117 protein-coding genes and 1 tRNA gene (2 of these 118 only partly in view) are annotated in these 114,110 nt (G+C 63.6%); 45 read left to right on the top strand and 73 right to left on the bottom strand.

Annotated elements, in window-relative coordinates; translation table 11 throughout:
- From VMF11_15700 to ggt, 7 genes are all read right to left on the bottom strand, one after another.
- Positions 1–431 carry the start of a SpoIIE family protein phosphatase gene (locus VMF11_15700; protein HTU71747.1) on the bottom strand. The gene continues 2,197 nt to the left of window position 1, outside the view, so only the first 431 of its 2,628 coding nucleotides appear in the window; its start codon is at positions 429–431; its stop codon lies off the left edge, out of view.
- Between the two features lie 83 nt (positions 432–514).
- The gene (locus tag VMF11_15705) at positions 515–1,531 is read right to left on the bottom strand and encodes a transketolase C-terminal domain-containing protein (protein ID HTU71748.1); all 1,017 of its coding nucleotides are present in this window, start codon (positions 1,529–1,531) and stop codon (positions 515–517) included.
- Complete coding sequence (locus tag VMF11_15710) at positions 1,524–2,381, bottom strand: transketolase (protein HTU71749.1); 858 nt, start codon at positions 2,379–2,381, stop codon at positions 1,524–1,526. Before VMF11_15710 ends, VMF11_15705 begins: the two co-directional genes overlap by 8 nt.
- 34 nt (positions 2,382–2,415) lie before the next feature.
- Positions 2,416–2,826 (bottom strand): hypothetical protein, encoded by a 411-nt coding sequence (locus VMF11_15715; GenBank protein HTU71750.1) that lies wholly within the window; start codon positions 2,824–2,826, stop codon positions 2,416–2,418.
- Positions 2,787–4,454 (bottom strand): diguanylate cyclase, encoded by a 1,668-nt coding sequence (locus tag VMF11_15720; protein HTU71751.1) that lies wholly within the window; start codon positions 4,452–4,454, stop codon positions 2,787–2,789. Before VMF11_15720 ends, VMF11_15715 begins: the two co-directional genes overlap by 40 nt.
- A gap of 144 nt (positions 4,455–4,598) precedes the next feature.
- Positions 4,599–6,335, bottom strand: a complete 1,737-nt coding sequence (locus tag VMF11_15725) for a GGDEF and EAL domain-containing protein (protein HTU71752.1) — start codon at positions 6,333–6,335, stop codon at positions 4,599–4,601.
- Positions 6,336–6,465: 130 nt separating this feature from the next.
- The gene (ggt, locus tag VMF11_15730) at positions 6,466–8,103 is read right to left on the bottom strand and encodes a gamma-glutamyltransferase (protein HTU71753.1); all 1,638 of its coding nucleotides are present in this window, start codon (positions 8,101–8,103) and stop codon (positions 6,466–6,468) included.
- Between the two features lie 80 nt (positions 8,104–8,183).
- Here ggt and VMF11_15735 point away from each other — a divergent pair, with 80 nt between their 5' ends.
- The 10 genes from VMF11_15735 (at position 8,184) to VMF11_15780 (ending at position 18,222) form a co-directional block, all read left to right on the top strand.
- Positions 8,184–8,588, top strand: a complete 405-nt coding sequence (locus VMF11_15735; GenBank protein HTU71754.1) for a hypothetical protein — start codon at positions 8,184–8,186, stop codon at positions 8,586–8,588.
- A gap of 104 nt (positions 8,589–8,692) precedes the next feature.
- Complete coding sequence (gene pnp, locus VMF11_15740; GenBank protein HTU71755.1) at positions 8,693–10,957, top strand: polyribonucleotide nucleotidyltransferase; 2,265 nt, start codon at positions 8,693–8,695, stop codon at positions 10,955–10,957.
- Positions 10,958–11,080: 123 nt separating this feature from the next.
- Positions 11,081–13,189, top strand: a complete 2,109-nt coding sequence (locus tag VMF11_15745) for a hypothetical protein (GenBank protein HTU71756.1) — start codon at positions 11,081–11,083, stop codon at positions 13,187–13,189.
- On the top strand, positions 13,189–13,605 hold the full coding sequence (locus VMF11_15750) for a DUF1761 domain-containing protein (protein HTU71757.1): 417 nt from the start codon (positions 13,189–13,191) through the stop codon (positions 13,603–13,605). Before VMF11_15745 ends, VMF11_15750 begins: the two co-directional genes overlap by 1 nt.
- A gap of 73 nt (positions 13,606–13,678) precedes the next feature.
- Positions 13,679–13,942: a hypothetical protein gene (locus VMF11_15755; GenBank protein ID HTU71758.1), complete on the top strand. Its 264-nt coding sequence runs from the start codon at positions 13,679–13,681 to the stop codon at positions 13,940–13,942.
- A gap of 3 nt (positions 13,943–13,945) precedes the next feature.
- Positions 13,946–15,427 carry a DHA2 family efflux MFS transporter permease subunit gene (locus tag VMF11_15760; GenBank protein ID HTU71759.1) on the top strand — a complete coding sequence of 494 codons (1,482 nt, stop codon included), beginning with the start codon at positions 13,946–13,948 and terminating at the stop codon, positions 15,425–15,427.
- Positions 15,427–16,017, top strand: coding sequence for a TetR family transcriptional regulator (locus tag VMF11_15765; GenBank protein ID HTU71760.1), 591 nt, complete (start codon positions 15,427–15,429; stop codon positions 16,015–16,017). Before VMF11_15760 ends, VMF11_15765 begins: the two co-directional genes overlap by 1 nt.
- A 78-nt stretch (positions 16,018–16,095) precedes the next feature.
- Positions 16,096–16,866 (top strand): VOC family protein, encoded by a 771-nt coding sequence (locus VMF11_15770; protein HTU71761.1) that lies wholly within the window; start codon positions 16,096–16,098, stop codon positions 16,864–16,866.
- Complete coding sequence (locus tag VMF11_15775; protein HTU71762.1) at positions 16,859–17,698, top strand: SDR family oxidoreductase; 840 nt, start codon at positions 16,859–16,861, stop codon at positions 17,696–17,698. The genes VMF11_15770 and VMF11_15775 overlap by 8 nt, the downstream gene beginning before the upstream one ends.
- Positions 17,695–18,222 carry a lysozyme inhibitor LprI family protein gene (locus tag VMF11_15780; protein HTU71763.1) on the top strand — a complete coding sequence of 176 codons (528 nt, stop codon included), beginning with the start codon at positions 17,695–17,697 and terminating at the stop codon, positions 18,220–18,222. Before VMF11_15775 ends, VMF11_15780 begins: the two co-directional genes overlap by 4 nt.
- Positions 18,223–18,225: 3 nt before the next feature.
- Here the strand turns inward: VMF11_15780 and VMF11_15785 are convergent, their stop codons facing one another.
- Positions 18,226–18,669, bottom strand: a complete 444-nt coding sequence (locus VMF11_15785) for a DUF5069 domain-containing protein (protein HTU71764.1) — start codon at positions 18,667–18,669, stop codon at positions 18,226–18,228.
- 56 nt (positions 18,670–18,725) lie between these two features.
- Between VMF11_15785 and VMF11_15790 the strand changes: the two genes are divergently transcribed.
- Genes VMF11_15790 through VMF11_15800 form a run of 3 tightly spaced genes read left to right on the top strand, consistent with a single transcriptional unit; the run spans position 18,726 to position 22,233 of the window.
- On the top strand, positions 18,726–20,240 hold the full coding sequence (locus VMF11_15790; protein HTU71765.1) for a menaquinone biosynthesis decarboxylase: 1,515 nt from the start codon (positions 18,726–18,728) through the stop codon (positions 20,238–20,240).
- Entirely contained in the window at positions 20,240–21,085 is an 846-nt protein-coding gene (locus VMF11_15795) for a UbiA-like polyprenyltransferase (GenBank protein ID HTU71766.1), read from the top strand. Before VMF11_15790 ends, VMF11_15795 begins: the two co-directional genes overlap by 1 nt.
- Positions 21,085–22,233 carry an ABC transporter substrate-binding protein gene (locus VMF11_15800; protein ID HTU71767.1) on the top strand — a complete coding sequence of 383 codons (1,149 nt, stop codon included), beginning with the start codon at positions 21,085–21,087 and terminating at the stop codon, positions 22,231–22,233. Before VMF11_15795 ends, VMF11_15800 begins: the two co-directional genes overlap by 1 nt.
- Before the next feature lie 13 nt (positions 22,234–22,246).
- Here the strand turns inward: VMF11_15800 and VMF11_15805 are convergent, their stop codons facing one another.
- The 4 genes from VMF11_15805 to VMF11_15820 are packed head-to-tail and all read right to left on the bottom strand — an operon-like array spanning position 22,247 to position 24,694.
- A complete protein-coding gene (locus VMF11_15805; GenBank protein HTU71768.1) occupies positions 22,247–22,408 on the bottom strand; it encodes a hypothetical protein in 162 nt (53 codons plus the stop codon).
- Between the two features lie 2 nt (positions 22,409–22,410).
- On the bottom strand, positions 22,411–23,427 hold the full coding sequence (locus tag VMF11_15810; protein ID HTU71769.1) for a hypothetical protein: 1,017 nt from the start codon (positions 23,425–23,427) through the stop codon (positions 22,411–22,413).
- A complete protein-coding gene (locus tag VMF11_15815) occupies positions 23,424–24,335 on the bottom strand; it encodes an ABC transporter ATP-binding protein (protein ID HTU71770.1) in 912 nt (303 codons plus the stop codon). Before VMF11_15815 ends, VMF11_15810 begins: the two co-directional genes overlap by 4 nt.
- Complete coding sequence (locus VMF11_15820) at positions 24,332–24,694, bottom strand: GntR family transcriptional regulator (GenBank protein ID HTU71771.1); 363 nt, start codon at positions 24,692–24,694, stop codon at positions 24,332–24,334. Before VMF11_15820 ends, VMF11_15815 begins: the two co-directional genes overlap by 4 nt.
- A 478-nt stretch (positions 24,695–25,172) precedes the next feature.
- On the opposite strand from VMF11_15820, the gene VMF11_15825 reads away from it, so the two are divergent.
- On the top strand, positions 25,173–25,994 hold the full coding sequence (locus VMF11_15825) for a GGDEF domain-containing protein (protein HTU71772.1): 822 nt from the start codon (positions 25,173–25,175) through the stop codon (positions 25,992–25,994).
- The gene (locus tag VMF11_15830; GenBank protein HTU71773.1) at positions 25,937–27,271 is read left to right on the top strand and encodes an RDD family protein; all 1,335 of its coding nucleotides are present in this window, start codon (positions 25,937–25,939) and stop codon (positions 27,269–27,271) included. Before VMF11_15825 ends, VMF11_15830 begins: the two co-directional genes overlap by 58 nt.
- Here the strand turns inward: VMF11_15830 and VMF11_15835 are convergent.
- The 3 genes from VMF11_15835 to VMF11_15845 form a co-directional block, all read right to left on the bottom strand.
- Positions 27,231–27,665, bottom strand: coding sequence for a carboxymuconolactone decarboxylase family protein (locus tag VMF11_15835; GenBank protein HTU71774.1), 435 nt, complete (start codon positions 27,663–27,665; stop codon positions 27,231–27,233). The genes VMF11_15830 and VMF11_15835 overlap by 41 nt on opposite strands.
- Before the next feature lie 9 nt (positions 27,666–27,674).
- Entirely contained in the window at positions 27,675–29,072 is a 1,398-nt protein-coding gene (locus VMF11_15840; protein ID HTU71775.1) for a winged helix-turn-helix domain-containing protein, read from the bottom strand.
- A 100-nt stretch (positions 29,073–29,172) separates the two neighbouring features.
- A complete protein-coding gene (locus VMF11_15845) occupies positions 29,173–29,946 on the bottom strand; it encodes a diacylglycerol kinase family protein (GenBank protein ID HTU71776.1) in 774 nt (257 codons plus the stop codon).
- Positions 29,947–30,304: 358 nt separating this feature from the next.
- Between VMF11_15845 and VMF11_15850 the strand changes: the two genes are divergently transcribed.
- The 3 genes from VMF11_15850 to ribD are packed head-to-tail and all read left to right on the top strand — an operon-like array spanning position 30,305 to position 32,908.
- Complete coding sequence (locus VMF11_15850; GenBank protein ID HTU71777.1) at positions 30,305–31,057, top strand: hypothetical protein; 753 nt, start codon at positions 30,305–30,307, stop codon at positions 31,055–31,057.
- Positions 31,058–31,059: 2 nt separating this feature from the next.
- On the top strand, positions 31,060–31,827 hold the full coding sequence (locus tag VMF11_15855; protein HTU71778.1) for a hypothetical protein: 768 nt from the start codon (positions 31,060–31,062) through the stop codon (positions 31,825–31,827).
- A gap of 4 nt (positions 31,828–31,831) precedes the next feature.
- Positions 31,832–32,908: a bifunctional diaminohydroxyphosphoribosylaminopyrimidine deaminase/5-amino-6-(5-phosphoribosylamino)uracil reductase RibD gene (gene ribD / locus VMF11_15860; GenBank protein HTU71779.1), complete on the top strand. Its 1,077-nt coding sequence runs from the start codon at positions 31,832–31,834 to the stop codon at positions 32,906–32,908.
- Here the strand turns inward: ribD and VMF11_15865 are convergent, their stop codons facing one another.
- The 3 genes from VMF11_15865 to VMF11_15875 are packed head-to-tail and all read right to left on the bottom strand — an operon-like array spanning position 32,909 to position 34,853.
- Positions 32,909–34,141: an FUSC family protein gene (locus VMF11_15865; GenBank protein ID HTU71780.1), complete on the bottom strand. Its 1,233-nt coding sequence runs from the start codon at positions 34,139–34,141 to the stop codon at positions 32,909–32,911.
- The gene (locus VMF11_15870; protein ID HTU71781.1) at positions 34,138–34,485 is read right to left on the bottom strand and encodes a DUF202 domain-containing protein; all 348 of its coding nucleotides are present in this window, start codon (positions 34,483–34,485) and stop codon (positions 34,138–34,140) included. The genes VMF11_15865 and VMF11_15870 overlap by 4 nt, the downstream gene beginning before the upstream one ends.
- Positions 34,482–34,853: a DUF302 domain-containing protein gene (locus tag VMF11_15875; protein ID HTU71782.1), complete on the bottom strand. Its 372-nt coding sequence runs from the start codon at positions 34,851–34,853 to the stop codon at positions 34,482–34,484. The genes VMF11_15870 and VMF11_15875 overlap by 4 nt, the downstream gene beginning before the upstream one ends.
- 203 nt (positions 34,854–35,056) lie before the next feature.
- Here VMF11_15875 and VMF11_15880 point away from each other — a divergent pair, with 203 nt between their 5' ends.
- Together VMF11_15880 and VMF11_15885 are read left to right on the top strand one after the other, a co-directional pair.
- A complete protein-coding gene (locus VMF11_15880; protein HTU71783.1) occupies positions 35,057–35,755 on the top strand; it encodes a response regulator transcription factor in 699 nt (232 codons plus the stop codon).
- A complete protein-coding gene (locus tag VMF11_15885; protein HTU71784.1) occupies positions 35,752–37,209 on the top strand; it encodes a HAMP domain-containing sensor histidine kinase in 1,458 nt (485 codons plus the stop codon). The genes VMF11_15880 and VMF11_15885 overlap by 4 nt, the downstream gene beginning before the upstream one ends.
- Here VMF11_15885 and VMF11_15890 read toward each other — a convergent pair.
- Together VMF11_15890 and VMF11_15895 are read right to left on the bottom strand one after the other, a co-directional pair.
- A complete protein-coding gene (locus VMF11_15890; protein ID HTU71785.1) occupies positions 37,167–38,366 on the bottom strand; it encodes a M56 family metallopeptidase in 1,200 nt (399 codons plus the stop codon). The two genes, VMF11_15885 and VMF11_15890, sit on opposite strands and share 43 nt — an antisense overlap.
- On the bottom strand, positions 38,363–38,749 hold the full coding sequence (locus tag VMF11_15895; GenBank protein HTU71786.1) for a BlaI/MecI/CopY family transcriptional regulator: 387 nt from the start codon (positions 38,747–38,749) through the stop codon (positions 38,363–38,365). The genes VMF11_15890 and VMF11_15895 overlap by 4 nt, the downstream gene beginning before the upstream one ends.
- Positions 38,750–38,841: 92 nt before the next feature.
- Here VMF11_15895 and VMF11_15900 point away from each other — a divergent pair, with 92 nt between their 5' ends.
- On the top strand, positions 38,842–40,512 hold the full coding sequence (locus VMF11_15900; GenBank protein ID HTU71787.1) for an MFS transporter: 1,671 nt from the start codon (positions 38,842–38,844) through the stop codon (positions 40,510–40,512).
- 54 nt (positions 40,513–40,566) lie between these two features.
- On the top strand, positions 40,567–40,704 hold the full coding sequence (locus tag VMF11_15905) for a hypothetical protein (GenBank protein HTU71788.1): 138 nt from the start codon (positions 40,567–40,569) through the stop codon (positions 40,702–40,704).
- Here the strand turns inward: VMF11_15905 and VMF11_15910 are convergent.
- Positions 40,688–41,590, bottom strand: a complete 903-nt coding sequence (locus tag VMF11_15910; protein ID HTU71789.1) for a LysR substrate-binding domain-containing protein — start codon at positions 41,588–41,590, stop codon at positions 40,688–40,690. The two genes, VMF11_15905 and VMF11_15910, sit on opposite strands and share 17 nt — an antisense overlap.
- A gap of 44 nt (positions 41,591–41,634) precedes the next feature.
- On the opposite strand from VMF11_15910, the gene VMF11_15915 reads away from it, so the two are divergent.
- Entirely contained in the window at positions 41,635–41,982 is a 348-nt protein-coding gene (locus tag VMF11_15915; GenBank protein HTU71790.1) for a hypothetical protein, read from the top strand.
- A gap of 82 nt (positions 41,983–42,064) precedes the next feature.
- Here the strand turns inward: VMF11_15915 and VMF11_15920 are convergent, their stop codons facing one another.
- Both VMF11_15920 and VMF11_15925 read right to left on the bottom strand, forming a co-directional pair.
- A complete protein-coding gene (locus tag VMF11_15920) occupies positions 42,065–43,126 on the bottom strand; it encodes a GAF domain-containing protein (protein ID HTU71791.1) in 1,062 nt (353 codons plus the stop codon).
- 943 nt (positions 43,127–44,069) lie between these two features.
- Positions 44,070–44,156 (bottom strand) — tRNA-Leu (locus VMF11_15925).
- A 132-nt stretch (positions 44,157–44,288) separates the two neighbouring features.
- Here VMF11_15925 and VMF11_15930 point away from each other — a divergent pair.
- Positions 44,289–45,284, top strand: a complete 996-nt coding sequence (locus tag VMF11_15930) for a trypsin-like peptidase domain-containing protein (protein HTU71792.1) — start codon at positions 44,289–44,291, stop codon at positions 45,282–45,284.
- Positions 45,281–46,474, top strand: a complete 1,194-nt coding sequence (locus VMF11_15935; protein ID HTU71793.1) for an MFS transporter — start codon at positions 45,281–45,283, stop codon at positions 46,472–46,474. The genes VMF11_15930 and VMF11_15935 overlap by 4 nt, the downstream gene beginning before the upstream one ends.
- Before the next feature lie 15 nt (positions 46,475–46,489).
- On the opposite strand, the gene VMF11_15940 is transcribed toward VMF11_15935, so the two are convergent.
- From VMF11_15940 to ligD (VMF11_15950), 3 genes are read right to left on the bottom strand one after another with little or no spacing between them, the layout of a single operon-like run.
- Positions 46,490–47,359, bottom strand: a complete 870-nt coding sequence (locus VMF11_15940; protein ID HTU71794.1) for a Ku protein — start codon at positions 47,357–47,359, stop codon at positions 46,490–46,492.
- A 35-nt stretch (positions 47,360–47,394) separates the two neighbouring features.
- Positions 47,395–48,351: a non-homologous end-joining DNA ligase gene (gene ligD / locus VMF11_15945; protein HTU71795.1), complete on the bottom strand. Its 957-nt coding sequence runs from the start codon at positions 48,349–48,351 to the stop codon at positions 47,395–47,397.
- The gene (ligD, locus tag VMF11_15950) at positions 48,351–49,940 is read right to left on the bottom strand and encodes a non-homologous end-joining DNA ligase (protein ID HTU71796.1); all 1,590 of its coding nucleotides are present in this window, start codon (positions 49,938–49,940) and stop codon (positions 48,351–48,353) included. Before ligD (VMF11_15950) ends, ligD (VMF11_15945) begins: the two co-directional genes overlap by 1 nt.
- A gap of 116 nt (positions 49,941–50,056) precedes the next feature.
- On the opposite strand from ligD (VMF11_15950), the gene VMF11_15955 reads away from it, so the two are divergent.
- The 3 genes from VMF11_15955 to VMF11_15965 are packed head-to-tail and all read left to right on the top strand — an operon-like array spanning position 50,057 to position 52,503.
- A complete protein-coding gene (locus tag VMF11_15955) occupies positions 50,057–50,344 on the top strand; it encodes a hypothetical protein (GenBank protein ID HTU71797.1) in 288 nt (95 codons plus the stop codon).
- Positions 50,334–52,049: a DUF255 domain-containing protein gene (locus VMF11_15960; protein HTU71798.1), complete on the top strand. Its 1,716-nt coding sequence runs from the start codon at positions 50,334–50,336 to the stop codon at positions 52,047–52,049. Before VMF11_15955 ends, VMF11_15960 begins: the two co-directional genes overlap by 11 nt.
- Before the next feature lie 46 nt (positions 52,050–52,095).
- Complete coding sequence (locus VMF11_15965) at positions 52,096–52,503, top strand: hypothetical protein (GenBank protein ID HTU71799.1); 408 nt, start codon at positions 52,096–52,098, stop codon at positions 52,501–52,503.
- Here the strand turns inward: VMF11_15965 and VMF11_15970 are convergent.
- From VMF11_15970 to VMF11_16095, 26 genes are all read right to left on the bottom strand, one after another.
- Positions 52,500–52,907: a hypothetical protein gene (locus VMF11_15970; protein HTU71800.1), complete on the bottom strand. Its 408-nt coding sequence runs from the start codon at positions 52,905–52,907 to the stop codon at positions 52,500–52,502. The genes VMF11_15965 and VMF11_15970 overlap by 4 nt on opposite strands.
- 1,213 nt (positions 52,908–54,120) lie before the next feature.
- On the bottom strand, positions 54,121–55,248 hold the full coding sequence (locus tag VMF11_15975; protein HTU71801.1) for a hypothetical protein: 1,128 nt from the start codon (positions 55,246–55,248) through the stop codon (positions 54,121–54,123).
- A gap of 3 nt (positions 55,249–55,251) precedes the next feature.
- Complete coding sequence (locus VMF11_15980) at positions 55,252–56,781, bottom strand: DUF2723 domain-containing protein (protein ID HTU71802.1); 1,530 nt, start codon at positions 56,779–56,781, stop codon at positions 55,252–55,254.
- A complete protein-coding gene (locus VMF11_15985) occupies positions 56,691–57,389 on the bottom strand; it encodes a hypothetical protein (protein ID HTU71803.1) in 699 nt (232 codons plus the stop codon). Before VMF11_15985 ends, VMF11_15980 begins: the two co-directional genes overlap by 91 nt.
- On the bottom strand, positions 57,373–60,003 hold the full coding sequence (gene alaS / locus VMF11_15990; GenBank protein ID HTU71804.1) for an alanine--tRNA ligase: 2,631 nt from the start codon (positions 60,001–60,003) through the stop codon (positions 57,373–57,375). Before alaS ends, VMF11_15985 begins: the two co-directional genes overlap by 17 nt.
- Before the next feature lie 43 nt (positions 60,004–60,046).
- Positions 60,047–60,853, bottom strand: coding sequence for a SigB/SigF/SigG family RNA polymerase sigma factor (locus VMF11_15995; protein ID HTU71805.1), 807 nt, complete (start codon positions 60,851–60,853; stop codon positions 60,047–60,049).
- Between the two features lies 1 nt (position 60,854).
- Positions 60,855–61,286, bottom strand: coding sequence for an ATP-binding protein (locus tag VMF11_16000; protein HTU71806.1), 432 nt, complete (start codon positions 61,284–61,286; stop codon positions 60,855–60,857).
- Entirely contained in the window at positions 61,283–61,627 is a 345-nt protein-coding gene (locus tag VMF11_16005) for an STAS domain-containing protein (GenBank protein HTU71807.1), read from the bottom strand. Before VMF11_16005 ends, VMF11_16000 begins: the two co-directional genes overlap by 4 nt.
- A 16-nt stretch (positions 61,628–61,643) precedes the next feature.
- A complete protein-coding gene (locus tag VMF11_16010) occupies positions 61,644–61,928 on the bottom strand; it encodes a YtxH domain-containing protein (protein HTU71808.1) in 285 nt (94 codons plus the stop codon).
- 13 nt (positions 61,929–61,941) lie between these two features.
- A complete protein-coding gene (locus tag VMF11_16015; protein ID HTU71809.1) occupies positions 61,942–62,346 on the bottom strand; it encodes a DUF948 domain-containing protein in 405 nt (134 codons plus the stop codon).
- Positions 62,343–63,497: a cysteine desulfurase family protein gene (locus VMF11_16020; protein HTU71810.1), complete on the bottom strand. Its 1,155-nt coding sequence runs from the start codon at positions 63,495–63,497 to the stop codon at positions 62,343–62,345. The genes VMF11_16015 and VMF11_16020 overlap by 4 nt, the downstream gene beginning before the upstream one ends.
- A gap of 137 nt (positions 63,498–63,634) precedes the next feature.
- Positions 63,635–64,885, bottom strand: coding sequence for a replication-associated recombination protein A (locus VMF11_16025; GenBank protein HTU71811.1), 1,251 nt, complete (start codon positions 64,883–64,885; stop codon positions 63,635–63,637).
- Between the two features lies 1 nt (position 64,886).
- Complete coding sequence (gene lptC / locus VMF11_16030) at positions 64,887–65,597, bottom strand: LPS export ABC transporter periplasmic protein LptC (GenBank protein ID HTU71812.1); 711 nt, start codon at positions 65,595–65,597, stop codon at positions 64,887–64,889.
- The gene (locus VMF11_16035; protein HTU71813.1) at positions 65,597–66,142 is read right to left on the bottom strand and encodes a Sua5/YciO/YrdC/YwlC family protein; all 546 of its coding nucleotides are present in this window, start codon (positions 66,140–66,142) and stop codon (positions 65,597–65,599) included. Before VMF11_16035 ends, lptC begins: the two co-directional genes overlap by 1 nt.
- A gap of 1 nt (position 66,143) precedes the next feature.
- Positions 66,144–67,124, bottom strand: coding sequence for a rod shape-determining protein (locus tag VMF11_16040; protein HTU71814.1), 981 nt, complete (start codon positions 67,122–67,124; stop codon positions 66,144–66,146).
- A 39-nt stretch (positions 67,125–67,163) separates the two neighbouring features.
- A complete protein-coding gene (gene murA / locus VMF11_16045; protein HTU71815.1) occupies positions 67,164–68,519 on the bottom strand; it encodes a UDP-N-acetylglucosamine 1-carboxyvinyltransferase in 1,356 nt (451 codons plus the stop codon).
- A gap of 167 nt (positions 68,520–68,686) precedes the next feature.
- The gene (gene atpC / locus VMF11_16050) at positions 68,687–69,058 is read right to left on the bottom strand and encodes an ATP synthase F1 subunit epsilon (protein HTU71816.1); all 372 of its coding nucleotides are present in this window, start codon (positions 69,056–69,058) and stop codon (positions 68,687–68,689) included.
- A gap of 4 nt (positions 69,059–69,062) precedes the next feature.
- Positions 69,063–70,535 (bottom strand): F0F1 ATP synthase subunit beta, encoded by a 1,473-nt coding sequence (atpD, locus tag VMF11_16055; protein HTU71817.1) that lies wholly within the window; start codon positions 70,533–70,535, stop codon positions 69,063–69,065.
- A gap of 128 nt (positions 70,536–70,663) precedes the next feature.
- The gene (gene atpG / locus VMF11_16060) at positions 70,664–71,563 is read right to left on the bottom strand and encodes an ATP synthase F1 subunit gamma (protein ID HTU71818.1); all 900 of its coding nucleotides are present in this window, start codon (positions 71,561–71,563) and stop codon (positions 70,664–70,666) included.
- Positions 71,564–71,644: 81 nt separating this feature from the next.
- Positions 71,645–73,144, bottom strand: coding sequence for a F0F1 ATP synthase subunit alpha (gene atpA / locus VMF11_16065; GenBank protein HTU71819.1), 1,500 nt, complete (start codon positions 73,142–73,144; stop codon positions 71,645–71,647).
- An 87-nt stretch (positions 73,145–73,231) separates the two neighbouring features.
- On the bottom strand, positions 73,232–73,813 hold the full coding sequence (gene atpH / locus VMF11_16070; protein HTU71820.1) for an ATP synthase F1 subunit delta: 582 nt from the start codon (positions 73,811–73,813) through the stop codon (positions 73,232–73,234).
- Entirely contained in the window at positions 73,791–74,273 is a 483-nt protein-coding gene (gene atpF / locus VMF11_16075) for a F0F1 ATP synthase subunit B (protein ID HTU71821.1), read from the bottom strand. The genes atpH and atpF overlap by 23 nt, the downstream gene beginning before the upstream one ends.
- Entirely contained in the window at positions 74,270–74,701 is a 432-nt protein-coding gene (locus tag VMF11_16080; GenBank protein HTU71822.1) for an ATP synthase F0 subunit B, read from the bottom strand. The genes atpF and VMF11_16080 overlap by 4 nt, the downstream gene beginning before the upstream one ends.
- Positions 74,702–74,719: 18 nt before the next feature.
- Positions 74,720–75,001, bottom strand: a complete 282-nt coding sequence (atpE, locus tag VMF11_16085) for an ATP synthase F0 subunit C (GenBank protein ID HTU71823.1) — start codon at positions 74,999–75,001, stop codon at positions 74,720–74,722.
- A gap of 21 nt (positions 75,002–75,022) precedes the next feature.
- Positions 75,023–75,778, bottom strand: a complete 756-nt coding sequence (atpB, locus tag VMF11_16090; GenBank protein HTU71824.1) for a F0F1 ATP synthase subunit A — start codon at positions 75,776–75,778, stop codon at positions 75,023–75,025.
- A 320-nt stretch (positions 75,779–76,098) separates the two neighbouring features.
- Positions 76,099–76,278 (bottom strand): hypothetical protein, encoded by a 180-nt coding sequence (locus tag VMF11_16095; GenBank protein ID HTU71825.1) that lies wholly within the window; start codon positions 76,276–76,278, stop codon positions 76,099–76,101.
- On the opposite strand from VMF11_16095, the gene VMF11_16100 reads away from it, so the two are divergent.
- Positions 76,277–78,013, top strand: coding sequence for an MFS transporter (locus VMF11_16100; GenBank protein ID HTU71826.1), 1,737 nt, complete (start codon positions 76,277–76,279; stop codon positions 78,011–78,013). The two genes, VMF11_16095 and VMF11_16100, sit on opposite strands and share 2 nt — an antisense overlap.
- Here VMF11_16100 and wecB read toward each other — a convergent pair.
- The 4 genes from wecB to upp are packed head-to-tail and all read right to left on the bottom strand — an operon-like array spanning position 77,980 to position 81,319.
- A complete protein-coding gene (gene wecB, locus VMF11_16105; GenBank protein ID HTU71827.1) occupies positions 77,980–79,113 on the bottom strand; it encodes a UDP-N-acetylglucosamine 2-epimerase (non-hydrolyzing) in 1,134 nt (377 codons plus the stop codon). The genes VMF11_16100 and wecB overlap by 34 nt on opposite strands.
- 24 nt (positions 79,114–79,137) lie before the next feature.
- Positions 79,138–80,211: an MraY family glycosyltransferase gene (locus tag VMF11_16110; GenBank protein ID HTU71828.1), complete on the bottom strand. Its 1,074-nt coding sequence runs from the start codon at positions 80,209–80,211 to the stop codon at positions 79,138–79,140.
- A complete protein-coding gene (locus tag VMF11_16115; protein ID HTU71829.1) occupies positions 80,208–80,651 on the bottom strand; it encodes a cytidine/deoxycytidylate deaminase family protein in 444 nt (147 codons plus the stop codon). The genes VMF11_16110 and VMF11_16115 overlap by 4 nt, the downstream gene beginning before the upstream one ends.
- On the bottom strand, positions 80,648–81,319 hold the full coding sequence (upp, locus tag VMF11_16120) for a uracil phosphoribosyltransferase (GenBank protein ID HTU71830.1): 672 nt from the start codon (positions 81,317–81,319) through the stop codon (positions 80,648–80,650). Before upp ends, VMF11_16115 begins: the two co-directional genes overlap by 4 nt.
- A 15-nt stretch (positions 81,320–81,334) precedes the next feature.
- On the opposite strand from upp, the gene VMF11_16125 reads away from it, so the two are divergent.
- Positions 81,335–82,822, top strand: coding sequence for an MFS transporter (locus tag VMF11_16125; GenBank protein ID HTU71831.1), 1,488 nt, complete (start codon positions 81,335–81,337; stop codon positions 82,820–82,822).
- Positions 82,823–82,834: 12 nt separating this feature from the next.
- Here the strand turns inward: VMF11_16125 and VMF11_16130 are convergent, their stop codons facing one another.
- The 4 genes from VMF11_16130 to rpiB form a co-directional block, all read right to left on the bottom strand.
- Complete coding sequence (locus tag VMF11_16130) at positions 82,835–83,509, bottom strand: haloacid dehalogenase type II (protein ID HTU71832.1); 675 nt, start codon at positions 83,507–83,509, stop codon at positions 82,835–82,837.
- Between the two features lie 18 nt (positions 83,510–83,527).
- The gene (locus VMF11_16135) at positions 83,528–84,460 is read right to left on the bottom strand and encodes a hypothetical protein (protein HTU71833.1); all 933 of its coding nucleotides are present in this window, start codon (positions 84,458–84,460) and stop codon (positions 83,528–83,530) included.
- A 219-nt stretch (positions 84,461–84,679) separates the two neighbouring features.
- Positions 84,680–85,927 (bottom strand): serine hydroxymethyltransferase, encoded by a 1,248-nt coding sequence (gene glyA / locus VMF11_16140; protein ID HTU71834.1) that lies wholly within the window; start codon positions 85,925–85,927, stop codon positions 84,680–84,682.
- Positions 85,928–85,937: 10 nt separating this feature from the next.
- On the bottom strand, positions 85,938–86,465 hold the full coding sequence (rpiB, locus tag VMF11_16145; GenBank protein HTU71835.1) for a ribose 5-phosphate isomerase B: 528 nt from the start codon (positions 86,463–86,465) through the stop codon (positions 85,938–85,940).
- 205 nt (positions 86,466–86,670) lie between these two features.
- On the opposite strand from rpiB, the gene VMF11_16150 reads away from it, so the two are divergent.
- Together VMF11_16150 and VMF11_16155 are read left to right on the top strand one after the other, a co-directional pair.
- On the top strand, positions 86,671–87,381 hold the full coding sequence (locus tag VMF11_16150) for a TIM barrel protein (protein HTU71836.1): 711 nt from the start codon (positions 86,671–86,673) through the stop codon (positions 87,379–87,381).
- 262 nt (positions 87,382–87,643) lie between these two features.
- On the top strand, positions 87,644–88,120 hold the full coding sequence (locus tag VMF11_16155; protein HTU71837.1) for a hypothetical protein: 477 nt from the start codon (positions 87,644–87,646) through the stop codon (positions 88,118–88,120).
- Here VMF11_16155 and VMF11_16160 read toward each other — a convergent pair.
- On the bottom strand, positions 88,069–90,108 hold the full coding sequence (locus VMF11_16160) for a prolyl oligopeptidase family serine peptidase (GenBank protein HTU71838.1): 2,040 nt from the start codon (positions 90,106–90,108) through the stop codon (positions 88,069–88,071). The genes VMF11_16155 and VMF11_16160 overlap by 52 nt on opposite strands.
- A gap of 35 nt (positions 90,109–90,143) precedes the next feature.
- Between VMF11_16160 and VMF11_16165 the strand changes: the two genes are divergently transcribed.
- Complete coding sequence (locus tag VMF11_16165) at positions 90,144–91,046, top strand: serine hydrolase (GenBank protein ID HTU71839.1); 903 nt, start codon at positions 90,144–90,146, stop codon at positions 91,044–91,046.
- On the opposite strand, the gene VMF11_16170 is transcribed toward VMF11_16165, so the two are convergent.
- Complete coding sequence (locus VMF11_16170; protein ID HTU71840.1) at positions 91,043–92,041, bottom strand: SIS domain-containing protein; 999 nt, start codon at positions 92,039–92,041, stop codon at positions 91,043–91,045. The two genes, VMF11_16165 and VMF11_16170, sit on opposite strands and share 4 nt — an antisense overlap.
- 120 nt (positions 92,042–92,161) lie before the next feature.
- Between VMF11_16170 and VMF11_16175 the strand changes: the two genes are divergently transcribed.
- Both VMF11_16175 and VMF11_16180 read left to right on the top strand, forming a co-directional pair.
- Complete coding sequence (locus tag VMF11_16175) at positions 92,162–93,721, top strand: peptide ABC transporter substrate-binding protein (GenBank protein HTU71841.1); 1,560 nt, start codon at positions 92,162–92,164, stop codon at positions 93,719–93,721.
- On the top strand, positions 93,709–94,299 hold the full coding sequence (locus tag VMF11_16180; GenBank protein ID HTU71842.1) for a hypothetical protein: 591 nt from the start codon (positions 93,709–93,711) through the stop codon (positions 94,297–94,299). The genes VMF11_16175 and VMF11_16180 overlap by 13 nt, the downstream gene beginning before the upstream one ends.
- Here VMF11_16180 and VMF11_16185 read toward each other — a convergent pair.
- Together VMF11_16185 and VMF11_16190 are read right to left on the bottom strand one after the other, a co-directional pair.
- On the bottom strand, positions 94,288–94,716 hold the full coding sequence (locus VMF11_16185; GenBank protein HTU71843.1) for a hypothetical protein: 429 nt from the start codon (positions 94,714–94,716) through the stop codon (positions 94,288–94,290). The genes VMF11_16180 and VMF11_16185 overlap by 12 nt on opposite strands.
- A gap of 17 nt (positions 94,717–94,733) precedes the next feature.
- Complete coding sequence (locus tag VMF11_16190) at positions 94,734–97,706, bottom strand: TonB-dependent receptor (GenBank protein HTU71844.1); 2,973 nt, start codon at positions 97,704–97,706, stop codon at positions 94,734–94,736.
- A 169-nt stretch (positions 97,707–97,875) separates the two neighbouring features.
- Between VMF11_16190 and VMF11_16195 the strand changes: the two genes are divergently transcribed.
- The 8 genes from VMF11_16195 (at position 97,876) to VMF11_16230 (ending at position 104,838) form a co-directional block, all read left to right on the top strand.
- Positions 97,876–98,892, top strand: a complete 1,017-nt coding sequence (locus VMF11_16195; GenBank protein ID HTU71845.1) for a dipeptide epimerase — start codon at positions 97,876–97,878, stop codon at positions 98,890–98,892.
- On the top strand, positions 98,889–99,491 hold the full coding sequence (locus tag VMF11_16200; protein HTU71846.1) for a DUF1611 domain-containing protein: 603 nt from the start codon (positions 98,889–98,891) through the stop codon (positions 99,489–99,491). The genes VMF11_16195 and VMF11_16200 overlap by 4 nt, the downstream gene beginning before the upstream one ends.
- Positions 99,467–99,943 carry a DUF1611 domain-containing protein gene (locus VMF11_16205; GenBank protein ID HTU71847.1) on the top strand — a complete coding sequence of 159 codons (477 nt, stop codon included), beginning with the start codon at positions 99,467–99,469 and terminating at the stop codon, positions 99,941–99,943. The genes VMF11_16200 and VMF11_16205 overlap by 25 nt, the downstream gene beginning before the upstream one ends.
- Positions 99,931–101,487 carry a peptide ABC transporter substrate-binding protein gene (locus tag VMF11_16210; protein ID HTU71848.1) on the top strand — a complete coding sequence of 519 codons (1,557 nt, stop codon included), beginning with the start codon at positions 99,931–99,933 and terminating at the stop codon, positions 101,485–101,487. The genes VMF11_16205 and VMF11_16210 overlap by 13 nt, the downstream gene beginning before the upstream one ends.
- Positions 101,472–102,356: a C39 family peptidase gene (locus VMF11_16215; protein ID HTU71849.1), complete on the top strand. Its 885-nt coding sequence runs from the start codon at positions 101,472–101,474 to the stop codon at positions 102,354–102,356. Before VMF11_16210 ends, VMF11_16215 begins: the two co-directional genes overlap by 16 nt.
- Before the next feature lie 381 nt (positions 102,357–102,737).
- On the top strand, positions 102,738–103,271 hold the full coding sequence (locus VMF11_16220) for a tRNA (cytidine(34)-2'-O)-methyltransferase (GenBank protein HTU71850.1): 534 nt from the start codon (positions 102,738–102,740) through the stop codon (positions 103,269–103,271).
- Entirely contained in the window at positions 103,271–104,041 is a 771-nt protein-coding gene (locus VMF11_16225; protein HTU71851.1) for a GNAT family N-acetyltransferase, read from the top strand. The genes VMF11_16220 and VMF11_16225 overlap by 1 nt, the downstream gene beginning before the upstream one ends.
- On the top strand, positions 104,038–104,838 hold the full coding sequence (locus VMF11_16230; protein ID HTU71852.1) for an FkbM family methyltransferase: 801 nt from the start codon (positions 104,038–104,040) through the stop codon (positions 104,836–104,838). The genes VMF11_16225 and VMF11_16230 overlap by 4 nt, the downstream gene beginning before the upstream one ends.
- On the opposite strand, the gene VMF11_16235 is transcribed toward VMF11_16230, so the two are convergent.
- On the bottom strand, positions 104,777–106,018 hold the full coding sequence (locus VMF11_16235; GenBank protein ID HTU71853.1) for an MFS transporter: 1,242 nt from the start codon (positions 106,016–106,018) through the stop codon (positions 104,777–104,779). The two genes, VMF11_16230 and VMF11_16235, sit on opposite strands and share 62 nt — an antisense overlap.
- Positions 106,019–106,093: 75 nt before the next feature.
- Here VMF11_16235 and VMF11_16240 point away from each other — a divergent pair, with 75 nt between their 5' ends.
- Complete coding sequence (locus VMF11_16240) at positions 106,094–106,984, top strand: LysR family transcriptional regulator (GenBank protein HTU71854.1); 891 nt, start codon at positions 106,094–106,096, stop codon at positions 106,982–106,984.
- Positions 106,984–107,709 (top strand): uracil-DNA glycosylase, encoded by a 726-nt coding sequence (locus VMF11_16245; protein ID HTU71855.1) that lies wholly within the window; start codon positions 106,984–106,986, stop codon positions 107,707–107,709. The genes VMF11_16240 and VMF11_16245 overlap by 1 nt, the downstream gene beginning before the upstream one ends.
- Here VMF11_16245 and VMF11_16250 read toward each other — a convergent pair.
- The 8 genes in view from VMF11_16250 to VMF11_16285 are tightly spaced (at most 10 nt apart) and all read right to left on the bottom strand, a layout consistent with a single transcriptional unit that may run on beyond the window.
- Positions 107,642–108,034, bottom strand: coding sequence for a hypothetical protein (locus VMF11_16250; protein ID HTU71856.1), 393 nt, complete (start codon positions 108,032–108,034; stop codon positions 107,642–107,644). The two genes, VMF11_16245 and VMF11_16250, sit on opposite strands and share 68 nt — an antisense overlap.
- A complete protein-coding gene (locus tag VMF11_16255) occupies positions 108,007–108,381 on the bottom strand; it encodes a hypothetical protein (protein ID HTU71857.1) in 375 nt (124 codons plus the stop codon). The genes VMF11_16250 and VMF11_16255 overlap by 28 nt, the downstream gene beginning before the upstream one ends.
- A 7-nt stretch (positions 108,382–108,388) precedes the next feature.
- Positions 108,389–110,158 carry an aspartate--tRNA ligase gene (aspS, locus tag VMF11_16260; GenBank protein ID HTU71858.1) on the bottom strand — a complete coding sequence of 590 codons (1,770 nt, stop codon included), beginning with the start codon at positions 110,156–110,158 and terminating at the stop codon, positions 108,389–108,391.
- Positions 110,151–111,053, bottom strand: a complete 903-nt coding sequence (locus VMF11_16265) for a glycosyltransferase family A protein (GenBank protein ID HTU71859.1) — start codon at positions 111,051–111,053, stop codon at positions 110,151–110,153. The genes aspS and VMF11_16265 overlap by 8 nt, the downstream gene beginning before the upstream one ends.
- A complete protein-coding gene (locus tag VMF11_16270) occupies positions 111,046–112,023 on the bottom strand; it encodes a glycosyltransferase family 9 protein (protein ID HTU71860.1) in 978 nt (325 codons plus the stop codon). Before VMF11_16270 ends, VMF11_16265 begins: the two co-directional genes overlap by 8 nt.
- Positions 112,024–112,033: 10 nt before the next feature.
- Positions 112,034–112,933 (bottom strand): glycosyltransferase family A protein, encoded by a 900-nt coding sequence (locus tag VMF11_16275; protein ID HTU71861.1) that lies wholly within the window; start codon positions 112,931–112,933, stop codon positions 112,034–112,036.
- Complete coding sequence (locus tag VMF11_16280; protein ID HTU71862.1) at positions 112,902–114,023, bottom strand: glycosyltransferase family 9 protein; 1,122 nt, start codon at positions 114,021–114,023, stop codon at positions 112,902–112,904. Before VMF11_16280 ends, VMF11_16275 begins: the two co-directional genes overlap by 32 nt.
- Positions 114,023–114,110, bottom strand: the 3' portion of a protein-coding gene (locus VMF11_16285) for a glycosyltransferase (GenBank protein HTU71863.1). 797 nt of this gene lie beyond the right edge of the window; 88 of the gene's 885 nt are visible here — the last part of the coding sequence; its start codon lies beyond the right edge, outside the window; it ends in the stop codon at positions 114,023–114,025. Before VMF11_16285 ends, VMF11_16280 begins: the two co-directional genes overlap by 1 nt.

Raw genomic sequence — 114,110 nt, forward strand, 5'->3', positions numbered from 1 at the left:
ACCAGCACCGGCAGCGCGTCCGCGAGTTTCCAAAAACGATCGTCCCCGGCATGTTCCAGGTCCGCGCGGTCGGAGATGACGAGCCATTCGCGCAGCGCGCCGGAGCTTTCTCGTACCGGAAGGCAAGCCGCGGCAAAGGTCGCGTAGTCGCCGTGCGCCGATCGCAAACGATAGCGCAGCTCGAACGGCTGCTCCGCGCGCATGCCGGCTTCGATTGCCGTCAGTGCGCCGGGAAGGTCGCTGGGGTGAATGGCCAATTGCCAACCGTTCCCGAGCGAACGGTCGGCTTCGAGTCCGGCGAAGGCGGTCCAGGCTGCGTTGATCTGCACGCATTCGGCGCTCGAGTCTAAAACGAGCGTAACGCGTTCGAGCCTCTGAGCGAACGTTCGCAGCGTCGCCGCGTCGAACTCGCCCGCTGCTTCGAAGGCCATACTTTCGTGGGCTTTACCCAGCAGCAGGCGGGCGCAAACGTGCTAACTCGAAGAAAAGTCTAGGGAAGCTCTGAAGAGCTTCCCTAGACTTGCTTGCGCGCGTAGGCGCGCCGGACGGCATCCTTGATCGCACTGCTGCCCATACCATATGCTTCGATCAACTCGGCCGGCTCGCCCGACTGCCCGAAGCGATCCGCAACGCCGATGAATTCGATCGGCACCGGGTAGTGCGCGGCCAGGGTCTCGGCGACGGCTGAACCCATCCCGCCGTGCACTTGGTGCTCCTCGACGGTTACGACGGCGCCGCACGTGCGCGCCGCGTCGACGATCGCCCGCTCGTCCATCGGCTTGACCGTGTGATTGTTGATGACGCTCGCTTCGATGCCGTCCTCGCTTGCCAATTCCTCTGCCGCGACGAGCGCATTGTAGACGAGGATGCCGCATGCCACGATCGCCACGTCATCGCCGGTGCGAAACTTCTGCGCTTTCCCGATTTCGAACGGCGTTGCTTCGGTCGTGACGACCGGCGACTTATCGCGCCCGAACCGCAGGTACGTCGGGCCGAAACGTTCGGAGAGCGCGATCGTCGCCTTTTTCGTTTGCACCGAATCGCACGGAACGACGACCGTCATATGCGGGATCACGCGCATAATCGCGATGTCCTCGATCGCCTGGTGTGTAGCGCCGTCGGGACCGACGGAGACGCCGGCGTGAGCGCCCGCGATTTTTACGTTTGCCTCGTTGAGCGCCATGATGGTGCGCACTTGCTCCCAGGAGCGCCCCGGATTGAACATTGCGTACGACGCGATCCATGGAATCTTGCCCACCGCGGCAAGCCCGCCCGCCATCGCAACGAGCATCTGCTCGGCGACGCCGATCTCGAGATATTGCGCCGGATGGGCCTTCTTGAAGCCCTCCATGCGCGTCGACTCGGCGAGGTCGGCGCAGATTCCCAGCACGTTGACGTTGCGCGTTCCCGCTTCGATCAAACCCTCCCCGAAGCCGTTGCGCGTTGGAACCGACTTGAGTTCGCCCGCATCGCGATAATCGACCAGCGCCATCGCTCGCGCCGCGTCATCCAACGTTTCGACGCTAGACATCGGCGAGGATCCTCTCACGCGTTGCCTCGAGTTCCCGCAGCGCCTCGCCGGCTTGGTCCTTGTTCGGCGGCTTGCCGTGCCACGTGTAGTCGCCTTCCATGTAGCTCACGCCTTTGCCGGGAACGGTGTTCGCGATGATCACCTGCGGTTTACCGGCGACGCGCTTCGCGCGTTCCACAACGTCGATGAACTCGCCGATGTCGTTGCCGTTACACGAGAACACTTCCCAGTTGAAAGCGCGGTACTTATCCGCAAGCGGTTCCAGCGGCATCACCTCTTCGGTGCTGCCGTCGATTTGAATGAAGTTGCGATCGACGACGGCGGTGAGATTGTCGAGCTTGAATTTGGCGGCGGTCATCACGGCTTCCCAATGCAGACCGCACTGATGTTCCCCATCGGAGGTGACGACGTAAACGCGCCAATCTTTGTGGTCGAGCTTGGCGCCGAGCGCCATGCCCGTGCCCTGCGCGAGCCCTTCGCCGAGGGGCCCCGAGGTCGTCTCCAGCGCCGGCAGTTTCACCCGCTCCGGGTGTCCTTGTAAGCGCGATCCGAACTTGCGCAACGTCAGCAACTCCTCGACCGGCAGGTAGCCGAAGTTCGCCATCGCCGAATAGCGAACGGGCGCGATGTGCCCGCACGAGAGCAACAGGCGGTCGCGATCGGGCCAGTCGGGGCGGTTCGGATCGTGGCGCATGATGAAGCCGTAAAGGGCCGTGAAGACGTCGGCCATGTCGAGCGAGCCGGCGCTGTGGCCTGAGCCGGCGGCGAGGAGCGAGCGGATGATGCCTTCGCGGACGTCGTTCGCCCGCAGTTCGAGCTCCTTGCGGCGCTCGGGCGTGAGGGTTGACATACCGGCCGTTATACCAGCAGTGCCCGCGGCAAACCTACACCCGCTGGCGAGCCGTTTCGGTTTTGTGGCACTGCAGACACAGCGTCTCGAGGTTGGTCAAATGGTGCAGGCAGCTGAGCGAACGATGTGCGCCGCGCGCCTGAGCGATGTGATTTACCTCGAGCCGGTCGGTCTTACGCCGCTTGCGATAGTGCGGATGACTGCGGGCGATCGGTTTGTGGCCGCAGCGTTTGCACCGGTAGCGGTCACGCCGTTTGGCCGCGACGCGCGCCAGCGACCACCAATGGTTCTTCCAAAACGCATCGGCGCAGCGGTCGCTGCACCACGTGCGACGCCGTTGCGGCAGCTGCGCACCGCACCATCGGCAGGCGCCGTCGATGCACGCCGTGAGCGCACAGGCCGAGATCAGGTCACGAGAGCGATGCGCGGGCTGGTTTCGATCCATTGGTTGAAGTCGATCGCGGTCATCGGCTGCGCAACCGCAAAACCCTGCATGTACTTCACGCCGGCTGAACGGCAGGCCGCGCGGTCATCGGCCGATGCGACGCGCGTCGCGATCACGTCCCAGCCGAAGACGCGCGCAAAGGCAACGATCGCGTCCATGCCTTTTCCCTTCGCGCCGCCCGACGGGAGCAGCGCGTGTGAGGGCTTGACGAAACGCACCGGCAGCCCTTCGAGCAGCGGCAGGTCGAGCGCGGTTTCGCCGAACCCGTCCAAACCGACGTACAGACCGCAGCGCTCGGCCGCCTCGGCAAACCCGCGGTAGGCGTCGATATCGGCGTTGAAACGCCCCCAATCCAACTCGAGCGCGAGCATCGAGGTGTCGCAACCGCTCGCGTCGACCGCCCGCAGCACGTTGCCGAAGATCTCGTCGTTCACGCAGCCGATGTTGACATGAATGCGCTGCACGCCTTGCGCACGCCATTCGTTTGCGCACGCGAGCGCGCGGCGCGTTACCCAGGCGTCGAGATGCTCGATCGAGCGGCGCGCGCGCGCGGCCGCCATCGTCATGAATGCCGACTGCACGCCCTCCTGCGGATGCAACGACCGCAGCAGCGCCTCGGCGGCGACGACCGTGCCCGATTCAACCTCGAAGATCGGCTGAAAGCAGAGCAGAAACTCGCGTGAGTAGGATTCTTCGATCTCCACCGCCAGCGGCGACCAATCCTCGGGCCCTTCGCCGGGGCGGAAAACGAAATGCGACTCGTGCTGCCGCTTGGCTTGATACATTGCGAGATCCGCGTGATGCAGCCATTCCTCGACGTCGGCCGCATGCTCGGGATAGAACGCAACACCGACGCTGAGCGACACGGCGCCCGCACCATGCACGATCCCCAAATCGCGCACGCCGTCGGCCAAACGTTTGGCCGCGGACGTCGCCTCCTCATAGCTGCGTACCATCGGCAGAAGTACCGCGAATTCATCGCCGCCGATTCGCCCGACAAATTCGTTGGCGCGCAACGCCTCGCGCAGCGTCGAAGCGATGGTACGCAAGACCATGTCCCCGTGCGCGTGACCGAACGAGTCGTTGACGCCTTTGAATCCGTTGAGGTCGATGAAGAGCAGCGCCGCGTGCGTGCCGTTGCGCTTGGAGGCCAGAATCGTTTCTTTCAAACGATTCATCGTCGCCCAGCGATCGGGCAAACCGGTCACGTGGTCGAAGAGCGAGCGCGCTTCCAGCGCCTGCGCGCGCTGCCGCAAGAGTTGCGTGAAAACGTCGAGCAGCGTCTCCGCGTCGGTCTCGAATACCGAACGGTCAAGCCGCGACGTGCGCTCGCCGAGCATCAACACCCACTCGCGTTCGCCCGCGTAAAGCATCGCGCAGAGCGCGTCGGCCAAGCCGGCGGCGGCGCGCAGCGCCGACGTGCCGTGCTCGCGCACCTCGCTCTCGCCGTTGATTTGCACCCGCGATTCCAACAGCGAAGGATCGGTGGAGAACGCGCACTGGAGGAACTCACCCTGGACTTCGAAGATCGCCGCAACGTCGGCGTGGGTCACGCGAGCAGCCTCTTCGAGCGCCTCCACGATGACCTGGGGAAGCTCGGTGTCGAGCCGGCGCAGGAAGGAGCGCATGCGCTCGAGGCGCTCCACAGGGCGCGACACGATATCCGACGGTGCGGGTTCGCCTCCGTCCACGAAGGACTGAACGAGTCCAAAGATATCGTCTAACACCGGCCTCCGCCTATTTCGGCCTCCATCCCAATCATCATGTAGGCGCTACGTCAACCAAACGCCCTCCGTACCGTAGGTGGTCATAAAGTCCCATGCCGTGACCGGCTGACCGAAGTGAAAGCCCTGCAGCTCGTGGCAGCCGATCTTACGCAGGAAATCGGCTTGGCCGCGAGTCTCGACCCCCTCGCCGATCACCTGCATGTGCAGCGAATCGGCCAGTGCCGCCACCGAACGGCAAATCGCGCGGCTGTATCGGTCGTTCTCCGCATCTTTGACGAACGCGCGATCGATCTTGATACAGCTCACCGGGTACGATTTCAGATACGAGAGCGTGTTGTATCCGGTGCCGAAGTCGTCGATCGCGATCGAGATGCCGCGCGACCGCAACTGCTCGAGCGTCGCGACCGCGCTCGGGATGTCCTCGATCAACAGCTGCTCGGTCACTTCGAGTTGCAGCGCGGCCGCTTTCCAGCCCGAATCGGCCAACGCGCTGGAAACGTGGCCGACCAGGCGCGCGGATTGCACGTGACGCGGCGAGACGTTCACGTTCAACCGCACGTCGCGCCCGAGCGAGTCGCGAATCAGCATCGCATCGCGGCAGGCGCGATCGATCGCCCACTTTCCGATCTCGACGACGGCGTCGCTCTCTTCGGCGATCGTGAGAAAGACGTCGGGCGTGAGCAGACCCAGTTCGGGATGCTGCCAGCGCAAGAGCGCCTCCGCCGCGATGACGCGCTCGTCCGATGCGTCGATCAGCGGTTGGTAGTACATCGCGAACTCGCTGCGCTCGATTGCCGCCGGAAGGTCGCGCTCGAGCCGGCTGCGCACGCTCATCTTTCGTTCGAGCGCGGGGCCGTAGCGCACCAAGCCGCCGCGCGCGGCGGTCTTGGCCGCATGCAGCGCCATGACGGCGTTTTGCAGCAAGCCTTCGCCGGTTCCGTCGTGCGGATGCTCGGCCAAACCCATCGTCGCGCGCAGCACGAATTCTGCGTGCCCAGCTTCGAACGGCGCGTCGAGCGAACCACGCAGGCGTTCGATTCCGTCGTCGACGAGGCTGCGATCCTTCGGATCGATCAGCAAGCACGCGAATTCGTCTGAGCCCAGACGCGCCACGTAGTGCCCGTCGGCCTCCAAGAAGCGTACGCGCTCGGCGATCGCGCGCAAAAGCTGATCGCCGACCGCGTGCCCGGCGATCTCGTTGATTTGCGCGAACCGGTCGATGTCGAAGAGCACGAGCGCGCCGCGCGTGCCGACTTGATCCGCATAGTGATCGAGCACCTCGAGCAGCTGATGCCGGTTCAACAGACCGGTGAGCGGATCGTGAGTGGAAAGAAAGAGCACCGCATTCTGCGCTTGGATCTGATCGGTGCAATCGAAGACGCTTCCGACGCTGCGTTCCGCAACGCCGATCGCGTTGCTGAAGATCGTTCCGAAGGTTCGGATGAACCGGACCTCGCCGTTGGTGCGCACGATGCGGCATTGCAGCGCGAGCGAGGGACCCGATTCGATCGCGTGCTTGCGCAGCGTATCGAATGCGTCGCGATCCTCCGGGTGTACGCGCTGCAAAAGATCGTCGTAGTGTACGTGCGTCGTGCCCGCCGGAAGGCCCCAGATCTGCGCGAAGGGCTCGGAAACGGTGACCAAATCGGTCGCCAAGTCGACCGTGTAATACGCAAAGCTGGTGACGCCCTGCGCGTGACGCAGCGCTTCGCGCAGTTCATCACGTTCCTGCGTCACACGCGCGAGTGCGGTTGCATCCACTGCTTGGAGCTCTGACGGCATCAAGCCCGGAGCCTCTCCCTTCGCCACAACGGAATAGCGGCAGGACTGCGGTTACAACCGCTCAACCGCATCCCTCTGGTCTGCGCGATTTACTGAATCTTTACCGAACCCCTGCCGAACGGACTACGCACTAATAGCCCAGCGCGGCGCCGGCGGGATGACGCCGATCGGTGCCGCCGTACAGCATGCCGGTGCGCGGATCGGCGACGATCGCCTGCGCCGAACCCCAGAACGGGATCTCCTTGAACCGGTAGCCCTCGGTGCGCAGCGCGCGCATCGTCGCAGCGGTTAGCGCGCCGGGCTCGTAGTCGATGCGATCGGGCAGCCACTGCATGTGGACACGCGGTGCGTCGACCGCGGCTTGCGCGTTCATGCCGAAATCGAAGACGTTGAGCAGCGTTTCGAGCACGATCGTGATGATGCGCGAACCGCCGGGGCTGCCGGTCACCATCGCCAGCCGGCCGCCGCGCAAGACAATGGTCGGCGTCATCGACGAGAGCGGGCGTTTTCCGGGCTGGATGTCGTTCGTCTCGCCTTGGACGAGCCCGTACATGTTCGGCACGCCGGGTTTCGACGTAAAATCGTCCATTTCGTCGTTGAGAAGAAAGCCCGTGCCTGCCGCCATGACGCCCGAGCCGAACCAGTCGTTGAGCGTATAGGTCACCGCGACCGCGTTACCCCAGCGATCGACGATCGAGTAGTGCGTGGTTTCTCCGTTTTCGTGCACGCTGATCTTCAGCCCGGGATGCACCCGGCTCGACGGCGTCGCGCGAACCGGGTCGATCTGCGCGCGCAAATGCGCCGCATACGCGGGATCGAGCAATTGCGCCACCGGATCATGCACGAAGGTGGGATCGCCGAGATATGCGTTGCGGTCGGCGTATGCGCGCCGTTCGGCTTCGATCAGGTAGTGCGTCTCACGCACGCTATGCCAACCCCACTGCGCAAATGGGTAGGGCGCGATGACGTTCAAGATCTCGCAGAGCGTAACGCCGCCGGAGCTGGGCGGCGGAGCCGAGATGATCTCGAGGTCGTGATACGCGCAGTGGATCGGGGCCGATTCATCGACCGTGTAGTCGGCGAAATCGCGCATCGAGAGAATTCCACCGTGGCGATTGCCGGCGGCAACGATCGCACGCGCGATCGGCCCGCGATAGAACGCCTCATCGCCGTCCGCCGCGATCAGCTCCAACGTGCGGGCGAGATCGGGCTGCACGACCCGCTCGCCGGGGTGCGGCTTCGCGCCGCCGGCGCTCCAGCCGCTATAGCCTTCGCCGGCCGAACCGCGAAACGGAACCATGTCGCCCGGCTGCAGCACGTAGCCGTCGCGCGCCAATCGAATCGCCGCCGCCATGACCGCTGCGCGCGAGCGCGTGCCGAATTGCGCGAGCGCCCGATCGAGTCCCATCACGGTCCCGGGAACGCCGATCGCGAGCCATCCCTTGCGCGAACGCTCCGGCACCACGTTGCCGTGCGCGTCCAAATACATGTCGCGGGTCGCGCGCAGCGGCGCCTTCTCCCGGAAATCGATGAATCGCTCGCGACCGTCGTGCATCCGAATGAGCATGAAGCCGCCGCCGCCGAGATTACCGCAGCACGGATCCACGACGGCGAGCGCGTAGCCGACCGCGACCGCGGCGTCGACGGCGTTGCCGCCGCGTTCGAGCACGGCGAGTCCGGCTTGCGAAGCGAGATGTTGTTCGGTCACGACCATGGCATGCGGGGCGGAAACGACCGCGAGGAGCGCGCTGAAGAGCAGGGCGTGCATGAGCGCTCCTTTCGCGATGAGGCGGTAAAGATTTCCTGTGCGTCCTCCGGCACGTCGCCTCGGATGATACGATAGGCGCGATGAGCACCTCGTACATCGGCTCGGACGCGCTCACGGCGCCGATCACCCCGCTGACGGTCCCGGGCTTCGACGTGCTCGACCCGGCGAGCTATGCCGAGTCGGCCAATGGGTCGACCGCCTCGTCCGGCAGCACGAGCAGCTCGAGCGGGAGTTCCGCGCCGGACTCCTCGACTTCGCCCGCGGCCGCCTCCGCCGCGCAGAATCCGTACCAGCAAGCGGTCGCTACGCTTGCCCAGTGGCAATATCAGACGCTGACGCAGAGCCTGACCGGCGATACCTCCAACGCCTCCGCGGCGCTCTATGCCACCGCCGGTCTGAGCGTGGACCAGTTCGCCGCGCTCGCCAGTCAGCTCCAGAACTTGGGCTCGGCCACCACCGGCAGCACGGTCGACACGACCGCGTAAGCCGTCCCCGCAGACGCAGGCCGGGAGAATCTGCTGCGCGAACCGAGCAGCGTTCATATTAAAAGAGCAAAAGCAAAAAATTAGGAGTTATTGTGCCCGAATCCGTGACCTTAGAGGTCGGCGGGCGCACGATGGTCATCGAGACCGGCGAACTCGCGAAGCAAGCCAACGGCTCCGCGCTGATTCGTTACGGTGAACAGAATGTCGTGCTCTGCGCCGTCACTGCCTCACTCAAACCCCGTGAAGGCATCGACTTTTTCCCCCTAACCTGCGATTTCGAAGAGAAGATGTACGCGGCCGGAAAGATTCCGGGCGGCTACATCAAGCGCGAAGGGCGTCCGCCCGAGCACGCCGTGCTCAGCTCGCGTCAGATGGATCGCCCGATCCGTCCGCTCTTCCCCGATGGTTTCCAAAACGACGTGCAAGTCGTCGCGACGGTGCTCTCGGTCGACCCCGAACTCGATCCCGACGTCCTGGGCATCTGTTCCGCCGGAGCGGCTTTGGCCGTTTCCGATATTCCGTTCGAGAAGCCGGTGGCCGGCGTGCGCGTCGGTCGCGACGAGAACGGTAACTACATCTGCAATCCGACGCTGCCGCAATACGAGAGCGGCGGCATGGACATCGTGATTGCCGGCACCGACGAAGCGATCATGATGGTCGAAGGCGGCGGGCACGAGATCTCCGAGGACGATTTCCTCGGCGCGGTCGAGTTCGCGCACAAAGAGATCAAGAAGATCGTCAAAGCGATCAACCAGCTCGCGAAAAAAGCCGGCAAGGCCAAGCGCGAGTTTCCGCTCAAGAAGGTCAATGCGGAACTCGATAAGTGGGTGCGCAAAGCATTCGCGAAGGACGTCGCCAAAGCGATGCGTGTCGTCGAAAAGGGCGCGCGCGAAGAAGCGTTCGCGCAGCTCACCGTCGCAGAAGCGATCGCGCGCTGCGGCAAGAAAGACGACAACGTCTTAGCGCTGCTCGAGAACCCCGACACCGCCAAGGAGTTCGGCAAGATCATCAAGGCGATGGAAGAGGACGAGCTGCGCGTGATGGTCGTCGACGAGAAGATTCGTCCCGATGGCCGCACGCCGGACGAGATTCGTCCGATTTGGTCCAAAGTGCACGTCGTGCCCCGCGTCCACGGTTCGGGCATTTTCACCCGCGGACAGACGCAAGTCTTCACCGCCGCAACGCTCGGTTCGACCAGCGACGCGCAGCGGCTCGACGGCATCGTGGCGCTCGAAGACAAGCGCTACATGCACTTCTACAACTTCCCGCCGTTTTCGGTCGGTGAGACGCGCCCGATGCGCGGTCCCGGCCGTCGCGAGATCGGTCACGGCGCACTCGCCGAGCGCGCGCTCGTGCCGGTGCTTCCGAAGAAGGAAGACTTCCCATACACGATGCGTCTGATGAGCGAAGTGCTCGAATCGAACGGATCGTCGTCGATGGCATCGGTCTGCGGCTCGACGCTCGCACTCATGGACGCGGGCGTTCCGATCACCGAGCACGTCGCGGGCGTCGCGATGGGTCTGATCCTCAAAGGCAAAGACTACGCGATCCTCACCGACATTCAAGGCCTCGAAGACGCGCTCGGTGAGATGGACTTCAAGGTCGCGGGAACCAAGAAGGGCATCACCGCGATCCAGATGGACATCAAAGTCCAAGGCATTACCGTGGAGATCATGCGCGAAGCGATGGCGCAAGCCAAGAAATCGCGCTTCTTCATCATCGACAAGCTCGCCGAAACGATTGCGCAGCCGCGCGCGGAACTTTCGAAGTACGCGCCGCGGATGATCGTTATCAAGATCGATCCGAACAAGATCAAGGACGTCATCGGACCGGGAGGCAAGATCATCAACAAGATCATTGCCGATACCGGCGTCGAGAAAATCGACATCGAGGACGACGGCACGGTCTTCATCACCTCGCTCGACGGTGAGAGCGGCGAGAAGGCTAAGGAAATCGTCGAAAACATCACCAAGGACGTCGTGGTCGGCCAGATCTACACCGGCACGGTCAAGCGCGTGATTCCGATCGGAGCCTTCGTCGAGATTCTTCCGGGTAAGGAAGGGCTCGTGCACATCAGCCAACTCGCTCCCGAGCGGGTGGCGAAAGTAGAAGACGTGCTCAACGTCGGCGACACGACGCAAGTCAAGGTGATGGAAATCGACGGCCAAGGCCGCCTCAATCTCTCGCGCAAGGCGGTGCTCGCACCGGGATCGGAGACGAGCAGCGGCAGCCGCGGCAACGGTGAATTCCGTCCGCAGCGCCGTCAACGCGACGACGACGAACCCGCCGGCGCGCTTCCGGCCGGTGGACCCGGCGCGCCGCCGACTCGGCGCCGGCGCCGCCCGCAAGGCCGCCGCGACGAGGAGTAAGCTCACTCGCGCTGATACATGGGGCCCACGGTGACGTGGGTCCTTTTTATTAGGGCACCGAAGGAGGCTGCCCCTTGGCCGGCCCGAATTTCTACGCAAAGGCCGCTTCCAAGGAGGCTGGATATGCGCTTTATCCGTCAGCACTTCGCCGCAACGTCGGCCGCACTCGTTCTGACGATCGGGCTCTGTGCGTGCGGAGGCGGCGGAGGTGCCTCCTCGATTCCGAGTACGGGCGGCGCGACCCAGCCCTCGCAGGGCAACGGCTCGGCCGACATGGTCATCAACATCCCGCCGAAATCGCAGACCAATACGCGCCTGCCGGCGTACATCTCCGCCGGTACGCAGTCGATCACGATTTCGCTGGTAAGCGGCAGCAAGACGACGCTGCTCGCAACCGTGAACCTCACGCCGGGCTCGTCGAATTGCACGACGCCCGCCGGGGGCGGACTGCAATGCACGGTCGCCGTCACCGCGCCCTTTGGCACCGACACGTTCTCGGTCTCGACCTACGCGCAGACCGGCGGCGCCGGCAGCGTGCTCTCGACCGGTGAAGTCCAGGCGACGCTGACGCTCGGTCAACCCGTGCCATCCGTCACGTTGGAACTCGACGGCGTCCCCGCGAGCGTTTCGCTCGCGCTCGGACAGTCTGAGTTGCCGGTTGGGAACGCGGGCTCCACCGCCGTCATCGTGCAGGCATTGGACGCGAGCGGTAATCTCATCATCGGACCCGGCCTCTTCTCGACACCGATCACGCTTTCGATCACCGGCGACAGCTACGACACCCTCAAGCTTTCGTCGAGTTCGGTGACGTCGCCGGGACAAGTGGTGACGCTCAGTTACAACGGCGGAACGAACGTCGGGTCGACCATCACGCCAAGCGGTTCGGGAATCGCCGGCACCCCGGCCACCTTCGCCGGTTCGGGCGGCAGCCTCACCCTGTATCAATATTACGATTCCACCAACCAGGTCTACGGTTACGAACCCGAAGATGTTGCCGCGTACCCGACGGGAACGACCGCGGTTCCAACCGCTGCAGTGCTATTCGACGAGCTTTATAGCAGTGCCAACGAATCATATTACGAGGGGATTGGAATCGCTTCGCCTTCGGGCATGGGAACGGTGTTTGTCGGCGACACCAGCGATCCGTTCAATCCGCCCGCCGCGGGATCGTTGACCATTCCCGGCATCACCGTCGTGCATGGAATGAGCGCGGATCTCAATACGGAAACGTTCCACGCTTACGACGACCTGGCGGTAAACAGCAGCGGCACACTTATCTATTATTCCGGCGCCTTCTCTACCGAATCGGACCCCAGCTGCGACGGTGAAGAGGAGAGCGGTACACTCGGGGTCCTCAACCCCGCTGCCGGAACGACGACGGAGTACCGCCTCGAGGGTTACCCGGGCACAATTCGGGTCGATAGCTCCGGCCGTGTATGGTGGATCGAGTCCACCGGCTCCTGCGGCGAAAGCACGCTGCTTCCCGGCGGAAACGATTATGCGATCGGAGAGCTCAACGGAACGACTGTAACGGAGACGACGTTTAGCGCCGCCGGACTCGCCACCAACGGCTATCCCGCCGACATGTCGATCACGGCCAACGGTTCGCAGATGTTCATCGCGGACGAAGACGATAGCATCATCGAGGAGCTCCCGACCGCGACGTTGTCATCGCCCACCACCGTAACACTGAAGAACTCGCAGTATCCCTACGCGATCATGACCGCACCGAATGATGGTACGACAGCTTGGTTCGGCGGATACGATCCGATGGACAACTATTTCTACGGCTACGTTTCGGGTTCGAACGCGCTCTCGACGTTTTCGGAGGTCGCGTTCCCGATCAACTACTTCTACAGCTACGACCTGACCTATGCGGACGGCAGCTTCTGGGCAGCCGGCAGCGACCCAGCAACCGGTATCGGGCGCATCTCCGGTCTTTCGACCGGAGCGCCGTTGAACGAATACTATGCCATGCCTGTCACGGGAGAAGGCGACGACGACTGCGATGGATTCCAGGAATTGCTGGGAATCTCGGCCGGGTCGGGATACGTCGTTGCCGTCGACGACGACTGCTACAACATCGACTTCTTCCAGTACGGGGCACCGAGTAGCGGCAACGTCACCTACACGAGCCGGCGCATCGGATCGGCAATCACACGTCCCGCCGGAAAGCGCGTGCAGCGCGGATACCACGCACCCGATCCCCGGGCCGCGAGAAGACATCCGTAGTGCGCGTGAACTGGGCGGCCGTCATCGTTTCCGCGATCGTGTTCTTTCTCTTCGGCTGGCTCTGGTACGATATGCTGTTCAAAACCGTCTGGTCGGCTTCGATAACGGCGACATCGGTTCACGCGTTGTCGATGGGTGGTGCGCCGGCGTATCAACTGATCGTCGCGGTGGTGATGGCGTTCTTTCTGGCATACGGCGTGGCGCGCATTTTGCAGTGGCGTGGCCGCGTTGGTCCGCTCGAGGGCGCGTGGATCGGGTTCGCGTTCGGACTCCTGATCTTCGGGTCGATGACCTGGCTGAGCTATGCCTATTCCGGCTGGGGGCCAACGCTCGGCTTCATCAACGTCGGCTACGTCGCGATCGGGATGGCGATTCAAGGCGCGATCCTTAGTGCGTGGCCGCAGCAAGGAACCTGAGGCTTCCTCTTACTTGATATAAGCTCTCAAATGAGAGGTTATATCATTTTGCCGACGAAACCCGTACGGCGCCATGGAAGTACGTTGCCACGTGGGTTCGTTCGAAGAAGGTGTCCTCCGGGTGCTCTACGAGGCCCCTGCGAGCGCCTGCGAGTGCGCCGCCGCTCTCCTTCACTACGGCTACGCGACCGAGGTCGTGACCGGCGAGGTCGAGGCGCTGCTCGACGACCTCGTGAAGCGTGGCTGCGCTTTCGTCGTGGGCGAGGGAATGCCGGAACGTTACGCGCTGAGCGCGGCCGGCAGCGAGCGCCTCGCATCCCTGGTCGAGACGGCGTAAGCCTTGACGCGTTCGCAGTTTTTCATCACGGTGACCGTGATGCTCGGCGTCTTCATGGCGATCGTCGACATGACGATCGTCAACGTCGCGCTGCCGACGATCGCCGGCAATCTGGGTTGTTCGCTCGATGATGCTGCGTGGGTTGCGACAGGGTACATCCTCGCGGCCGTTATCGTGATGCCCCTCAACGGCTGGCTCACCGCCTACCTCGGGCGCAAGACGTTTTACTGCTCCGCGATCGCGATCTTCACGTTTGCGTCGTTTTTGTGCGGCATGGCGCACAATATCGTGCTGCTGACGGTGTGCCGGATGCTGCAGGGCCTCGGCGGCGGTGTACTTCAGCCGACCGCGCAAGCGATTTTGTTCGAAACGTTCGGCCCGAAACGCTCGGCGGGAGCGATGGCGATCTTCGGGTTGGGAATCATGGTGGCGCCGGCACTTGGACCGGTCATGGGCGGCTACATCGTCGACAATGCGTCGTGGCCGTTGATCTTTTTCATCAACCTGCCGGTTGGCATCGTCACGTTCCTGATGGCTCTTGCCTTCATTCCGACGCCGCACTACATCGCGCGCGCACGGCGCGAGATCGACTGGCCGGCGCTCGGTCTACTCGCGGTCGGACTCATCTCACTCCAGTACGTGCTCGAGCGCGGACAACACGAAGACTGGTGGAGTTCGAATACGATCGTCACGCTCGCGATCGTCACCGTCGTCGCGCTGGCGATCTTCGGCATCAAGACGGCACGCGATCGAAGTCCGCTCGTCAACTTGAAAATCTTCCGCATTCCCTCGTTTTCCTTGGGCAACGTCATCCTCTTCGTGCTCGGCTTCGGGCTCTTCGGCAGCGAGCTGATCGTGCCGCTCTTCTTCCAAACCATCCTCGGCATGACGGCACTCGATTCGGGCGAGGCGCTCGTCCCGGGTGCGATCGCCACGGCGGTCGCAATGATCGTCACGACCCGCCTGGTCAACAAAATCGATGCGCGCATTCTCCTGGTGCTTGGCGCCCTGTGCGCCGCCCTTGCGAATTGGCAGCTCGGCGGCTTGACGGAGAGCGCCGGGATGGACAACACGTTCTGGCCGCGGACGTTAATCGGCTTTGGTATGGGCCTGCTCTTTGTGCCGCTCACGCAACTGATGCTCTCGAAGGTGCCGCGCGAAGAACTTGCCGGCGCAACCGGTCTCTCGCAGCTGATTCGCCAGTTGGGGGGCAGTCTCGGCATCGCGATCATCACCACGCTGCTCACGCGCGAGACGGCGATCGCGTGGTCGGGGCTCGCCGGCGGCATCACGCAAACGCATGGCGCCTCGATCGCGACCCTGACGAGTTTGCTCTCGCAAGCTGCAAGCGTTTCTGCCTTTGATTACATCTTCCGGCTTTGCGCGCTGCTGTTCATCGCAGCGATTCCGCTGATTGCCTTCGTGCAGTACGGGCCGCCCGCGCGAACGGCAGAATCCGCCGCGCCGATGGCCGAGGCCGCGTAATGGCGGGACTTCGCGAACGAAAGAAAGAGCACGTTCGCACGACGATTCAGCGCGAAGCCTTGCGGCTCTTCACCGAGCAAGGCTTCGAACAAACCACGGTCGAGCAGATCGCCGAGGCCGCCGGCATCTCGCCCGCGACGTTCTACCGGTACTTCACTTCGAAAGAAGATTCGGTCGTCACCGACGAGTACGATCCGATCGTCATTCAGGCACTCATGGAGCGTCCTGCCGACGAACCGGCGATCGATTCGGTGCGCGCCGTGATGACCGGCGTGCTTGCAAAGTATTTCGATCGCGATCGCGATCTGCTCGCCGCCCGGCACCAGCTGCTCCGAAAGACGCCTTCGCTGCAAGTCGCCTCGTTCGAAGAGCAGGAGCGAGCGACCGAGCTGTTCTCTGCGCTTATCGCGCGCCACTTGCGGCGACCGGCGAACGATCTCGACGTGCGCATCGCCTGCGGAGCGGTCACCGGCGCGCTGCGCGAGGCCGTCGGGCTGTGGTTCGCTCAGGGCGCAACCGGCGGCGAACAGCGCATCCGCGAGGTGCTCAACCACGCAATCGACCGCGTCGAAAGCGCGCTGCGCTTTTGACGTAAATATGACAGCGGCTGTCATATAAGCAGTCGTATGCTCACGCTATACACCTGACGCCAACGCAAGGAGCATCCCGTGAGCGTCCACTCCACGCCCCTCTCCGCGACCGCGATTGTCGGCACCGATCTGGTCGGCTGCACGGTCCGCGACCTGCAGAAATCACTGGCGTTTTACCGCGACACACTGGGCCTGATCCCATCCGTCTCGAGCGAGAACGGCGTCGAATTTCACCTTCCGGACGGCTCGACGTTTGGTTTGTGGCAGCCGCCCGAGCCGGGCGAGTTCGAACCCGGCTTCGGCGTGATGTTCACCGTTGCCGACGCAGCGAGCGCCGCCAAGCACATTCGCGAGCGCGGCGGCACGAGCAGCGACGTGATGGAAGGGCCGACCTGCAACATGGCCGTGGTCACCGATAACGAGGGCCACGGCGTGATGATGCACCAGAAGAAATCACGCGACGAACATCGCCCGCCGGCTCAGGAACGCACGCCGACGACGATCCACGGTATCGACATGGCCGGCTACCTCGTCGCGGAACCGCAAGGCGCGATCGCGTTCTATCGCGACGTGCTCGGCCTGGTTCCGACTGACGTCAATCCCGCGGGCCGCGGGGCCGAATTCGAACTGGCCGACGGTTCGACGTTCGGCGTGTGGCGCACGCCGGATGCGCAGCAATGCGGATTCGTGATGTTCGCCATCGACGACGCGCGGACGAAGGCCGAAGAGCTGCGCGCGCGCGGCTTGCGCCTCACCGACCTCACCGAAACGCCGAACTGCTTCATGGCATTCGGGCCCGATCCCGAAGGCACCGCGGTCATCATCCACCAACGAAAGGGGAATGGCTAACGACGCGGCCCTCGTCACCGGCGCATCGACCGGCATCGGTCACGCGATAACATTGCTGCTTGCGCGCAGCGGCTATACGGTGTACGCCGGCGTGCGCAAAGAAGCCGATCGCCAGCGCCTCGAATCGGAACACGAGCGTATTCACCCGGTCATTCTCGACGTGCGGGTTCCCGCCGACATCGCGCGTGCGGTGCAGAACCTGCGCGAGGCCGGCGATACGCTCGTGGGCCTGGTCAACAACGCCGGCATCGCGGTCGGCGGTCCGCTCGAGTTTCTTCCGATCGAAGCGCTGCGCAACCAATTCGAAATCAACGTGATTGCGCCGGTCGCGATGACGCAGGCGGTTCTGCCGCTGTTGCGCGAATCGCGCGGACGCATCGTCAACATCGGATCGATCGCCGGACGGATGGCGGCTCCGTTCATCGGGCCGTACAGCGCATCCAAATCCGCGATCGCCGCGCTGACCGACGCATTGCGGCAAGAGCTCGCGCCGTTCGGCATCGGCGTCTCGTTGCTCGAGTTCGCCTCGGTGAAGACACCGATTTGGGAGAAGGGCCGCGCCGGACGCGACGCGCTGGTCGCCGCGATGCCGCCGCAGGCGATGACGTACTATGGAACGCTGGCCGAGGCGATCATCGCCGTGACGAATGCCGAGGAACGCGAGGGGATGAGTCCGCAGACCATCGCGAACACGGTGCTGGCCGCACTGCGCGCGCCCAAGCCGCGCGAGCGCTACGTGATCGGCCGCAAAGCCAAGATTCAAACCGTCGTCGCGATGCTGCCGGCGCGCACGCGGGACGCGTTGGTCAAGCGCGTCATGAAGCTTCCGTGATCGGACTCCTTCTCGCCGCCGCACTGAATTGTGGAAGCACGGCGACGCAGGTCGATCTCGATTTCTGCGCGCAGGCCGAGCAGCAGCGTGCCGATCGCGACGAGCGGGCGACGCTTGCCGCTCGTCCGCGCGAGGCGTCGCTCACCGAAGGACTCTGGCGCGACGAACGCCGGAGAACCTGCGCGTATTACTACGATGCGTACCGCGACGGTTCGATGGCGCCGATGCTCTACTCACAATGCCTCGCGCATTCGGCCGAAGCACGGACGCGCGATCTGCGTGCTCTGCGCAGCGGGTTTCCGCCGGGCGACGGTGCGAAGGCGATTGCCGAAGAACAGCGCGTGTACGGTCTGCTCGAGCTGCTCCTCACACCGCACCAACGATCGCTTCTGGCCGGATCCGAAACTGCGTGGGTGCGTTACCGGCGCATCCTCTGCAGGCATAGCGCGAACTGCAACGCGCAGCTCGCCGCCTTTCGAACGCAAGAACTCAAGGATTCGTGGCTCGCGGAACCGTTTTGGTGAGTGTTACGCCGGCGTTCCGAAGATTCGCCGGTCGTCGGCGTCGATGATGTCGAGAATTCGTTCCAGGTCGGGATGCAATGCGAGCGTGGGAGCATACAGCTCCGCGAAATATGCGGGATCTTTCGCGTGTCTGGGACGGCTGCGGCGTATCTCTTCGTTGATGACCGGATACTGCGCGGCATCGGTACGTTCGCGCAGCCACGCCGCGATCTCTCCCTCGTCGCGAGCCCGTGCGACGACCTCGAACAACGCTTCCTCGGTGATGCCCAAGCGTTCCAACAGGTATCCGGACATGCCGGGAATTTGCCCGTTGATGAAATAATCGCCGGGGTTTCCGCCCGGCAGGAGCCCGCGCAGTTTGTCGATCGTTCGCGGCATGAAGATCAGGCCGTCGAGTTCTTCGTAACACGAACGCGGCGGTTGCTGCGTCAAATCAAGCGGTTTCATGACGGTCACTTCGTTCGACAGGGAGGCGCGCAGAACTGCCGAGAAAGGGTGGCGCCATGCCCTTCGACTCCCTGCGAGCCTTCCTCGATGCGTTGCGGCGCGCCGGCGAAGTCCACACGATCTCGGCACCGGTCGATCCGCGTCTCGAAATCGCCGAGATCAGCGACCGCGTCGTCAAGGCCGGCGGCCCGGCGCTCTTCTTCGAGCAGGTCAAGGGTTCGAAATTTCCGGTGCTGACCAATCAATTCGGTTCGCAGCGGCGAATGGCGATGGCCTTCGATGCCGCGCAGCTCGATCAAGTGGCGGCGCGCTTGCGCGCGCTGCTCGATCTTGCGCCGCCGGGCGGCTCCTGGGGCGACAAACTCGGCGCGCTCAAACGTTTTGCTCCGCTCGCCAATGCGATCCCGAAGACGGTGCGCGAGGGAAGTTGTCAAGAGGTCGTGATTCGCGACCCGGATCTGCGCAAGCTTCCGGTGCTCACCACCTGGCCGCTCGACGGCGGACCGTTCATCACGCTGCCGCTCGTGATCACGACCGACCCGCAGAACGGACGGCCGAACGTCGGGATGTATCGCATGCAGGTCTACAACGAACGCGAAACCGGCATGCATTGGCAGCGGCACAAGCACGGCCGTGCCCACGCGCAGGCGTGGGGCGAAAAAATTCCGGTTGCGGTCGCGATCGGCAGCGATCCGGTGCTCACGTATGCCGCCACTGCGCCGCTGCCGCCGGTGCTGGACGAGTTCGCGTTCGCCGGGCTCCTGCGCGGCAAACCGGTCGAGCTGGTGAAGGCGCGCACGATCGACGTGAAGGTTCCGGCGCACGCCGAGTTCGTGCTCGAAGGATACGTCGACAACACCGACCTGCGCACCGAAGGTCCGTTCGGCGATCATACCGGCGTCTACAGCCTGGCCGACACCTATCCGACGTTTCACGTGGAGTGTATCACGCACCGGCGCGACCCGATCTACGCCGCAACCGTGGTCGGGAAACCGCCGATGGAAGACGCGTGGCTCGGCAAGGCCACCGAACGGATCTTTCTTCCGCTCTTGCAAATGGTGCTGCCGGAAGTCGTCGACATGAATCTGCCGGTGGAGGGCGGGTTTCATAATCTGGCGATCGTTTCAATCCGCAAAGCTTATCCGGGCCACGCGAAGAAGGTGATGAACGCGCTTTGGGGTTTGGGGCACATGATGATGCTCACGCGCGTCCTCGTGATCGTCGATGCCGACATCGACGTGCAAGACGTTCGCAGCGTCGCGTGGTTCACGCTCAACAACCTCGCACCCGAGCGTGACGTGGTGATGATGCCAGGTCCGGTCGACGATCTCGATCACGGATCGTACACGCTCGCATACGGCACGAAAGCCGGCATCGACGCGACGCGCAAGAGCGCGGCCGAGGGATATCCGCGCGAATGGCCGCCCGACATGGTGATGGACGCGGCGACGAAAGAGCGCGTGAACGATCGCTGGCACGACTACGGTCTCGACCACATCCTCAAATCGCTCACCCCCGATGCGTGGTCGGGTCAAGGCCCGCAAGCGTTCCGCCGCAAGATCCGTGATTGATGACAGTATTTTTAAAAGAGATTCGCATCGAACACACGCTGTTCGCACTGCCGTTTGCGTACGTCGGCGCGATTCTCGGTGCGCGCGGTCTGCCGTCGTGGTCCGCGCTGTTGTGGATTACGCTCGCAGTCTTCGGCGCGCGCACGGCGGCAATGGCGGCAAACCGTTACTTCGATCGTGAGCTCGACGCGCGCAATCCGCGCACCGCGCGGCGCGCGCTGGCCACCGGGACGCTCGCTCCCGCGGTGATGATTTGGGCGATCGTGCTCGGCCTGGCGCTGCTCGTGCTCTCCGCCTGGATGCTCAACCCGCTCTGCGTGAAGCTGCTCCCGGTCGCGGCAGTGGGCGTGCTCGTCTATCCGCTGTGCAAGCGGTTCACCTGGCTCGTGCACTTCGTCCTCGGCGCGGTCGACGGGCTCGCGCCGCTCGGTGCGTATATCTCGGTCACCGGACGGGTGAGTGCGAGCGCGCTCCTTCTTTTCCTCGCGGTTACGGTTTGGGTCGCGGGATTCGACATCGCGTACGCGCTGATGGATCTGCCGACCGATCGCGAGCAACACATCAATTCGATTCCCGTGCGCTTCGGCGAGGGAAGCGGGCGCTGGGCGCCGATCGCGCTGCACGCGCTCATGGTGGTGATGCTGGCGGCCGCCGGGTTACTCGCCGTCGCCGGCCCGCTCTATTACGCCGGTGTGGCGGCGGCGCTCGTGCTGACGTTCTACGAGAACCGGCTCTACGGAATTTCCGAGAACGTTTTCGTGCTGAACGAACGTATATTCACCGGGAACATGACGTTTTCGCTGGTCTTCCTGGCCGCCACTCTGGGAGGTTATCTGCTCCACTGATGCTGCGCAGCGATTTTCTTCGCAGTCTGCTCGCCACGACCACGGTCACACCGCTCGCGCCGACGTATCCGCAAACGGTCTTGCAGGAGTTCGTGATCGGTGTCAACGTGCCGCTCTCGGGAACGTACGGTGATTTCGGGAAGGAGATCGCCAGGGGCGTGCAAGCCGCGGTCGATGAGACCAACAAATACAACGCGACGTTGAACCGTGCGTACGGCGTGCGCACCTTCGACGATCAAAACTCCGGCGCGATCGCAACTTCGAACGTGCTGGTCGCCGCGGCCGATCCGACCGTCATCGGCTTGGTGGGAGATCTGACGCTCGACGTAACGATGACGGCGTTGCCGCAGTGTGCGAACAGCGGCTTCGCGCTCGTGGTTCCGTCGGTAACCGCCGACAAGCTCACCCAGCAGAGCTATCATAACGTCTTTCGCCTGCCGACCAACGATTCGTCGGAAGGGCGGCTCTTCGCCAGCGCGGTGCTGAAGGGTCGCGCGCCGATGAACGTGCTGGGCGTCATCGTCAGCGGAGATTACGGGCTCGACGTCACGCGCGCATTCGTTGCGCAGGCCAAGGCCGAACGTCACAACGCCGCCCTGCTCACGCTCGAATCCAATGCCGACGTTCCCGACTCGACCGCGATCATCCAGCGGCGCGCCCCCGCCTATCTCTTCTTTGCCGGCTGGCCGAACAAACTCGGACCGATCGCGGTCGCGCTCAAAACGGCCGGCTACACCGGCGAATTCGGGTTTGCCGACAGCTTTTTCACTGCCGACGTCCCGAAGACGTACGGCAAGGAGCTCAGCGGCGCGCTCGTGGCTTCGGCGATGCCGCCGCTCGACCGCGTCCCCTCGATCGTCGCGTACCTTCCGGATTTCCGCAACGAGGTCGGTGCGGTGACCGCGTTCTCCGCCTACGGCTACGCCGCCGCACAACTGCTGATCCAGGCTGCGCAGCGCGCCAACGCGACCACTCGTTTCCAAGTGCTCACCCAATTACAAGAAGGCGGAAGTTACGCGCTGCTGGTGGGCAACTATTCGTTCAACTACGCCGGCGATGCGACGCTGCCGAACGTTTATCTCTTCACGCTGACCGCGGACGGATTCACATTCGACAAACCGGCGTTTTCCAACGGCTTCGTCGCCTGATTCCGGCGCCCGCCTACGCTTCGCGGCGTGAATACGAATCCTCGGAGATGATCCGAACCTTGTGCGGCGGCTGCTCCTTGGTTTGAGCCGGTGCATCGACGTCCTCGACGGCAAAGCACAGGCGCAGACGCCACGATCCGAGTGTGATCGAGAAATTGGTTCCGATGATCTCCATGACTACGCCTCCACCCGCCGCCACTGAGCGACGGCCAATGCGCTATAGACGAGGAACAAGACTGCTTCGATCGCTACACGCAGGCCGAAATTTCCGGGCGCGATGATCTGCCCGGTCGCCTGATCCTCGTTGAACTGGAAGTTCGCATACGTCAACGGAAGTATCCGCGAGACGGCCCAGCAGAAGTGGTTGATGACTTGTCCGAAGATCGAGTCGCCCAACGGCACGTGTGCGAAGGTAACGACGATCAGCACCACGGGCCAGGCGAAGCCCAGAACAGCACCATAGCCGCGGCGCAGCGACGACGTCGCCGCGGCCAGCATCGCATACCATGCCAGCGGGAACGCGACGCCCATCAGCACGACCTGGATCGAGACGCCGCTGAAATCCACGCGCGGAATCTCGAAGAACGCTTGAGCAATCAGCAAGGCCACGACCGTCATCAGCGATGCCAGAACGATTCCCGCGACGTCCACGCCGATCGCACCGGCCGCGTAGGCGGCACGCGAAACCGGTTTGGTTGCCGCGATCTCCAGATGACCGTCGGCTTCGCGCGCGAACGGAGCGGCGAGCACGGTCGCGACGATCAGCGCGATCACGTCGGCAACGGCCATATAGAAGTAGAACGGTGCGGGCGCGTCGGTATCGAACGTGGTCACGCTCTTGTTGCCGCTGCGCGTCTGCACCGCGTGGATACTGCCGATCGTGATCTGATGGATGTCCTCGTGGTGCGAAAGCGGCTCGGTGACGACGACGTGACGGCCGCCCCAGCCCACGTTATCGATGGTGATGACGGTGCCGTCGTCGGGGTAGGTGATGATGGTCCGCGGGACGCCGCCGGGCAGCGTCACGTGCGTGGTCGTATGCGGGTGCGAGCTGATGTGCTCGATGATCTCGTCGGTCGCGAGCTGGCGATTGTACGAGATTCGTAACACTACCGCAACGAGCAGAAAGACACCGAGAATAATGGCTACCACGCGCAGAGCGTTCCGCACGCGCAGCCACTCGACATAGGTCATGGCCGTGCTCCCTCGACGACGTCGGCGGTCGCGTCAGCGGGCGAGACCGCGTACAGGAAAATATCCTCGAGATTGAGATCGACGACGCGCACGCCGGTCGCGCCGAGCGACTCGAGCATGGCGACGAACTCGGGCGCGCCGTCGATGGTCAGCAAACGCACGATTCGGCCGCTGCGATCGACTCGCCCGATGCGCGGATCGCCGGCGATGCCGTTGAGGGCGTACTGTTCCGACGGGAAGATGCCCTCGACGATTTTGCGATCGGCCTTGAGGTCGTCGATCGCTCCTTCAAGCACCAGCCGGCCGCGATCGATGACTGCGATGCGTTCGGCAGCGCGCTCGACCTGCCCGATCTGATGCGAGGAGAAGATGACGCTCGCACCGCGGGCCGACTCGTTGATGATGAGGTTGAGGACGTGTCGCTGATTGATCGGGTCCAAACCGCTGGTCGGCTCGTCCAAGATCAGCGTGTCGGCCTGGCGCCCGATCGCAAGTGCAACCATCACCGCAGTACGCATGCCTTTCGAAAGCGCGCGTGCTTTCTTGCGCGGCTCGATGCTGAACTGCGCGAGCAAATCGTAGGCGATCTTGGGTGAAAATCCGCGGAAGGCGCGGCGCTGCATCTCAACGTGCTCCTCGACCGTCATCCAGTCGTACAGAACACTGCGCTCGGGAACGTAGGCGATCCGCTCGAACGTCTGCGGGACGAGCGGCACACCGTCGTAAAGTACGGTTCCCGCGGTCGGCCGCGCGAGATCCAGCATGCACTTGAACGTCGTGGTCTTTCCCGCGCCGTTCGGACCGAGCAGCCCGAAGACGCAGCCCTGCGGAATCTCGACTGAAAAGTCGTCGACGGCGACATACGGACCGTAGGTCTTGCGTAAATTCTTGATCGTTATCGTGCTCATGCGTCCTCCCGGAACCACCGGTCGATAGCAGCGCTGGCTAGTGTTCGAATATCGTCGGCCCCGAGTCCCATCGATTTTGCTTCGCGGACGGCGCCCTCGATCACGTCGCGGACCACGTCGGTTGCCGCAGCTTTGGTCGTTTCAGCAACGCCGTTGGTGCGAACGAACGATCCGCGCCCCGGTGCCGTTTCGATCACGCCGTCCCGCTCGAGTTCGCGGTAGGCCTTCGCGACGGTATTGGGATTGATCGTCAGATCGAGTGCGAGTTGCTTGACCGTCGGCAGTTGTTCGCCGGCCCCCAGAACGCCCAAGGCTACCGACCGCTTGATCTGCTCGATCACTTGGAGGTAGATGGGCACCCCGCTACGGGGGTCGACCGTCAATACAACCGGCATCAGACGGTACTAAAGCTTGGGGCCCCAGCCTTGGAAGAGCGGGCTCGCAACGCGCTGCGCCGTGCAAATCCGCGGGTGCTGGCTGTCGTTGCCTTCGGGGCGATCGATAAAGCGGGTCATGTCCTTCTCTCCTTTAGCCTAGTACTACTGTGCTGTCGTACTAGTACACTAGTACAATAGCTCAACTTCGCGAGCGCGTCAAGGGCTCATCCAAAAATTAGTCATGGGCGTGGGCGTGAAGCGCCGTAGTCGAGGAAATCGGTCTCCTGGACTGCGTGCAGCGGAGCTTGTCCTGAGCGAGCGTAGCGAGTCGAACGGCTCGGGATGGCAGGGGGCGATACGGGGCGCTTCAGGTCAGGGGTTTCCACGGATGATGCGCCCAGGCCGAGCGATCTACGATGAGGTCACCCTAGAGACGCTCACGCGGAGGGCAACCGTCACCATGCGCGACCAGTTACTCGTCTGGAACACCGACAGCACACTGCGGGTCACGTCGCTTACGGCTCGGCTGCGCGGCTTCGCAGAACTCGATCGGTACGCGGACGCCCTCAACGTGAGCGACCTCTGGGGCAGCACCGATCCCTTCCCGCTCCAGGCCCACCTGCGGGCCCTCTCGGGCGAAACCGTGGTGTTCGAATCGCTGATCCGCGGTATACGCTACGCATTCCAGCTCGCGCCGCTATTCGCGCCGAACGGCTCGGTCTCGGGCGTCACCGGCCGCGCGATCGAACTCGCCGAAACCGGCGCACTGCTCTCGATCGAGGAGCGCCTGCGGGCCGCGCTCGCCTCGTGCGAGCGCACCGGCCGCCACGCCGCGGTGCTCTTCATCGATCTCGACGATTTCAAAGCGATCAATGAAACGCGCGGCCACGACTACGGTGACCGCGTCTTGAGCGCGGTCGCGGAACGGTTGCAGCGCTACGTTCGCGTGTCCGACACCGTCGTGCGCACCGGAGGCGACGAATTCGCGATCGTCATCGAGGACCTCGGCTGCCACGAGGCGGCGACCGACGCAGCCCGCAAGATCTTGCGCAGCCTGGATGAGCCGCTGCCGGTCGACGATGAGAGGCTGCGTGTCTGCGCCAGCATCGGCGGCGCAACGTATCCCGGCCCTTGGAGTTCGCCGGCGGCGCTGCTTGCCGCGGCCGAGCGCGAGATGCGGGCCGTAAAGAAGAACGGCGGCAACGGGATCAAACTTGCCTCTCCATGGCAAGCCCACTCTTCAGCAGCGAATACGCACTTCGCGATCCTCGAGAGCGCCTAGCCTTCGTTCTCACCCTGCTCTTCGCGTTTCCGGCCGCGGCGGCGATCGGTTTCGTCATTCACGAGCAGATCGGTCTCTCCGAGGTCGCGCTCTTCATCGTGATCGCGATGCTCTACGTCACGCTCGCGCGCGGACGGCTGATCGGCTCGTCGGTGATGATTCACGAAGCGCAATACCCGCGCGTCTTCTCGCTCGTGCAGAGCGTCTGTGCGCGACTCGATATCGCGATGCCGTTGATCTTCGTTCGCGAGGACAACTACGTTCCGGTTGCGGCGCTCGGGTTCGGCGAACCCTATGCGCTCGTAATCTCGAGTCACTGGATCGAGCATTTCGAAGACGACGAGCTCGCGTTTGCCGTCGGCCGCGAACTCGGACACATCGCCGCCGGGCACACCCGGTTTCTCTCGCTGCTCAGCGTCAACGGGAATGAAAACCCGATCGTTTCGCTGATCTTCGGCGGATGGCTGCGCACCTGCAGCCGGACGTGCGACCGGGTCGGGCTCCTGACGTGCGGCTCGCTCGACGCGGCAACGCGCTCGATCGCCATCGCCTCGTTTCACAGTTTCGGCCGTCACGTCGACGTTGCGCGTTTCGCCGAACAAGGACGCGAGATCGCCAGTGACGGCGTGCTGCGCTTGGGCGAATGGCTCGGGGGAGAGCCCTATGCGACACGGCGCATCGCCGACATGGACGACTTCCTGGTGACGCCGCAATACGTCGCTGCGCGCACCTGGTACACGCGCGAGATTCGCGAAGTACCGCCGGCGCTCGCGACCGGCAGCGCGCACGTCTCGCGTGAGGACTGCGCCGGCATCTGGCGTCGCGGCTGGGCATTTCTGATCGACGTGATCATGGTCAGCACGATTTTCTCGTTTTTTACCTCCAACGCAAACCCGATCCACGCCAGCGGGCACCTTGGCGAGCGCGAGCTCGCCATCCTCGAGATCGGACGCGTACTGGCGCCGGTGCTTCATTACGTAGCCGGCGCCAACGCGCTCGCGATCGCAATTTACCTCTGGCTCCTCGTCGGACTCACCGGACAGAGCTTCGGCATGATGATCGCCGGACTTCGGGTGGTCACGACCGATTTTCGCGGCCCCGGACTTGCGCGCGCGTTCGTGCGCTACCTGGTCGCCTTTTTCCTCTGGCCGGTCATTCTTGTTTGCGCCCCGTTCATGCCGCGCCTGATGCTGCACGACCGCCTCAGCGGCACGCGTCTGATTCGCGCCGAGCGCATCATGGAGCGCGCAGCTGAAGTGCGTTACTCAAGCGGCTGACGTAGTTATTCGCGCCGATGGCGGCGAGGATCTCGAGGGACGCGCCCTCGTCGTAGTGCGCGCGCAGCGCGTCCCACACCACCGGCGGCAGGGCCCGCGGCTCGCGCGTCAGGGCCACGGTCGCCGACAATGCGGCGCGTTCTGCCTCGGAAAAATGCGGACTGAGCGCGAAGTCCCCAAGCGCTGCGAGAGTCGCTTCGTCGACGCCCAGCTTTCGCGCGATCTCTTCGTGCACGCAGGTGCAATATTCACACGCGTTGAGCCACCCGACCATGAGCGCGATCAGCTCCAGCGTCCGCGCCGGAATCGCTCCCTCGTGCAGGTCGCGCAAATGCGCCGCAAGCGAACGCGCGAGCCGCGGCCGCGCCGCCAGCGCGTCGAAGAGATCGGGCAAGAACGACCCCTATGCCGGTCTCTGCAACAACTGACGGAAACCCGCATCGTCGCGGAGGATGTCGAATCGGGGATCGTTGACGATCGAGAGCCACGCCATGTGACCGTGCAAGCGGCGCAACAGCTCGATCGCGACGGTGCGATCGCCGACCGCGGCAGCCGCCGCCGCGAGATCGGCCGGATCGACTTGCGTGGAGTGCTGCATCGCGTAGGCGAGCTGCAAGCGCGCCTTCGCGGTATGATGCTCGATCGCGTAGACGTGCGCGAGCAGCGCAGCCCCTTCCGCCCGGCAATACGCGCACGAAGCTCCGTAGCGTGTAAAGGCCTCGATCGCGCGGTTGAAATTGCCCTCGGCTTCGTAGGCTTCGCCTATCCTCGTGAGCACGTCGGTTCGCTGCGGCGCGAGATCGAGCGCTTCTCGCGAATACGCGATCGACTCGTTGAAATGGCGGTCGAAGTAGGCGGTCGAGCCGAGCCACGCACTGGTCGAGACCGAGAGCGGATCGAGGTCGCCGGCAATCTGCAGTTGCGCAAATGCGCTGCGAAGCTGGCCGCGCTCGAATAAGAGGATGCCGTACCATTCATGTCCCGGTGCATACGACGGCTCGAGCGCGATCGCGCGCTGCAGCTCGGCAACCGCCGCGACCGGGTTGCGCGCATCCATGTCGATGAGCCCGAGCGCCGCGTGTGCCTCGGCCGAATTCGGATCGATCGCCAGTGCATGCTGCGCGTAGCCTCGCGCGCGTGCGAAGTAGACACGGGGCGCAAGCGTACCGTACCGGTAATCGCCCATGATCGCGTTCGCATCGGCCAGCGCCGCGTATCCGCGCGCATCTTCGGGGTCGATGCGAATCACCTGGGCGAAGTAGCCCAGGCTGCGTTCCACCCCTTGACGCGAACGCAGGTTCCAATAGTAGTTTCCGATATCGTAGAGTCGCGCGCTCTGGGCCGAGAGCGCGACATCGCCGTCGCGATGCGCGAGCGCGAGCGCGGCGACGAAGACGGTGCAGATCAGTGCAAACGCAGCGCCGCCCACAAGCGCCGCGCTGCGGCCGAAGCGGCTGCGGCGCGCCGGAGCCGGCGCGACCGGCACGTGCTCGATGCGCCGAACGGGAACGGTGAAACGGTAACCTCGGCGCGGCAAGGTCTCGATCGCGTCCAGCGCGGCCAATCCGCGCAAGGTCTTGCGCAGCACGTAGACGTTTTGCGCGAGATTGGCTTCTTCGACGTAGCCCTCGGGCCAGATACGCTCGAGCAGTGCGCTCTTCGCCAGCACCTCGCCCGGATGCTCGACCAACGCCAGCAACGTCTCGACGACTTTCGGTCCGAGAGGCACGGGTTCGCCGCGATGCATCAGAAGTAGCCGCTCGACGTCGAGGCGGAACGGCCCGAATTCATAGATGCTCATGTCCACGTTTACGGCCTCCGTTAGCCGTTGGTTTCGCCGTGGACGGCGGCGCTCCGCCGCGAGCCGGCTCAAATGCCTCGGAACAGCTCCCAGGCAAGCATCAGCGTGACGCCAAAACGCGCAGCGCCTTGGGAACCACCTCGAATGTTGCCGGCGTCGCCCCGGCCGGCTCGCCGTCGGCCGTAATCCGATGCGGACGGCGCGTCCGGACCTCGAAGCGGCGCGCGCGCACCGTGTGAACGGCGGCGCCCTGGATGCTGTACAAGTGCAACCAACCGTCGTCGATCGACGCTCCCGAAACGTTGATGAGGCCCCCGAAGCGATGACTGTTCGCAATCGTGAGCTGAACCGTGCGCAGGCGCTCGCTCTGCCCGTCGTAGCGCACCTCGGCGTCGATCGGGCGAAGGTGGCGCATCCCCATAAGCGCCGTTGCGACGATCGCGAAGATGCCGAAGCGCTGTTTGAGCCGGGGCGTTTGTAGGCGCGCAACCCGGCTCGAAAAGCCGATGCTCGCTTCGTCGATGAAATACCGATCGTTGACGCGCCCGACGTCGATCGCCCGTTCGATTCGCGCCGCGATGGCCTGTGCCGCGGCCTCGATCCGGCTCGGAATACCCAGCGTGCGCGCGAGTTCGTTGAACGTTCCGAGTGGAATGATGCCAAGCGGAAGTCCGTGTTCGATCGCGGGACCGATCGCGCTTGCGATCGTGCCGTCCCCGCCGGCGCAGATGATGCATTCGATGCTTGGATCGAGCCGATCGGGCCATCCGTCTTCACGCGTCTCGATGCCCGCGTCGCGCAGCGACCGCGAGACCCGCTCGCCTAGTCCCGGGCCGCCGCGTGAGCGTTCGTTGAAAACGAGTTGAGCGAGCATACGGCGATCACGATCTGCATATGTTTCTACTGCGGTGGCCGTGTCACGAAGACCTCGGGAGAGGCGTTTATCCATCGCTCCTCGTAGCATAGCGTGTGTTTGCTAATGCGCTTGGCGCGATTGCAACGGGGCTCGTCATTATAACGGGCCTCCCCCAACTCTACCGGGCTCTTCGCTCGCGGCGTACGGACGGCGTTTCACTAACGACGTTCGCGTTGTATACGCTCAGCGGTGGCGCATGGCTCGCATACGGAATCCTCCGACACGATCCCGCAATCTGTGTCACCAACGCGTTCGTGCTGTTGAACGGCTTCGCGCTAACGGCAGTGCTGTTCACACGGGTGAAGGCGCGCCAACGGTGAACGACTCGGAGACGCGATTCGACCGTCGGCGGCAAGAGTTTTACGACGACATTCGCCGCGCCAGCGGGTCGGCCGAGCAAGTCATTTTTCCGGCGAATTTCATTCGCTCGGACGACCAGTCTGAAAAGGATGCCTTCTACGAGGCTATCAACGACCTTCTCTCCGAGGGATTCGTTCGGATCGAGGAAGGTATGATTCTACTCGAGCCCAGGCCGCGGCTGTCGGATCGCTCAAAGGATGCGCCCGAAGACCACCGCTCAGCGGGCCGGGGCGTGCGCGAAGAGCCCTTCCCCTCATCGCAGGCCGACAGCGAGATGGCAGCAATCCTCGCATTGCCGGACATACCGGAACCATTGAGATCCTTCGTAACGCATGCGGATTTTGGCGCCGGGGTGTGTATCTATAATCGCCTCATCGTCGTCGACGATGTCGTCCACGCGATAACGTATTCCGCAATGCCCGCTATACCGGAACTGCCGGAGATCTTGCCGCGCGAGGGTGTCTTCGAGGCGTTTCGCCGGCTGGGGCACGCGCCCACGCTTCGCCGCGAGGAGCTATCCGTGCGGTTTCCTTATTCCGAGGAACGGGCGCTCCTCGGTTTGAGCCCGACTCTCTGGCGCGTTCCCGTTATCGTCGCACGCGGACGCGTCTCCAGCGGCGAGGCTCTTATCGAGAAATACGTGAACATAATGCGCGCGGATCGATATGTAATTAGCAGCGAGCTTGCGCTGCCGGGCGCAACGCACTAGTCATGGCCTACGTGGACGATGCTCTGGTGCATGCCTCGAGGCGGCTGGGGTCGCTCGCGCGCCGTGCCGGCGGTGACCAGTCATGGGTATACGCCAGCGCCGCCGCGCAAGCTTCGCGGCTCCACGACATTGTCTCCCAGGCCTCGATGATCACGCACTCGAGCCTGCCAGCCGACTTAGATCACGGCAACCGGATGCTGTGTGATCCGCTCGATCGAGGGTTCTTCAGGCTGCTTCTCGTCTTGGCAACGGGCAAGGACTACTCGCAATCACAGATCTGGGCACGAAACGCAGCGAACCTGCTGCAGGAAGCCGCGAATGATTTTGCCTGCCGCGGCCGTTTCGCGCTCGCCGTCGAAGTGTGCCGAGCTGGTGCCGTGTACGCCTCGGCATGCGGGCTCGATGATGTCAACGATAGGATGAATATCCGCGCTGAGGATTATCTTACGCGCGTTGCCTCGTTTCGTCACAAAGTGTTTAGGCTGCTTCTCAAGGCGACGTCGCAATACGGATACGCTCCGCTGCGTATTTTTGTTCTAGCGCTCGTCGTCATGCTAATTGCGACGCTCGTGGTCCACGCAACGCTAGGCCTCGCATGGCCGCACGCACTTGCCCTGGCAACCGGCGACTACGTCACGCTCGGAGGGGCACCCGAGTTTACGAACCTCTCGGCGGTAAGCCGGATCCTGCTGTCAGCGGAAGCGCTGATTGCCATCGTCATCAACGGCTTCTTCATCACGCTTCTTGCGCGACGGTGGTTTAGCGCGTAGCCATATGACGGATTATCTCGCCGAAGCCATCGATCTTGCCCAGCGGGCCGCGGGTAACACATTCCCCAATCCCCTCGTCGGGGCAATCGTTGAGCGCGATGGGGTCGTTCTCGGCAGAGGCTTCCATCGCGTTGCCGGTAACCTGCATGCCGAGGCAGAGGCTCTGTCTGGGAGCGACCATGAAGGTGCAACGCTCTATGTGACGCTGGAGCCGTGCACGCATGTCGGAAAGCAGCCGCCGTGCGTCGATCGCATAATCGCGTCGGGCGTACACCGCGTCGTGGTAGGCGCTCTCGATCCAAACCCCTTGGTCGCAGGACGCGGTATTGCACAACTCGCCGCGGCCGGAATCGACGTCGAGCTTCGTAACGACACTCGCGCGCTGCGCTTGATCGAAGATTTCCGGATTTGGATCACGACGGGCCGCCCATATGTAGCACTCAAAATGGCTTCGTCGCTCGATGGCCTCGTTGCGAGCGCGCCCGAGACGCGCGAGCGCCTCACCGGTTCGCATTGGAAGAGCATTGTCGAGCGTTTGCGCCTTCGCCATCAAGCGGTCATGATCGGCGCCGGGACTGCGCTGGTGGATGACCCGAAGCTCTCGACTTCCGATCTTCGGCGCCAGGTCCCGTTCGTGCGCATCGTAGCCGCCGCACGCCGGTCGCTACCGCCAACGCTCAACCTCTTTCGCGAAGAGCCCGGGTACGCTCGAACGATCGTGCTGGTTCCGGAGAATGGCGCGCCCTGGGCGCGTGCCTTAGTCGACGCTGCCGACGTCGTGGAAGTTCCGGCAAACTCGGACGGGACGCTCGATCTCGCGAACGCGCTGCGGATTCTGCGCGAAGAGCGCGGCATTTTCTCGATACTCTGCGAAGGTGGCCCTACACTGGCTGCGCAGCTCATCGCGGCCGGTGTCGTCGATCGCTTCTATTGGGCGATTGCCCCGCTGTTGCTGGCGTCTCCGCAGGCCATCCCCGCCCTCTGCGGCGACCTCGCAATGCTACGCATACGCGCGCGATTCGACGAGATCGAGCTGGTCGGCGACGATGCCGCGCTCTCGGGAACGTTTCTCCCGGCCTAGTTATTTGCGGGTCGGGACCTCTTTGAGCAGAGCACCGAGTCGACGCAATTCCGCACCGGCATGTTTTCGATCGCCGCCGGCCGTCACGTAGGTCAGCAAGGCGCGCGTTTCGCGTAGGAGCGCACGGTGCTTCGGCGCCGAAGGTGCGATGCGATCCAGTTGCGCGATATGATGGGCGAGATCGTGCACGTTCCCGCCGCGCAGCACCGCCTGCATCGCCGCAAGCGCATTGGCAACGCGCCGGCGCACGACGTGCTCGGTGCGAATCGGGTAGACGAACCAAGTTGCGGCGATTCCGCACAAGGCGCCGATAACGATGCACGCAATGCGAAGGGCGAAGAGCGGCAGCGCCGGTAAGCCGTGCGACCCTTGCAAGAGCGCAAAGATGAGTGTAGCGCACGCAGCCCAATAGGCGTAGTTGAGTTGACGAAGCCAAAGGCCCAGAAATAATACGATGAAGATGAGAGCCGCCGATGCCGCGCCGCCGGGTAACGCGACGCGCGCAAGCAGGGCCGCGACCAGCGTCCCGCCGATCGCGCCGGCCACCCGCAAAATTGCCTTGTAGACGGCATCGCCCCGGCCCGCCGCGCCGCTGCACACGATGAACGCGGTCAAGACCACCCAGGGCCAGTGCACCGGAAACGCAAGCATTCCAACGGTAAAAGCGAGAGCCAGCGCGACCAGCATTTGCGCCGCCATGCGTCCCGCGACCGTCGATTTGCGCGCTCTTTCCGCGGGCATGGCGCTCGCGCCGCCGGCGAGCCGCTGCACGGCTGCGCTGCACGCAAAGGCGACGACGCCTGCGATAATCACCAGCACCGCCGTTGAACCCGGACCACGAGCGGTCTCGACGCGTACCGGTACGATCAGCATCGCTAGAAACGGCAGCGCAATGATTCGGCCAACGATGTTTCCGCGCTCGCCGAAAGCGCGCAGCCAAACCGACAGGGAGATACCCGCACAAAAAAGCGCGGCACCGAGCGGCGGGAACGCACGGAACGTCAAACCGACCGCGCCGGCCGCGAGTGCCACGAGCGGCAATGCGATCCCCTTGAGCAGCGACGTGTGCGGCTCGAGACGTTCGGGCCGCCGCGCGAGCCCGACCGCGAGCGCCGCAGCGAGGATCGCCGGTGAAGCGCCGGCGCCGGCGCCCGTGCAAATCGCGTACATGACGCCAAAACTGATCAGCACCGCCACGATCGTCACGACGGCGCCGCGCAGCGCCGGTATCACGTTCGATAGATGACGACGGCGACGATGATGCCGAAGACGCAGAGAGCCGTAACGATCGCGACTGCCGCGCGCACGGTCAGCTGCGCCGCTTTGCCCTGAGAAAGCGCTCGTTCGACCGTCACGTAACGGTATGCGCTGAATATCGCGATGCCGATGCCCGCGACGATCATGATCGCGCCGAGGAGCGTCGAGGTTGAGTTCTGATGCTGCGCGGCGACGTGGGCCGCGGAGAGCACGCGCACGTATAATGCGAAGCGCGCGACGACGAAACCGAATCCGATGAACGCGAGAGCGGTGCGAAGGTACGCAAGAAAGGTTCGCTCGTTGGCAAGGTGATCGCTCACGCAACGAGGTCGCTGAGCGTATCGAGCAGGTGATCCATTGCCGAGATTCGCGGATCCATCCCGGTAACGCCGTAGCGTGCCGCGATCTCCGACATCGGTACGTACGCGACGCGCACCCCGTCCGGCTCTTCCCAAATCAGCAGTTTGAGCGGAAGCTCGAGGGCAACCAGGGGGAACGCGTCCATCAGCGGCGTGCCGCCCTTGGGGTTCCCGAAAACGATGAGTGCGGTGGGCCGCAGGCTCATCCCCACGCTCCGCGCCGCGGCGGCTTGATCGATCGTCGCGAAGATCGTATTTCCGCCCTCGGTAATCGCTTTCGAGAGGGCGGCCAAGGTCTGCGAATAGGACTGGCGGCTCCGTTTCGTCATGAGGACTACTCCCTGGGCAAGCATAGGATACCACTAAGACAAAGGTAACCGCGGCGACACGCAACCGGTAGTAGGATCGCCTGACGAAGGCAACGTTGGCCGATCCCGGACGGCCATGCCTTGCGTTCCGAGCGGCCGGGGAGACTCTGCGAAAGGCTCAAGCGGCATCCCAGAATCTGCGGGCAGAGTTGGGGTACCGGAGCATGAAAATGATACCTGCCGGCTTCCCACGCGTGCTCGTCATCGACGACGAGGCCGATGTGCGCGAACTCCTGGAATACGGGCTTGGCGCGGCGGGTTTTGACGTTCGCTGCGCCGGGGACGGCTATGCCGCAATGCAGATCATGCAGCAATGGCGTCCCGAAGCGGTTCTGTTGGACGTCATGTTACCCGCAATCGACGGCTTCTCGCTCCTCCCCGCACTGCGGCGCGTAACCGACGCGCCGATTATCATGCTCACCGCGCGATATCAAACTGCCGATAAGGTTCGCGGCCTCTTTCAGGGTGCCGATGATTATCTCGCCAAACCGTTTGAAATGGACGAGCTCGTCGCGCGGTTGCACGCGCGTTTACGCCGTCCGCGCCTCGAGACACGCGAGACCCTCGCCTACGCAGATCTCGTCATCGACGTTTCGGCTCGAACGGTCGTGCGCGGAAGGCGTGCGATCGAGCTGTCCACGCGCGAGTTCGACCTACTCCTCACGCTGATGCGTCACGCCGAGCGGGTACTCTCCCGGGATCAGTTGCTCGATTTGGTCTGGGGGCACGAGCGCGACGTCACGCCGGCAACCGTCGAAACCTACGTTTCATATTTGCGCGCCAAGCTCGAACGAACGGGTGAGCCGACGCTGATTCAGACGATTCGAAGCGTCGGATATTCGATGCGGTTGGAGCCGAAGTGAGCCGGAGCTTCGCCACGCAGCTGCGCAAACACATACGAGCGACGATTGCGGTGCAGCTCTTCCTCGTCGGGTTCGTCATCGCCGCTCTGGGATACGTCGTCGAAATCCAGTTTCTCATGCAGGCACAGTCATCCATCGTCCGCGAGATCCCGCAAATTCTCGGAGAATCGAACTCAAACGAAAAAAGCGCGCGGGCGATTACGGAAACGATTCTCACCCGCGAATTTCATCCGGGCTTCGAGGTGGTGGCCTTGGTCAACCACACGATGTACAAAGGGAGATGGTATGACGGTCCCGGTCCGCGTTACGCGATCGAGCCTACCGACGAATTCGACACGCCGTTCTCGATCCGCCCGCTTGGACTCGCGCGCAAGACGTCGATGTGGATGGCCTCGCTTGCAGGCTACCGCGGTTTGCAGGTCAGCGTTGGAAGCGCGCTCATCGACACCGACGCAAGTGCCGTGACCATCGCGCGCTGCGCGGAGCGCTTGGGAGCGATGTTGACGATAGCCCTGTTCCTCTCCATTCTCTTGGCGAACATCGCGGCCGGCCGGCTGAGCAAACGCGCGCTCGCGCCGCTGTACCTCGTGCTCGAGGAATTGGAGAGCTTCGCTCGCGGCGACCTTCGCCCGCGACGGATCGAGACCACTCGCAATGACGAACTCGGCCGGTTGGCCTCCGCCTATAACGATGCCGTCGAAACGGTCGATCGAGCATTGGCCGAGCGCGCTCGGGCGGAGAATCAAATGCGGCAGTTCATGGCCGATGCGGCACATCAACTGCGAACGCCGCTGACGGTCTTGCGCGGCTTCATCGGCATTCTTCGCAGGGGAGACGTGAAATCTCCGCGTGACATTCCTCGCATTTTGGATACGATGGATCGTCAGAGCGCGGCGATGGCGGCGTTGATCAAGCAGCTGATGCTGCTTCAAGAATGGGTTGAGGAACCGCTCGACGCGCAGCCGCTCGACGCAGGAAAACTAGTTCGCGAAGTCGTTGCACCGCTTGCCGACGCCAATCCGGGACGCGACGTGCGCATCGAGGTTCGAGCGAGCGCCCGTGCGAAAATTCCGCGCGACGAGATCACGTATGCGCTGACAAATCTGGTGGACAACGCGCTCAAGTATGCACCCGACGGGCCGATCGTCGTCTCTGTCGATCGCGACGACGGCCACGTCGTGATCACGGTGAGCGATCACGGTCCCGGAATCTCCGGAGAGCAGCTCGAGCGGATCTTCGATCGTTTTTATCGCGGCGAGCGGCGCGACGTTCCAGGATCGGGCCTGGGATTGGCAATCGCAAAACGCGCCGTCGAGCGCGCAAAGGGGACACTGACGGTGCAAACGCGCCCCGGGTCGGGAACGAGCTTCGTCATCGTGCTCCCCGAGTTCGAGAACGGTACGGAGCCGATTCACGCACCCGGCGACCCGGTTCTCGCCTTAAAGAGATATTGACTGGTGACGGCTTTACACGCGCTCATGGCCGGCGAATAGGTCGACGACCACGCGGCTTTGACGACGTCCCGGTCGATGGCGGCGCTCCCGCTGGACTTCACGATCTTCACGCTGATCACGTGGCCGTCGGGTGCAACCGTCACCAGCGCGCTTGCCCACACGTTGTAGCGGTAATCCGCGCGCGCAATGTCGGGCGGCACCGGATTGAGGATCTTGACATCCGCGCCGCACGCGAGTGCGACAGTCGTCGCCGGCGCGGCTAGACCCCACCGCATCTGCAACGCGAAGGCAAGGAGGGCGAACACCGCCACACTGGCCGAGAGAACGAAGTAATTCGTTTTCAACTGCGAGGCCTTTCCATTGAGCAAACGCGCGATGCGTTTGAGAAGGATGCGTTTCGAGCCGATTGCGCTCGGGGTGAGGAGTGGGGTGCGTTGGCGCGCCGCGCCTTGCGCCACCTCCGCCAAGCACGACGCGTAGCGATCCGGGTCGCCGGTCGCGTGTACCGCCCAATCGTCGCACGCGGACTCGCGCTCTTTGACGAGCTGCCGGCCGATGAGATAGACCCATGGGTTGAAGAAGAGTCCGGCTTCGATGAGCCGCTGGACGAGGTTTGCGGCGATGTCGCCGCGCCGAATGTGCGCGCGCTCGTGCTGTACGATGCGCTCGAGATCGCCGCGCTCGAGCACGTTCACGAGCGGCGCCGGGATGATCACGACAGGCGTGAATAGCCCGGCGGCGATCGGAATCGGGATGTCGGCGGAGGTCATGACGCGATGGCCGAGCTCGGGCGAGGGCGTCGCGCGACGTACGATCCGGCCGATTCGCACGTAACTGCGCACCAAACGCGCGAGGCCGAACAGCACGCCGGCAAGCCAAACCGACAGAAGCCACGCGCCGCTCGCGCCGGCCGCGCGCGCGGTGACGAGAGCGGTTGCCTTCGCCGTGTTTGCCACCGGCGCAGGCAGCGTTGCAATCGCCGGCGCGGGATGCCATTGACTCACGACCGGCAGCATCACCAGGGTCAGCAGCGCCGCGAACCAGACCGCATATCGTGTGGCGGCATGGCGTTGCGGGAGAAGGACGGTCACGAGCGCGGCGACCGCGGCGACCAACGCGCCCTGCCAAAGGCCGTCGAGCAGAAAGGTGTCGATCATTGCGAGCCCTTCCGATTGCGAGCGAGCATGCGTTTGATTTTGGCAACGTCGTCTTCGCTGAGCTGGGTATCATCGAGCAGCGTCACCGCGAGCGCGCCCGGTGAGTTGCCGAAGAAGCGATCGAGCAGATGACGCATGGCGGATTTTGCCGCGTCGTCGCGAGCAACCAGCGGCCGATACACGTAAGAACGCCCGTCTTCATCGTGCGCGATATAGCCTTTTTGTTCGAGCGTACGCAGCGTGGTGAGCACGGTGCTGTACGCAAGCGGCGGCGGCGCGAGCGCATCGACGACGTCGGCGACGGTGGCGCGGCCGCGTTTCCAGAGCACCTCCATGAGCCGAAGCTCGTGATCGGTGAGAATACGCGACTTCTTGCGAGACACCACGATCCTCCGATGTATTAGATATGTAATAGCAGTGTACTGCCTCAAAACACGCTTGTCAATTAGATTCATAATAGGTTAGGCTCCGTCAGGTGCCTGCACGGGACCGCTACAAGTGGATCGCGCTCTCGAACACGACCCTCGCCGTGTTCATGGCGACGCTCGACGGATCGATCGTCATCATCGCGCTGCCGGCGATCTTTCGCGGCATCCAACTCGATCCGCTGACCTCGGGCAACTTCGGCTACCTGCTGTGGATGATCATGGGGTATCTGCTCGTTCAAGCGGTGCTGGTGGTTACGCTCGGACGTTTCGGCGATATGTTCGGCCGCGTTCGGATCTACAACGCCGGCTTCGCCGTCTTCACGCTCGCCTCGGTCCTGCTTTCGTTCGACCCGTTCAAGGGTGGGCACGGCGCGCAGTGGCTGATCGGCTGGCGGTTGCTGCAAGCGCTCGGCGGTTCGATGCTCACCGCGAATTCGGCCGCGATTTTGACCGACGCGTTTCCGCTTCAGCAGCGCGGTCTCGCGCTCGGCGTCAATCAAATCGTCGGCTTAGCCGGGCAGTTCATCGGGCTCGTGGCCGGCGGCGCACTGGCGATCATCGATTGGCGCGCGGTGTTCTGGATCAACGTGCCGGTCGGCATCTTCTGTACCGTGTGGGCGTACCTCAAACTACGCGAGCATGGCGGTCGCGCGCGCGGCGCCATCGACTGGTGGGGCAACCTCACCTTCGCCATCGGTCTCGGCGCGATCTTGATCGCGATCACGACCGGTATCCATCCGTACAAGAATCACAACATGGGCTGGAGCAGTCCCATGACGCTCGGATCGCTTGCCGCCGGCGTGATTCTGATCGCGGCGTTCGTGCTGATCGAGCAACGCGTGGCCGAACCGATGTTCGAACTGAACCTGTTCCGCATCCGCGCCTTCGCGGCCGGGAATCTCGCGACGCTCGCCGCCTCGATCTCGCGCGGCGGTTTGCAATTCATGCTGGTGATCTGGCTGCAGGGCATTTGGCTGCCGCTTCACGGCTACAACTACGACGATACGCCGCTATGGGCCGGCATCTACATGCTGCCGCTCACCGCCGGATTTCTCGTTGCTGGGCCACTCTCGGGATTTCTTTCGGATCTTTTCGGTTCACGTTTGTTTGCGACGGCCGGCATGGTGCTGTGCGCGGCGAGCTTCGTCGGCCTGATGCTGTTGCCGATCAACTTTACATACTGGACCTTCGCGCTCATCATCGGCGCATCCGGAATCGGCACGGGCATGTTCAGTGCGCCGAATACCTCGGCGATCATGAGCAGCGTTCCCGCGGCGCGGCGCGGCGTCGCATCGGGCATGCGCGCGACGTTTCAGAATTCCGGCACGCTGCTTTCGATCGGTATCTTCTTTTCGCTCATGATCGCGGGGCTCGCGCGCGCGCTGCCGACCACGCTTACGAACGGGTTGTCCCAGCAAGGCGTCCCGCTCGCCGCCGCGCGCCAAATCGGGAACCTTACGCCCGTTTCCTCGCTCTTCGCCGCGTTTCTCGGCGTGAACCCGATCCAGCATCTGCTCGCGCCGAACGGTGTGCTCGCGCGGCTCCCGCTCGCCAAGCAACAACTCCTGACCGGTAAGACCTTCTTCCCAAATCTGATTTCGCAGCCGTTTCACGAGGGACTGCTGATCGTCTTCACGGCGGCAACGGTACTCTCGCTGCTCGCCGCGCTCGCCTCGCAGCTGCGCGGGAGCGCCGCCACCGATAAGCTCGGCCCATGACGGCATAAGGCCGGGCTCCTACAACGGCGGCGCCGCCTGGTCTATCGTAGGGGCATGGTTACGAAGATTAGCACGGGAGTGCACCGCCACAACGACGATTTCGATTGCCTCACCCTCTGGGGATCGCAGCTCTTCGGGATGACGGCAGCGCTCGTCACGACGCTCTATTTTGTCCTCACGACGCTCCATTAGATGATTCCAACGCAGCGACGAACGCTTGACCGAGCGGCGTGAGCGAGGTATCGCGCCTCCGGATGTAGCGAAATTCGCGCTGGATCGGCGGGGTGGAAAACCGAAGTTCCACGAGGGCTCCCGCTGCCAAGTCGGCGGTGACGGCGGCGCGCGACAACCACGCAATGCCGAGTCCTTGCCGCACGCCTGCCTTGATGGTTTCGTTGGTTCCGAACGGACGAACGCGGTGAAACCGGAATCCGTGCGCGGCGAGCGCATGAAACGCAACCTCACGCGTGCCCGAACCGTCTTCGCGGACGAGCACGGTTTCCGACTCGACCTCTGCCGGTTCAAGAACGCCCGATCCCCGTTTTCGCGGCGCGCTAATGCAGATGATTTCATCGCGCGCGAACGGAACGACGACCAGTTCCGCGCGGTCGACCGCGCCTTCGACCACGCCGAGATCGGCGAGATCGTCGGAAACCAGCTGCGCTACGTCGTGCGTATTACCCACCTTCAACTCGATCAGCGTGTCGGGATGCTCGCGTTGCAACCCGGCGATTATCGGCGGCAAGACGTAGGTGCTGGTGGTCATGCTCGCGGCGATCGTCAGACGGCCCGCCTCGCCTTCGCGATGCAGCGCGACCGCGCGACGTGCGCGATCCCGCTCGAGCGATACACGCCGTCCGATCTCGGCCAAATCGATTCCAAGCGGCGTGAGCGCGATCGACCGGCCTTGCTGCGCGACGACCGGCGCTTCGACCGCCCGTTCGAGCTCGCGAATTTGCTGTGAGACCGAAGGTTGCGAAACGCCCAGCGCTTCGGCCGCGCGGGTGAAGCTTTTGTGCTGTGCGACCAGCGAGAGCGTCACCAGGTGATTGATGCTGATCTCTAAGCGGTCTTTCATCTCGGCGTCAATTCGATATCATTCTCGGCAACTACCGTGGGGCTATGAAAGTCTCAATTCTTCGCTCGACCCTGGCAGCCGTCGCGCTCGCGGGCGTTCTCAGCGCCTCCCTGGCCGCACCGGCGAAAGCCGACACGGGCACGACCAACACGATTCTTGGGATTCTCGCCGGCGTTGCCGCCGTCGCGACGGTTGAGAATGTTGCCCATAAAGACGCCGTCGCCAACACGGTGGAGGGCTACACGCGTGACGGCAGCACGGTATACGAAGACGGACACGTCGTCGCTCCGAACGGTTACTCGTGGTATCCCGGAAACCAAGGCCAATCGATCTCGTGCAACGACGGCTCGTGCGTGATCTACGGCAACAACGGCTGGCAGAACCGGCGCTGACGCAATAACGAAATGAAATGCGCCCCGCCTCACGCGGGGCGCATTTCATGATACGGAAAGACAAATTGGTTGTGCCGATGCGCTAAATTTTGCCGTCACTCCCGGAGATCGGGGCGACCTCTTCGACGAGCGCGCGAAGTCTCAAATTCTCGACGCGCACGTACGCCTGCGCGGCGGAGTCGCACAGTGCTTCGAGGACTTCGCGCTCGTCGGGGTCGAGCTTCGTGCCGTCGCGATGCAACCCATAGATTGTAAAACCCGACAGCTCGTCACCCTCCAAAATGGGCACCGCTACCGCCGGTCCTACGCCGGCCTCGTTCAACTCCGCCGCAACACGCCGGTGCAAGTCCTTAACGTCCAGCAGTCGCCGTTCCGTCGATAGAAATCGAATGAGATCGTGCTCTTGCTCAAAATGCAAGACCGTCGAGCGCCGCCAGCCGGCCGCACATGACACAACGAACGATCCACCAACCCGGCGAAACAGTGCTGCAAGTGTAAGATCCAGCTTGTCGTATGGATCTTGAACGAGCGCGTGATCGATCGTTTCATCACGTCGTGCGCGCAGCAACGTTCGTGCTAGGCGTTTTAGATACCGCTCGGCCTCGTGCTTTTGCCGATAGATCAAAAAATCGACGCCATTTTCGACGATGCCCGATATGCGGTGCAACGCCAAGACGAGCCCAATGGTTACTGCCGCGTCGATCGCCAGTGCGAGGCGAAGCTGAGAGAGATACGCGCTCGTTGCCCAATCCACGAAGCCGATCACGACGATGAGCAGCGACGTCACGACGGCATATACCACGGCTCGGCTGATCACGAACCGCACATCGATAACGTGGCGCCACAAGATCGCGTATGCCAGCGAAAGCGGCATCACGACGGCCAGGATGCCGCTCGTGATGAGGCCGTTCGCTCCCCCGAAGCGAATTTGGTCGAAGATGGCGCCGGCGATGATCCCGAACCCGACCCAACTTACACGCGCTCGTTCGTCGCGCTGCATCGTGGCTAGGCGCAGCAGCGTGACGAGAACGATGGCGTACGTCATCGTCGCCTGGAAAACGGTCCTCGCCGGATCGCGCAGCAGCGAATAGAGCGTCGCGGCATGAAACGCATTATAGAGCAGCCATGTAGCGGCGCCAGCCATTACGACGCACGTAAGCCAGAATGCGAAGCGGCGCCATCCAACAGGCAAGCGGTCGTTGGGGATGAACAGTGCGAAAAGCAGTAAGCACGGAAAACCGAGAGTAGTGACTACGACGCTGAATATCGACATCGCGGCGAAGGTCTGCGAGGGCCACGTCCAAAGCACCGAAGCCGAAACGCCGTACGGGCTATTCCCCAAACAATAGCCCCAAAAAAGCCACGTCATCAAACCAGGACGGAGAACGACGAGGGCGCAACCCATCGCGAGGAACGCAAAGAAGACCACGACGCGCACCGTTGCCCAGGCCAACGAGCCGTAGATGCTAGGTACCGGCGCCCCGGGGCGCGGGACGAAAGTAAAGTAACGGAGCGAACCGTTCCGCTCGGCGCAGACTCGGATCGGAAGTGGCGCGTACTGGGCCTCGCCATAAATCGGAAACAATGGCTCCGAATCGCGTAGCGACATGCAGCCCAAAGTATCGCCTGTTCGCAGACCACTCGCGAACGCCGGAGAGCCCGGGTCGACCACGACTCGTTCCTGCGGAGCCGCAACAACGGGGCCACGGTGAACGCCCGTGTAAGCGGCCGAATAACTCTCGAGCAATGGCGGCGCGATAATTAGAAAAAAGCCCAGCGAAAGGGCGACGACGATGCATGCGCGGACGGCGCTGCGCACTACAACGCCACCTCGCAGCTCAGAGCTGCCTTTCGAGCTGCAATGGCGCTGCCAGAACGGCTAGCCATACAACCGTAGTAATTTGCGGGTTTAGCCTGGTTGACCCGCAGGAGCCATTATCAACAGCAGCGGTGTCATTAGCGGCGTGATGATGCCACCTCGCGTCATCTCCTGACACATCTCATTGAGCGAGAATCCGGCCCAGACCAAGCTAAACTACGACGACGCAATTGCAAAAACCGAACGTTTTCGCAATTGAACAGGTTGTTGGTGCTCAGGAAGGGACTCGAACCCCCACGATGTTGCCACCACTGGTACCTGAAACCAGCGCGTCTACCAATTCCGCCACCTGAGCAAATTGCCACGGCGCTTCGCGCCGCCGCCCTCCGGGCTTGGCAACCGCATCCGCCTCCATGGCGGATGCTCGCGACAGCCGGGCTTCGTTCGTGAAACCGGGGGATTGTCCTCGGGGTTAGCGTAGGCACGTATGCCCAAGCTCAGGTTTTTATCGGATATCCCTCCCTCGACTTCGCTGCGCTACGCTCGGGATGACAACGGAGCCGCTGCGGCCGCCTTAGATCCCTACTCGGAAGCGGTGACGACCGCGGCCGAGCGGGTCAGCCCCTCGGTCGTTGCGATCGAAGTCCGCGCCGGACGGCGCGGCGGCAACGGCTCCGGCTTCGTCTTCACGCCCGACGGTTTCGTGCTCACCAACAGCCACGTCGTGCGCGATGCCGAGCGGATCGAAATCGCGCTGCTTGACGGGCGCGAACTGCCGGCAACGCTCGTCGGCGACGATCCGCACAGCGACCTCGCCGTCGTGCGCGTCGACGCGCCGGATCTGCTTCCGGTGGCCCTCGGCGATTCGGCCCAGCTGCGCCCCGGCCAGCTCGTGGTCGCCGTCGGCAACCCGTTCGGGCTCGCCTACACGGTCACGGCGGGGGTGGTCAGCGCACTCGGCCGCTCGCTGCGTTCGCAGTCCGGCCGGCTGATGGACAACATCATTCAAACCGATGCCGCGCTCAATCCCGGCAACTCCGGTGGCCCGCTCGTCACCTCGAAGGGCGAGGTCATCGGTGTCAACACCGCGGTGTTGCCGGGCCAAGGGCTGTGTTTTGCCATCGCGATCAATACCGCCAAACATATCGCGGGTCTGTTGATTCGCGACGGCAAGGTGAGGCGCGGTTATTTCGGTATCGCCAGTCAAGACGTCACCCTCGCGGCGGCGGCCGCACGCCGCTTCATGCTCACGGATCCGCGCGGCGTGCTGGTCGATTCGGTCGAGCCGGGCAGTCCGGCTGACACCGCGCGTTTGCGCGCGGGGGACGTGCTGCTCGCAATCGAAGGCGAGCGCGTGTACGGCGTCGACGACCTGCACAAACGCCTCACGTCGATCGACCTCAGCCGCCCCTACAAGCTCGATATCCTGCGCAAAGGCGAACGTCACGCACCGATCATCCTGCCCGTAGAATCACCACAGTGATTCGCAAGCTCGTGCCGATTCTCGGCATCACCTTTATCGACATCATCGGCTTCAGCATGCTGTTGCCGATCCTGCCGTATTTCGTGACGCACTTCGGCATGAGCGCATTCGTCGTCGGCCTGTTGATCTCGACGTTTTCGTTTTGCCAGCTGATCACCGGCCCGCTTTGGGGCAACGTCTCCGACCGAATCGGCCGTAAGCGCGTTTTGATCATCAGCCAAATCGGCGCCACGATCGGCTGGACGATGCTCGCGTTCGCGCCGACCATCCTCTGGGTCTTCATCGCACGCGTCCTCGAAGGTGTCTCGGGCGGCAACATCGGCATCACCCAAGCCTACGTCGCCGACTTGGTCGCACCGAGAGAACGCGCCCGCGCGTTCGGTCTCATCAGTGCGACCTTCGCGGCGGGCATGGTCTTCGGGCCGGTAGGCGGCGGGTTGCTCTACGCGCGCTTCGGCTTCACCGCGCCCTTTCTCGCGGCGGCGGCGCTGCAATTACTCACGCTGATCCTCACCATCACCCTGTTGCCGGAATCGCGTACGAAACAGGAGGGCGAGACGCACGTGGGGATGCGCGAGATCGCCGCGACCTTCACCAATCGCGAGCTTTCTCCGATTCTCTTGCAGAAGCTGGCGCTTTCGCTCTGCCTGTACGGCTGGTATTCGGTCATTGCGCTCTATCTGGCCGGGCAACTGCACTTCGGCGTCGTCGCCACCACGCAGTACTTCTCGGCCTTTGCGCTCGTCAACGTCGCAATCAACGGCTTCGGCGTCGGCAAGGCATCGCGCCGCCTCGGCGACCCGCGCATGGCGATCGTCGGACTCGCGCTGCTGGTCGCTGCCTTCGGGCTCACGCCTTTCGTCCACCACTGGCTCACCGTTGCCGGCGTCATGCTTCTGTTTGCGCTGGGCGGCGCGTTCGCGAACAACGGCATCACCGCGATGATTTCGAACGCGGCCTCCGAACGCGAGCAGGGCACCGTCCTGGGCGTCAGCTCCTCGCTCGATTCACTTTCCGGAATTCTCGCGCCGCCGTTCTCGACCGGCCTTCTCTCGCGCTTCGGCTCGCCGTTCGGCGGCATCGAATCGCTGGTGATGGCCGCAGTCGCACTGACGCTCGGAATCCGAAACTCGCTGCACGCATCGGCGGTATCGGCCAACACGCCCGCTGAGGAATTGGAGGCCGTGTGAAATTCAATTCGGCTGTTAGGCGGCGGATTTTTTCCGGCGCGTCGTCGACGACGCTTTCTTTACCGGCTTCTTTTCATCCGACGTGGCGCGGCCGTTGCCCGAACGGCGCTTCTTGCTCTCTTCGAGCGATTGCGCCAGCACGTCCATCAGGTTGACGACCTTGCCGCGCGGCGCGGCGACCTTCTTGGCCTTGGGCAGTTCCTTACCTTGCGCGCGCGCTTCGATCATCGCCAGCAGCTCGTCGTGATACCGGTTGTGAAACTTCTCGGGTTCGAACGCGTCGACGCTCATCGTGTCGATCAGCATGCGCGCCATCTTGATCTCGCCTTCGGGTAGCTTTTCCGTCCCCGGAAGCTCCAGCGTCGAGGGCTCGACGATCTCGCTGGCCCAGTGCATCAGTTCGAGCACAAGTGCTTCGCCAATCGGTTTGACCGCGGCGATGTATTCCTTGGTGCGCACGACCACGCGCGCGATCGCAACCTTGTTCGTTTCGGTCAGCGCTTCGCGCAGCAATGCGTACGCGTGCTTGCCCTGTTTGCTCGGCTCGAGATAGTACGGCTTGTCGAAGAACATCGGGTTGATCGTATCGAGGTCGACGAACTCCAAAATGTCAACCGACTGCGTCGCCTCGGGGTTGACCTTTTTGAAGTCGTCGTCGGTGACGATGACGTACTCACCCTTCTCGTATTCGTAGCCCTTGACGATCTCATCCCACGGCACCGGCTTGCCGTCGACCGAGCAGATCCGCTCGTATTTGATCCGCCCCTCGTCCTTGGCGTGGAGCAGATTGAACGAGAGCTCGTCGGTACGAACGGCCGTGAAGAGTTTGACCGGGATCGTCACCAGGCCAAAGTTGATTGCACCGGACCAAATTGCATGAGCCATAGCTGGACTAGTGTACTCCAGGCGAGGGGTATTCGTTAAGACCAGGCGCGCTGAGCCTTGCTGATGGCCGGCTCCAATCGCTGCTTTTTCCAGGCTTTTCCGCCCCATAAGTCGCCCTCACGCTCCAGCCGCTTGGGCGTGGTCCGCAGGTTGAACGCGGCAAAGGTGTCCCACGGCGTCCCGGATCGCTTGCGGGCAAACGCTTCGACCTCTTCCCAGGCGAGCGGGGTCGAAACCGGCGCACCATCGCGGGCGCGGACCGAATAGGCGCTCACGCTCGTCTTCCCGCGTCCGACTTGCAAGTAGTCGAAGTACACGGCCTGCTGATCGCGTTTGGCGACCGAGCGCTGGAGCGAGATCCGCGCCGGGTCCTCGTGCGCGAGCCGTTGCGCGACGATCTCGGCGAACATCTTCGCAGCGTCGTAGGTGTAACCGGAAGCGAGCGGCACGACGACATGCAAGCCCATACCGCCGGACGTCTTGACCAGCGTCGTCAAGCCGATCGAGGCGAGCAGGTCGCGTACGCCCAGCGCGACGGCCGCCATGGTTTTGATCGTGCACCGCTCGCCCGGATCCAGATCGAAGAAAACGTAGTCCGGTTCTTCGATCGTTTCGATGCGCGAGGTCCACACGTGCAACACGATCGAGGCGAGGTTGGCAACGTAGACCAGCGTCGCCTCGTCGTTGCAAACCACGTACGTCGTCTTCGCGCGATGGCCCTCGGGGCTGGTGATCGTCGCGCGCCCGGCCCAATCCGGCAAGCCCTTGGGAAGATGCTTCTCGAAAAACGATTGCTTGTCGATGCCGTCCGGCCAGCGCTGCAACGTTAGTGGACGCTCGCGCAAATACGGCAGTATCCATTCCGAGACGCTGCGATAGTATGCGATCAAGTCGCCCTTGGTATAGCCGTCGCGCGGGAAGAGGACTTTGTCGAGGTTCGAAAGCGAGAGCGTATGCCCGCCGACGCTCACGTTCGTGCGCTCCGTTGCCATCAACTCCCCTTGCGTTGCTGCGGGAGTTCGAGCACGACGTCTTTGGCCGCCTTATCGGTGCGCAGTCCGAGAAACGCGGGCTGGCGCAGAAGCAAATCGCGCGTCCATTCTGCGAAGCGCACCTCGGCTACGAGCTGCGGCTTGACGTAGTGTGCCGGCGAGTTGGCTATTACGGGGTTGACGAACGGTGATTTCTCGCGCGCGAGCGGCTTGAGCTTTTTCATGATGTCCTCGATACGTTTGACCGAAAAGCCGGTGCCGACGTTCCCGATGAAACGCAGATCCTCACCATCGTATGCGCCGAGCAGCAGCGAGCCGAAGCCTTTGCGGCTGCCCCGCGGGTCCGTCCAGCCGCCGATCACGAATTCTTGCTCGAGCTGCGCCTTGATCTTCACCCAATCGCGCGTGCGCCGTCCCACATAGGGCGACGCCCGCTTCTTTCCCATGATGCCTTCGAGATGCCGGCGCTTCGCCTGGGTGAAGAGCGCCTTGCCTTTGCCGACGACGTGCTTGGAATACAGCACCAGTTCGTCATCGCCGATCAGGCGCTCGAGCAGCGCCTTGCGCTCTTCGAGCGGCGTCTTGCGCTGATCGCGCCCGTCGGCGTAGAGTACGTCGAAGGCCGCATAGCTGAGCGCGTAGTCCTTCTGGCCGTATTCCTGCAAGCGTTGAAAGTCGGACTTGCCCTTCGAGTCGACGCTCACGATCTCGCCGTCGACGATGATCGGCACGCTTTCGAACGCGTCCGCTAAACCGGCGAGCGGAGGAAACTGCTTGAGCAGGTCGAGCCCGTTGCGTGAGACGAGCGTCAATTTTCCCTTCGCGTCGATCGTGCAGATCGCGCGATAGCCGTCCCACTTGATTTCGAAGAGCCAATCGTCGTCATCGAACGGACCGTCGATCAGCGTCGCAAGTTCGACGCCTTTGATCGTTGGAAGCGGATCGGCTTTGGCCGAAGCGCGAGCACGCCGCTTCGGCGGCGGATCCTTCGGACGGGACTGCCACGTTTTCGGATTGCTCTCTTTCTGAATGTCCGCGATCGTCTTGCCCGACTTGGCCGAATCGGGGTAATCGTCGATGTCGTAACTCTTGCGGTCGTACTCGTCGTGATCTTTGATCAGGAGCCACGGCTCGCCGTGTTCGCCCTCGCGCGGCTTCATCTTCACGAGCGTGAACATCCCTTGCAACTTCTTGCCGTGCAGGATGAACTTGATCTTGCCGTTCGCGATTTCTTTGACGGGGTCGGTTCCCTCCGCCAGTTGGTACCAGCCCTCGTCCCACACGATCACTTCGCCCGCGCCGTACTGCCCTTTGGGGATGACACCTTCGAAGGTGCGGTAGTCGAGCGGGTGATCCTCGACGTGCATGGCAAGGCGCCGCTCGCCGGGCACCAGTGTCGGCCCCTTGGGCACCGCCCACGAGGGCATCGCTCCACCCGCCTCGAGGCGGAAATCGTAGTGCAAGCGCGTCGCGCGATGCTTTTGGATGACGAAGCGCAGGCGCTTTCCGCCCCGCGCCAGCTTGCCGCTAGGCTCGGGCGTCGCCGTAAAGTCGCGTTTCTTGTTGTAGGTTTCGAGCCCGCGCGCCATCGGTACGTTCCTACCGGGGGAAGCCCAGCGCATGCGTGGCAACGGCAAGCGCAATCGCCGCGATGACGATCGCGGCCAGGCCGATTGCGGCAGCGGGGCGTCGAATCATGAAGCCCATGGTCTGGGATCTAGCGGGGGCGGTTGCATCGATACTCCTTGGGCTCGCGGCGCTCTGCCGCAGCCGCAGCACCGGCGGATTCTACGACCGCGACGTCTACGCGATGACTCCGGCCGTTCATCGCCGTTATTCGTTCGGGGCCGCGGCCTTCGCCCTCGCGTTTTTCGCCGTCGCCGGGTGGGCGCCTCGCAGCGGCGCAACGATCTGGCTCTTTGCCGCGTTCGTGCTATTTGCCGTGTTTTACCTCACTTCGTTTTTGCGCGGAGCCTCGGACGATGATCACTGATTTTCATTTCTCGCCGCGCCCCAACCGTGCCGGCGAGATTGCGTGGCAGCCGTGGGGCGAAGATGCATTCGCGCGGGCGCAGCGCGAAGACAAGCCGATCCTGCTCTCGATCTCCGCGGTATGGTGCCACTGGTGCCACGTCATGGACGAAACGAGCTATTCGGACGGCGGCGTGATCGAGCGGATCAACGCGCACTACGTGCCGGTTCGCGTCGACAACGACGAACGCCCCGACGTCAACGCGCGCTATAACATGGGCGGCTGGCCGACGACGGCGTTTCTCACGCCCGACGGCACGGTGCTTTCCGGCGCAACGTACCTGCCGCCCGAAAACATGCAGCGCGCGCTCGACGAGATCGCCTCGTTCTACGCGCAGCGCAAGAACGACATCGTGGAGAAATCGCGCGAGATCCGTTCGCGGCGAACCGTGTACGACGTGGCGCCGCCGGACGTGTTGACGCGCGCGCTGGTCGATGAATTCGCCACCGCGTTGCTCGAGGGCTACGACGAGGAGTTCGGCGGTTTCAACGAAGCGCCGAAGTTTCCGCAGCCCGAGGTGCACGAGTTCTTGCTCGCGTACTGGCGTCGCTCGAACGACGCACGTATCTACGAACTCGTCGCGCATACGATGCGCGCGATGGCGCACGGCGGGATGTACGACGCCGTCGAGGGCGGCTTCTTCCGCTATTCCACCACCCGCGACTGGACGATCCCGCACTTCGAAAAGATGGCCGAGGATCACGCCGGCCTGCTGCGCGTGCTGGCGCAGCTCCAGCTGTGGGCACCGGGCGAACTGGTTCGCGACGATCTGGTCAAGACGATCGGTTACGTGCGCACGGTCCTGCGCGATCCGCAGACCGGTTTCTTCGCCGGCAGTCAAGATGCGGATGAAGCGTACTACGCCCTGCCGCTCGAGGAACGCCGCGCGCGCACGGCTCCGTTCGTCGACCGCCGATCGTATTCGAATTGGACGGCGGCGCTTGCCGGCGCATTCGCTTGGGCCGGCTTGGCGCTGGAAGATCGTACGCTCGTCGACGAAGCCCTCGCGACACTCGATGCGATGCACGAGCGCCTGCGCGACGAGGACGGGTTACTCTTTCACGTTGCCGCTCCCGGCGAGGCGCCGCGTATTCGCGGCCTGCTTGGCGATCAAGTCGCGTATATCCGCGCGCTGCTCGACGCCTATGAGATCAGCAGCGAGCCGCGAATGCTCGAGCGCGCGCGCACGCACGCCGATGCAGCGATCGCGGCCTTCGGCGCGCCGGACGGCGGATTTTACGATCGGTCGAATCGCGACGCGCTCGCGTTGCTCGAACTTCCCGATCGGCCGATCGTCGATAACGGCGTCATGGCCGAGAATCTCCTCCGCCTTGCTTCGCTGCTGCACGAGGATCGCTATCGCGGGCTCGCGCAGCGCACGCTGCTGCTCTACGCGAATACGTTTGCGCGGGCACTGACCTTTTCGGCCGCCTACGTGCGCGCGCTCGCGCGGTACCTCGCGCCCGAGGTCGCGGTGCGAGTCACCGGCGAGCTCGCCGCCGCCGCCGCCCTTCGCCGTGCGGCCCGGCAGTTGCCCTCGCCCTTCGTCACCGTGACCAGCGAGCCGGGCAGCAGCGTCGCGGCCTATCTGTGCGTCGGGACCACCTGTACCGCGCCCTTGACGCGCCCGGCCGAGCTGGTCGACGCGTACGCGGAGTTCACCTGAAACATCCGCCCCGGCCCGGCGTAGAACGGAGTGGAGGAGCACCACCATGACGCCGTATGCCCACATGCTGCTCGCCTACGTCCGTCCCGAGGCGCAGGGCGCCTACGCCTACGAGTACGACCGCTACGCCAAGGATTCGGCGATCGCCGTGACCCTGACCGTCTTTCTCGGCATCATCGGCGGTGAATCGTATTACTTCGGCGATTGGAAGCGCGGCATTTTCATGACGATCGCGCTCTTCAGCGGGATCGGCCTTTTCATTAGTGTGCCGATGTGGATCGCGCGCTGCTTCACGATCCAAGGCGAGTGCGAAAGCTACAACGATTACCTCGCGTGGCTGCTCGCGCTTCGTTACATGCCGCAGGGCAACGCGGTGCAGCCGCCGGAACCGACCGCGCCGCCGTCCGGCAAACGCCCGACGATCGGCGGACTACCGATGGTCGCTCGCGGCTAGGTTTTGCGGCGAACGCAATCGAGATCCCATTCTTCACTCTTCGGCACCGGGCGAATCACGCCAATCCAACGCTTATTCCGCTGAATGGCGGCGGTTACCACAAGCTCCCCAACTCGAAACGTATATCCGCGGGCGTTCCGTACACGTACATCCATCGGCAATCCGCGCCCCTTGCCGAAGCCGCATACGCTTGTCAAAACGTGAAGTATCGTAACGCCGTCTTGCTCTCGAACGCTGAGGACGCGCGCGACGTCCTCCGGGACGGCAGCAAATTTTCCTTCAAACTGTACGTCAACAGTCGGGACCGCTCCTGAAGCACCAGCAGCCTTGGCCAACGCGCTTACTGCAAAGAAAGGAGCAAATCCGACCAGGGCCGCTAATACGTAGGCACGGTTAGTTCCCACCGGCCTGCGATTCCGCGAATGTTTCAAGTCCTTGCGCCATGGCAGTCGGCGTCGTAGGCACACGAAGGAGTATGGACTCCATCACGATCTGGCCGCCCCCCTCCTCGATTTCCTGCCACGTTCCGTTGCTGTTCACCAGGAGCGCGGTAACGTCAGCATTTGTATTCGTAAATCCAACAATCGCGTATGATCCGGCAACCGCAATTTCGTTCATAAGCACCCCAGCTGGACCTCTTCTTTTTTGTCTAAAATGCGGACAGCCGCCACACGCCTTCCTCCGCGGGTTGCGACGCCGAGACCGGCGTACTCGCCGGGCCTGATCTTAAATGGGGCGCCGCTCACGGTTATCGACAATATAGGTGGTCCCTCGGGGTGAAAGCAGCGCGCCGCCCGAACCAGGATCGTGACGTCCCCCGGTCCTTCACCCGGCATAACTGTGGTCACTTGAACCACGTCCTCGGGAACCACAGTGAATGGACTACCGATATACACCATTCGTGAATGTGGCAATTTGCTCGCCGCGTAACACGTCCCCGTGAATATTACCGTCGAAGCTGAAATTGCTACGGCAAGCGGTAATACAGCACCCTTTGGCAGCACGGAATTTAGAGCTCGTTAAGCGATGCTTGGGCCGCCAACGCTTGTGCAATTGGAAGTGAGATTGACGGAACACGCGAGGTGATATCGCCTGGCGCATATCCACCGAAAACCGCATCGATCTGGACCCACGATCCCGAAGTGTTAGTCGCCAGAATTGCTCCGCCGATACTGCCATTCATCCAGCACGCCTCCGCAAAATTACCGACGATTGCAATACTCGTAACAGTGGCCGACGGTCGGTTGATAAGTGCCGTTAGCTCGGATATATCCGAGGCTGTTGGCGTCGTTGCCGCTGGGGCGGTTGCTGTTGGCGCCGGAACGGGGGTTGCGGTGGGGGCAGGGGTTGGCGTATTCACTGGAGCGCACGCGGGAGTCACGACCGACTTGAGACCTAATGGGCAGGCAGCGAGAGCCCTCGTCGACGTTCCGCCGGCCAAGAGCACCAGGATGCACACCATAAGGACGCCCGCCGAAGCTATGATGAGCGCGTTTTTCATCTCAACTCATCATCCCCTAACGATGGTGCAAGAATAGCGATCCTGAACCGCTTGTCGCTCTCTCCTCACCCATGCGCGCGACTTCTACTAACGGTTTCTGCGCCCTTCGGCTCTCGCTACGACGTTCGAACGAATACATTCCAGTACCACACGCCCCACAGTCCGACGACGATCGAATAGGCCATCAGCGCCATCGCCCAGCGCGGCAAGCGTTCTTTGGCCGCCAGAAACATCAGCGCGACAAGGAACGGTTCGAAATCGAGCGCATGGCGCATGCCGAACTGCGCGAAGCCGTTGACGTAGTAGAGAAAGTTCGGTCCGGCGCAGAGCAGCGTTGCGATCCAGAGGGGCGCGACCCACTGCACCGGTTTGCGCGCAAAGAGCGCGAACACGAGCGCCGGTGAGGTCCAGGTCAGCGCGACGCCGCTGATCGACGGAACCAGCCACGGGTAGCTTGCGATTCGCTGCGGCCCTTGCACGAAGAACGACCAGAGTTGGTAGGGAAAATACATCAACCGGAACGGCGAGCCGGTCGGACTTCCGGCTTGGTCCTGGTGATACCACGTGCCGTAACCGATGTCATACCACATGCCCCAGCGGGCGAGATTGTAGCCGACCCACAGCAGCGCGATCGGCACGAGCACGGCGCCGAACGAGCGCAACTGCATACGGTCACGCAGGAGATATGCATACACCGGCAGCGCGAGCACCAGATCGAAGCGCGAGAAGAGCGCACAACCCGCGTAGATCCCGACCAGCCATCCGCGCCGTTTCCCCGCGAGCTCGACCAACGCCAGCAGCGTAAACGCGACCGCGCAGACGTGCGCGATAAACCACACGTCGCCCAGCATCGCGCACCACAGCAGATCCGTGCCGGCCAGCAGGAACGCACAAATCCAGATGTTGGCCGTGCGCGGCACGCCGAAGCGCTCGCCCAGTTCGTAGGCTGCGCCGACCGCGACCGCGCCGAGCGCGATCGCCAGCGCGGTTTGGTTGAAGGTTCCGAAGACCGCGACGAACGGCAGCAGTAAAATCGCCGGCATCGGCCCTTCGATGATGAAGTATTGGCCGTGATAGGGCAGTGCGTCGATGTAGTTGCCGGGCCAATTGATCCAAGCGTGGCCGTGTAAGAACGCTTGCGCCAGCAAAACGTAGTTGTTGTAGGGCGAGGAGCGGCCGTGCGCGATCAGCGCGATGATCACCAGCCCGACCAAACCGGCGATGATCGACTGTTTGATCTTCACGGGTCAGCGATCGGCGACGACACGATAGAGCTCGACATGCGTCGGCATCCGTTCGAGATGAAATCCCGGAACGCTTCCTTCCGGCGTTCCGGCGACGTACACCGGACGCGCGGCATCCCACCGCGCCAGCACGTCGATCTCATCGCCGTACCACGCCGGCACGATCAGCCGCCGCGACGTCTCGTGCAGCACGTAGTCGTCGTAGGCGAGCGGTGGCGCGAGCACCCAGGTCGCGATGACGATCGCATCGGGCGGCGTCGCACGCAAGATCTCCGCCGCATCGTCAGCCGCCCGTGCATCATGCGGCTGGTCGAAGAAATGCGGCTGCGAGAGCAGCAGATAGACAACGGCGAGCGCCGCGAAAGCCTGGGCCGCGTGACGGGCGGATGGCGGCCGGAGCGCCGCTAGCGCGATGCCCGCGGCAACAGCGAAGAGCGCGAACGCGGGAAGGAGGTAGCGGTCGACGTCGGACTCGGCCCCCAAGCCGAAGGCGAAGATCGGACCGGGCAGCATCGTTGCGCAGGCGACGATCGCGCGCGTTAGGTCGCGTCGAAAGAGCACGATCAAACCGGCGAGCGCGAGTACGCAGCCGATCGGGGTGAGTTCGGAGACGGCGAACCCGAGAAAGTGAACGAAACCATCGGTGAACGTATCTGCCGTGTAGCCGAAGCGTACGCCCTGCACGGCGACACCGGCGCCGGTGACCAGCGCCGTGAAGTTATCGACCAGCACCGGATCGCCGTAATTCCAGAATGCGCCGCCGGTGATGCCGAGCTGCGCGAGCGGATCGAGATGCTGAGCGTTCACGTACGCACTGCGCAGCGGCAGGTAGAAAAACCACACCGCGGCGCTGACGCACGCGATCGCGGCAGCAACCCGATAGACGCGCGAAACGGTTACATGTGCGCGCGCGATGATCGCCGCAAGCAGGCCCGGGATCGTCCATGCGACGATCGGATGCACTGCTAGCCCAAGTCCAAGCGCGAGCGCGCACGCGTAGAGATCTCGTGCGCGGCCGCGGCGCAGCCAGCGCAGGAGAAAGCACAGCTCGGCCACGCAGGCGAGCGCGACGAGCGCGTGCGCTTCGGCCCGTGTCGCATGCGTCCAGACGTCCTCGCCGAACGCAAAGAGCAGTGCCGCCAATAGGCCGGCGATCGCGTTGCCGCTTTCATCGACGACGACGCGCCACACGAGCCACGCGGTGGCTGCCAGCGCGAGCGCCGAGAGCGCGCTCATCCGGAACGCAACGCTCCCGATGGGGAAAGCGTGCGTGAAGGCCCAGCCGATCAGCGTGTAGAGCGGAAATCCGGGCGGATGCGCGATACCCAGGATGTACGGCACAGTATCCATCTCGCCGACGTCCCAATACATGACGTCGTGATACGAGCTGACGAGATAGATCGCCAGCGGGACGGCGAACGCCAGTAGACCCGGAACGCGCCTCAAATAGGGGGCAGCGTCGCGTGCGGTAATGGCCGCGGCGGCACGAAGGTCGAGGCGGGAAGCGCCGGTGGGAAGCGGTACGTGCCCCATACGATACGCTCGCGCGCATCCTTGCCGTCCACACGCGCCTGCACGCTCGCCAACATCGGCACCCAATATTTTCCCGCTTTGCCGTACAGCAGCTTGCCCTGACCCTGGGTGGTGCCCGAGCTCGTCGCGAAGTCGATCTCGCGCGGCAAATACGTGATACCGTCGATGACCAGGCCGGTCACAACGAAGCCGCCGGCGGCTGCGAGCGGTGCGACGTCGTAGCGGTAGTCGAGGTGCGACCCGTCGCGGACGGTGCGAAGGAACAGCATCGAATACGTGCTGCTGCGCGGCGCCAGGCGTGCGATCGCATAGCGGTCTTCGCGGCGGCTGAAGTTCACGATCTTCGGTTTGAGCGGAATACCGTCGACCGTGATCGTTTCGTCGCGCACCTCGAGGCCGCTGCGATAGATGACGTGGCGCTGTTCGATGTCGGTTGGACCGAGCTGCGACACGCTGTAATCGAAGATCATCGTCTTGGGCAACTGCAGATCACCCATCGCCAGATCGTAGCGCTGCAGCACGAGCTGCGAATCCAAATTCAGCGGCACCGCACCGAGCAGCGCCAGCATCGCGATCGTCGCGGCGACCGTACTACGCCAGAACGGCATCGCGAATCACTTTCAGGGCCGCGGACGCGCCGGCCGTGTTCTTGCCGCCGCCTTGCGCTTGCGTCGCGGCACCGCCGCCCTTGCCGTCAACCAGCGGCGCGGCGAGCTTCACCAAATTGCCGGCGTGGACGCCATCCTTGACGAGATCGTCACTGGCGGAGACGAGCAGGCTCACCGCGCCGTCATCGACGCCCGCGAGTGCGATGACGCCGCTCGGCAAACGGCTGCGCAGGGCGCTGGAGAGATGACGAATCGCATCGGCATTGGCTTCGGGCACGACCGCTCCGACGAACGTGCGGGCGCCCTTGCGCTCGGCGCGTTCGATATAGCTCTGCGCCTCGAACGCAGCCATGCGCGCCTTCATCTGCCCGACGGCGGTTTGCAGGTCACGCACTTCGCGCTGCAGCTTGCTCACGCGATCGGTCAGTTCTTCCGGCGAGGTCGCCAAACTCGAGGCAAGCTCGCTCACCAGGTCTTGCTGATTCGTCACGAATCGCTCGGCCGACAGCGAGACGCAGCTCTCGATCCGGCGAATGCCGCTGCCGATGGAGAACTCGTTCAAGATGACGAACATTCCCAATTCGCCGGTGGAATGCGCATGCGTTCCGCCGCAAAACTCGACCGACGGGCCGGCCTGCAGCACGCGGACTTTCTCGCCGTACTTCTCGCCGAACATCCAGATCGCGCCGCTGCGCTTGGCTTCCTCGATCGGCAGCTCGCGCGTGATCACCGGCGAGTCATCCCGAATCATCTCGTTGACGCGCGCCGCGACCGCGTGCCGCTGCTCGGGTGTGAGTGCGCCCGCCGGATTGCGGAAATCGAAGCGCATGCGGTCGATGCCGACCCACGATCCCGCTTGGGTCACCTCGTCGCCGAGAATATCTTTGAGCGCCCGCTGCAGCAGGTGCGCCGAGGTATGATGCCGGCGGATCTCGCGCCGCCACCAATCGAAGACCGCGCTTCGCACGTGGGCACCGACGCTGAGCTCACCGCTCTTGACCACGCCGTGATGAGCGATCGCTTCGCCCATGTACTGCGCATCGTCGACCTCGAAGACCGAGCCGTCGTCCATCGCGATCCGGCCGCGATCGCCGATCTGTCCGCCGCGTTCGGCGTAAAAGGCCGTGCGATCCAGAATCAGGGTTCCATGCTCTCCGGCCCGTAGCGTTTCGACGGGCTTGTCATCCCGCAGAATCGCCACGATCTCGCCGTCGCTCTCCAAGCCCTCGTAGCCGGTGAACTCGGAACGCACCGCCGGCAACTCGGCGAGTGTGACCACCGCGCGTTTGGCTTTGGCGTCCGCGCGCGCGCGTTCGCGCTGCTCTTGCATCGCCGTCTCGAATTCGGCGGTGTCGACGGCCACGCCGCCGTCCGCCGCGATCTCGCGCGTGAGTTCGATCGGAAAGCCATACGTATCGTGCAGCATGAACGCATCTTGACCCGAGATCAACCGCGTGCAATTTTCGTTCGCGTCGTCGATCAGCCGGTCGAGCATCGCCATGCCGCGTTCGAGCGTCCGGTCGAAGGTCTGCTCTTCGGTACGCAGCGTCCGCACGATCCGCGCGAGATTGTCGCGCAGTTCCGGATAGCCCGGCGCGAGCGAACGCACGACGGCGGGAATCAGCTCGGTCAAAAAGCCGTTCGGATAGCCCAGCAATTTGCCGTTGCGAATCGCGCGGCGAATCAAGAAGCGAAGCACGTAGCCGCGATCCGTGTTCGACGGATAGATGCCGTCGTTGATCAGGAACGTCACCGCGCGCGCGTGGTCCGCAATGATATTTTGCCGCTCGCGCTGCTCCTGCACCCTTCGAGACGCCCCCTCCGCGGGCTCCTCAGGGTGACAAGGCGGCTGGGCCGCGATGATGTCCAAGAACAGATCGGTTTCGTACATCGAGGCTTTGCCGTTGCAGACCGCGAGCATGCGCTCGAGGCCGGCTCCGGTGTCGATCGACTTCTTGGGCAGTTCGGTCAATTTACCGTCGATGCCGCGATTGTATTGTTGGAAGACGACGTTCCAGATTTCGACGTAGCGATTGCCGAGATTCGGGCCCGTATCTTCGGGACCACTCGCGAACTCCGCGCCGGTGTCGTAGAAGATTTCGGTCGAAGGGCCGCACGGGCCGGTCGGGCCCATCGTCCAAAAGTTGTCCTCGTCGAAACGCGTGATGCGCGAGGTTTCGAGACCGACGTCTTTGTGCCAAATCTGCGCGGCTTCGTCGTCGCCGGTGTGCACCGTCACGTACAGCCGCGAGGGCTCCAGCTTGAGCACCTTGGTGACGAACTCCCATGCCCACACGATCGCGTCGTGCTTGTAGTAATCGCCGAAGCTGAAGTTGCCGAGCATCTCCAAAAAGGTGCCGTGGCGGCCGGTGCGGCCGACGTTTTCGATGTCGCTCTTCGCGCCGGCGACGCGCAGGCAGCGCTGCACGGTGACGACGCGCGGCGCGGGCGGCGGCTGGTCGCCGAGGAAGACGGGCACGAACTGCTCCATCCCGGCGATCGTAAAGAGCGTCGTGCTCATTTCGTCCGGGATGAGGCTCGCGGAGGGCATCAGCTTGTGCTGCTTGGCAACGAAGAAGTCGATCCAAGCCTGGCGGAGTTCTTGGCTCTTCATAGGTTCAACAACGGATCATAACATAAGCGCCCGTTAGGGCGTCCTATTCTCCGAGAGCCGCCCGAAGCTTCTCCAGGGCCTTGGCCTGCAGCCGCGAGACGTGCATTTGCGAGACGTTGAGGCGGCGCGCGATCTCCGTCTGCGAGACCGATTCGTAGAAGCGCAGGTAGATGATCACCCGCTCGCGGCCGCTGAGCACGTGGAAGGCCCGCTCCAAATTGGCCCGGTCTTCGAGCAATTCGAGCCCCGAGTCGGTGATGCCGACCGTGTCGGCCAGCTTTTGCGAGCGTTTATCGCCTTCGCCCATGACTTCGGAATCGAGCGAAAGCAGGTTGTAGGCCTGCCCGAGTTCCTGCGCTTCGAGAATGTCTTCTTCACCGGCACCCAGGTGCGCGGCGAGTTCGGCTACCGTGGGGCTGCGGCCGAGCTCGACCGACATCTTTTCGTTCGCGCGGTTGACCGCCAAGTTGAGTTCTTGCAAACGCCGCGGCACCTTGACCGCCCAACCCTTATCGCGAAAATAGCGCTTGATTTCGCCCACGATCGTCGGCGTCGCGTAGGTTGTGAACTCGACCCCGCGATCGAGTTCGAAGCGATCGATCGCCTTGAGCAAGCCGACCGTTCCGACTTGAACCAAGTCGTCGAGCGGTTCCCCGCGGTTGACGAATTTCAGCGCCAGAAAACGTACGAGGTTGAGATGCGCGACGACCAGATCGTTGCGCAGCGACTCGTATTCCCGATCGTGGACGTCGGGTCGCTTCTCGTGCCGCGCCCGGCACCGCGCGAAACGCGCAAACAGCTCGCGCGTCCGCTCGCGAGTCGAGCGAACGTCGCCGCTTTGGTTTTGCACGTTAAACTGTTAGTCGCTTGACCATGACCAGCAGTGTACCTTGATCCGGACGAACGTCGTAGTCGACGTCGTCCATGAGGGAACGAATCAAGAATACACCGAGGCCCCCGACGCGCTCGTCGTTGAGCTCGCGCGAGCGAATGTGTTCCGGATGCGTGCCCCGCCCATGATCACGCACGCTGATGCGCAAACCGTCCTGCAGCCCTTCGCACTTGATCTCGATGAACGGGCTTCCGTGTGCGTGCTGAATCGCATTCGTGCACGCTTCCGCGACGGCGAGTTTGATGTCTTCGATTTCGTCAATCGAAAAATTCAGCCGGCTTGCCACCGCAGCGACGGAAAGGCGCGCCAGTGCAACCCATTCGGCTTTGCAGGGAATCCGCAAGTCGACGATCTCTTCCGAGCCGTCATTCCGCGGCAAGGGCTCGTTCACACCAGCGCCTTCATCGCCGCATCTTCGCTCTCGAAGATTCCGAAAATCTTCACCAGGCCGGTGATGTCGAAGATTTTTCGGATTTGCGGGTTGGTGCAAACCAAGTTGACGGAACCGCCATGCTCGCGCACGCGCTTGAGGCCGCCGATCAGCACGCCCAGCCCGGTCGAGTCGATGTAGCGCACTTTCTCGAGGTCGATTACTAGGTTGTATACGCCACGGTCGATCAGGTCGCCGATCGCGTCCTTGACCTTGGGCGAAGTGTAGACGTCGATCTCACCGCTCAATTCGACAATGTAGCAATCCGCTTGCGCTTCACGCACGTTTACCTTGATGTCCAACGTCCCTCTCTCCACTCTAGTTTTCGGCCTCTCCGCCGGAATTGGCTCTAGCATTTTCAACGATCGCGCGCCCGCGTTCGTACATATCCGCGGCTCCTTCGTGCCATTGCGAGGCAACGTCGTTGAAACGGCCGCGCAAGTCGCCCGAGGCATCCATCGCTAGGTTACCCGCTTCGCGCGCCTTTCCAACCAAGAGGTCGCGCGTCTCTTCTTGGCTCAGGAGGACGGCAACCGCCCCCCCGGCGATTGCCCCCAGGACAAAGCCGCGAAGGAATCCGCGACCGCGGTTCTCGCTGCCCATGGCGCTCCTCTCCTTACGAGCCCTCGCTGGAAGTTCTTCCCGTAAAAAACCGGCGCAAACCCCCGGTGACTCCCGAAATCGTCGCGCCGACGTTGACGATGCCGGGCACGACGGCGGCCTTCGCCAGATCGGCCGTCTCGGAAACCGTGTCGGCCACGCCTTCGAGCGACCCGACCACGCCCTTCAGGCGCGCCAAGGTCTGATCGGCCGTGTCGGCAATCCCCTCCACGTGCCCGAGCGTCTCGCCGATCGGTTTGCTCAGGTTCTGGATCTGGCCGTCGACGACGTCGAGCGTTTGATTGACGCGGCCGAGCGTTCGCGCCGCCGCGATCCCGGCGATCAGGCATCCTATCCCGATAAGCAGGACACCGACGCCCACACCGATGTCGAGGACTACGCTCCAATCGATCCCGGTCACAGTAGTGCTCTCCCCCTCAATTCTGCCGCAATACGAGGCACGAGTTCCAAGACCCGGTCGATCTCCTCCTCGGTCGTCGTTTCGCCGAGCGAGAAGCGGATGACGCCTTGGCGCCAGCGCGGGTCGATGTTCAGCCCGGCGATGACGTGACTCGGCTCGAGCGCTCCCGAGGTACATGCGCTTCCGGCTGAGACTGCAATGCCCTCCAAATCCATCCGCATCAACATCGTCTCCGAATCAACGCCGGCGAACGAGAGGTTGCTGTTGTTCGGTAAGCGTGGTGCACCACTGCCGTTTACCCGCATGTCATCGACGCAATCGCGCAGGCCTGCTTCCAAACGGTCGCGCAACGCGCCGATTCGCGCCGCACGCTCGGGTTGCTCCGCGACGGCGCGCTCGAGCGCCGCAGCGAATCCAACCACACCCGCCACGTTCTCGGTTCCCGAGCGGCGTCCGAATTCTTGGCCGCCGCCATGAATCAGCGGTTCGAGCACGACGCCCTCACGCGCGTACAGCACGCCCACCCCTTTGGGACCGTAGAACTTGTGCGCGGAGAGCGAAAGCAAATCGACGCCGAGCTCGCGCGGATAGACGCGGACCAAGCCGACGCCTTGGACGGCATCGGTGTGGAAGAGTACGCCCCGCTCACGCGCCATCGCAGCCAACTGCGCGATCGGCTGCAACACGCCGATCTCGTTATTCGCGAACATGACGCTGGCGAGCACGGTGTCGCTGCGCAGCGCGCTCGCAAATCCCGCCGGATCGACCAGCCCCCGTTCGTCGACCGGGAGCAGCGTGACCTCGAAGCCCTCGTCGCGCAGCGCATCGCACGCATGCAGGACGGCGTGGTGTTCGATCTCGGTCGAAACGACGTGCCGGCCGCGCTCATGGTTGGCCCTCGCAGCCCCCAGAATCGCGAGATTGTCGGCCTCGGTGCCGCCGGCGAGAAACGTGATCTCTTTGCGAGCGACGCCAAGCGCGGCCGCGACCCGGTCGCGCGCCTGGTCGAGTCCGGCGCGCGAGCGGCGGCCTTCGGCATGCAGCGAGCTCGCGTTGTACCCCGCTTCGCGAAAATACGGCAGCATCGCCGCGAGCACGTCGGCGTGAAGCGGGGTTGTGGCCGCATGGTCGAGATAGATGCGATTTTTCATTCTGTTCTCAGAGCCATCTCAGAGCCGTAGCTTAGCATGATCGGTGTGCGAAGCTCCATTGCACACTCCGAGAAGTAGCAACGGGAACGCGGTCCGGGGGGTTTCCCCCGGACCGTAATTTTTTTCCGCACCGGTCGTCAGGGCTGGTCGTTCTCGCCGGCCTCGTAATAGGTGTGCCCCCGCAGATTCTCGGGCAGGTTCTCCTGCGCGATCGAGTAGTCGTCGTGCGCGTAGTGATAGTCGCGTCCGTATCCGAGGCTCTTCATGAGACCGGTCGGCGCGTTTCGCAGATGCAGCGGAACCGGATCGTTCCGCGTTTCCTGCACGTCGCGCATCGCCGCGCCGTACGCCCGGCCCACGCTGTTGCTCTTCTTGGCCCGGGCGAGATAGAGCGTCGCGTGCGCCAGCGGATAGAACCCTTCCGGCATCCCGACGAAGTGCACCGCCTGCTGCGCGGCGATCGCCACCTGGATTCCCTGCGCGTCGGCAAGACCGACGTCCTCCGATGCCAAGATCACGAGGCGCCGCGCGATGAAGAGCGGATCCTCACCGCCGTCGATCATGCGCGCGAGCCAATAGACCGCGGCATCGGGATCACTCGCTCGAATGCTTTTGATGAACGCGCTGATGACGTCGTAGTGCTGCTCGCCGCCTTTGTCGTAGGTCGAGCCGCGCTTCTGCAGTGCTTCGAGCACCAGCGCGCGATCGATCGTCTTTGCACCGTTGCTTTGAGGCGCGGTCTGCGCCGCGAACTCGAGCGCCGAGAGCGCGGTACGCGCATCGCCGTTGGCATAACCGATCAGCGTCTGACGCGCATCGGGCGACAACTCGATGTGCTGCGAACCCAAGCCCCGTTGCGCGTCACCCAGTGCGCGATCGACGATGGTCGCGACCTCGTCGTCGGAGAGCGGATGCAGCACGAAGACACGGGTACGCGAGAGCAGCGCCGAGTTGACCTCGAACGACGGGTTCTCGGTAGTCGCGCCGATCATCGTCACCGTGCCGTCCTCGACATACGGTAGAACCGCGTCTTGTTGCGCCTTGTTGAAACGGTGGATTTCGTCGATGAAGAGCACCGTGCGCTTACCGACGCGGCGGCGCGCCTGCGCCTCGGCGACCACGCGCCGCAAATCCGCGACCCCCGCGCTCACCGCCGAGAGCTTTTCGAAGTGCGCGCCGGTCGAGCGCGCAACGATCTCGGCGAGGGTGGTTTTCCCGGTTCCCGGCGGGCCCCAGAGAATCATCGACGGAATGCGGTCGCCCTCGATCGCACGGCGCAGTGCGCGCCCCGCGCCGACGATGTCGCTCTGCCCCACGAACTCGTCAAGCGAGCGCGGACGCATACGCGCCGCAAGCGGCGCGTCCGGCTCCCCGAAGAGCGAATCCATGTTAACGCGTGCGCGGGGAGGGGGTCGGTTTGGGGTTGCCGTGGTGATGTTCGAACGGGTTCTTGATATTGATCGGCCGCGGCGTCGCGATGTGCGGATTCACTTCGCTCGGAAACTGCATCGTGACGTTCCCTTCGGCATGCGCCTCGCCCGAGACCGTGTTGTACAGCACGTGCGCGGCGACCATGTTGCGATCGCCTTGCACGATCCTCACGTTGCCGGTCAAGTCGAGCTCGTGCGTGAGATCGTCGAGCACGCCTTTCTCCGCGTCAACGGTCGTATCAGCCTGAACGTAATGCACGTTTCCGGTCGCCGTGTAGATCTTGCCGACGCCGTCGATGTGCACTTGATCCGCCGTGAGCGTTGCCGGGCCGTGCGATTTCGCCGGCTTGGTGCTGGAAAGTCCCGCGAAGTTGCCCTCGGTATCGTGCATGACCACATGACCGTAGAGTGTCGCGTCCTTGGTCTTATAGTTCCCGCTCGCGCGATCCGCCGTGATGTCGCCGCCGCCGCGCGTCATCATCACCTGCTGCGGAGTACTGAAATCACCGGTCTTGAAGTTGGCGTCGAGCAGCGCTGCGTGCACGGTCCACACGCCGACCTGAAACGTGTCGGCGCCGTTCGACCCCGGCGTGGGCGACGGGCTCGGGGCGGGCCGCGGCGTGGCCGCGATCAGCACGACGGCCACGAAACACACCAGCGAGATCCGCATCACCGCAGCAGTCCGGCGAGGCGTTCGGGTTCGAGCGCGCCTTCGCGCACGATTCGGGCATGCCGTCCAGTCAAATCCACGACCGTTGCTTCGCGCTCGTAGCGCGTGGGACCATTCTCGACCGTCAAGTCCGCACGCTCCGCAGCGCCGTTCGTGACCGCAACGGCCGCAAGCGGCCCAGCCCGTTCCAAGATCGCACGGGCCACCGGTTCGTCGGGAACACGCACGCCGATCGTCGCCGCTCCAGGCGCTACGTCCGGCGCGAGAAACGCCGGCTTGCTGATGATCAACGTCACGGGTCCCGGCAACAATCGCTTGGACGCTAGAAGTGCGAGCGGGTTGCTGCGCGCGTATTCCAAGAACTCTGCCGGACTTGCGATCAGCAGTTCAAGCGGTTCGGTCGCGACGCCGCAGCGATATGGATCGCACGCCAGACAATAACTCGTATCGTTCGGAAGCACGATCGCACCGCCGGCAAAGATCACCCGGGCGCATTCGTCGACAACGCGCTCGAGCGGCTCGACGCGCGCGTCTAGAGTCATCATTTTAGATGTGAATGCTCATTCCGGTTCCGATCGCTACGCACGAAAGCGGATCGTCGGCAACGATCGCGGGAACGCCGGTGACTTCCGAAAGCAATTTGTCCAAACCGCGCAGCAACGCGCCGCCGCCGGTGAGAATCACCCCGCGGTCGATGATATCCGCGGCCAGCTCCGGCGGCGTCTTTTCGAGCACCGCTTTTACCGCTTCGACGATCGCACCGACCGGTTCCGAGAGCGCCTCCCGAATTTCTTCGCTCGTGATCTTCACCGTCTTCGGTAGGCCGTTGATCAAGTCGCGTCCGCGAATTTCCATCGCCAGCTCTTGCTCGAGCTTGTAGGCGGAACCGATCTTGATCTTGATCTCCTCGGCCGTGCGCTCGCCGATCATCAGGTTGTAGACGCGCCGGATGTAACGCACGATCGCGTCGTCGAGTTTATTGCCCGCCACGCGCAGCGACTGCGAAACCACGACCCCACCGAGCGAGATGACCGCGACGTCGGTCGTGCCGCCGCCGATGTCGACGACCATCGAGCCCGAAGGCCCGTCGATCGGCAGGCCGGCGCCGATGGCCGCGGCCATCGGTTCCTCGATGATATCGACGTTGCGCGCGCCGGCCAGCTTGGCGGCGTCTTTGACGGCGCGCTCTTCGACGCTGGTGATCTCGGCCGGCACACAGATGATCACGTGCGGTTTGGGCTTGACGATCGTGGACCACCACGAACGATCCTTCATCACCTTCTTGATGAAATACGAGAGCATCGCTTCGGTCACTTCGAAATCCGCGATGACGCCGTCGCGAAGCGGCCGGATTGCCTGAATGTGAGCCGGCGTTTTGCCGAGCATTTGCCGCGCTTCCTCGCCGACGGCGAGCACACGGCCGGTGTTCATGTCTTTCGCAACGACGGACGGTTCACGCAGCACGATGCCCTTGCCCTTGACATGCACGAGCACGTTGGCTGTGCCAAGATCGATCCCGATATCCAAACCAATAACTCCAGAGTCTATGAGTGAGGGGTGACGATTCTATCCCGCAGCGGAGCCGACGCGCGGATATTCGCGCGTTTCGAAGATGCCGGCCGGTTCGCTCAGCGGTGTGATACCGCTACTTCGCTGCACCTGTCCGCCGAGCGTGCCGAGCAATTCCTCCAGTCGCTCGTACCCGCGGTCGATGTATTCGAGGCCGATGATCTCCGTTTCACCGGCGGCCGCGAGGCCGGCGATCACCAGCGCGGCGCCCGCACGTATGTCGGGCGCTTCGACCGGCGCGCCGGAAAGTTGCGCGGCACCCTTGACGACCGCCGTATTGCTCTCCATCGAAACGCGGACGTCGGCGCCCATGCGCGCAAGCTCGTTCACGTACGAGAAACGCGCGTTGAAGATCGATTCTTCGACGACGCTGGTTCCCGGAACGGTGGTGAGGAACGAGATCATCTGCGGCTGCAGATCGGTCGGAAAGCCGGGATATGGCGCGGTGAGAATTTCCGTACCGCCGGTGACGGGGCTGCCGTCGACGCGAATCCAATCCTCACCGAAGGTGAGATCCACGCCGCATTCCTGCAGCTTCATCATGAACGCTTCCAAATGGTCGGGGCGGCAGCCGGTCACCGTGACGTCCCCGCGCGTCACCGCGCCCGCGAGCAACAACGTGCCGGTCACGATGCGATCGGGAATGATTTCGTATTCCACGCCATGCAGTTCGCGCACGCCCTCGATCACGAACGTGTCGGTTCCGAGCCCTTCGATCTTGGCGCCGGCCTTATTGAGGAAGTTGCCGAGGTCGACGACCTCGGGCTCCATGGCAACGTTCTTGAGCGTCGTCGTTCCCTGCGCGAGCACGGACGCGAGCATCGCGTTCTTGGTCGCGCCGACACTGGGCATGCGGAATTCGATCGGCGCACCTTTGAGCCGCTTCTGTTTGGATTCGGCGATCAGATAGCCGTGCGCGTTGCGCACGTCGCATCCGAGCGCGAGGAACGCTTGCTCGTGCAGATCGGTGGCGCGCGTTCCGAGGATGCAGCCACCGGGAAGCGGGACTTCGGCTTTGCCAAACCGTCCGAGCAGCGGCCCGACGATATCGAACGACGCAGCGAGTTTGCGCACCAACGCGTACGGCGCGCGGTATGACGCGACGTTGCTCGCGTCGATCGTCACCGTGTTGTCGCCTTCGTAGCGAATGCGCGCGCCGAGTGCTTCGAGCAGCGACCACATCACCGAGACATCGGTGATGCGCGGTACGCGATGGAGCGTCACCTTACCCTTGGCGAGAATGGAGGCAGCCATGATCGGCAGCGCCGCGTTCTTCGCGCCATGCGTTGCGACCGAACCCTCCAAGCGGACGCCGCCGCGCACCCGCAACGTGGTCTCTAAGCGATCGAGCATTACGAAATCGATTCGCTAAATGTGGTCCCGGAACATGTTTGCAACGGCTGCATGATTATTAGGGGCGCCCTAGGGGAATCACGGCCTTCCCAACACGTTTACGCGCCCCGTGGTCTGGGGCCCCACGAAGTGGGGGGCGCGGAGGCTCGGCCGGAGCGCCTTTAAATCTAGTGCCCGGTGAGCCTGAGCTTTGCGTTGGCAAAGTCGATCGCCGATTGGTTCGTCGCGTGCGCGAGTTCGTCGCGGGTCTTCGCCACGTCGACGTCGTCGAAACCGACCGCCTCGTCGACGAGGATCGTGACGCGGTCGGGCAGCGCTTGCATGAAGCCCTCGCGCGTCGCGTGCTCGAGCCGCTGCGGCTTACCCTCGACCACGACGTTGGCCCGCACCACGCCGGGTTTGAGCGCGGCCAAGAACGGGGCGTGGCGGGGCAGGATGCCCTCTTCCCCTTCGGTCGTCACCGCGATCACCAGCTCCGCGTCGCCGGCGAAGACAACTTTCGTCGGTGTGATCAGCTTGAACGGGATAGTGGAGGCCATGTATCTAGGCTGTGGCGCCGAGCTTTTCGGCCGCGTCCTTGACCTCGTCGATGCCGCCCTTGTAGAAGAACGCCTGCTCCGGCAGATTATCCACCTTGCCGTCGAGGATTTCGCGGAACGACGCGATCGTATCGCCGATCTTGACGTATTTGCCGGGTGTCCCGGTGAATTGCTCGGCCACGAAAAAGGGCTGCGAGAACATCCGCTGCATGCGCCGAGCCCGACCGACGACGATCTTGTCGTCTTCGGAGAGCTCCTCGATCCCCAGAATCGCGATGATGTCTTGCAGGTCGCGGTACCGCTGCAGCGTCTCTTGCACGCCGGTCGCCACCTTGTAGTGCTCCTCGCCGACGATCTGCGGATCGAGAATGCGCGAGGTCGAGGCGAGCGGATCGACCGCCGGATAGATGCCCAGTTCCGAGATCGGGCGCGACAGCGCGGTGGTCGCGTCCAAATGCGCGAACGTGACCGCGACGGCCGGATCGGTGTAATCGTCGGCCGGCACGTAGACGGCCTGCACCGAGGTGATCGACCCTTTGTTGGTCGAGGTGATGCGCTCTTCGAGCACGCCCATGTCGGTCGAGAGCGTCGGCTGATACCCGACCGCCGAGGGCATGCGGCCCATCAACGCCGAGACTTCGGAGCCGGCCTGCAGATAGCGGAAGATGTTGTCCATGAAGAGCAGCACGTCGGCGCCGGCTTCATCGCGGAAATACTCGGCCATCGTCACGCCGGTTTGCGCGACGCGGAAACGCACGCCCGGCGGCTCGTCCATCTGCCCGAAGACGAGCGTCGTCTGAGCGAGCACGCCCGATTCTTTCATCTCGAGCCAGAGATCGTTGCCTTCACGCGTGCGCTCGCCGACGCCGGTGAAGACCGAGAAGCCCTTGTGCACGTTGGCGATGTTGCGAATCAACTCTTGAATCAGCACGGTCTTGCCGACGCCCGCGCCGCCGAAGAGTCCGATTTTTCCGCCGCGCGTGTACGGCGCCATCAAATCGATGACTTTGATGCCGGTCTCGAAGAGCTTCGGCGTGGGATCCTGCGACTTGAAGTCGGGCGCCGGACGATGGATCGGCCATTCCGCCGCGGCTTTGATCGGCTCGTTCGAATCGATCGTCTGGCCGAGCACGTTGAAGATGCGTCCCAGCGTGCCCTCACCCACCGGCACTTTGATCGGGCCGCCGGTATTGGTTACCGGGTCGCCGCGCCGCAGGCCGTCGGTCGATCCCAACGCCAGGCACCGGACTTGGTCGTTGCCAAGTTCGTCCTGCACTTCGAGCACGAGGTCGCGCGTTTGCATCGCCGTTCCACCCAGCTCGACGCCGGCAGTCGAAGCTTGACCGTTGCTTCCCGCCTGCGACTCGTCGTTGACCCGCGTGGTCAGCGCGTCGTTGATCTTTGGGAGCGTTTCCGGCGTGAACTCGACGTCCACGACGTTTCCGAGAACTTGTGCGACTTTACCGGTGGCAGCCATCTCTTTTCCCTTTTAAAGTGCGCACCGCACGTTGCGCGGTGCTTTGGCGCTCCGCAGCACTTCCGGCACTCCGCGCCGGAAACGCTGCTGCGCGCCCCCGTGTCGACTTCGCGACACGGGGCCCCAATTTACCCATTAACCAACGCCTCTGCCCCACCAACGATTTCGAGCAGTTCTTTGGTGATCGCGGCTTGGCGCGCGTTGTTCATTTGAATGGTGAGCGAATCGATCAACTTGCCCGCGTTGTCGGTTGCGTTGTTCATCGCCAGCAACTGCGCGGCGAAGAAGGCGGCGTCCGTTTCGAGAATCGCCGAGAAGATGGTGAACTCGAGATATTTCGGCAGCAGGCGCGAGAGCACGAACTCGGGCGACGGCGCGAATTCCACCGCGCCCTTCGGCCCCTTCTCGTCATCGCCTCCGTCATCCTGAGGTGCACCACCAAGCGAGGCCTCGAAGGACGAGCGCATGATCGGCACGAGCCGGCGCGTCTCGGGCTTTTGCGACAGCATCGAGATCAGCTTCGAGCTGATCAGCACGATCTCGGAGACCTTGCCGTTGACGAAATCGTCGGTCACGCGTTGCGCGACCTCCCGCGCCACCTCGAGTTTCGAGGGCGCGTTGATCGCCCATGTCGGATGATCGGGCTTACCCATCCGGCGAACGGCGTTGCGCGCTTTGATTCCGACCGTATACCAGGCGACGTTCTTACGTTCGCGCGCGAAGATCTCGCCTGCGCGAATCACGTTTGAATTGAACGCGCCGGCCAACCCCTTGTCGGCGGTCATCAGAATCACGCCGGCTGGTGCGCCCTCGGTTCCCGGTTTCATGAACGGATGATCGATCGAGGCCACGGCAGCCATCAAATCGTGCAGCATCTCCGCCAGCGTGTCGGCGTACGGGCGCGCCTCCTTTTGCGCTTGCTCCGCACGGCGAATCTTGGCCGCGGCGACTTGTTTCATCGCCTTGGTGATCTGCTGCGTATTCTTCAGCGAACGAATGCGCTCGCGAAGCGCCTTGACCGTCGGCATCCTTCGACTACGCCCTCCGGGCTTCGCTCAGGATGACACGGCGCATCCATGCGCCTTGGGTCTCGAGTCGATAGCCAAGCATTAGAAACTCTTATTGAACTCCGTCAGTGCTTCGTTGAGCTTCTGCTTCGTCTCGTCGGAAAGCTGCCCGCTCGAAGCGATCGCTTCGGGGACGACCGCGTACTTCTGATGGAGAAAATAGACGAAGCCCGTGGCCCAGTCTTGCAGACGATTGGTCGGCACGTCGTTTACCGCGCCGCTGTTCGCGCCATACAAGACTGCGACTTGATCTTCCATCGCCATCGGTTGGTACTGCGGCTGCTTGAGCAGTTCCGTGAGTTTCTCGCCGCGCATCAACTGCATCTGCGTCGATTTGTCGAGGTCGCTGGCGAGCTTAGCGAAAGCGGCGAGGTCGCGATATTGGGCCAGCTCGAGTTTGAGCTGTCCCGCGACGCTCTTCATCGCCTTGGTTTGGGCGGATCCGCCGACACGTGAGACCGACAGGCCGACGTTCACGGCCGGGCGGATGCCTTGGAAGAAGAGCTCTGGCGTGAGATAGATTTGGCCATCGGTGATCGAGATCACGTTGGTCGGGATGTACGCGGAGAAGTCGCCGGCTTGCGTTTCGATGATCGGCAATGCCGTCATCGACCCAGCGCCGAGGTCATCGGAGAGCTTCGCGGCGCGCTCGAGTAGTCGCGAGTGCAGGTAGAAGACGTCGCCCGGGTACGCTTCACGACCCGGCGGACGGCGCAGCAAGAGCGACATCTCGCGGTAGGACTGCGCATGCTTGGTGAGATCGTCATAGATGATCAACACGTCTTTGCCGGCATACATCAACTCTTCGCCCATCGCGCAGCCGGCGAACGGTGCGATCCAGCGCAGTGCCGCCGCTTCCGACGGGCTCACCGCGACGATCGTTGTGTAGTCCAGCGCGCCGCGTTGTTCGAGCACTTGCGCGAGCGCCGCGACGGTCGAATTTTTCTGGCCGATCGCAACGTAGATGCAGAAGACGTTCTTGCCCTTTTGGTTGATGATCGTGTCGACGGCGATCGCGGTTTTGCCGGTCGAACGGTCGCCGATGATCAGTTCGCGCTGACCCTTGCCGATCGGAATCAGCGCGTCGATCGCACGAATACCGGTCGGCAGCGATTGCTTGACGGCCTGACGCTGCACGACTCCGGGCGCGACGTTTTCGATCGTGCGGTATTTTTTCGTCTCGACCGGCCCCTTGCCGTCAATCGGCGTTCCGAGCGGGTTGACCACGCGTCCGAGCAGCGCTTCGCCGACGGGAACCGAGGCGATGCGACCGGTGCGGCGCGCCGTATCGCCCTCTTTCACGTTCTCGTCCTCGCCCATGAGCACGACGCCGACGTTGTCCTCTTCCAAGTTCAGCGCGACGCCTTGCAGGCCGCCGCTGAACTCGACCAGTTCGGACGCGCGAACGCCGCGCAGACCGTAGACGCGCGCCAGGTTTGCGCCGACCTCGATTACGGTGCCGACTTCGTCTTCCTGAACGCCGGTCTTGAAGCTCGCGATCTGCTGCTTGAGAATACCGGCGATTTCGTCTGCGTTTATCATTTTAAAAGGCGCTCCGATCCAATCTCCGCGCCCCCCGCTGAAGCGGGGCCCCCAACTGCGAGGGCGCTCTTCGTTTTGGCTAGCATCTCATTCCCCGAGGGCGCCGGCACGTTGGTTACCGGCCCCAAAAAGTGTCCTCGTGAGTTCTTCCAGGCGGCCGGAGACCGTGCCGTCGACCACGCGATCGCCCATCGCGATGCGCACGCCGCCGATCAGCGACGGGTCGACCGTGACGCTGGCTTCGAATTTCTTTCCGTAGGCTCGCTCGAATTGTTCGACCAGCGTGCGAACCTCACCGTCGTCGAGCTTGCGCGCGGTCGTCACGACGAGCGGTTCGACACCCCGAGCGGAGCGCGCGATCTTCCGGTACTCGGTCACGAGCTCTTCCAGCAGCGTCTCGCGACGCTTACGTACCAGCAGGAGCAGCGTGTGCAGCGGAATATCGCCCACTTTCCCGCGCAGCGATTCGAGCAGCGTTTGCTCTTTTTCCGTGCGATTGACGACCGGCGAGACGAAATATTGAAGGATCGCCGGATCGCTATGGATCATGCGCAGGATCATCTCCAGTTCCGGACCGACCTGTTCGACCGATCCGGCGTCGGAGGCCAGCGCGAACACCGCGGTTGCGTAGCGGCGCGCCAGCGTTTCATTGGCCATGGAGCGACTCAACGAACTCTTGCAACAGCAGTGCGTTCCCGCGCGCGTCGACGCGCCTGGATACCGTCGCTCGTGCGATTTCTAGCGCCTTCGCCGCCAAATCGTGGTGCAGTTGTTCGCGCGCCGCCATGCGCGCCCGCGCGAGTTCCCCGTTCGCATTGCGCACCGCGAGCTCGCCTTCCTCGCGGGCTTCGGCGATGATCTCGTCGTGCTCGCGCCGCGCGCGCTCCTTCGCCCGTTCGAGAATCATGGCGGCGTCGCGCTTGGCGCCTTCCATCTCATGCCGCAGCGACTCAACCGCCGCGCGCATATCGTCGCGATGACGTTCCGCCTGGGCGATGCGCTCGTTACTCGCACGCTGTGCCCGGCTCACGGCCGGCGTGATCCACTTGGAAACGACCCAGATGAAGAGCGCGACAAACAGCACGAAGCCCGCGATTTGGCTCCAGAAGGCGATTGCGTCGTAATTCACGCGGTCAGCTCCGGCACTACGCGCGCGACGATGCTTTGCGCCAGCTCTTCGGCGAGGGAGCCCTCGCGCGGCCGAAGCGCTTCCACTTCGCCGGCTACGGTGCGATGCGCGTCCTCGACGATCGTGCGCACGCGCTGCATATACTCGCTAGCGATTTTCGCCGCCTCGTTACCCCCTTCGTTGCGCGCCGCGGCGAGAACGTGATCGGCCTCGCGCCGGGCTTCTGCACGAACGTGCTCGGCATCGGCGCGCAGTTGCGCCGCTTGCGCCTGCGCCGCATCGTAGTCCTGGGTGAGGCTCTCGATGTACTCACGCCGTTTCGCGATCGCTCGCTGCACGGGACGCAAAAAGACCACGTTCAAGATCGCGTAAAATACGACGAAATTGACGATTTGGACTAAAAACGTTCCGTTGATCGAGAGAAACATCGGCTTTAGGTTCGCTCGCTAGTGGCCTGCCAGCGCCTTGCCGACGAGCGGAAGCGCGGTCGGAGCAAAGAGGATGAAGAGGCCCAAGCCCAGTGCGATGAAGGCGTTCCCTTCGACGAATCCGACGCCGATGATCAGGAACTGCATGATGTTGCCGCGCGCTTCGGGTTGGCGCGCGATCGCTTCGACCGCCCGCGAACTGACCACACCGTCACCGATCGTCGTTCCGAGGGCGAAGCCGGCGGTGATGATCGCGAAGGCGAGCAGGGAGACCGATGCGATAATGACTTCAGGGCTCAACGTAATGTCCTTTCTTGGAAATCAGTGCTCGTCGGCGAGCGCAAGAGAGAGATAAACGACCGACAGCAAGGCAAAAACGAACGCTTGCAGCAAACCGATTAGGAAGTTGAAGATCTCGATGAAGAGCGGTCCAATCGCCGCAGCGAGCGAGAGATTGAAGAAGCCGATCTTCACGTGCGCGGTGATGATCTGCACGACCACGAAGAGCAACAGCTCTCCGATGAAGATGTTGAAAAACAGACGAAGCGCGAGCGTAAGCGGCCGGATGAACTCTTCGAAGAGATTGAGCGGCACCATGTACGAAAACGGCTGGGCGAGGTGCTTGTAGAAACCCAACCCCTGGCGCCGAATGCCGCTGAATTGAATCATGATGAAGACCAGCACGGCCAGGGCGGCGGCCGTGCTCAGGTCGGCAGTCGGCGAACCGCCGAATGCCAGCTCGAGCGGCTCCTTGAATGGAAACGCGCCAAACTCGTTCAACAGAAAAATGAAGATGACGAGCGCAACGAAGAACGGCACGAACGGCTCGGCTCGCTTGCCCATCGATCCGTGGGCGAGATCGGCGAAATAATTGATCACGCCCTCGACGAACGTCTGGCGCTTGTTGACGAAGGCCGAACGGTACGACGCGCCCATCCATGCAAAGAGCGGAAGAGTCATCGCCATGACGATCCAGGTGGTCAAGACCGTGTCGATGTGGACCCGACCCCAGGCAATGCCGAAGAGGGTTCCGGGGAAGAGCTGCCACACCGCGTGTTGACCGATTTGCTCGTGCAAAGTCTCGTTACTACTCTCTAACTTTTAGTACCGCGCACCACGCGGGCGGCGTAGAGCGCCATGGGTATCAAAAGACCGGCAATATACAAAAGGCAGCACCACCAGGGGCCGGCCGCCGCAAATGCCACCGCGACTATAGCGAAGGCCCCCACTCGCGACAAACTACTTAAGACGAAGGACTTCGAAGAGCCCGACTCGACCAGCCGCTCTCCCGCGGCGCTAAGAAGCCGGAGGTTCAGATAGCCGCAGGCCAGGCCTACGGCTACCGCAAGAGACGCAAAAAGGATCGCGCGAGCGAGACCTACGTACGTCATCTTCCTCTATTTTCCCGCCTGCAGTAAGGCGCGCATCGCAACGGCCCCGCCAACCGCGACCCCGACGAAAAGCCCGGCAATCGCCCAAAGCGCGATGCCGGTGCGGTGAGCGAGCGCAAGCCCGCCTCCGAACCCGAGCAGGACGGCAGCGGCGAAGGTGGAGCCGGCGGTGAGGGCACTTCGCATGAGTGACGGGTCCTTTCGCCCGCAGCGCGTACAACTCTCTCCGATGTCGCCGCGCGTCTACAACGGCTTCCTTCTGATCGTGGCCGGCCTGGGTGGGCTGCTCTACGGGATCGACGTCGGGATCATCGGGGGCGTGCTCCCGTATCTGACCGCTACCACCGGGTTTTCACCGGCCCAGCTTTCGATCGTGGTCGCGGCTGTCTTGCTCGGCACCGTGTTCTCGACGCTCTTCGCCGGCGCGCTGGCCGATTGGATCGGCCGGAAGTGGTTGATGACCGCGACCGGTGCGCTCTTTTGCGTCAGCGTTCCGTTGATCGCGCTCGCGCATGGCTTCGACGCGCTGGTGGGGGGACGGCTTTTGCAAGGCATCAGCGGCGGGCTGATCGGTGTCGTCGTCCCCCTCTATCTCGCGGAGTGCTTGAACGAGAAGGATCGCGGTAAGGGAACCGGGCTCTTTCAACTGCTGCTGGTCGTCGGGATCGTGCTCTCCAGCCTCATCGCGCTCTACTTCAGTCACGAGCTCGCAGGGATCGCGACGAGCGCGAGCGCCGCGACGATCTTCGCCTTCAAAGATCACGCCTGGCGCAGCACGTTCTGGATCTCGTTTCCGTTCGGGCTGCTCTTCACGTTCGGCACGCTCGCGCTCGCCGAATCGCCGCGCTGGCTTGCGATTCGCGCTCAGGGTCCGCTCAAGGATCGCGCGCCGCGCGAGCACGGTACGCTGCTGCAGCGCAAATACGTGATCCCGTTTCTGCTGGCGTGCGTCATCCTGACCTGCAACCAGCTCACCGGAATCAACTCGATCATTCCCTACAACACGACGATCCTGCTGCAGGCGGGGTTGAACGACTATTGGGCGCACGTCGGCAGCCTGCTCTTCAATTTCGTCAACTTACTCCTGACGATCGTGGCCGTGCTGCTCGTCGACCGCGTCGGCCGAAAGATTTTGCTGACCGTCGGCAGCGCCGGGATCATTCTTTCCTTGCTCGCAACCGGCGTACTCTTTCACCGAACGGAGGCGCGTCACGTCGATGTCACGGCAGCCGTTGCCCGCATGGTCAAGCCCGACCAGACGCTCACGCTCCGCTTCGATCGAGCGACGGCAAACAGACTGCTGACCTCGGTGGGTGCGGCGGCGAACGGCGGCGCAGAGTCGCTCGTCATCGGGTACGCCTACGGCGATTTCAGTTCGGTGACGAATGCGGTGCGATCCGATGAGGTTACAACGCCGATCGAGATCAGGCGCAACGTTCCGGCCAATCGGATCGAGGCTATCCTCTCGGGCTCGGCGAGCAGTCCATTCGGCAATATCGAAGCCGCGCGTTCGGCGCCGTTGCGCATCATCTCGGCATATATCACGCCGGTGCCGCCCGCGAGCAACGGATGGCTCGTTGCGCTCACCCTCTATCTTTTTATGGCGTTCTTCGCGGTGGGTCCGGGCGTCGTCGTCTGGCTTGCGCTCTCCGAACTGATGCCGACGCGCATTCGCTCGAACGGCATGAGCATCGCGCTCGTGCTCAACCAAGCGACATCGACGACGATCGCTGCGATCTTCTTGCCGACCGTCGCGCGGCATGGCTATGCGAGCATGTTCTTCGTCTTTGCCGCTTGCACGGTCGTCTACTTCATCACCGCAGCATTTTTCCTACCCGAAACCAAGGGCCGCACGCTCGAAGAAATCGAGGAACGGTTCGAAGGACGCTACGCGCGCGCGACGTCGAAGGCGTCGGGATAAGCGGCGCCACGCAGACGCGCGAGCAGCCACTGCACGATGCGCGGCGCGGCGTGCGCATCACCGTACGGATTGACCGCGCGTGCCATGCGCGCATAAGCGGCGGGATCGGTGAGCAGGCGGCGCGCAGCGGCGACGATCGCGGCGCGGTCGTGCCCGACCAGCTCGAGCGTTCCGGCTTCCAGTCCTTCGGGGCGCTCGGTCTCCTCGCGCATCACCAACACCGGCTTGCCGATCGTCGGCGCTTCCTCTTGTAATCCGCCCGAATCGGTGAGCACGAACGTCGCGGCTTTGACGGCAGCCACCATCGCCGCGTAATCGATCGGTTCGACCAGCACGACGCCCGGCACGCCGCCCAGCACCTCGAACGCGACCGGCCGCACGCGCGGCGAGGGATGCACCGGCCAATAGATCTGCGGGTGAGAGGGCAACAGGGCGATCTCACGCAAGGCTTCGCACATTTCGCGCATGTAGGGATGGTTCTCGCGGCGGTGAGCGGTGACGAGCACCACCGCACGCGCCGGATCGAGTTCGTCCAAGCGCGGCGGCACCGGCAGATCGTCGCGCCGCGCGGTTTCGAGGAAGGCGTCGATCACCGTGTTGCCGGTGACGATGATGTCATCCGGGCTGACGCTTTCGCGCAGCAGATGTTCGCGCGCCAGCGCCGTCGGTGCGAAGTGGTACGACGCGATCGTGCCGGTCAAACGGCGGTTCATCTCTTCGGGGAAAGGCAGCCAGCGGTCGTTGGTGCGCAGACCCGCCTCGACGTGGCCGACGGGAATCTGCTGGTAGAACGCGGCCAGCGCGGCGGTGGTACTGGTCGTCGTGTCGCCGTGCACCAGCACGACGTCGGGCCGCGCTTCCTGCAAAACCGGTTCCATCCCCTCGAGCACGCGCGTCGTGATCTGGGTCAGCGTTTGGTCGTCGGTCATGATATCCAGATCGAACTGCGGCCGAATCGCGAAGAGATCGAGCAGATCGTCGAGCATCTTGCGGTGCTGCGCCGTCACGCACACGAGATCGTCGATTTGCTCGTGCGCGCGCAGCGCGTGCACGACCGGAGCCATCTTGATCGTGTCGGGTCGCGTACCGAACACGGTCATCACGCGCAATTTCTTTTCGCTCATCTACAGTGAATGACGGAAGACGTGAGTGAACTCGCCCGAGAGCGCGAGCGCGACGAACCCGAGCACGAAACAGACGGCGTAGATCAGCAGCACGGCCTGGCGCACGTTGAGCCCGAAGCGAAAGATCAGCTGGTGGTGGAAGTGCCCGCGATCGGCTTCGGTTATGCTTTTGCCTGCGCGCGCGCGCCGGATGATCACGGCTGCCGTGTCGAGGATCGGGAGGGCCAATACGACCAGCGGCACGACGATGGAAATCGCGATCGCGGTCTTGCTCGCGCCGATGATCGAAACCGTAGCGAAGACGTACCCGATGAAGAGCGAGCCGGAATCGCCCAAGATGATCTTCGCCGGATTGAAATTGTAGGGCAGAAAGCCGAGCGAGGCGCCGGCGAGCGCGATGACGACCAGCGCGACCACCGGGTTCGCGTGCACGACCGAGATCGCGAAGAGAAAGAGCGTCGAGATCAGCGTAAACCCCGGGAGCAAGCCGTCGAGCCCGTCGATGAAGTTGATCGCGTTCATCATGGCGACGTACCAGAAAAGCGTGAGCGGAATCGAAACCCAGATCGGAAAGTCGATCCAGTTGGTGTGCATGTTGTGGTCGAACGGATTCGTGATGCCGGGGATGATGAAGCCGTAGAGCATCGAGATCAGCGCGACGACGATCTGCGCGAAGAATTTGTTCCGCGGCCGCATCTGCATGATGTCGTCCCACAGCCCGACGGCCAGGATCAGCATGCTGCCGAAGAGCAGACCGACGAGGCGGTGCACCGCGTCGAATTGATCGGCGATCGCGTTGACCTTCTGGTGCACGCCCAGATGGGCGACCGACGGATAGAGCGCGTACGGTGAACTGAGGGCGAAACCCAGGACGACGAAAAGCGCAAAGGTGAACCCGAAAAAGACCGCGATACCGCCCGTACGCGGCGGAGGCACCGCATGCATGCGCCGCTCGGCTTCCGTTCCGTCGACGATCTCCAGATGGGTCGCGAGGCGAATCACCAGCGGCGTCGTCGCGGCAACGACGACTGCAGCGACGGCGAAGGTGATGAAGTAGATCAGCGCGGCGGTCACGAGCGCGCGCTCTCGAGCGAAGCGTACGGGACCAGCGCGACCTCGGCTTCATCGAGCAGTTCGATTGCGACCGGATCCGGGTAGGCTTCATCGTAGACGATCTTGACGATGCCCGCGCTGATCAACAATTTCGAGCAGCTCACGCACGGCTGGTGCGTACAATACGCGGTCGCGCCCTGGAGTGAGACGCCGTGAAGCGCGCCCTGCACGATGGCATTGGCTTCGGCGTGTGTCGCGCGCTGGCAGTGGTCGTTCACGACGATGCAACCCGCTTGCGTGCAATGCGGCACGCCGCGCGGCGCTCCGTTGTAGCCGGTCGTTAGAATGCGATGCTCGCGCACCAGCACCGCTCCGACCGACGCGCGCGGGCAGGTTGCCCGGGTCGCGACCGTGCGCGCGATCTGCATGAAATACTCGTCCCAGCCGGGACGCAGGTTCACGGCGTTCGCACCCGCATCGCGGCCGGCACCGAGGTGAGGCTGCCGAACATCCGATCGCCGGCATCGCCCAGACCCGGCACGATATAGGCGTGATCGTTCAGCCCCGCGTCGAGCGCGGCCGCCACGATGACCGCCTGCGGATGCGCGGCGTGCACGCGCCGCACGCCTTCGGGTGCGGCGATGACGCAGACAAACGTCATCGCGCGCGCACCGCGTTCGGCCAACGCATCGAGTGCGGCGACGCCCGAGTTTCCGGTGGCGAGCATCGGATCGAGAACGAAGACGTGACGATCGCCCAGCTCCGGCGGCATGTTCGCGTAGTAGGGCACCGGACGCAACGACTCGGGGTCGCGATAAAAACCCAAATGCGCCACGACCGCGTCGTCGATCACATCGAGAAAGCCGGGCAACAGTCCCAGCCCCGCGCGCAATACCGGAGCGACGACGGGGCGCGTCGCGATGCGCTGCGCGGTCGTCTCGATCAACGGTGTGGTGATGCGTTCCTCGCGCAGCGGAAGCGAACGGGTCGCCTCATAGGCGAGAAACGCGCCCAGCTCTTCGATCAGCTTTCGGAAGACGGGCGTCGCGGTCGAGCGATCGCGGAGACGGGCGAGACGATCGGCGACGGCCGGGTGATCGACGACGTGGAGGGTGGAGCTCCCTGGCATGCAACTCGGTTTCGTATGCGCGCACGCGATACCTGGGTGTTGCTCGCGACGATCGTCGGCTCGAGCCTCGTGTTCATCGACGGTTCGGTCGTTGCACTCGCGTTGCCGGAAATCCAGCGCGAATTTCACACGTCCGCCGGCAACGTCGCGTGGATCGTCGAACTTTATACGCTTGTTCTCGGATCGTTGATGCTGCTGGGCGGCGCACTCGCCGATCGCTACGGCCGTAAGCGCATTTTCATTTTGGGCGCAGCGCTCTTCGCGTGCAGCTCGATCGGCTGTGCGTTCGCGTGGTCTATTCCATCGATGCTCGTTGCGCGGACGATACAAGGATTGGGCGGCATGCTGCTTGCGCCGGCGAGCCTAGCGATCCTCGGAGATCATTTTTCGGGCGATGCCCGCGGTCGCGCCATCGCCGCGTGGTCGGCCTTTAGCGCGCTGACCTCTACGCTCGGACCCGCACTCGGCGGCGCGTTGATCGACACGTTTGGTTGGCGCTCGGTCTTCTGGATCACCGTTCCGCTTGCCGCACTGGTCGTCGTCTCGTCGCTGCGCCATGTGAGCGAAAGCCGCAATCCCGATGCACCGCGCGAACTCGACCTGCTCGGAGCGCTGCTCGGCACGCTCGGGCTCGGCGGCATCACGTTCGCGTTGATCGTTGCAAGCTCAAGCGGGTGGAGAAATCCGAGTGTCGACGCCGCGGCCGCGGGCGGCGTCGCGCTCCTGGGGCTCTTTCTCGTACGCGAACGTCGCGCGCGCGCACCACTCGTGCCGCCCGCTATTTTCTCTTCGCGTACCTTTGGTGCGATCAACCTGGCAACGCTCTTTCTTTACGGCGCGCTCGGCGGGCTGTTCTACGAGCTTCCCTTTGCGATGATCCAAGCACATCATTACACCGCGCTGCAAACCGCGTTCGCGACGCTCCCGATGCCGCTGGCGCTGGTTGTGCTCTCGCGCGCGGGGGCCATGCTAGCGAGGCGCTTCGGTCCGCGCCTCGTGCTGACGATCGGACCGTCGGTCGTCGCCGCCGGTTTTGCTTTGCTGGCGCTGCTCGAACCGCGGCAGGGTTACGTAGTCGGATTTCTGCCGGGTTTGCTCGGCGTCGGGCTCGGTATGGGTATTACCGTCGCGCCGCTCACCACGACCATGATCGGCGCCGCCGACGCGGGCGACGTCGGCATCGCCTCGGGCATCAACAACGCGGTCTCGCGCATCGCCGGATTACTTGCGATCGCTGCGCTCACCGTATTGCTCGCGGCGCTCTACGACCGTTCGATGAATCGCTCGCTCGACGCGCTTCACGCGACCGCGCACCAGCGTCTCGCCGCCGCAGCGCAGAGCGACCGCCTCGGGGGCGCGCATTTCAGCGATCCTGCGATTGCGCGCGCCTCGATTCATGCATTCGAGAGCGGATTTCGCGGCGTCGCGTTTGCCTGCGCGCTCTTGGCGGCGCTCGCCGCTGCAGTCGACGCGCTCGGCATCGACGAAGCCAAGCTTCGTTAGCGCATACCGGCGCTAGCGAATACCGGCGCCGAGCTCGTCGAGCACGCTCTCGACCGCGTGGAGTCCCGGTATCGTGCGCTCGTTGCGCATGCCCGCCAGCGCGCCCCGCCGATTGACCCACACGCTGTGGAACCCGGCTTGACTCGCTCCCATCGCGTCCCAGTCGTTGGACGAGAAAAAGAGGACGTCTTCGGGATATAGGCCGTTGGTCGTGACTTGACCGTAGACGGCCGCGTTCGGCTTGTACACCTTGACCGTGTCAGCCGAAAGCACGTCGCGGAAATACTCGGCGATTTCCGCGTGCGCGAGCGCGTTACGCGCGGTCGACGCGACCGCATTGGTAAGGGCGAGTATCGGCAGCTTACGGGTGGTGATCGTCTGGAGCGCCGGCAGCACGTCGTCGAAGACCGGCAACGCAGCCCACGCGTCGATCAGGCGCTTCTGGTCGGACGGCGCAAGGCGGAGGTGGAAGCGCGGCGCGATCTCATGAAGTGCGACGAGCGTGACCCGATCGAAGTCCATGTAGCGCCCGCTCGAATTTGCAACGCCGGCGAGCTGCAGTTGGCGACGCCTCCATTCCTCGCACATCGCTTCGGCCATTGGGGTGTACTCGCGTACCAGCGGCTCCAATCCGTCCAAGTCGAAGAGGGTGCCGTACAGATCGAAACAGACTACCGAAACCGCCACGGCTCCGCGTTTCGCGCTTTATATCGCGCGTTCTTCTTGCTGAGTCTCGGCCCAGAGCTTGCGTGCAACCGTACCGATCGAACCGGAGGCCTGCGCCCCGAGTGACGCTGCAATCGCGGTGAGCGCGCCGGCCGCTTGCCGGTGCGCGATCTCGATCTCGCCGGCCTCCAAATCGAAGCCGACGCCGTTCGACGTCGGCGTGCGTGCCTGTTCGAGGTTTACCTCGAGGCCGATGGAGGGCTCGAGTGTGCGCTCGATCTGCTTACGGTAGAGCGCGGACCGGGCGAGCGCATCCGCATCGATCGTGGCATCGGTGTAGGGGAGCGATTTGCACGCAGTGACCAGCCAGAACGCCAAGAAACTCCTGTACAGCACGGCAGCGGGCGCGCTCTCGACGAACCGGACGCTCTGCGCAAGCACCTTTTCGAAATCCCGGCCGCGAATCGACGGAAGACGGAGACCAAATTGCGCGACAGTGAGCGCCACCATGGGTTCGGCTTGGTTGCGAGCAAGAATCGCGAGCGGAGCGGCAAGAAAGTAGACGTCTCCGGATTGCGTCCGGCGCCGCGCCGAGTTCCACTGCGCGATCGGATCGCGCACGATTCCCAGGTGAAATGCACGGGGGAAATGCGCGCGCATCCACGCGACCCTTCCAAGGGAACGGCAAAATTTGAAGACGGCGGTCTTGTTGGACCTGCGCGCGAGTTCGATCAACGAGGAGAGATAGGCAAAAAGCTTCGGCTCGAGCGCGTCGCGCTCGATAAAATACCGATCGAATGCGAAAGCGCGATCGTAGCGCGTCACGCCGCGCCGCTTGATGAGCGGCGTGAACTCCTCGAAGTACGGAGCGCCGGCAGGATGCCCCGAGTCCCAGCTCGCCGGTCCCGATTTTCGAATGCCGTCGACGGTCATATCGTGGAGCAGCTCGTGCAAAGGTTCATAGAAGGCCATCGTGTGAGCCTTGGAACGAAACTCACTCCAAATCCAAGTCCCGGCAGAACGCCAGCCGCTATGAATGAAGACGGCTTCGGTCGCCGGCGAAATCGAACCGTGTGAGGATGAGACCCGATGGTTAGCGATTAACACCTAATGGACACGATACGCCGTGACCTGAGAGTCCGTTGAGAGCGCGTGCGTTAAAGCCGCGAAAGCACGCGAGCTATTGCTTGCTTATGGCACGTCAAATCGCGACGTGAGGTCGCGGACCCGCCCGCGCAACCGTTCTATTGCGACTTCGGTCTCAATATCGGCCAACGCGTCGACCATGATGCGCGCGACCTCGCGACATTCCTCGATCCCCAGTCCGCGCGAGGTGATGGCGGGGGTTCCGATCCGGATACCGCTTGCGACCACCGGCTTCTGCTGGTCGTAGGGGATCGCGTTCTTGTTGACCGTGATGCCGATTCGATCTAAGTACGCTTCGACCGCACGTCCGGTCAGGTTTTTGACCGACACGTCGACCAGCATCAAGTGGGTATCGGTGCCGCCCGCGACCAGGCGCAGACCGCCGCGCACGAACTCCTCGGCCATCGCGCGCGCATTGTCGATCACATTGCGTTGATAGGTTTTGAACGAGGGCTGCAGCGCTTCGCCGAACGCGACGGCTTTGGCCGCGATCGTGTGCATCAACGGGCCGCCTTGAATGCCCGGAAAGACGCTCTTGTCGATCGCCTGCGCATAGGCTGCTTTGCAGAGCACGAAGCCGCCGCGCGGACCGCGCAGCGTCTTGTGCGTCGTCGAGGTGACGAATTCGGCGAACGGAATCGGCGAGGGATGGAGATCCACCGCGACGAGTCCCGCGATGTGCGCCATGTCGACCAACAGCGCGGCGCCGACCTCGTCGGCGATCTCGCGGAACGGCGCGTACTCCATCACGCGCGGATACGCGCTCGCGCCGGCGATGATCAGCTTCGGTTTGTGTTCGCGCGCCAGCGCGCGCACTTCCTCGAAATCGATCAGCTCCGTATCTTTGCGCACGCCGTATGCGACCGCGTTATACAATTTGCCGCTGAAACTGACTTTGGTGCCGTGGGTGAGATGGCCGCCGTGTGCGAGCGACATGCCGAGCACGGTGTCGCCGGGCTGCAACTGCGCCATGAACACCGCCATGTTGGCTTGCGCGCCGGCGTGGGGCTGCACGTTGGCATGATCGGCGCCGAAGAGCTGCTGCAGACGTTCGAGCGCCAAACTCTCGGCCACGTCGACCCACTCGCATCCACCATAGTAGCGCTTGCCCGGATAGCCTTCCGCATACTTGTTGGTCATCACGCATGCCATCGCTTCGCGCACCGCGCGGCTGGCGTAATTTTCCGATGCGATCAGCTCGAGGTTTTCTTTTTGGCGGCGTTCCTCGCCGGCGATCGCCGCGTAGAGCTGCGGATCCTGGGCTTCGAGCGTGCTCGTGGTCAGAATATCCATGAGGTTCCTCTCAGAGCAGGTCTTTCGGCGTAGCGGCGCCCGTCACTTTGCCCGCCTCGATCGCTTCGAGGGTGCGCTCGCGCTGCGCGTCGCCGAATTCGAAGAGCTGCTCGACGCGATGCTTGTGTCGCGCGCCCGCGGGCGTATCGCCCTCGAACGGTGCGTGCAGAAAAACGTCGACGATGCGTTCGATCATGTCCCATCCGGTCAGACGCTCCGAGAGCGCGAGCACGTTGGCGTCGTTGTGCCCGCGCGCGAGTTCCGCCGAATACGGCTCGGCCACGACCGCGCAGCGCACGCCCGGCACTTTGTTCGCCGCGATCGAGATGCCCAAACTCGATCCGCACACCACGATGCCGCGCTCCGCTTGACCGCTGGCGACTGCCTCGCCAACGGCGTAGCCATACTGCGGATAATCCACCGGCGTCGGACCGTGCGTGCCGTAATCCAGAATCGTATGGCCGGCGTCGCGCAAGATCTGCGCGATGCGGTCTTTGTATTCGTATCCGGCGTGATCGGCCCCCAATGCAATGCGCATGGAGCGAGTTGTTCAAGCGCGGCCTGTAGCACTACTGCTCAAAAGGCGCTCCGGCCTAGCCTCCGCGCCCCCCACTTCGTGGGGCCCCCGGACCATGGGCCGCATAAACACACCTGCCCATTGAACGTTCCCCTGGGGCGGCCCTAAACATCATTTCCTCGGTGCCGACATGTACCGAGACCGTGTCGATTGAAACCTGGTATGCGTGAAATTCGCGTGCAGCAGCGGTGCGTTCGATCGAGCCTTCCGAAGCGGGGATCTCACCCAGCTCGAGTTTCTCGATGCCGCGGCGCGTGAGATCGGATGCGACGGCGTGGTCTTGGACGACCGGCATTTTCCGCGCATCGACGACGACTACCTCGCCCAGCTGAAGAAGGCTGCGACCGATCTCGGGCTGTCGATCGCTGCGCTGGCAAGCGACGAGTTTTTCGTCGCCGGTGAGGTCACGATGCACGACGCGATCGAACGCGCACGAGCGCTCGGTGCGCCGGTGCTGAGCGGACGCCTCGGCAACGAGACCGCACTCACTTGGAGCGAACAGCTCGACAAACTCGGTGCTGCTGCCGCTCTGGCCAAAGCGGCAAACGTCACGTTGGCGCTGCGCAACGCGCCTGGGAGCTTCGCGGCCACCGTACACGACTGCAAACGCGTGACCAAAGAGACCGATTCCGCCTGGCTGCGCTACGGGCTCGATCCGGCAGTTTTCGACGCCGCCAGCGATGCGAGTGCGCTCGCCCCAAAAACGGTGCTGCTGTGGTGGGACGCGCGGGAGCCGGTACGGCTGCGCGGGTGGGAAGACTTTCGCGGCTTCGCGGTGCTCGACCGCGGCGACGGCGACGCGACGACCACCGAAATGCGCGACGCGATCTTCCGCTGGAAGATCGCGCGCGATGAATTCGAACTCAACCGCGCGTAGCGTCTGCCAATGCGAGGTAACTGAACCTGCGTTCTCGCAGGTGGGTGCGGCCCGGGCGCTTTGCGGGCAGGCACGAGGCCCAAGCCCTCTCGTCGTATCCGGAGCTGGTGCTCCCTAGGTCAACCAAGTCGGTTCGGCACCTATGGCACGGTGCGCGCTTGGCACAGTCGAGCCTTACTACCGTACCACTCTCCGTCAAGAGGTTCCGCCTGGAGGCAGGGGTTGACACCGGGCGTCCTGCGCGTGATGGAGAGGCATGTACGTGCATTACGGAACGCTCGCCGTCCCGCGCGCCGACGACGCGCTGTACGAGCAAGCCAAGGCATACCTCTCGCGGGACCCGGTCGAGGCCAAGCTCTTCTCCAAGCTGGAACATGACCCGGGGCGTCATTTTCACCTCACGATCAATCACCGCAATGACGACCATTTCGATCCCAATAATGACGAGATCGCCTGGGATCCGTACAGCGCGCTGCGCACCACGCGCGGCGGACGGCAATCGCCGGCGCTCGGTCTGGGGCACGAAGTCGATCACGCGGTCGAAGATCCGCGTATCGAGGATCGCCTGCGCAATACGCCCGACGCGCGCTACGATGACGCGGAGGAGCGCCGCGTGATCACCGGAAGCGAAACGCACGCGGCGCGCACGCTCGGTGAATCGGTGCGCCGCGATCACGCGGGAAGCACCTATCGCGTTGCATCGCCGATATACCGTTGGAAAAACGCCGCCGCCGCCTGATCGGTCCGAAGCCACGAGCTCCAGCGCAGGAACGTGTGCGCTTCGTCCGGCAGCACGATCAGTCGATAGCGAACGTGCTGCTGCTGCAGGCGCGGAACGAGATCCACGAGTTGATGAAAAGCCACGTCGGGATCTTGATCGCCCTGAATCAGCAGCACCGGGGAGCGCCATTTCGCGATCGATCCGACCGGTGAGGAGTTCCACGCCAGGTGCAGCCACGGTTTGAGATCGACGCGCTCGGCGCCCTCGCCGTAGCTGCGAAAATAATCGAGTGCGTCGTGCATCAGATCGTGCACGCCGCTGTAATCGACGCCGGCTTTGAAGACGTCGGAATTGCGCGCGAGCGCGAGCGCGGTGAGATAGCCGCCCCACGATCCGCCCCAGATGCCGATTCGTGCCGGATCGACCGACGGTTGATGCTGCAGCCAGCGCGCGCCGGCGAGCACGTCTTGATATTCGCTCGCGCCCGCCCAGCCGGTGCGAACGGCGTAGTGAAAATCGTGTCCGTAATCGACGCTCGAACGATAGTTGACCGAGAGCACGGCAAATCCGCGGCTGACCAAGTATTGGTCGACGGCATACGAATTGTCGTAATAATCCATCGGATTCCAGGTCAGCAGCATCTGCCGCATCGGACCACCGTGCACGAACACGATCGCGGGGCCGCGTGCCGTTCCCCGCGGCGCAAAGAGCTGCGCGTGGATCAGCGTGCCGTCGGGCGCGTGATACGTGACTTCGCTCGGAACCGCCAGCTGCTGCGTCGGAAAATCGGCTGGCATGAGCGCGGCGTCGATCAGCCGTTCACCGGTTCCGTTCGCCGATGCGAGCGCCACCAGCGGCGGACGCTGCGCGGTTGCGGTGACGTATGCGAGCGCGTCGCCGGCCAGCGGCATCGGCCACCACTGCGAACTGTATCCGGCGGTGAGCTGCATGACCCCTCCGCTCTGCGCATCGACACGGAAGAGATGCCAGCGATCGATGTCGTTGGGCACCGAACCGGTGTTGGCGACGTAGATCAGCGACCGTCCGTCATCCGATGCGGTCATGCTGACGACCGCGAACTCACCCGCGGTCAACCGCCGTGCCGCGCCGCCGTTCGCATTCACGACGTAGATGTGCGGCCAGTTGTCGGCCTCGCAGAGAAAGGCGACGCGCGCGTTGCCAAGCCAGGTGAGATCGACGTCGCCGCCCTGCGTCGGGAAGGAGCCGCGCGAGGTGTCCGGGCTGCGCCAGATCGGGCGCGCCGTGCCGTCGGAAACGCGCGCAATCCAAATCGACCACGGCACCACCGGCATCCGCAGCGGCGATTGCGGTGCGCCGCCGGCGCCGGGTGTGCGCGCGAAGACGATGCTCGCGCCGTCCGGCGACCAGCGCGGCTCGAGATCGTTCGCGACCGACGGCGCGAAGAACTCGAGTGGGCGGTCGGCGCCGCGATAGACGCCGATGAACGAATGATCGCCACGTGCAGAGACGAACGCGAGCGCATCACCGCTCGGCGACCATTGCAGATCCCAATCCTTGCCGGAATCGTAGAACAGCCGCTTCGCGGGGGACGTACCGTCGACCGGCGCGATCCAGACTTCGCCCTCGTGTTCGAATGCGACGCGCGATCCGTCGGGCGAAAGGGCCGGCGCCGAGCCGACGCCGAGCATTCGCGAAGCACCGCCGTCAACGTCCGCCGACCAGATTTGAATCTGCGGCTCGGTAACGCTCAAGCTCGGATTCTGTGTGCTGCCGTACTGATAGACCACGCGAGCGCCGTCGCGCGAGAGCTGCACCCAACTGATGGTACGGCCGTCATCATCATGCAGGGCGACGACTTCCCGCGGGACGAATCGCGGCGCGCGCGCGACCCAGATGCTGCGATCGCCGCGTTGATTGACGGCATAGGCGATGGCGTGCCCATCGGCGCTTCGGACCAGCGTCGTCGGAAACGGATACGAGAGCACCTGCGCCATCGAGAACGCCATAATCACTACGTGCAGCATGCCCTTACGATACGCGCAGCGAATGCGCCGTTCCCATGCGCCGATTTCTTGCGGTCATGTTATTGCTGGCAGCTTCGCGGCCGGCTTCGGCCCGGCCGGATGACGCACTCGAGGCACAGTTGCGCGCGATCGCGGCCGGATATCAAGGAAAAGTCGCACTCTATGCCGCCGATTTGCGGAGCGGCAAGACGGTCGCGATCGACGCCGACACGCCTGTTCCGACCGCCTCGACGATCAAGCTGACGATCCTTTTCGAGGCGCTCAAGCAGATTCAAGAGGGGCGCGTGCGGTTCGATGACAAGCTGACGCTCACGCCCGAGAATCAGGTCATCGGGTCGGGCGTTCTGAACCAGTTCGATACGCCGCTGAGTCTCACGTTCAAGGACGCGCTGACGATGATGATCGTCGTGAGCGACAACAGCGGAACCAACCTGGCAATCGACCATCTCGGCCTAAAGAATATCGACGATCGCATCCGTTGGATGGGACTCCGCGAAACGTGGCTCTACAAGAAGGTCTTCAAGCCACCGGTAGGCCCCCAACCGGCGGATCAAAAGAAGTTTGGCCTCGGCAAAACGACGGCACGGGAAATGGCCGAAGTCATGCGGCGCTTTGCAACCTGCGACCTCAATGCGCCCGGCTCGACCGCGAAGCCGACGCAAAAGGACCGCGCCCTCTGCGCGGCCGCGCTGAAGATGTTGATGCATCAGACCGAGCGCGAAGGCATTCCACGCTACCTTGGCAACCTCACGGTCGCCAACAAGGGCGGCGCCATCGATGCATCCCGCAGTGACGTCGGGATCGTGTATGCCCGTAACGGCCCAATCGTGATTTCGGTGTACACCTACGATAACGCCGACCAAAGCTGGACGGTCGATAACGCCGGCCGCGTACTGATCGGCGAACTCGCCAAAGCAATCGTCGACCGCTGGGATTAGGCGTCGAGAACTTTCACTTGGCCGCGCGGCGCGTCGCTCTCGACGTGGCGGGCGCGCCCCGTATAGAGCGCGATCATCTGCGCCGCCACGAGCCATGCCAGCGTGTTGAACGGTATCCCGACGACCGGCCCGAGCAACGGAATGTTCCCGAGCCGGTTGCCGATGACGTAGAGCAAGCTCTGCGCCTCGGCGGCCTCGAGCATCGGCCGGTTGACGACCTGCCGCGATGCATCGTCGACGATTCCGACAGCGGCACACGTCGAATCGAGCATCGCGCCGCTACCGTGACGAAACTCGCCCGCCGAAAAACCCTCAGCGTGAATGTAGCTCGCCTCTTTGAGTTTGAGCGCGAATTCGCGCGCGACCGGAAGGCCGTAGCCGGTTGCAAAGATGAGCACGCTGCGCCTGCCCGCCAGACGCGCGCCGGCGTCGCGCACGTCAGCCACCATCGGGCCGTCGAGCCACGAGCGCACGTCCTCGGCCGTTTCGATCAGCGTCTCCGCATTGCGATCGTGGTTCTTGCCCACGATGCCGGCAGCCCACAGCAAGATCGCCGCCGTTGCCGTGACGCTCTTGCTTGCCGGAACGGCAACTTCCGGACCCGCGCCGACGTCGATGAGCAGCGACGCCCGCTCGCCGAGCGGCGAGTGCGCGGTATTGGTAAGCGCAATCAACACTTTGGGATTCAAGACGTCGAGTGCATGAAGCAGGTCCTCGGATTGGCCGCTCTGCGAGACGGCGATGACCACCGAGCCCTCATAGGCCACGTGATCCAGCGGGGCTTCGGTCGCGGCGAGCGCGTGCGCGCGGATGGCACGCCGGCGTAGTGCGAGTGCACCAAGCTGTGCCATGAACAGTGAACTACCGCTGCCGAGCAAGATGATTTCGCGTCCGTCGATGGCCGCGGCGAGCGCCTGCGCCTTGCCGGAGGTCGCAATCGCACGCCACACGTCCGGTTGTTCGCGAATCTCCGCTTCGAAATGCTGACCGAGCACGCGACTTCATTCGCCATTGCGCGCGGTGAAACTCCCATCGTGGTCGAAGAATGCCCGATGCGCTTAGGAGCTCTGGCTTTCGCGTGCGTCCTCGCCGCTTCGTTGTACGGATGTACAAAGGTGGCGGGCACCTCGGCCCCGAGCGGCGCAAACCCGTGGACGATTCCGGGCGTGCTCCGGATCGGCGACCCCGAGGAACCGGACAGCCTCAACCTCATGTTCGGGCACACGCTCGCGACCGGTGAGATCGACTGCCTGCTCTTCTCGTTCATTCTGCGCACCGACGCGAACGGTAACCTCATCCCCGATTTGGCGACACAGGTTCCCACGTTGCGCAACGGCGGCATCAGCCGCGACGGCAAAACGATCACAGTGCATCTGCGGCGCGGCGTGAAGTGGTCGGACGGCGCACCGCTCACCGCGGCCGATTGGCTCTTCACCTATCACGCGGCGATGAATCCGGCCAACAACGTCAAAACGACGTATGGCTGGGATCTGATCGAATCGGCTGACGCACCGAATCCCTACACGATCATCATTCGCTTGAGGCGGCCCTCGGTTGCGGTATTCGACATTCTCACCATGGGCGGCGACGCGTATCCGCCGCTGCCGGCACATCTCCTCGCGAAGCTTCCCGACATCAACCATGCATCGTTCAACAGCGCACCGATCTCGAGCGGACCGTTTTTACTCGAGCGCTGGGACCACGGCAACGACCTCGACTTCGTCGCGAACCCGCTCTATTTTCGCGGGCCGCCCAAGCTCAAAGAAATCGTCTGGAAGATCATCCCGAACCCCAACACGCTGCTCGAGGAACTGCGCGCGCACGAAATCGATCTCTACGCCGCGGTGAAGGAAGACCAAGTCGACGAACTCGGCTCGATCCCCGGCATTCGGATCACGCACCGGCTGGTCGCCTGGTGGCAGCATCTCGGGATCGACATGCGTCAGCCGCAACTGGCGGACGGCCGCGTGCGCGCCGCGATCGCCGAAGGCATCGACTGGCAGCGCATCGTCGACACGGTCTATCGCGGACACGGGCAGCTCGCCGTTTCCGACATCTTCCCGCAGTCATGGGCCGCGCCGCATCTGCCGCCGTACCGGTTCGATCCGGCCGATGCCAAACGGCTCTTGACCGCCGCCGGCTGGAACATGGGCAGCGACGGCGTCTTGCACAAGGGTCCGCTCGCGATGCGCCTGACGCTCTCTTCGACTGCCGAGGACGAATCGAACGACCGCGCCGAGCTGCTCATTCAATCGATGCTCAAGCCGCTTGGCTTCGGCATCGAGATCAAGAACTATCCGGCGAACCTGCTCTTCGCCCAAGACGGGCCGATCTATTCCGGAAAATATGACCTCGAATGGTCGCAGGCGATCAACGGCGCCGATCCCGACGATTCGGGCTCCTGGAACTCGCGCTTCATTCCGCCGCACGGCGCGGACACGAGCTGGCTGCGCGATCCGATCGTCGACGCGGCCACCGACGCGGCCGCGAGTACCTTCGATCAAAACGTACGCAAAAGGCTGTATCAGGAGGAAGCCGCGCGTCTGCGCCAACTCAACCCCGCAATCTTCGCGTTTTGGCACGAGAGCTATTTCGCTTACAACAACGACTTGAAGAACTACGAGCCGGCGGCGTTTATCGCCGATGAATGGAACGCGTGGCAATGGCAGATCTGAGCGAGAACCGGATCGAGTCGTATCCGCACGCGCCGCTCGCGACATGGCGGCCCGACGTGCCGGGACCAATCGATCACATCTATACGCATTGGTCGGCGCACGATTACGAATCGGTCTTTCCGGCATATCATTTTTGCATCGCAAAAACCGCGCGCGGCATCCTGGTCGTCAACACCCACGACGTGCGCGAGAACATGCGCGCGGTCTACGAAGGGCCGGAGCTACCGTACGCGCAGCACACGCGTAAGCGCAATTCCTACGCGCTCGGCATCGCGATCATGGGGATGGAAGGCGCAACGCCGTCCGATTTCGGCAAATACCCGCTCACCGAAGAGCTGATCGATGGGCTCTGCCTCGTCGGTGCGCGGCTCGCGGCGTTCTACGGCGTGCCGATCGACGACGAGCACGTGATGTCGCACGCCGAAGCCGCGCTACGCGACGGCTACTTCGGTACGGCGCCGGATCAGCGCTGGGACATCGCGCGTTTGGTTCCGAGCGACGCACCGCTGGTCGAGCGCGAAGCGATCGACGTGGGCGAGGAATTACGCGAACGGATGCGGCGCGCGCTACATGTTTAGATAGGCACCGAACACAAACGAATTCGAGGCGGCTGCACATGCCTCCGGACGAACGAGCCGCTGTAAGATCGACTGCCGCGCATTTAGGCTGAATCCGCCGTTCTTCAAAGCCTTTTTGCTTGCGATTGCGCTTTCGAGTGCCGATTGATCGCGTTCCACGTCCCAGAAGTTTACGGTGACACCCTGAGTGAGTTTATCAGTATCCTCCGCGTTAATGATCACCACGCCATTGGAGCACTTGAATCTGAAACGAGTGGGAAATCGCCCTTGGGTGTACCATTTGCTCCACACCTCCTGCCCCACACCCGAGACGTGATAAATCGTCCAACGCGCGAGGAGTTGCGGGCTGACCTGCGCCGCTACGCTGCCGCAGAGCAGCAGCGATAGCAGCGCAAGGAGCCCAATCGAACGCTTCACCCGCGATGCGTTTGTCATCAGTGAGGAGCTGCCTCCCGGCCGATGTATGCCCGGGCGAACACCTCGATGGTGCGGGGCGTCCCGTTCACGAAGTTTTGGTAGTTCCAGGTGTTCACCGCGCCCCACGATCCGGACTGCGGCCCGTACGGCCAGCAACCGCTTCCGGTATTGAAGCACGAGGGCGTGGGTCCATGCTGCATGTTGAACATGTTCTGCATCGATACGCCGACCTTCCACGTTTGGCTGATGTCTTTGAACACGGTGAGGTTCGCGTACCAGTAACCCATGCCGATGCCTTCCGGCGCCAGAACCGGATTCAACGTCGCACCGGCATTCGGCCCCGCGGTCGGTGAGTACTGCGAACAGAATTGCGCCTGGACGTTCTGCGTGTATGGCACGTAGCCGGTTCCTGCAGCGTTCGGCGGCAAACACCCGCCGACATTGTAAAAGTTGTCGAACGTCCAGTAGATATAGGGTACAAGGTGCCAACCCTTGGTATGCAGATCCGCCGTAAGCGTTGCTGCCACCAGCGGCGTCGAAGTCGAGCGCAAGTAGACGCCCTGCTGGATGAAATACTCGCTCAACGGTTCGTTGAAATACGATCCGTGACCGCCGTTGAAGTCATCGATCTGCGTCCAGCAGTTGCAATACGAGCCCGAGATCCACCAGCTTGCGCCCGTCGGTCTTGGATCGACATGGCTGATGCCGAGTTCTGCACCCATTTGCTTGATCGATAGATTGTCTTCGAGCACATCGGGCCCATAGACTTGCACGTTCGTGCCGGGCTTATACCCGAGGAACGGCGCGTAGAAGGACGGGTAACTGCTGGTCGTGCGCCAGTAGGGACCGAAGCGCAGCGTCGTCTCCGGATTGAACGCATGCTCCCATTGGAAATCGACCATGTGATTGAGCGCCGGTTGGTACGCTTGCGAGCCATTCAGTTGCGGGTTGAACGTCGGGTTGTTCAACTCGTAGAGGAAGATTGAACCAACGTAATTCGCCGTAACGGAATACGAATAACGGAAGACGTTATTCGAATTCATACGATATGTTCCGACGAGTGAGGGCGCGAAGAATCCCGCCGAAACCGTACCGCCGGCGTACGCGGGGACTCCGTAGTAATCACGCGACCACCGAATCCCCGGTTCGAGCGTGAATTTGCCGACGTTGAAGGTTGCCTCGCCGTAGACCGACGGCGTGTGGGCCGGATTGTCGCTCAACTGGTTGATGCACGGATACGAGCCGGCGTTGTTGCCGTAGCAGAGCTGGCCGTAGCCACCGCCCGTGGCGATTTCGTTCGCCAGAGAACCGTTGAACAGATTCAGGTATTCCGTGTATTGAATCTGATCGTCGTACTCTTGCTGCACGCCCGCCTTGACCGTAACGTTTTCGTTCGGCGTCCACGTGTAGTCGCCGGCGATGAAGTAGTCTTTGTCGTCGCGCAGTTCGTATGAGTCCGAGAGATTGAACAGACACTGGTCGTAAAACGCGGTGCCGAAGCTCCCAACCGGCGTCCCGTTCGCAACGGGATACGTCGGACATCCGGTACCGGTCCACTCGGAGTTGTACACCGGCCAGTTCGGGTCGGAGTACGGCTGATCGAATACGTACTTGTTAAAGAACTGAGCTACATGGAGCTCGAAGCTCGACGTTTCGTTGATCGTGTGATTCCACTGGATCTTGAACACGTTGCTCTGGTGGCCCATGAAGTTACCCGCACCGGGGGCCAGGTCGTAACTGTAGAGGCCGATCGGACAGGGTTGCCCATTCGGCGCAACGCCGCCGGCACCGGTGGAGGGCGAGTTGGGAGCATTTCCGGTCGCACCGGGACATTCGGTTACGGCGAGCGCCGGCTGGCCGGGATTATCGAGACCCCAATTGCCTTGGTCGTTGAAGTAGCTATTCAACTCGAGGACCTGGATGTCGTCGCGTGCATCGGGGCGCCAGTGGAAATTGCCGAGGACGTCGCGCGTCCAGATCCATCCCGCGTTAGCGAACGAGATGTACCCCGGGTAGCCTGCCTCGACTGCTCCGGGAATGCCGACGAGCGGATAGTTCGCGCCGTTGAGCTGCTGACTGCCTACCCAATAGTAGTTCTGGCTGTTCGTCGCGTCGTTGCTGATGAACCAGCTAAACTTACCGTTGGGCGTCGCGCCGCTCCATTCCGTGCGCTCGAAGTGGGAGAATTCTTCATTCGTGAGGCCTCCCGAAATCCAGAAGTAACCTGGATAGGTTCCGACCTTCGAGACCTGATTGATCACGCCGGTACCGTTCTGCGAAGCGTCCGCCGTGAGTCCACCCGTAATGACTTCCACGTTCCCCACACCGATATTGGTGAGATTGGTTCCGAAGAAGCCGGTCTGCCGATCGGTGATCGGCACGCCGTCGAGCTCGAAGCCAGTGTCCACGTCTGAGAAACCACCGCGGATCGAGGGCTGACCGATGGCGTAACCACCGCTGCCAACCACGCCCGGAACCGTGTCGATGTATTGATACTCGGTTTCGTGCGAATCGGTCCCGCCGGTCGCCGCTAACAGCTGGTCGCCTGTGACGTTGTACACGTCCGAGCCTTGGTACGGCTTGAGCAGACTGCTGGCGGAGCTCGATGACACGGTCGCAATCGTCTTTAGCGCGGGGCTCATCTTATAATCTACGCGCACCGTAGCATCTTGCTGAACGAAGATGCCGGGAAGGCTGACATCCGCGTATCCCTTCGCCGTTATACGAACCGTGTACGTGTCGGGGAGCGCGTTCTGGATAGAGTAGAAACCGCGTGCGTCAGTGACGCTGCTGAAGGTGCCGCTACCTGATACGGCCATTACACTGGCATCGGCGATTGGTTTTCCGGTTGCCGCGTCGGTGACCGTCCCCTCGACGATGCCGGTCGTGCCGGCGAGGGCGGTCAGGGGGCTGACCACCATGGCAATGAAGAGGCCCGCAGCGATTAAGAGCGCCGCCAGCGCCTTCGTAAACGAAGCCTTGCCTTGCATGTCCCTAATCCTCACCTTAAAGAGCCAAAAAGGGAAAAAGAAAAGTGCACGGCGCTCACTGCGCTCGTCCACTTTAACGCCTTAATGCGGTGAAAGTCGCTCGGTTCCTTTGAGCCGGCTGTGAAACCTGGTTCGAGGATCGAGCATTGGCGGGCAGAAAGCGCCCCGCATGGCTCTCTCGCTCTCGACCGAACCCCTGGATTTGCCCCTCAAGCATCCGTTCAAGATCGCTCGCGGCGAAGAAACGGTCGCGCACTCCGTGCTCCTTCGTCTGCGCGACGGCGATCTCGAGGGTCTCGGCGAGTCGACACCGATCGCGCGCTACCATGAGACGCCGCAGACGGTCACGAGCTACTTTCGCGAGCATACGCTGCTCGCGCAGAACCCGTTCCTCCTCGAGACGCTGCTCGATCCGGACATTCCGCCCGCCGCGCGTGCCGGTCTGGATTTGGCACTGTACGATCTGCTCGGCAAGCGGCTCGGCGTGCCGCTCTATGCGCTGCTGGGATTGGACCCGGCGCGCACGCCGTACACCTCATTCACGATCGGGATCAGCGATCCAGAAACGACGCTGCGCAAGTTGGCCGAGATCGGTGACCATCCGATCCTGAAAGTCAAGTTGGGTCTGGGGAGCGCGCGCGAACAAGTCGAGACGATCGCCGCGATTCGCGATCGCTATACCGGCACGATCCGCATCGACGCCAACGAAGGCTGGAACGTCGAGGAAGCGATCGCGATTTTGCACGAGTTGGCCCGCTGCGACATCGAATTTTGCGAACAGCCGATCCCGGCCGGCTCGCCGCAGGGGCTGCGCGCGATTCGCGAACGCTCGCGGATTCCGATCGTCACCGACGAGGACTCGCTCGATGCGCGCGATCTGCCCGCGTTGATCGGCTGCGTCGACGGCGTCAATGTCAAACTGGCCAAAACCGGCGGCATTCGCGGCGCGCTCGCGATGATTCACACCGCCCGCGCGCTCGGCATGAAGTTGATGCTCGGCTGCATGGTCGAGAGCGCGATCGCCGCAACCGCCGCCGCGCACCTCTCGCCGCTGGTCGATTGGGCCGACGTCGACGGACCGTTTCTTACCGCGAGTGACCCCTTCACCGGCGTGCAGTACGACCGCGGCAAACTCGTGCTCCCGGACGCGCCCGGCTTGGGCGTGGCCGAGCGCGTCGCGGCGTGAAGCGGCGCTATGCGATGTTCGCGCCCGGCCACTTCGCGATCGACGCGAAGACCGCGCACGGCGTAATTGCCTACGGCAGCGATGAAACCGTGGCCGTGATCGATCCGGCCGGTGCCGGAAAGAAGGTGAGCGAGGTCCTTCCCCATCTCCACAGCGACGCGCCGATCGTTGCGAGCGTGGCCGAAGCCTTGCGCTACGAGCCGACCGCGCTGCTGATCGGCACCGCGCCGCGCGGCGGAACGCTGCCTGCGGACTGGCGCGGCGAAATCCTGGCCGCCATTGCCGCCAAGCTCGAAATCGTGAGCGGGCTGCACGATATGCTGGGCGAGGATGCGGAACTTGCCGCCGCGGCGCGACGCGCCGGCGTGACGATCTGGGACGTGCGCAAACCGCCCGAGGTGCCGCTCTTCTCCGGCGCCGTCTACCGTGTTGCGGCGCCGACGCTGCTGCTGGTCGGCAACGACTGCTCGGTCGGCAAGATGACGGTTGCGCTCGAACTCTGCCGCGCGGCGCAGCACGCCGGCGCGAAGGCCGCGTTCGTGCCGACCGGTCAAACCGGGATCATGATCGCCGGTTGGGGATCGCGATCGATCGCGTGATCGCCGATTTTGCGCCGGGTGCGACCGAATCGCTGGTACTCTACGCCGCGCAATCCGCCCCCGACCTCATCGTGGTGGAGGGACAGGGCGCGATCAACCACCCCGCTTACGCCCCGGTGACGCTCGCGCTGATGTACGGCGCTGCGCCCGACGCGCTGGTGCTCGTCTGCGATCCGGTACGCGAACGCATCGCGGGTTACGAAACGCCGACGCTCGGCTATCGCGAGCTCATCGCGCTGCACGAAGCCTTGCTCGCGACGGTGAAGCCGGCGCGCACGCTCGGCATAGCGCTCAATACGCGCCGGCTCGACGATGACGCCGCGCGCGCACAGATCGAACGCGCTCGCGCCGAGACCGGTCTGCCGGCCGACGACGTAGTGCGCTATGGACCCGATGCGCTCTATGCCGCCATCGCTCCTCACGTGCGCAGGGAGCGCCCGTGCGTCGCCTGATCGCGGCGATCGTGCTGCTGACGCTCTTTGCATGTTCGCGGGCGGGAACGATTCCCGGCGTGCTGCGTCTGGGTGAACAGGACGAACCCGATTCGCTCAACCTGATGTTCGGTCACTCCGCCGCAACCGACGAAGTCGACGCGCTGCTCTTCACCTTTCTTTTCCGCTACGACGCAAACGGGAACATGATTCCCGATCTCGCGCTGCGCGTTCCGACCCTGCAGAACGGCGGTATCAGCCGCGACGGGAAGACGATCACGCTGCATCTGCGCAAGGGCGTGGTCTGGTCCGATGGTGCGCCGCTCACCGCGGCGGATTGGCTCTTCACCTATCATGCCGTGCTGAACCCGCGCAACGACACCAAAACGGATTACGGCTGGAACATGATCGCTTCGGCCTCGGCGCCGAACCCCTACACGCTGGTCATCCACTTGAAGAAGCCCAGCGTCGCCGTCCTCGACATTCTCGGCATGGGCGGCCCCGCGTACCCGCCGCTCCCGGCGCATCTGCTCGCCGGTCTGGCCGACATCAATCACGCCGACTTCAACCAGCACCCGATCTCGAGCGGCCCGTATCTGCTCAAAGACTGGAATCACGGTTCGGAGCTGGACTTCGTGCCCAATCCGCGTTACTGGCGCGGCCCGCCGAAGCTCAAAGAGTTGATCTGGAAGGTGATTCCCGATACGAACTCGCTGCTCGCCGCGCTGCAAACGCACGAGATCGACGTCTATCCGACGGTCGACGTCGATTCGATCGCGGCGCTGCGATCGATCCCCGGCATTCGCGTGCTGCACCGCACGATCGCCAACTGGCGCCATCTCGACATGAATCTGAGCAAACCGCATCTCGCCGATCTGCGTGTGCGCGAAGCCATCGCCGACGCCATCGACTGGAAGCGCCTCAACGACACGATCTATCACGGTGTCAACCAACTCGCGGTATCCGACATCTTTCCCGCCTCGTGGGCCGCGCCGAGGCTGGCGCCCTATCGCTACGATCCGAACGCGGCGCGAGCGTTGCTCGCCGCCGCGGGCTGGACGCCGGCGCATCCGCTGCACCTGACGATCTCCTCGACGATCTCCGCCCAGAGCAACGATCAGGCGGAGGTCGTGATGCAGGCGGACTTAAAACCACTCGGCATCGATCTGCAAATCCGCAACTATCCGGCCAGCCTGCTCTTCGCGCAGGACGGCCCGCTCTACAAAGGCACGTACGATCTGGAATGGTCGGTCGACACCAACGCGCCCGATCCCGACAACGCGCCCGACTGGAACTCCGCGTTCATTCCGCCCAACGGCTCGAACACGACCTGGCTGCGCGATCCGATCGTCGATCGCACGAGTGCCGCCGCGGCGGCGACGTTCGATCGAGCGCAGCGCAAACGCCTGTACCAAGAAGAGGAAGAACGCATCCGCCACTTCGTGCCGACGGTATTCTTCTACTGGGAAACGGCGTATTACGGCGTGAGCGACGACGTGGAGGGCTACGTTCCCGCCGCCTATATCGCTGACGAGTGGAATGCCTGGGAGTGGAACGTGCGCTGATGTTCGTGCAAGCGCTGAACGTGCGCGGCGGCGCGACGCTGCGGTTCGAACCGGTGCGCGGGGGCGTCATCAGTTGGAATAGCCATGCGTCAAGTGGGCTCTTGCGCTTTCGGCTGCTCCGCGCGGGCGCACCGGCCAGCGCCTGGTACGACTACGCCGAGTGGCAGCTGCACGGACGCAAATCCTTTAGCCCACAGAGCGATAGCGACGGCGTGGCCGTCAACGTCGACGTGCTTGCGGCCGAGCAGCCCTTCGACGGAATCGACCTGAGCGGGGAAAGCGTCGACTTCGATCTGCTCGCCTTCGCCGCTCCGCAGCACACTCGGCCCTCGCTGCCCTATGCGCGCGACGCGATGATTCTCGATGTTCCCGCGCGCTCGCAATACGCGCGCGAAGGTGAGCGCGGGTGGTGCAGCGCGGCCAGCCTCTCGATGGTCAACGCGTATCACGGTATCGACCGTTCGGTCGAGGAAACGGCGCTCGCGGTGATCGACCGCGCCTACAACGGTACCGGCAACTGGGCGTTCAACACCGCGTTCAGTGGCAGCCTGGGCCTGCGCGGCGTCGTCGCGTATCTGCAGAATTTCGATCAGGCTGCACGCCTGATCGAGCGCAATCTTCCGCTCGTCATTTCGTACTCGTGGCGCGAGGGCGAGCTGCCCGGAGCGCCGCTGCCGCATTCCGACGGGCACCTCGTCGTACTGCGCGGTTTTACCGTGCAGGGTGACTGCGCGATCAACGATCCCGCGGCGCCCGGCGTGAGCGTCGTCTACCCGCGCACCGCGGTCGAAGCGATCTGGCAGCGCAACAACGGGGTGGCGTACGTGGTCGCGCCGGCCGGCGTCGACTACGAAAGCGTACTGACGTGACCCAGCCGCGCGAACGCGATCCTTGGAAGCACCGATCGAATCAAGCCCGCTGAATCAGCGCCGGTTCCACGTAGCCGCCAGGTTCGATTAAGACGTGCGACTCTTCGGGATCGCTCGAAGACTGTCTCTTGATCGTGTACTTCTGCCCGGCGGCAATGTCGTACACGGGATGTCCGTCTTCAACCTTGATGGACTTCAGGATGACCCCACGTAGAATTATGGTGTCATCGACGAACCGGTACGCCGTATAACCCGGTGGAGTTCCCTGCGGAGGCGTCTCCTGTATTAAATACGGCATCGTGTACGACCAATTGTCCGGATCCCGGCCTGTAATCCTCGTCGCCTTGAAACCGATATACTCTTGGACAGGAATCTATGCGAATGCAATCCCATCGCCACGAGCAACAGCCGCGAGCGAGAATTACGGACGCTTGGCGAATCGAGGGCGCACCGCTGCACCTCGCCCTGGTCGAGCCGGAGATCCCGCCCAATACCGGCAACGTCGCACGGCTCGCTGCTGCGACCGGATGCGCGCTCCACCTCATCGAACCGCTCGGGTTTTCGATCGACGATCGCGAGCTCAAGCGTGCCGGGCTCGATTACTGGCACCTTGTCGATCTCGTCGTGCACCGCTCGTTCGCTGCATTCCTCGAGGACACGCGCGATCGCCGGCGCTGGTTTTTCTCGGCGCACGCGCAGCGCCGGTACACGCTTGCGCCCTTTGCATTCGGTGACGTGCTCGTCTTCGGCCGAGAGACCAAAGGGTTGCCGCGGGAGGTGATCGAGCGCGAGCGCGAACATGCGCTGCGCATTCCGATGCGTGCCGAGAGCGTACGCAGCATCAACCTCTCGACGGCAGTCGGGATCGTAACCTACGCTGCGCTCTCGGCGCTCGATTTTCCGGGGCTGGCGTAATGAGCCGTCCGAGCGCCGCCGATTTCAACCTGTTCTTCCGCGGCGGCATCTTCGGCGATTACGATATCTTCACCGCGCAGACGTACGCGGATTTCGTATGGCGCAACGACATCGACCTCGCTCGTGCGATCACCGCCCACAACGGGCGCACGCTCACCGGTGCGCTCGCACTCGGCATTCGCGCGGATCGCGCATGGTTCGGCCTGATCGGCGTGCATCCGGAATATCGCCGCGCCGGCCTCGGACGCCGCCTTCTGGCCGAGGCGCTCGATGCGGTTCGTGCCGCCGGCGTTCGCCGGGTGGAACTCGAGCTCTCGCAGCGCAACCGCTCGGCGCTCTCGATGACCCGCAGCTTCGGATTTCTCGAACAGGGTGAGTTGCTCGTGTGGGCGCGCAGCGCGCGTCCGCGCGCGCACGGCGCGTTGCCGATGCACCGACTGCAGGAACGTGACGTGCGCGCGGTCGCGCAAATGCCGTCCGCCTGCTGGCAGCGCGAGCCGCGCAGCGTCGCGCGCGCGGGATCGGCCGCCCTGATCGAAACAACGGGCGCGTACGCCTTTATCCAGCTGCGTGGCGAGTTTGCCAATGTCATCGACGCCGGTGCACGCGATCTCGAGAGCGCTCGCGCGCTCGTTGCCGAATTAAGCGCTCGCGTGCCCCAGGATCTGACGCTCAACAACGAACCGGCGACTTCGGTGCTTTCCACGGCGCTGCGCGAGCACGACTGGGGCATCGCCGAACGCCAGTACGGCATGGTGCTCTCCGCATGAGGGGGCCGGCCGTGTACGTCGGAAGCAATCGCGTTCTCCTTTGGACGAAGAACGGCTACAAGATGTTCGTCGACTCGCGCGATGTCTCGATCGCGCCGCACCTCATCCTCGAAGGCGTCTACGAAGAGCATACCGACGCGGTCTTGCGCAAACTCGTGCGGCCGGGCATGAACGTGGTCGAAATCGGCGCGAACGTCGGGCTCTTTACTTTGCTGATGTGTCATCGCGCCGGCCGCGACGGCTCCGTCTACGCGTTCGAATGCGATCCCACCCTCGCGCAGATCGCCCGCGACAACCTCGAACTCAACGGCTTCTCGCGAACCGGTACGATCGACGAGCGCGCCGTCAGCGACGCAACGGGAACGCACGAATTTCGCGCGACCTCGCGTCATCGCGGCGGCGGTACGCTCGTCGCGGGACTGCAGCAGATACCCGAGCTGCGCGAGAGCGAACGCGAAACGATCGTGGTGCAAACCGTGCGCTTCGATGAATTCCTCGTTCAGTACGATCGAAAGATCGACTTCGTCAAGATCGATGCCGAAGGCGCGGAGAGCGCGATCATCGCCGGCGGTGGGCGCCTCTTCGGCGACCGCGGTTATACGGTAACGGTGATGCTGGAATTCGCGCCGCGTTTCATGCGCGAGTCCGGCATGGACCCGGCAGCGCAATTGGAGCGATTGCGCTTGGCCGGATTCACGTTTTCACGCATCGACGAGCGGCGCCGCCGGCTCGTTCCTACGGATGCGCCGCACCTGCTGGCCGAAGAGTTTTCCGATATCGTGCTGGTGCGGGCATAACGAGCGAACTGGCGAGAGCGAGGACCGCGAAGGCCGCGATCGTCGCGAAGAGACTGATCAATCCGAACCGATCGCCGATGTGACCGAAGATCGGCGCGGCGATGCCGCCGACGGTATTCGCGAGCCCGAGCGTTACGCCCGACGCGATGCCGATGCTCTTGGGCAGATATTCTTGGCCGAGCACGACCAGCACGCCCGCCGAGATCCCCAGCGAGATGCCGAAGAGCGGCGCGAGCACGATGAGCAGCGCAAAGAGGTGGAACGCAGCGCCGGTATAGGCAATCGCGCCGGCGCTCAGCGCGGTGAGTACGAGCGAGACTGAGATCACGCGCCGGCGGTCGAGCCGATCGCCGAGCAGCCCTCCGATCATCGTGCCGAGCGCGCCGCCGACGAGCAGCGTGAAGAGCGTGAGTGACTGGAGCGTGGGATTGACGTGCACCACCCGCATGGCGAAGACCGGCATGAAGGTGACCGCGGCGAGAAATGCCGTCGAGCGCAGGCCCACCATGATCGACATGATCGAGAACCCGCGCCAATCATTGCTCCCCGGACGCTCGCGATGCGCCCGATGCGCGCTCGTGCGCACCGCGTTGAACCGTGGGAGCTCGCGCACCAGCAACACCGCGACCACGATCGCGGGAACGATCAAGAGGGTGATGCCGTGCAGACCGAACGCGAGCAGCAACGGCGTCGCAACCACCGGACCGATCGCAAATCCGATGTACCCGCCGACGGTGAAGAAGCTCATCCCCGACGCACGCCGGCGCCCCGCGAAATAGTTCGAGAAGCGCGAGGCTTCGGGGTGGAAGGCCGCCACGCCGAATCCGGAGAGCATCGCGCCGGCCAGCATCAGCGGCAAGGTTGGCGCGAGCCCGATCAGTGCGGTTCCCGCGCTCGCAACGACCAGCGCGGCCCCGATCACCCAGGCGGTCGACCGCCGGTCGGAGAGATGGCCGAAGATGAGCTGCACGACCGAGCCCAGCAGGTTCGCCGCCAATACCAGCGTCGCGGCCGCGGCTAAGGTCAGGTGGCGCTGGGTCACGAGGAAGGGGATCATCACCGGCAGCACGCCTTGGTTCAGGTCGGTGAACACGTGCGCCAGCATTAGAAGCCGCAGCCCCGAGCGGTCGCCCTCGTCTTCGAGAAAGGCGTGCGCTACCGGCTCGGCAAGGGCGGTCATGATTCCCAGTGTGCCAGCTTGCAAACGATAAGTCCAATACATTATTCGACTCGATTTGATAAGATAAGCGCATATATGGAGATTCGCCAGCTTCGCTCGGCCGTCGCCATCGCACGCCGGCTGAGCTTTACGGCCGCAGCGGACGAGCTTGCGGTGGCGCAGCCCGCCCTTTCGCAGCAGATCGCGGCGCTCGAGCGCGAGCTGGGGGTGCGCCTCTTTGAGCGGACCAACCGGCGGGTGGCGCTGACCGACGCCGGCCGGGCCTTCGTCGCGCGCGCCGAGCGGGTCATCGCCGATCTCGCCGCGGTCCGGGAAGAGATGAGCGCCTATGCCGGCGGCTTACGCGGCCGGGTGGTCGTCGGCACCTATCAATCCTTCGCGGAATACATGCTGCCCAAGCTGCTCGGGCGGTTCCACGCCGAGAATCCCGGCATCGAGATCGCGCTGCGCGAGGGCATTGCGGATGCCCTGCTGGCCGCGTTACGTGCCGGGGCGATCGACGTTTTCATCGGGCACTCCGACGATGCGTCGATCGCGGTCGCGGGCTTTCGTTCCGAGCCGCTCTACGAGGACGAGCTGGTCATCGCGGTGGCCGCACGGCATCCGCTTGCCGGCCGGCACAGCGTCCGCATCGACGAACTGCGGCACGAACCGTTCGTGATCTTTCGGCCGGGTTCGGCGATGACGCACCGGCTCAACCAACTCGCGCGCGCGGCTGGATTCGAACCGCGTGTCGCCTTCGAAAGCGAAGACTCGCTTACCGTGCGCTCGCTGGTCGCCGAAGGCTTGGGCGTCGCGCTCTACGCGCGCACACTCGGCAACACGCCGGGTCCGAACGTGGCCTTGCTCTCGATCGCACCGCAGCGCGTCATGCGCACGATGTCATTGGTCACGCGCAGCGACGGCTACGGGCCCGCGGCCGGCCGCTTCATCGAATTCATTCGCGGCGAAATGGTGCATCTGTAATGCCAAGTCTGAAATCGATCGAGCGCGCGATCGTTGCCTGCACCCGCTGTCCCGAGCTGCGCGCCTACTGCGCGCAGGTCGCGCGCGAGAAGCGCCGTGCATACGCGGATCACGTCTACTGGGGCAAACCGGTGCCGATGTTCGGCGATCCGAACGCGCGTATGATGCTGGTCGGCCTTGCGCCCGGCGCACACGGCAGCAATCGCACGGGGCGTCCGTTCACCGGCGATGCTTCCGGCGATTTTCTCTATCCCGCGCTCCATCGCGCGGGCTTCGCCTCGCAGCCCACCGCAATCGATCGCGACGACGGGCTCGTGCTGCGCGATTGCCTGATCACCGCCGCCGGACGCTGCGCGCCGCCGAAAAACAAACCGACGCCGCAGCAGCTGCGCAATTGTTTTCCCTATCTGCTGGACGAATTCGACGCGCTCACCGATCTGCGCGTGATGATCGGGCTGGGCTCGATCGGTTTCGACGCGATCGTGCGCGTCCTACGCGAGCGCGGGTTCGCGTTCGACTCGCCGCCCCGCTTCGCGCACGGCGCGGAGTGCGTCGCGAGCAGCGGAGCGCGCCGCATCGTGGCGATCGCGTCTTATCACCCCAGCCGCCAGAACACGAATACCGGCAAGCTCACCGTGCCGATGTTCGACGCGATCTTTACCCGGGCGAAGACATTGCTGACGGCGCCGCGCTTGGCATCACCGGCCGTCCGCACAAATCCGTGAGCTGGGTGAGCCCGTCTTTGAATTGCTGCTCCTGCGTCCGCTCGTCGGGTTTGGGATCGCCGAAATCGGCGCGCGCCTGCTGAAATGCTTTCGCGCGCGCCTCGTCGTCGGGCGCGCGGATCACCACGATCGATGCCGGCGTTCCGTCCACGTTTGCCTGCACGACGACGTCGGCGCCGTCGAGCGATAGCTCACGCACTTCGCACGAACGCAGCGGCGCCGGAGATGCGTTTTGCGGCGACGGCGACGCGTTCTCGGATGCGTGTCCGCCGGCGCATGCAGCCAGCACCAGCATTGCTACTGGAACGAGATCGTTCGCCCGCACGAGTCGACTGCTTTGTCCGGCACCATCAAACCGCCTTCTCCCCCCGGCTTATACGAAACGATGCGCAAGGGAGGCGCGTTCACGCCCTCCGGCCCGTATGTTTTTTGCAAGTCGATCTCCATGTCGTTCACGTCCTCGGTATTGCCCTTCGAGTCGACGATGACGAAGCGCTGCACGGCACCGTTCTTGGCCCACAGTACGCGGATCTGGACGCCTTGGGGGTTGGTGAAGAGATGTTCGCCGCACGACGGTCCGGTCGTCGCCGCGCCGGCGGGCAGCCGCAGCAGGCCGACGAGCGCGACGATCGCTCCGACGGTCGCGGCCCGGATGACGAGTCGAACGTTCACGGTACGATTATTGGCCGGTTGCCTGCTGGGGGGCTGCACTTCGAAGGTAAAGTTCTCGCAAGACTTCCTCAGGAACGGGCGACGGGGCGTCCATCATCAGGTCGCGGGCCGCTTGATTCTTCGGGAAAGCGATCACCTCGCGCAGATTCTCTTCCCCGGCGGCGAGCATCACGATTCGGTCGATGCCGAGCGCCATCCCGCCGTGCGGCGGCGCGCCGTACTCGAGCGCGCGGACGAAGAAGCCGAACCGGTCCTCGATCTCCTGCGGCGTCATGCCGAGCATCTCGAAGATCGCGCGCTGCTCCTCCGCCTTGTGCAAGCGGATCGAGCCCGAGCCGAGCTCAAAGCCGTTGAGGACCATGTCGTAATGCTGCGCGCGCATCTTCAATGGATCCGTATGCAGGAATGCCCACTGCCCCTCGCCGGGCGAGGTGAATGGATGGTGCGCCGGGACCGGCTGCCCCGTCTCCTCGTCGATTTCGAGATACGGAAAGTCGAGCACCCAGCAGAACGTGAACGTCTTGGGGTCGCGCAAGCCGCAGCGATCGCCGATCACATTGCGCATCTTTCCGGCGACCGCGAGTGCGAGCGCTCGTTCGTCGGCAAAGAGGAGAATCGCATCGCCGCTCTCGCTTGCGGTGAGCTCGCGCAGCGCGCCGGCGTGCGCGTCGGTGATGAATTTTTGCGCCGAGGATTTGACGCCGTCCGCGCCGAGCGCGATCCACACCATGCCTTTTCCGCCCAGCTGCTTGGCTTCTTCGGTCAGCCCGTCGAAGTCGCGGCGCGAGAGCGCCGCACCGCCGGGATAGCGCAGCGCGACGATCGCGCCGCCCGACTCGATCACCGATTTGAAGACGACGAAATCCGTGCCGGCAAAGACCTCGTTGACCTGCACCAGCTCGAGGCCGAAGCGAAGATCGGGTTTGTCGACCCCAAAGCGCGTCAGCGCTTCCTCGTGCTTGAGCCGCGGGAACGGTGCAAGTTCGATGCCCAAGCACGTCTTCCAGACGTAACGCATGCACGACTCCATCGTTTCTATCACGTCTTCTTGAGAGATGAACGACATCTCGACATCGAGCTGCGTGAACTCGACCGTCCGATCGGCGCGCGGATCCTCGTCGCGCATACAACGCGCGATCTGCATGTACTTGCCCAGGCCTCCGATCATTAGGATCTGCTTGAGCAACTGCGGCGATTGCGGCAACGCGTAAAACGTTCCCGGGTACAATCGCGAGGGCACGATGTAGTCGCGCGCGCCTTCCGGCGTGCTCTTGATGAACATCGGCGTCTCGACCTCGACGAAATCCCGCGAGTCGAAGAAGTCGCGCATTGCCTTGACGATCTTATGCCGGAGCAGAAGGTTACGCTGCATCCGCGGACGGCGCAGATCCAGGTAGCGGTACTCCAGACGCAGATTCTCATCGACGCCGCCGTCGAGGTTGACCTGGAACGGCGGTACTTGCGAACGGTTCCAGATCCCGAGTGACTCGACGCCGATTTCGACCTCGCCGGTGTCCAGCGCCGGATTCTCGGTACCGGTGGGGCGTTTGCGTACGCCGCCGGTCACGCGCAACACGTCCTCGCTGCGCAGGCGCTCGGCGTCTTTGAAGCTGGGGTGCTGCGGATCGAACACGATTTGCGTGATGCCGTCACGATCACGCAGATCGACGAAGATCAGCCCGCCGTGATCGCGGCGCCGATTCACCCAGCCGTTCAATTCGACCGTTTCACCGACGTTGCTCGCGCGCAGCGCGCCGCACGAATATCGCTTAGCCAACACTCTGATCCTTCAGGGCGTCCTTGACGCCGGAAACGTAATGATATTGCTGGACGAGATCGCGTGCGAATTTGGAATTGTTCGAACGCGCATCGAAAAATGCGAGTAGTCCCGGCACGTGCGCGAGCACGCTGTGCAATCCCAGCGAAACCGGCGTCATCCCCAAGTTGAGGCGAACCGCGAGATCCGGATGCTTGCGGTAGAACCGCACGGTCGAACGCCCGGCCAGACGCATTTTCTCTTTTTGATCGTCGTGCGGGACGTCCTGACAATGATAGTTGACGGCGTTCGGTTCGTACAGGATCGCGATGCCGGCACGCGCGAGGCGATAGCCCAGCTCCAAGTCCTCGTGGCCGTAACCGGTGAAGCTTTCGTCGAACCGCCCAACCCGGACCAGGTCGTCCCGCCGGACGGAGGCGTTGCCGGTGAGAAAGTAGAGCCACGAAAGGTGCTTGCGGGTCGGCTTGTGCAGCGAACCGCGCGCCGCCGGATGGTCGCGTTTGTAGGCGTAATCCGCCAGATCCTTGACCTGTACCTCGAGCCCGACCACGGCGATATCGCGGCGCTCGCGGTGATGGCGCAAATGCCGCGCCAGTAAATCGGGCGAGGCGAGGATGTCGGCGTCGTTGAAGAGCACGATCTCCCCCTGCGCGGCGTCGATTCCGGCGTTGCGCGCCGCTGCGCGCCCGCTATATCCGCCGGGAAGATGGCGCACGCCGGGATGTTCCGCGTGGACTTCCGCCAGATACTCCGCCGTGCCATCGGTCGAATTCGAATCGCAGACGAGCACCTCGAATCGGCTCGGCGCGAGATCCTGCGCGAGCAACGTCGGGATGACGTGAGCGAGCGTCTCCAACCGGTTATAGGTCGGTACGACGACGGAGATTTCAGGCATCGATCAATTCTTTGACGCCGCGGACGATTTGCGCGCGGAACGCCGCCAGCGCGGCCTCGTTCTCGGACCCCGGCTTGCGCACCAGCACACTCGGCACGTCGTACGGCGCCCACTCTTGCGAGTTGAGCCGGAAGTAGCGGTGTTCGAAAGCCACCAGCGTTGGCCTGCGCACGGCACTTGCGACATGAGTCGCACCGGTGTCGACGGTCACGATGCAACGCGCGCGCTCGAAAAGCGCCGCCCATTGATGAAACGGAAGCGAACGCACAACGGTGTGGCCCTGCGCCTCGAAGGCCGGCGCGAACGATTCGGTCTCGGCTGCGGTGCTGATGACGAGCGGCGCACCGAGTTCGCGCAGCTCGGCGGCGAGATGCCGCGTGCCGGCGAGCGTACTGCCCTGGCTGAACCATCGCTGCCCCAGGTGGAGGACGATCGGATCGCGCGGCAGCGCAGAGGTGGCCCGGCGGTCTTCGTCGGTCAGCGTCAGCCGCAGGTCGGTGACGCGCACGCGCGCGCCCGCCAGTGCGACCAGGTCCAGCAGCTGGTCGACCTCATGCGGCACCACCCGTTCGGGTTGACGTTCGCACAATTCCGGATCGGCGGGGCTGATCATGACGCGATTGAGATCGAGCCGCGCGGTCAAACGAGCGACCCAACGCCGCACGTAGGTGTAGCCCACCCGCAGCCGTGCCCTGCTCGCTCCGACCAGCCGGATGTCGGTCGAACGCGGCGCGAGCGCGATCGCGATATCGTAGCCCCGAAATCGCGCTCCAAAGGTTGCCGCACGGATCTCTCGCGGTAGATCGACCAGTTCGTCGACGTCGTTGCTGCGCTCCATCACCACCCGATTGTAGGCGCTCGTGACCATCGTGATGTGCGCGTCGGGAAACGACGCCCGCACGCTCGCGATTGCCGGCGTCGAGAGGATGAGATCGCCGATCCGATCGGTACGGCTCAGCAGAATTTTCATCGACCGCTCGTCACTGACCGCGCAGCGTTTTCTCCAGCTCGTCGAAGTACGCCGCGTTCGTGAGCGCGCGCGCAGCGCGCAGTTCCACGCCCGAGAGTGCGCGGTCGGTTCCGAGATCTCCCAGCCTCCGGCGGAGTTTGCGTTGCAGCTGCGGCCCGCCGCGCAGTCGTCCCCACGTGCGCTGGACGGGATTGATGCCGGTCGACAAATACGTGCGCCAGTGCGGGTGCAGCTGCGCGAGCTGAACGGCAGTACGCGCCTGCGCGCGCGCCTGAGCGATCATCTTCTCGACATTGCCGCTGCGCGCACGAGGCTTGTAGTGGTAGACGAGCGCTCGCTGATTGAAAACCGCGCGCACGCCGGCGAACCGCAGACGCAAGCCGACGTCGATATCCTCCCAACCGTACTCGGAAAACGATTCGTTAAAGCCGCCGATGTCGCGGATCGCGGCGAGCGGCAACGAGACGTTGGTCGTCCAAAAATAGTTGCCGCTATAATGGCGGATGTTCCAAAGCGGCGGCGGCAGCTCGTCGAAACTCTCGACGTTGATCGCGCCGCCCCGGACGATTGCCTTCGGCGTTCGCGCGTGCGAGCGCAAGTGCTCTTCGACAAAGTTCGGCAGCGGAAGGACGTCGTCGTCGATGAAGATGATGCGCTCGCCGCTCGCGCGGGCAATGCCCGCATTGCGGCCGTGCGCGAGGCCGCTGTTCGGCTGATCGATGACTTCGAAGCGGCAAACCGCTCGTTCGCGCGCCTGCGCGATGACCTCGCTCGTCCGGTCGGTCGAGCCGTCGTTTACCAGCACGACCTCGTACGCGCCGGCGTCGAACGTCTGCTCGAAGCACGCGTCGAGCACGCGCGCGAGCAGAGGCGCGCGGTTATAGGTGCACAGTTGAATCGTGGCGCGCACGAAGAAGCCCACCTCCAATCAGCGAGTCGGCCGAGGCCAGGATCCGATCCACGTCGAGGTTCGCGATGCAGGCGTAATCGCGGCACTTTTCTTTCGTATCGCCCGGGTGACACGGATAGTCCGGGCGGACGAGGGCCGTTTGCGGACCGAGCGGCGCCCAGCGCTCGGGGAAATCGCTCTGAAATGGAAAGATGCCGATCGTCGGCGCGCCGACCGCGGCCGCGACGTGCATCGTGCCGGTCGTGATGCCGACGAAGGCGCGGGCGCGCCGCGCGAGCGCCCCGAACGCTCCGATGCCGAGCCTCCCCGCGACGTTGAAAACCCTGTCATCCTGAGCGTTAACCCGCTCGTCCTGAGCTCTAACCCTGTCATCCTGAGCTCTAACCCTGTCATCCTGAGCTTGTCGAAGGATCGCCGCATTTATGGCCTCGTCGCTCGCAGCCCCGCTGAGCAGCACTGCCGCTTGATAACGGTCCGCGAGCGCACGCGCGAGCGCGGCCCAGCTCCGCACCGGCCAGTTGCCGCGTTGCGAAGCAATCGCGTTCGTCGGATGGAGGATGATGTACGGTCCCTCGACTCCGTTTGCTTCGCTCACGACGCTCGGGATGACAAGGGAAGCTTCCGCTTCGTCGGCGGCGGTCGGAACGAAGCGCGGGATACGATCGGCCGTATCGCACTGGAGTGCGCGAGCGTAGTCGAGCAAGATGTCGGACCAATGCGAGGTGACGTTTCCGTCTTCGCTGCGCACGAGCACGCGTCTGGTGAAATCGCGCGAATACAGACGGCGCGACTGACCGACACGGATGGGAATCTTGGCCAGCTTCGGTATACGCGCGGTGCGCGCCGTCGCCCAGGTCACGACGCACGCGTTGTATTCGCGTTCGCGCAGCGATGCTGCGAGCGCGGCTTCATCGCCGCCGTCATCCACCCAGACCGCGTCGAGATCGGGAACGCGCTCGAGCGTGCTGCGGTGTGCCGGCAGCGTCAAGGCATCGACCCGTTCGTAGCGCTGATGCAGCGCCCGCGCGACGATCGAGGCGATGAGCGAGTCGCCGATGCCGCCGCCCGCGCAATAGAGCAACGCCCGCATTATGACGGTGCCGCCTCGTCGAGCACGCGCACGAGTTCGCGCGCGTACATGCCGTCGAGAAACTGCACCCGTGCCAGCGATCGAACG

Source organism: Candidatus Baltobacteraceae bacterium (assembly GCA_035502855.1).
Taxonomy (GTDB): Bacteria; Vulcanimicrobiota; Vulcanimicrobiia; order Vulcanimicrobiales; family Vulcanimicrobiaceae; genus Aquilonibacter.

Bases quoted from the DNA above. Each gene is read 5' to 3' on its own strand.
- VMF11_15705 (HTU71748.1), bottom strand. From the start codon at position 1,531: ATGTCTAGCGTCGAAACGTTGGATGACGCGGCGCGAGCGATGGCGCTG.
- VMF11_15710 (HTU71749.1), bottom strand. From the start codon at position 2,381: ATGTCAACCCTCACGCCCGAGCGCCGCAAGGAGCTCGAACTGCGGGCG.
- VMF11_15715 (HTU71750.1), bottom strand. From the start codon at position 2,826: ATGGATCGAAACCAGCCCGCGCATCGCTCTCGTGACCTGATCTCGGCC.
- VMF11_15720 (HTU71751.1), bottom strand. From the start codon at position 4,454: ATGCGCTCCTTCCTGCGCCGGCTCGACACCGAGCTTCCCCAGGTCATC.
- VMF11_15725 (HTU71752.1), bottom strand. From the start codon at position 6,335: ATGCCGTCAGAGCTCCAAGCAGTGGATGCAACCGCACTCGCGCGTGTG.
- ggt (HTU71753.1), bottom strand. From the start codon at position 8,103: ATGCACGCCCTGCTCTTCAGCGCGCTCCTCGCGGTCGTTTCCGCCCCG.
- VMF11_15735 (HTU71754.1), top strand. From the start codon at position 8,184: ATGAGCACCTCGTACATCGGCTCGGACGCGCTCACGGCGCCGATCACC.
- VMF11_15745 (HTU71756.1), top strand. From the start codon at position 11,081: ATGCGCTTTATCCGTCAGCACTTCGCCGCAACGTCGGCCGCACTCGTT.
- VMF11_15755 (HTU71758.1), top strand. From the start codon at position 13,679: ATGGAAGTACGTTGCCACGTGGGTTCGTTCGAAGAAGGTGTCCTCCGG.
- VMF11_15765 (HTU71760.1), top strand. From the start codon at position 15,427: ATGGCGGGACTTCGCGAACGAAAGAAAGAGCACGTTCGCACGACGATT.
- VMF11_15775 (HTU71762.1), top strand. From the start codon at position 16,859: ATGGCTAACGACGCGGCCCTCGTCACCGGCGCATCGACCGGCATCGGT.
- VMF11_15785 (HTU71764.1), bottom strand. From the start codon at position 18,669: ATGAAACCGCTTGATTTGACGCAGCAACCGCCGCGTTCGTGTTACGAA.
- VMF11_15790 (HTU71765.1), top strand. From the start codon at position 18,726: ATGCCCTTCGACTCCCTGCGAGCCTTCCTCGATGCGTTGCGGCGCGCC.
- VMF11_15795 (HTU71766.1), top strand. From the start codon at position 20,240: ATGACAGTATTTTTAAAAGAGATTCGCATCGAACACACGCTGTTCGCA.
- VMF11_15800 (HTU71767.1), top strand. From the start codon at position 21,085: ATGCTGCGCAGCGATTTTCTTCGCAGTCTGCTCGCCACGACCACGGTC.
- VMF11_15805 (HTU71768.1), bottom strand. From the start codon at position 22,408: ATGGAGATCATCGGAACCAATTTCTCGATCACACTCGGATCGTGGCGT.
- VMF11_15810 (HTU71769.1), bottom strand. From the start codon at position 23,427: ATGACCTATGTCGAGTGGCTGCGCGTGCGGAACGCTCTGCGCGTGGTA.
- VMF11_15815 (HTU71770.1), bottom strand. From the start codon at position 24,335: ATGAGCACGATAACGATCAAGAATTTACGCAAGACCTACGGTCCGTAT.
- VMF11_15825 (HTU71772.1), top strand. From the start codon at position 25,173: ATGCGCGACCAGTTACTCGTCTGGAACACCGACAGCACACTGCGGGTC.
- VMF11_15830 (HTU71773.1), top strand. From the start codon at position 25,937: ATGGCAAGCCCACTCTTCAGCAGCGAATACGCACTTCGCGATCCTCGA.
- VMF11_15840 (HTU71775.1), bottom strand. From the start codon at position 29,072: ATGAGCATCTATGAATTCGGGCCGTTCCGCCTCGACGTCGAGCGGCTA.
- VMF11_15845 (HTU71776.1), bottom strand. From the start codon at position 29,946: ATGCTCGCTCAACTCGTTTTCAACGAACGCTCACGCGGCGGCCCGGGA.
- VMF11_15855 (HTU71778.1), top strand. From the start codon at position 31,060: ATGGCCTACGTGGACGATGCTCTGGTGCATGCCTCGAGGCGGCTGGGG.
- ribD (HTU71779.1), top strand. From the start codon at position 31,832: ATGACGGATTATCTCGCCGAAGCCATCGATCTTGCCCAGCGGGCCGCG.
- VMF11_15875 (HTU71782.1), bottom strand. From the start codon at position 34,853: ATGACGAAACGGAGCCGCCAGTCCTATTCGCAGACCTTGGCCGCCCTC.
- VMF11_15880 (HTU71783.1), top strand. From the start codon at position 35,057: ATGAAAATGATACCTGCCGGCTTCCCACGCGTGCTCGTCATCGACGAC.
- VMF11_15890 (HTU71785.1), bottom strand. From the start codon at position 38,366: ATGATCGACACCTTTCTGCTCGACGGCCTTTGGCAGGGCGCGTTGGTC.
- VMF11_15905 (HTU71788.1), top strand. From the start codon at position 40,567: ATGGTTACGAAGATTAGCACGGGAGTGCACCGCCACAACGACGATTTC.
- VMF11_15910 (HTU71789.1), bottom strand. From the start codon at position 41,590: ATGAAAGACCGCTTAGAGATCAGCATCAATCACCTGGTGACGCTCTCG.
- VMF11_15915 (HTU71790.1), top strand. From the start codon at position 41,635: ATGAAAGTCTCAATTCTTCGCTCGACCCTGGCAGCCGTCGCGCTCGCG.
- VMF11_15920 (HTU71791.1), bottom strand. From the start codon at position 43,126: ATGGCTGGCGCCGCTACATGGCTGCTCTATAATGCGTTTCATGCCGCG.
- VMF11_15930 (HTU71792.1), top strand. From the start codon at position 44,289: ATGCCCAAGCTCAGGTTTTTATCGGATATCCCTCCCTCGACTTCGCTG.
- VMF11_15940 (HTU71794.1), bottom strand. From the start codon at position 47,359: ATGGCTCATGCAATTTGGTCCGGTGCAATCAACTTTGGCCTGGTGACG.
- ligD (HTU71795.1), bottom strand. From the start codon at position 48,351: ATGGCAACGGAGCGCACGAACGTGAGCGTCGGCGGGCATACGCTCTCG.
- ligD (HTU71796.1), bottom strand. From the start codon at position 49,940: ATGGCGCGCGGGCTCGAAACCTACAACAAGAAACGCGACTTTACGGCG.
- VMF11_15955 (HTU71797.1), top strand. From the start codon at position 50,057: ATGGTCTGGGATCTAGCGGGGGCGGTTGCATCGATACTCCTTGGGCTC.
- VMF11_15960 (HTU71798.1), top strand. From the start codon at position 50,334: ATGATCACTGATTTTCATTTCTCGCCGCGCCCCAACCGTGCCGGCGAG.
- VMF11_15965 (HTU71799.1), top strand. From the start codon at position 52,096: ATGACGCCGTATGCCCACATGCTGCTCGCCTACGTCCGTCCCGAGGCG.
- VMF11_15980 (HTU71802.1), bottom strand. From the start codon at position 56,781: ATGGGGCACGTACCGCTTCCCACCGGCGCTTCCCGCCTCGACCTTCGT.
- VMF11_15985 (HTU71803.1), bottom strand. From the start codon at position 57,389: ATGCCGTTCTGGCGTAGTACGGTCGCCGCGACGATCGCGATGCTGGCG.
- alaS (HTU71804.1), bottom strand. From the start codon at position 60,003: ATGAAGAGCCAAGAACTCCGCCAGGCTTGGATCGACTTCTTCGTTGCC.
- VMF11_16010 (HTU71808.1), bottom strand. From the start codon at position 61,928: ATGGGCAGCGAGAACCGCGGTCGCGGATTCCTTCGCGGCTTTGTCCTG.
- VMF11_16020 (HTU71810.1), bottom strand. From the start codon at position 63,497: ATGAAAAATCGCATCTATCTCGACCATGCGGCCACAACCCCGCTTCAC.
- VMF11_16025 (HTU71811.1), bottom strand. From the start codon at position 64,885: ATGGATTCGCTCTTCGGGGAGCCGGACGCGCCGCTTGCGGCGCGTATG.
- lptC (HTU71812.1), bottom strand. From the start codon at position 65,597: ATGCGGATCTCGCTGGTGTGTTTCGTGGCCGTCGTGCTGATCGCGGCC.
- VMF11_16035 (HTU71813.1), bottom strand. From the start codon at position 66,142: ATGATGACTCTAGACGCGCGCGTCGAGCCGCTCGAGCGCGTTGTCGAC.
- murA (HTU71815.1), bottom strand. From the start codon at position 68,519: ATGCTCGATCGCTTAGAGACCACGTTGCGGGTGCGCGGCGGCGTCCGC.
- atpC (HTU71816.1), bottom strand. From the start codon at position 69,058: ATGGCCTCCACTATCCCGTTCAAGCTGATCACACCGACGAAAGTTGTC.
- atpD (HTU71817.1), bottom strand. From the start codon at position 70,535: ATGGCTGCCACCGGTAAAGTCGCACAAGTTCTCGGAAACGTCGTGGAC.
- atpG (HTU71818.1), bottom strand. From the start codon at position 71,563: ATGCCGACGGTCAAGGCGCTTCGCGAGCGCATTCGTTCGCTGAAGAAT.
- atpA (HTU71819.1), bottom strand. From the start codon at position 73,144: ATGATAAACGCAGACGAAATCGCCGGTATTCTCAAGCAGCAGATCGCG.
- VMF11_16080 (HTU71822.1), bottom strand. From the start codon at position 74,701: ATGTTTCTCTCGATCAACGGAACGTTTTTAGTCCAAATCGTCAATTTC.
- VMF11_16100 (HTU71826.1), top strand. From the start codon at position 76,277: ATGAGTGACGGGTCCTTTCGCCCGCAGCGCGTACAACTCTCTCCGATG.
- VMF11_16095 (HTU71825.1), bottom strand. From the start codon at position 76,278: ATGCGAAGTGCCCTCACCGCCGGCTCCACCTTCGCCGCTGCCGTCCTG.
- wecB (HTU71827.1), bottom strand. From the start codon at position 79,113: ATGACCGTGTTCGGTACGCGACCCGACACGATCAAGATGGCTCCGGTC.
- upp (HTU71830.1), bottom strand. From the start codon at position 81,319: ATGCCAGGGAGCTCCACCCTCCACGTCGTCGATCACCCGGCCGTCGCC.
- VMF11_16125 (HTU71831.1), top strand. From the start codon at position 81,335: ATGCGCGCACGCGATACCTGGGTGTTGCTCGCGACGATCGTCGGCTCG.
- VMF11_16135 (HTU71833.1), bottom strand. From the start codon at position 84,460: ATGGCCTTCTATGAACCTTTGCACGAGCTGCTCCACGATATGACCGTC.
- glyA (HTU71834.1), bottom strand. From the start codon at position 85,927: ATGGATATTCTGACCACGAGCACGCTCGAAGCCCAGGATCCGCAGCTC.
- rpiB (HTU71835.1), bottom strand. From the start codon at position 86,465: ATGCGCATTGCATTGGGGGCCGATCACGCCGGATACGAATACAAAGAC.
- VMF11_16160 (HTU71838.1), bottom strand. From the start codon at position 90,108: ATGCTGCACGTAGTGATTATGGCGTTCTCGATGGCGCAGGTGCTCTCG.
- VMF11_16165 (HTU71839.1), top strand. From the start codon at position 90,144: ATGCGCCGATTTCTTGCGGTCATGTTATTGCTGGCAGCTTCGCGGCCG.
- VMF11_16180 (HTU71842.1), top strand. From the start codon at position 93,709: ATGGCAGATCTGAGCGAGAACCGGATCGAGTCGTATCCGCACGCGCCG.
- VMF11_16190 (HTU71844.1), bottom strand. From the start codon at position 97,706: ATGCAAGGCAAGGCTTCGTTTACGAAGGCGCTGGCGGCGCTCTTAATC.
- VMF11_16195 (HTU71845.1), top strand. From the start codon at position 97,876: ATGGCTCTCTCGCTCTCGACCGAACCCCTGGATTTGCCCCTCAAGCAT.
- VMF11_16220 (HTU71850.1), top strand. From the start codon at position 102,738: ATGCAATCCCATCGCCACGAGCAACAGCCGCGAGCGAGAATTACGGAC.
- VMF11_16225 (HTU71851.1), top strand. From the start codon at position 103,271: ATGAGCCGTCCGAGCGCCGCCGATTTCAACCTGTTCTTCCGCGGCGGC.
- VMF11_16230 (HTU71852.1), top strand. From the start codon at position 104,038: ATGAGGGGGCCGGCCGTGTACGTCGGAAGCAATCGCGTTCTCCTTTGG.
- VMF11_16235 (HTU71853.1), bottom strand. From the start codon at position 106,018: ATGACCGCCCTTGCCGAGCCGGTAGCGCACGCCTTTCTCGAAGACGAG.
- VMF11_16240 (HTU71854.1), top strand. From the start codon at position 106,094: ATGGAGATTCGCCAGCTTCGCTCGGCCGTCGCCATCGCACGCCGGCTG.
- VMF11_16245 (HTU71855.1), top strand. From the start codon at position 106,984: ATGCCAAGTCTGAAATCGATCGAGCGCGCGATCGTTGCCTGCACCCGC.
- VMF11_16265 (HTU71859.1), bottom strand. From the start codon at position 111,053: ATGCCTGAAATCTCCGTCGTCGTACCGACCTATAACCGGTTGGAGACG.
- VMF11_16270 (HTU71860.1), bottom strand. From the start codon at position 112,023: ATGAAAATTCTGCTGAGCCGTACCGATCGGATCGGCGATCTCATCCTC.
- VMF11_16280 (HTU71862.1), bottom strand. From the start codon at position 114,023: ATGCGGGCGTTGCTCTATTGCGCGGGCGGCGGCATCGGCGACTCGCTC.